Annotated in this window: 97 protein-coding genes and 2 pseudogenes (2 of these 99 cut by a window edge); 41 read left to right on the top strand and 58 right to left on the bottom strand. The window is 46.5% G+C overall.

What is annotated here, in order from left to right:
* From QUB63_RS15190 to QUB63_RS15175, 4 genes are all read left to right on the top strand, one after another.
* Positions 1–609: the end of a hybrid sensor histidine kinase/response regulator gene (locus QUB63_RS15190; RefSeq protein ID WP_332946087.1), read on the top strand. 2,244 nt of this gene lie to the left of the window's left edge; only the last 609 of its 2,853 coding nucleotides appear in the window; the start codon falls outside the window, past its left edge; the stop codon is at positions 607–609.
* A complete protein-coding gene (locus QUB63_RS15185) occupies positions 602–2,038 on the top strand; it encodes a hybrid sensor histidine kinase/response regulator (RefSeq protein WP_332946086.1) in 1,437 nt (478 codons plus the stop codon). Before QUB63_RS15190 ends, QUB63_RS15185 begins: the two co-directional genes overlap by 8 nt.
* Positions 2,039–2,164: 126 nt before the next feature.
* Entirely contained in the window at positions 2,165–2,560 is a 396-nt protein-coding gene (locus QUB63_RS15180) for a response regulator (protein WP_332946085.1), read from the top strand.
* A complete protein-coding gene (locus QUB63_RS15175; protein WP_332946084.1) occupies positions 2,557–5,163 on the top strand; it encodes a PAS domain S-box protein in 2,607 nt (868 codons plus the stop codon). The genes QUB63_RS15180 and QUB63_RS15175 overlap by 4 nt, the downstream gene beginning before the upstream one ends.
* 181 nt (positions 5,164–5,344) lie before the next feature.
* Here QUB63_RS15175 and QUB63_RS15170 read toward each other — a convergent pair whose 3' ends face one another.
* The 4 genes from QUB63_RS15170 to QUB63_RS15155 all read right to left on the bottom strand — a co-directional run bounded on the left by QUB63_RS15170 (position 5,345) and on the right by QUB63_RS15155 (position 11,762).
* Positions 5,345–6,433, bottom strand: coding sequence for a hybrid sensor histidine kinase/response regulator (locus QUB63_RS15170; RefSeq protein ID WP_332946083.1), 1,089 nt, complete (start codon positions 6,431–6,433; stop codon positions 5,345–5,347).
* A gap of 263 nt (positions 6,434–6,696) precedes the next feature.
* The gene (locus QUB63_RS15165) at positions 6,697–8,196 is read right to left on the bottom strand and encodes a sensor histidine kinase (RefSeq protein WP_332946082.1); all 1,500 of its coding nucleotides are present in this window, start codon (positions 8,194–8,196) and stop codon (positions 6,697–6,699) included.
* 272 nt (positions 8,197–8,468) lie between these two features.
* Positions 8,469–8,918, bottom strand: a complete 450-nt coding sequence (locus tag QUB63_RS15160; protein WP_332946081.1) for a response regulator — start codon at positions 8,916–8,918, stop codon at positions 8,469–8,471.
* A 48-nt stretch (positions 8,919–8,966) separates the two neighbouring features.
* The gene (locus tag QUB63_RS15155; RefSeq protein WP_442921793.1) at positions 8,967–11,762 is read right to left on the bottom strand and encodes a PAS domain-containing sensor histidine kinase; all 2,796 of its coding nucleotides are present in this window, start codon (positions 11,760–11,762) and stop codon (positions 8,967–8,969) included.
* Positions 11,763–12,111: 349 nt separating this feature from the next.
* On the opposite strand from QUB63_RS15155, the gene QUB63_RS15150 reads away from it, so the two are divergent.
* The gene (locus tag QUB63_RS15150; RefSeq protein ID WP_332946079.1) at positions 12,112–12,327 is read left to right on the top strand and encodes a hypothetical protein; all 216 of its coding nucleotides are present in this window, start codon (positions 12,112–12,114) and stop codon (positions 12,325–12,327) included.
* Here the strand turns inward: QUB63_RS15150 and tkt are convergent.
* Positions 12,324–14,339, bottom strand: a complete 2,016-nt coding sequence (gene tkt / locus QUB63_RS15145) for a transketolase (RefSeq protein WP_332946078.1) — start codon at positions 14,337–14,339, stop codon at positions 12,324–12,326. The genes QUB63_RS15150 and tkt overlap by 4 nt on opposite strands.
* Before the next feature lie 138 nt (positions 14,340–14,477).
* On the opposite strand from tkt, the gene QUB63_RS15140 reads away from it, so the two are divergent.
* The 7 genes from QUB63_RS15140 to QUB63_RS15110 all read left to right on the top strand — a co-directional run bounded on the left by QUB63_RS15140 (position 14,478) and on the right by QUB63_RS15110 (position 20,669).
* The gene (locus QUB63_RS15140) at positions 14,478–14,639 is read left to right on the top strand and encodes a hypothetical protein (protein ID WP_332946077.1); all 162 of its coding nucleotides are present in this window, start codon (positions 14,478–14,480) and stop codon (positions 14,637–14,639) included.
* Positions 14,639–14,797, top strand: a complete 159-nt coding sequence (locus QUB63_RS15135) for a hypothetical protein (RefSeq protein WP_332946076.1) — start codon at positions 14,639–14,641, stop codon at positions 14,795–14,797. Before QUB63_RS15140 ends, QUB63_RS15135 begins: the two co-directional genes overlap by 1 nt.
* Positions 14,798–14,993: 196 nt before the next feature.
* A complete protein-coding gene (lysS, locus tag QUB63_RS15130) occupies positions 14,994–16,547 on the top strand; it encodes a lysine--tRNA ligase (protein ID WP_332946075.1) in 1,554 nt (517 codons plus the stop codon).
* A gap of 1,248 nt (positions 16,548–17,795) precedes the next feature.
* Positions 17,796–18,677, top strand: a complete 882-nt coding sequence (locus QUB63_RS15125; protein ID WP_332946074.1) for a tetratricopeptide repeat protein — start codon at positions 17,796–17,798, stop codon at positions 18,675–18,677.
* A 138-nt stretch (positions 18,678–18,815) separates the two neighbouring features.
* Positions 18,816–20,024 (top strand): glutathione S-transferase family protein, encoded by a 1,209-nt coding sequence (locus QUB63_RS15120; protein ID WP_332946073.1) that lies wholly within the window; start codon positions 18,816–18,818, stop codon positions 20,022–20,024.
* Between the two features lie 103 nt (positions 20,025–20,127).
* Positions 20,128–20,358 carry a ribbon-helix-helix domain-containing protein gene (locus QUB63_RS15115; protein ID WP_332946072.1) on the top strand — a complete coding sequence of 77 codons (231 nt, stop codon included), beginning with the start codon at positions 20,128–20,130 and terminating at the stop codon, positions 20,356–20,358.
* Positions 20,313–20,669: a type II toxin-antitoxin system PemK/MazF family toxin gene (locus QUB63_RS15110; protein WP_332946071.1), complete on the top strand. Its 357-nt coding sequence runs from the start codon at positions 20,313–20,315 to the stop codon at positions 20,667–20,669. The genes QUB63_RS15115 and QUB63_RS15110 overlap by 46 nt, the downstream gene beginning before the upstream one ends.
* Before the next feature lie 14 nt (positions 20,670–20,683).
* Here QUB63_RS15110 and QUB63_RS15105 read toward each other — a convergent pair whose 3' ends face one another.
* From QUB63_RS15105 to QUB63_RS15090, 4 genes are all read right to left on the bottom strand, one after another.
* A complete protein-coding gene (locus QUB63_RS15105) occupies positions 20,684–23,392 on the bottom strand; it encodes a DEAD/DEAH box helicase (protein ID WP_332946070.1) in 2,709 nt (902 codons plus the stop codon).
* The gene (locus tag QUB63_RS15100) at positions 23,382–25,028 is read right to left on the bottom strand and encodes a site-specific DNA-methyltransferase (RefSeq protein ID WP_332946069.1); all 1,647 of its coding nucleotides are present in this window, start codon (positions 25,026–25,028) and stop codon (positions 23,382–23,384) included. The genes QUB63_RS15105 and QUB63_RS15100 overlap by 11 nt, the downstream gene beginning before the upstream one ends.
* A gap of 18 nt (positions 25,029–25,046) precedes the next feature.
* Positions 25,047–26,753: an AIPR family protein gene (locus QUB63_RS15095; protein ID WP_332946068.1), complete on the bottom strand. Its 1,707-nt coding sequence runs from the start codon at positions 26,751–26,753 to the stop codon at positions 25,047–25,049.
* 154 nt (positions 26,754–26,907) lie between these two features.
* The gene (locus tag QUB63_RS15090) at positions 26,908–28,185 is read right to left on the bottom strand and encodes an HhoA/HhoB/HtrA family serine endopeptidase (RefSeq protein WP_332946067.1); all 1,278 of its coding nucleotides are present in this window, start codon (positions 28,183–28,185) and stop codon (positions 26,908–26,910) included.
* Between the two features lie 688 nt (positions 28,186–28,873).
* On the opposite strand from QUB63_RS15090, the gene QUB63_RS15085 reads away from it, so the two are divergent.
* Positions 28,874–30,178 carry a hypothetical protein gene (locus QUB63_RS15085; protein ID WP_332946066.1) on the top strand — a complete coding sequence of 435 codons (1,305 nt, stop codon included), beginning with the start codon at positions 28,874–28,876 and terminating at the stop codon, positions 30,176–30,178.
* Positions 30,179–30,297: 119 nt separating this feature from the next.
* Here the strand turns inward: QUB63_RS15085 and QUB63_RS15080 are convergent.
* Both QUB63_RS15080 and QUB63_RS15075 read right to left on the bottom strand, forming a co-directional pair.
* Positions 30,298–31,496, bottom strand: a pseudogene (locus QUB63_RS15080) (RNA-guided endonuclease InsQ/TnpB family protein).
* An 80-nt stretch (positions 31,497–31,576) separates the two neighbouring features.
* The gene (locus QUB63_RS15075) at positions 31,577–31,783 is read right to left on the bottom strand and encodes a hypothetical protein (RefSeq protein WP_332946065.1); all 207 of its coding nucleotides are present in this window, start codon (positions 31,781–31,783) and stop codon (positions 31,577–31,579) included.
* A 138-nt stretch (positions 31,784–31,921) separates the two neighbouring features.
* On the opposite strand from QUB63_RS15075, the gene QUB63_RS15070 reads away from it, so the two are divergent.
* Positions 31,922–32,275 (top strand): metal-sensitive transcriptional regulator, encoded by a 354-nt coding sequence (locus QUB63_RS15070; RefSeq protein WP_332946064.1) that lies wholly within the window; start codon positions 31,922–31,924, stop codon positions 32,273–32,275.
* A 404-nt stretch (positions 32,276–32,679) separates the two neighbouring features.
* On the opposite strand, the gene QUB63_RS15065 is transcribed toward QUB63_RS15070, so the two are convergent.
* Positions 32,680–33,117, bottom strand: a complete 438-nt coding sequence (locus QUB63_RS15065) for a helix-turn-helix domain-containing protein (protein WP_332946063.1) — start codon at positions 33,115–33,117, stop codon at positions 32,680–32,682.
* 68 nt (positions 33,118–33,185) lie between these two features.
* A complete protein-coding gene (locus QUB63_RS15060) occupies positions 33,186–33,419 on the bottom strand; it encodes a hypothetical protein (protein WP_332946062.1) in 234 nt (77 codons plus the stop codon).
* Between the two features lie 1,231 nt (positions 33,420–34,650).
* Here QUB63_RS15060 and QUB63_RS15055 point away from each other — a divergent pair.
* Entirely contained in the window at positions 34,651–35,295 is a 645-nt protein-coding gene (locus QUB63_RS15055; RefSeq protein WP_332946061.1) for a pentapeptide repeat-containing protein, read from the top strand.
* Between the two features lie 260 nt (positions 35,296–35,555).
* Positions 35,556–36,329 (top strand): pentapeptide repeat-containing protein, encoded by a 774-nt coding sequence (locus QUB63_RS15050; RefSeq protein WP_332946060.1) that lies wholly within the window; start codon positions 35,556–35,558, stop codon positions 36,327–36,329.
* A 9-nt stretch (positions 36,330–36,338) separates the two neighbouring features.
* Here QUB63_RS15050 and QUB63_RS15045 read toward each other — a convergent pair whose 3' ends face one another.
* The 10 genes from QUB63_RS15045 to speB all read right to left on the bottom strand — a co-directional run bounded on the left by QUB63_RS15045 (position 36,339) and on the right by speB (position 48,628).
* The gene (locus QUB63_RS15045) at positions 36,339–39,341 is read right to left on the bottom strand and encodes a GAF domain-containing protein (RefSeq protein ID WP_332946059.1); all 3,003 of its coding nucleotides are present in this window, start codon (positions 39,339–39,341) and stop codon (positions 36,339–36,341) included.
* Between the two features lie 346 nt (positions 39,342–39,687).
* Positions 39,688–40,158 (bottom strand): NADAR family protein, encoded by a 471-nt coding sequence (locus tag QUB63_RS15040; RefSeq protein WP_332946058.1) that lies wholly within the window; start codon positions 40,156–40,158, stop codon positions 39,688–39,690.
* A gap of 159 nt (positions 40,159–40,317) precedes the next feature.
* Positions 40,318–41,412, bottom strand: a complete 1,095-nt coding sequence (locus QUB63_RS15035) for a geranylgeranyl reductase family protein (protein ID WP_332946152.1) — start codon at positions 41,410–41,412, stop codon at positions 40,318–40,320.
* Positions 41,413–41,784: 372 nt separating this feature from the next.
* A complete protein-coding gene (frr, locus tag QUB63_RS15030) occupies positions 41,785–42,333 on the bottom strand; it encodes a ribosome recycling factor (RefSeq protein WP_332946057.1) in 549 nt (182 codons plus the stop codon).
* Positions 42,320–43,048: a UMP kinase gene (pyrH, locus tag QUB63_RS15025; protein ID WP_332946056.1), complete on the bottom strand. Its 729-nt coding sequence runs from the start codon at positions 43,046–43,048 to the stop codon at positions 42,320–42,322. Before pyrH ends, frr begins: the two co-directional genes overlap by 14 nt.
* A 260-nt stretch (positions 43,049–43,308) precedes the next feature.
* Positions 43,309–43,707 (bottom strand): peptide-methionine (R)-S-oxide reductase MsrB, encoded by a 399-nt coding sequence (gene msrB, locus QUB63_RS15020; RefSeq protein WP_332946055.1) that lies wholly within the window; start codon positions 43,705–43,707, stop codon positions 43,309–43,311.
* A 193-nt stretch (positions 43,708–43,900) separates the two neighbouring features.
* Positions 43,901–45,721, bottom strand: coding sequence for a molybdate ABC transporter permease subunit (gene modB / locus QUB63_RS15015; RefSeq protein WP_332946054.1), 1,821 nt, complete (start codon positions 45,719–45,721; stop codon positions 43,901–43,903).
* Positions 45,722–46,030: 309 nt separating this feature from the next.
* Positions 46,031–46,831, bottom strand: a complete 801-nt coding sequence (modA, locus tag QUB63_RS15010; protein WP_332946053.1) for a molybdate ABC transporter substrate-binding protein — start codon at positions 46,829–46,831, stop codon at positions 46,031–46,033.
* Positions 46,832–47,007: 176 nt separating this feature from the next.
* On the bottom strand, positions 47,008–47,544 hold the full coding sequence (locus QUB63_RS15005) for a thioredoxin family protein (protein ID WP_332946052.1): 537 nt from the start codon (positions 47,542–47,544) through the stop codon (positions 47,008–47,010).
* 154 nt (positions 47,545–47,698) lie between these two features.
* The gene (speB, locus tag QUB63_RS15000; RefSeq protein ID WP_332946051.1) at positions 47,699–48,628 is read right to left on the bottom strand and encodes an agmatinase; all 930 of its coding nucleotides are present in this window, start codon (positions 48,626–48,628) and stop codon (positions 47,699–47,701) included.
* A 301-nt stretch (positions 48,629–48,929) separates the two neighbouring features.
* Between speB and QUB63_RS14995 the strand changes: the two genes are divergently transcribed.
* Positions 48,930–49,838, top strand: a complete 909-nt coding sequence (locus tag QUB63_RS14995; protein ID WP_332946050.1) for an alpha/beta fold hydrolase — start codon at positions 48,930–48,932, stop codon at positions 49,836–49,838.
* A 171-nt stretch (positions 49,839–50,009) separates the two neighbouring features.
* Here the strand turns inward: QUB63_RS14995 and QUB63_RS14990 are convergent, their stop codons facing one another.
* Both QUB63_RS14990 and QUB63_RS14985 read right to left on the bottom strand, forming a co-directional pair.
* Positions 50,010–51,200: a calcium-binding protein gene (locus tag QUB63_RS14990; RefSeq protein WP_332946049.1), complete on the bottom strand. Its 1,191-nt coding sequence runs from the start codon at positions 51,198–51,200 to the stop codon at positions 50,010–50,012.
* 153 nt (positions 51,201–51,353) lie between these two features.
* Entirely contained in the window at positions 51,354–51,764 is a 411-nt protein-coding gene (locus tag QUB63_RS14985; protein WP_332946048.1) for a hypothetical protein, read from the bottom strand.
* Positions 51,765–51,903: 139 nt separating this feature from the next.
* Here QUB63_RS14985 and QUB63_RS14980 point away from each other — a divergent pair, with 139 nt between their 5' ends.
* The 4 genes from QUB63_RS14980 to QUB63_RS14965 all read left to right on the top strand — a co-directional run bounded on the left by QUB63_RS14980 (position 51,904) and on the right by QUB63_RS14965 (position 58,499).
* Positions 51,904–52,587, top strand: coding sequence for a response regulator transcription factor (locus QUB63_RS14980; protein ID WP_332946047.1), 684 nt, complete (start codon positions 51,904–51,906; stop codon positions 52,585–52,587).
* Positions 52,584–54,149, top strand: coding sequence for a sensor histidine kinase (locus tag QUB63_RS14975; protein WP_332946046.1), 1,566 nt, complete (start codon positions 52,584–52,586; stop codon positions 54,147–54,149). Before QUB63_RS14980 ends, QUB63_RS14975 begins: the two co-directional genes overlap by 4 nt.
* Before the next feature lie 406 nt (positions 54,150–54,555).
* Complete coding sequence (locus QUB63_RS14970; protein WP_332946045.1) at positions 54,556–55,779, top strand: RNA-guided endonuclease InsQ/TnpB family protein; 1,224 nt, start codon at positions 54,556–54,558, stop codon at positions 55,777–55,779.
* 26 nt (positions 55,780–55,805) lie between these two features.
* Positions 55,806–58,499, top strand: coding sequence for a protein kinase domain-containing protein (locus QUB63_RS14965; RefSeq protein ID WP_332946044.1), 2,694 nt, complete (start codon positions 55,806–55,808; stop codon positions 58,497–58,499).
* 110 nt (positions 58,500–58,609) lie between these two features.
* Here QUB63_RS14965 and QUB63_RS14960 read toward each other — a convergent pair whose 3' ends face one another.
* Positions 58,610–59,095 (bottom strand): hypothetical protein, encoded by a 486-nt coding sequence (locus QUB63_RS14960; protein WP_332946043.1) that lies wholly within the window; start codon positions 59,093–59,095, stop codon positions 58,610–58,612.
* A gap of 235 nt (positions 59,096–59,330) precedes the next feature.
* Here QUB63_RS14960 and QUB63_RS14955 point away from each other — a divergent pair, with 235 nt between their 5' ends.
* On the top strand, positions 59,331–59,753 hold the full coding sequence (locus QUB63_RS14955; protein WP_332946042.1) for a ribosomal maturation YjgA family protein: 423 nt from the start codon (positions 59,331–59,333) through the stop codon (positions 59,751–59,753).
* A 182-nt stretch (positions 59,754–59,935) separates the two neighbouring features.
* On the opposite strand, the gene QUB63_RS14950 is transcribed toward QUB63_RS14955, so the two are convergent.
* From QUB63_RS14950 to QUB63_RS14940, 3 genes are all read right to left on the bottom strand, one after another.
* Entirely contained in the window at positions 59,936–61,351 is a 1,416-nt protein-coding gene (locus tag QUB63_RS14950) for an LCP family protein (protein WP_332946041.1), read from the bottom strand.
* 104 nt (positions 61,352–61,455) lie between these two features.
* A complete protein-coding gene (locus tag QUB63_RS14945) occupies positions 61,456–61,830 on the bottom strand; it encodes a hypothetical protein (protein ID WP_332946040.1) in 375 nt (124 codons plus the stop codon).
* 122 nt (positions 61,831–61,952) lie between these two features.
* On the bottom strand, positions 61,953–62,075 hold the full coding sequence (locus QUB63_RS14940; RefSeq protein ID WP_332946039.1) for a hypothetical protein: 123 nt from the start codon (positions 62,073–62,075) through the stop codon (positions 61,953–61,955).
* Between QUB63_RS14940 and rpe the strand changes: the two genes are divergently transcribed.
* Positions 62,074–62,775: a ribulose-phosphate 3-epimerase gene (gene rpe / locus QUB63_RS14935; RefSeq protein WP_332946038.1), complete on the top strand. Its 702-nt coding sequence runs from the start codon at positions 62,074–62,076 to the stop codon at positions 62,773–62,775. The genes QUB63_RS14940 and rpe overlap by 2 nt on opposite strands.
* Before the next feature lie 264 nt (positions 62,776–63,039).
* Here the strand turns inward: rpe and QUB63_RS14930 are convergent, their stop codons facing one another.
* The 8 genes from QUB63_RS14930 to QUB63_RS14895 all read right to left on the bottom strand — a co-directional run bounded on the left by QUB63_RS14930 (position 63,040) and on the right by QUB63_RS14895 (position 75,556).
* On the bottom strand, positions 63,040–65,421 hold the full coding sequence (locus QUB63_RS14930; RefSeq protein ID WP_332946037.1) for a VIT domain-containing protein: 2,382 nt from the start codon (positions 65,419–65,421) through the stop codon (positions 63,040–63,042).
* A 467-nt stretch (positions 65,422–65,888) separates the two neighbouring features.
* Positions 65,889–70,490, bottom strand: coding sequence for a DUF4347 domain-containing protein (locus tag QUB63_RS14925; RefSeq protein ID WP_332946036.1), 4,602 nt, complete (start codon positions 70,488–70,490; stop codon positions 65,889–65,891).
* 659 nt (positions 70,491–71,149) lie between these two features.
* Complete coding sequence (locus QUB63_RS14920; protein WP_332946035.1) at positions 71,150–71,932, bottom strand: DsbA family protein; 783 nt, start codon at positions 71,930–71,932, stop codon at positions 71,150–71,152.
* Between the two features lie 337 nt (positions 71,933–72,269).
* The gene (locus tag QUB63_RS14915) at positions 72,270–72,782 is read right to left on the bottom strand and encodes a hypothetical protein (protein ID WP_332946034.1); all 513 of its coding nucleotides are present in this window, start codon (positions 72,780–72,782) and stop codon (positions 72,270–72,272) included.
* Between the two features lie 116 nt (positions 72,783–72,898).
* On the bottom strand, positions 72,899–73,342 hold the full coding sequence (locus QUB63_RS14910) for a hypothetical protein (protein ID WP_332946033.1): 444 nt from the start codon (positions 73,340–73,342) through the stop codon (positions 72,899–72,901).
* 77 nt (positions 73,343–73,419) lie between these two features.
* Positions 73,420–73,602, bottom strand: coding sequence for a CsbD family protein (locus QUB63_RS14905; protein ID WP_332946032.1), 183 nt, complete (start codon positions 73,600–73,602; stop codon positions 73,420–73,422).
* Positions 73,603–74,106: 504 nt separating this feature from the next.
* Positions 74,107–74,313, bottom strand: a complete 207-nt coding sequence (locus QUB63_RS14900; protein ID WP_332946031.1) for a hypothetical protein — start codon at positions 74,311–74,313, stop codon at positions 74,107–74,109.
* A gap of 136 nt (positions 74,314–74,449) precedes the next feature.
* Positions 74,450–75,556, bottom strand: a complete 1,107-nt coding sequence (locus QUB63_RS14895; protein ID WP_332946151.1) for an RNA-guided endonuclease InsQ/TnpB family protein — start codon at positions 75,554–75,556, stop codon at positions 74,450–74,452.
* A gap of 567 nt (positions 75,557–76,123) precedes the next feature.
* Between QUB63_RS14895 and urtA the strand changes: the two genes are divergently transcribed.
* A complete protein-coding gene (gene urtA, locus QUB63_RS14890; protein ID WP_332946030.1) occupies positions 76,124–79,000 on the top strand; it encodes an urea ABC transporter substrate-binding protein in 2,877 nt (958 codons plus the stop codon).
* 682 nt (positions 79,001–79,682) lie between these two features.
* On the opposite strand, the gene QUB63_RS14885 is transcribed toward urtA, so the two are convergent.
* Both QUB63_RS14885 and QUB63_RS14880 read right to left on the bottom strand, forming a co-directional pair.
* Positions 79,683–80,375 (bottom strand): histidine phosphatase family protein, encoded by a 693-nt coding sequence (locus tag QUB63_RS14885; RefSeq protein ID WP_332946029.1) that lies wholly within the window; start codon positions 80,373–80,375, stop codon positions 79,683–79,685.
* Between the two features lie 443 nt (positions 80,376–80,818).
* A complete protein-coding gene (locus QUB63_RS14880) occupies positions 80,819–81,292 on the bottom strand; it encodes a hypothetical protein (protein WP_332946028.1) in 474 nt (157 codons plus the stop codon).
* A gap of 172 nt (positions 81,293–81,464) precedes the next feature.
* Between QUB63_RS14880 and uvrB the strand changes: the two genes are divergently transcribed.
* Positions 81,465–83,477, top strand: coding sequence for an excinuclease ABC subunit UvrB (gene uvrB / locus QUB63_RS14875; protein ID WP_332946027.1), 2,013 nt, complete (start codon positions 81,465–81,467; stop codon positions 83,475–83,477).
* Positions 83,478–83,545: 68 nt separating this feature from the next.
* Positions 83,546–83,968 carry a DUF2281 domain-containing protein gene (locus QUB63_RS14870; RefSeq protein WP_332946026.1) on the top strand — a complete coding sequence of 141 codons (423 nt, stop codon included), beginning with the start codon at positions 83,546–83,548 and terminating at the stop codon, positions 83,966–83,968.
* 39 nt (positions 83,969–84,007) lie between these two features.
* Here QUB63_RS14870 and QUB63_RS14865 read toward each other — a convergent pair whose 3' ends face one another.
* The 4 genes from QUB63_RS14865 to QUB63_RS14850 form a co-directional block, all read right to left on the bottom strand.
* Positions 84,008–84,385, bottom strand: a complete 378-nt coding sequence (locus tag QUB63_RS14865; RefSeq protein WP_332946025.1) for a type II toxin-antitoxin system PemK/MazF family toxin — start codon at positions 84,383–84,385, stop codon at positions 84,008–84,010.
* Positions 84,369–85,046: a DUF433 domain-containing protein gene (locus tag QUB63_RS14860; protein ID WP_332946024.1), complete on the bottom strand. Its 678-nt coding sequence runs from the start codon at positions 85,044–85,046 to the stop codon at positions 84,369–84,371. Before QUB63_RS14860 ends, QUB63_RS14865 begins: the two co-directional genes overlap by 17 nt.
* 111 nt (positions 85,047–85,157) lie before the next feature.
* Positions 85,158–85,484: a hypothetical protein gene (locus QUB63_RS14855; protein WP_332946023.1), complete on the bottom strand. Its 327-nt coding sequence runs from the start codon at positions 85,482–85,484 to the stop codon at positions 85,158–85,160.
* Between the two features lie 113 nt (positions 85,485–85,597).
* Positions 85,598–85,852, bottom strand: a complete 255-nt coding sequence (locus QUB63_RS14850; RefSeq protein WP_293342357.1) for a hypothetical protein — start codon at positions 85,850–85,852, stop codon at positions 85,598–85,600.
* A 364-nt stretch (positions 85,853–86,216) separates the two neighbouring features.
* On the opposite strand from QUB63_RS14850, the gene QUB63_RS14845 reads away from it, so the two are divergent.
* On the top strand, positions 86,217–86,696 hold the full coding sequence (locus QUB63_RS14845; RefSeq protein ID WP_332946022.1) for a helix-turn-helix domain-containing protein: 480 nt from the start codon (positions 86,217–86,219) through the stop codon (positions 86,694–86,696).
* Positions 86,697–87,199: 503 nt separating this feature from the next.
* Here the strand turns inward: QUB63_RS14845 and QUB63_RS14840 are convergent.
* Entirely contained in the window at positions 87,200–88,237 is a 1,038-nt protein-coding gene (locus QUB63_RS14840; RefSeq protein ID WP_332946021.1) for an NADP(H)-dependent aldo-keto reductase, read from the bottom strand.
* A gap of 239 nt (positions 88,238–88,476) precedes the next feature.
* Between QUB63_RS14840 and QUB63_RS14835 the strand changes: the two genes are divergently transcribed.
* From QUB63_RS14835 to QUB63_RS14815, 5 genes are all read left to right on the top strand, one after another.
* Positions 88,477–89,616, top strand: a complete 1,140-nt coding sequence (locus tag QUB63_RS14835; RefSeq protein ID WP_332946020.1) for a DegT/DnrJ/EryC1/StrS family aminotransferase — start codon at positions 88,477–88,479, stop codon at positions 89,614–89,616.
* A gap of 331 nt (positions 89,617–89,947) precedes the next feature.
* Positions 89,948–90,823, top strand: coding sequence for a cyanoexosortase B (gene crtB / locus QUB63_RS14830; protein ID WP_332946019.1), 876 nt, complete (start codon positions 89,948–89,950; stop codon positions 90,821–90,823).
* Positions 90,824–90,831: 8 nt separating this feature from the next.
* Complete coding sequence (locus tag QUB63_RS14825) at positions 90,832–91,533, top strand: cyanoexosortase B system-associated protein (RefSeq protein WP_332946018.1); 702 nt, start codon at positions 90,832–90,834, stop codon at positions 91,531–91,533.
* Between the two features lie 267 nt (positions 91,534–91,800).
* Positions 91,801–93,378: a polysaccharide biosynthesis/export family protein gene (locus QUB63_RS14820; protein ID WP_332946017.1), complete on the top strand. Its 1,578-nt coding sequence runs from the start codon at positions 91,801–91,803 to the stop codon at positions 93,376–93,378.
* A 242-nt stretch (positions 93,379–93,620) separates the two neighbouring features.
* Positions 93,621–95,858 (top strand): polysaccharide biosynthesis tyrosine autokinase, encoded by a 2,238-nt coding sequence (locus QUB63_RS14815; protein WP_332946016.1) that lies wholly within the window; start codon positions 93,621–93,623, stop codon positions 95,856–95,858.
* Between the two features lie 651 nt (positions 95,859–96,509).
* On the opposite strand, the gene QUB63_RS14810 is transcribed toward QUB63_RS14815, so the two are convergent.
* On the bottom strand, positions 96,510–100,289 hold the full coding sequence (locus QUB63_RS14810; protein WP_332946015.1) for a beta strand repeat-containing protein: 3,780 nt from the start codon (positions 100,287–100,289) through the stop codon (positions 96,510–96,512).
* A gap of 352 nt (positions 100,290–100,641) precedes the next feature.
* Here QUB63_RS14810 and QUB63_RS14805 point away from each other — a divergent pair, with 352 nt between their 5' ends.
* Positions 100,642–100,980 (top strand): hypothetical protein, encoded by a 339-nt coding sequence (locus QUB63_RS14805; RefSeq protein WP_332946014.1) that lies wholly within the window; start codon positions 100,642–100,644, stop codon positions 100,978–100,980.
* A gap of 115 nt (positions 100,981–101,095) precedes the next feature.
* Here the strand turns inward: QUB63_RS14805 and QUB63_RS14800 are convergent, their stop codons facing one another.
* Complete coding sequence (locus QUB63_RS14800; RefSeq protein WP_332946013.1) at positions 101,096–101,386, bottom strand: hypothetical protein; 291 nt, start codon at positions 101,384–101,386, stop codon at positions 101,096–101,098.
* 579 nt (positions 101,387–101,965) lie between these two features.
* Between QUB63_RS14800 and lpdA the strand changes: the two genes are divergently transcribed.
* The 4 genes and pseudogenes from lpdA (at position 101,966) to QUB63_RS14785 (ending at position 104,769) form a co-directional block, all read left to right on the top strand.
* Positions 101,966–103,405 carry a dihydrolipoyl dehydrogenase gene (gene lpdA / locus QUB63_RS14795; protein ID WP_332946012.1) on the top strand — a complete coding sequence of 480 codons (1,440 nt, stop codon included), beginning with the start codon at positions 101,966–101,968 and terminating at the stop codon, positions 103,403–103,405.
* 290 nt (positions 103,406–103,695) lie between these two features.
* Positions 103,696–103,890 (top strand): annotated as a pseudogene (locus tag QUB63_RS35040) (DUF4365 domain-containing protein); the annotation flags it as partial.
* Between the two features lies 1 nt (position 103,891).
* Entirely contained in the window at positions 103,892–104,188 is a 297-nt protein-coding gene (locus QUB63_RS14790; RefSeq protein ID WP_332946011.1) for a DUF4365 domain-containing protein, read from the top strand.
* Positions 104,185–104,769 (top strand): hypothetical protein, encoded by a 585-nt coding sequence (locus tag QUB63_RS14785; RefSeq protein ID WP_332946010.1) that lies wholly within the window; start codon positions 104,185–104,187, stop codon positions 104,767–104,769. Before QUB63_RS14790 ends, QUB63_RS14785 begins: the two co-directional genes overlap by 4 nt.
* Before the next feature lie 14 nt (positions 104,770–104,783).
* On the opposite strand, the gene QUB63_RS14780 is transcribed toward QUB63_RS14785, so the two are convergent.
* The 7 genes from QUB63_RS14780 to QUB63_RS14750 all read right to left on the bottom strand — a co-directional run bounded on the left by QUB63_RS14780 (position 104,784) and on the right by QUB63_RS14750 (position 107,878).
* Entirely contained in the window at positions 104,784–105,173 is a 390-nt protein-coding gene (locus QUB63_RS14780; RefSeq protein WP_332946009.1) for a HEPN domain-containing protein, read from the bottom strand.
* Positions 105,170–105,496, bottom strand: a complete 327-nt coding sequence (locus QUB63_RS14775; RefSeq protein ID WP_332946008.1) for a nucleotidyltransferase domain-containing protein — start codon at positions 105,494–105,496, stop codon at positions 105,170–105,172. The genes QUB63_RS14780 and QUB63_RS14775 overlap by 4 nt, the downstream gene beginning before the upstream one ends.
* A 63-nt stretch (positions 105,497–105,559) precedes the next feature.
* Positions 105,560–105,880 (bottom strand): helix-turn-helix transcriptional regulator, encoded by a 321-nt coding sequence (locus QUB63_RS14770; RefSeq protein ID WP_332946007.1) that lies wholly within the window; start codon positions 105,878–105,880, stop codon positions 105,560–105,562.
* Between the two features lie 16 nt (positions 105,881–105,896).
* On the bottom strand, positions 105,897–106,244 hold the full coding sequence (locus QUB63_RS14765; RefSeq protein ID WP_332946006.1) for a type II toxin-antitoxin system RelE/ParE family toxin: 348 nt from the start codon (positions 106,242–106,244) through the stop codon (positions 105,897–105,899).
* Between the two features lie 86 nt (positions 106,245–106,330).
* Positions 106,331–106,627, bottom strand: coding sequence for a hypothetical protein (locus tag QUB63_RS14760; protein WP_332946005.1), 297 nt, complete (start codon positions 106,625–106,627; stop codon positions 106,331–106,333).
* A 174-nt stretch (positions 106,628–106,801) separates the two neighbouring features.
* Positions 106,802–107,341, bottom strand: coding sequence for a hypothetical protein (locus QUB63_RS14755; protein WP_332946004.1), 540 nt, complete (start codon positions 107,339–107,341; stop codon positions 106,802–106,804).
* A gap of 33 nt (positions 107,342–107,374) precedes the next feature.
* Positions 107,375–107,878: a hypothetical protein gene (locus QUB63_RS14750; RefSeq protein WP_332946003.1), complete on the bottom strand. Its 504-nt coding sequence runs from the start codon at positions 107,876–107,878 to the stop codon at positions 107,375–107,377.
* A gap of 220 nt (positions 107,879–108,098) precedes the next feature.
* Here QUB63_RS14750 and QUB63_RS14745 point away from each other — a divergent pair, with 220 nt between their 5' ends.
* Positions 108,099–109,544 (top strand): NB-ARC domain-containing protein, encoded by a 1,446-nt coding sequence (locus QUB63_RS14745; RefSeq protein ID WP_332946002.1) that lies wholly within the window; start codon positions 108,099–108,101, stop codon positions 109,542–109,544.
* Between the two features lie 256 nt (positions 109,545–109,800).
* On the opposite strand, the gene QUB63_RS14740 is transcribed toward QUB63_RS14745, so the two are convergent.
* Both QUB63_RS14740 and QUB63_RS14735 read right to left on the bottom strand, forming a co-directional pair.
* The gene (locus QUB63_RS14740) at positions 109,801–110,160 is read right to left on the bottom strand and encodes a hypothetical protein (protein ID WP_332946001.1); all 360 of its coding nucleotides are present in this window, start codon (positions 110,158–110,160) and stop codon (positions 109,801–109,803) included.
* Positions 110,157–110,492 carry a DUF433 domain-containing protein gene (locus QUB63_RS14735; protein WP_332946000.1) on the bottom strand — a complete coding sequence of 112 codons (336 nt, stop codon included), beginning with the start codon at positions 110,490–110,492 and terminating at the stop codon, positions 110,157–110,159. Before QUB63_RS14735 ends, QUB63_RS14740 begins: the two co-directional genes overlap by 4 nt.
* 107 nt (positions 110,493–110,599) lie before the next feature.
* Between QUB63_RS14735 and trpC the strand changes: the two genes are divergently transcribed.
* The 3 genes from trpC to QUB63_RS14720 all read left to right on the top strand — a co-directional run bounded on the left by trpC (position 110,600) and on the right by QUB63_RS14720 (position 113,327).
* Positions 110,600–111,499 (top strand): indole-3-glycerol phosphate synthase TrpC, encoded by a 900-nt coding sequence (gene trpC, locus QUB63_RS14730; RefSeq protein WP_332945999.1) that lies wholly within the window; start codon positions 110,600–110,602, stop codon positions 111,497–111,499.
* Positions 111,500–111,850: 351 nt separating this feature from the next.
* Positions 111,851–112,096, top strand: a complete 246-nt coding sequence (locus QUB63_RS14725; RefSeq protein WP_293252195.1) for a DUF5340 domain-containing protein — start codon at positions 111,851–111,853, stop codon at positions 112,094–112,096.
* A gap of 73 nt (positions 112,097–112,169) precedes the next feature.
* On the top strand, positions 112,170–113,327 hold the full coding sequence (locus tag QUB63_RS14720; RefSeq protein ID WP_332945998.1) for a pyridoxal-phosphate-dependent aminotransferase family protein: 1,158 nt from the start codon (positions 112,170–112,172) through the stop codon (positions 113,325–113,327).
* Positions 113,328–113,382: 55 nt separating this feature from the next.
* On the opposite strand, the gene QUB63_RS14715 is transcribed toward QUB63_RS14720, so the two are convergent.
* The 3 genes from QUB63_RS14715 to nblR all read right to left on the bottom strand — a co-directional run.
* Complete coding sequence (locus tag QUB63_RS14715; RefSeq protein ID WP_332945997.1) at positions 113,383–113,595, bottom strand: DUF2949 domain-containing protein; 213 nt, start codon at positions 113,593–113,595, stop codon at positions 113,383–113,385.
* A gap of 878 nt (positions 113,596–114,473) precedes the next feature.
* Positions 114,474–114,989: a DUF192 domain-containing protein gene (locus tag QUB63_RS14710; RefSeq protein ID WP_332945996.1), complete on the bottom strand. Its 516-nt coding sequence runs from the start codon at positions 114,987–114,989 to the stop codon at positions 114,474–114,476.
* A 126-nt stretch (positions 114,990–115,115) separates the two neighbouring features.
* A protein-coding gene (nblR, locus tag QUB63_RS14705) for a response regulator transcription factor NblR (protein ID WP_332945995.1) crosses the window boundary here: on the bottom strand, positions 115,116–115,343 show its 3' portion. 468 nt of this gene lie beyond the right edge of the window; only the last 228 of its 696 coding nucleotides appear in the window; the start codon falls outside the window, past its right edge; it ends in the stop codon at positions 115,116–115,118.

Genomic DNA, 115,343 nt, shown 5'->3' with positions numbered 1-115,343 from the left:
CCGCTGAACCGCCAACTCTTAATTAAAATCCTCAATCCTCTGGGTTTTGAACTGAAAGAAGCTACTAACGGTCAAGAAGCTATTGAGATTTGGGACAGTTGGGAACCGCATTTAATTTGGATGGACATGAGAATGCCCGTGATGGACGGCTACGAAGCAACGCAATACATTAAAGGCACTATTAAAGGTCAAGCTACTGCTATTGTTGCGCTGACTGCGAGCGTTTTAGAGGAAGAACGGGCAGTTATTTTGTCGGCGGGATGCGATGCTTTTATGCGGAAACCTTTCCGGGAAGCCGATATTTTCGATGCTATGCACAAACATATCGGAGTGCGCTATATTTATGAAGATCCGGGTCAAGCTAATTTATCGGCATTCCAAGAGCGCGATCGCGAAATGACTGCGACTGACTTCGTTAAATTACCTCAGTCGCTGGTAGCTGATTTAAAGCTGGCGATACTGAATGCAGATATGGATTTAATTGATAGCTCGATCCAGCAAATTCGATTAAAGGATGCAGTAACTGCAGGTGCGATCGCGAATTGTATAGAAAATTTCGAGTACGACAAAGTTTTAAAGTTAATCTCTCAAGCAAGATCACATGAATAACGACCTTCCTAGCACCGCTCGCGGTAATATTTTAGTAGTTGACGACACCCCAGCTAATTTGCGGCTGCTAGCCGGAATTTTGAACGGCAAGGGCTACAAAGTCCGCCCCGTACCGAGCGGCGAGTTAGCGCTTTCGGCGGCAAAAGGTATGCCTCCCGATTTGATTTTGCTGGATATTATGATGCCCGAAATGAACGGGTATGAAGTTTGCGAAAAAATCAAAGCTGACGAACGCACTCGCGACATTCCGGTGATTTTTATTAGCGCGATAAATGACGTGCTAGATAAGGTCAAAGCCTTTGCTGTGGGCGGGGTAGATTATATTACTAAACCATTTCAAGTGGAAGAGGTTTTAGTTAGGGTAGAAACGCATTTAGCCATGTGCCAGTTGCAAAAAAAAATCCAACAGAAAAACGAGGAACTGACAGTGGCTTTAGACCAACTGCAAGCAACTCAAAATCAATTAGTTCAATCGGAAAAACTTGCCGCTTTAGGGCAACTGATTGCGGGCATTGCTCACGAAATTAATACGCCGCTGGGGGCGATTCGATCGTCTATCGGCAATATTACCAGCTTTTTGGATAACAATCTCGAAAGTTTGCCCGTTTTTTTTAAAGAACTTTCAGCCGAACGCCAGCACGATTTCTTGAGTTTGATGTACAGTTCCAGCCAACAAACTTACTCTTTATCTACGCGAGAAAAACGGGAAGTAAAAAAAGGTCTGAAGCAGCAACTAGAGTCGGAAGGGATTGACAATGCTGACAGCCTTGCTAGCATTTTAGTCAATATCGGATTGCAGGGAAACTTGCAAGAATTCTTGCCGTTGCTCAAAGACCATGATAGCGAAAATATTATCAAAACCGCCTACGAATTTGCTAGCATTCACAGAAGCGCCCGAACCATCGCTACCGCTACAGAACGCGCTGCAAAAGTCGTCTTTGCCCTGAAAAATTATGCGCGTTACGATGTAAATGGGGAAAAAGTACAGGTGAATATTACCGATGGAATTGAAACTGTATTAACTCTTTATCAGAACCAGCTAAAGCAGGGTGTGGAAATCGTCAGAAACTATCAATATCAATTGCCTGCGGTACTGTGTTATCCCGACGAACTCAATCAAGTTTGGACAAATTTAATTCACAATGCCTTACAAGCGATGGACAATCAAGGAACTTTAACAGTTGACGCCCAGCAGCAAGATACCAGCGTTGTCGTAAAAATTACCGACAGCGGTAAGGGGATTCCACCGGAGATTTTGCCGAAAATTTTTGAGCCGTTTTTTACTACCAAACCAGCGGGAGAAGGCAGCGGGTTAGGATTGGATATTGTCAAAAAAATAATTGAAAAACATCAGGGTAAAATTGATGTGGAGTCGGTGCCAGGTAAAACTGCATTTACAGTGTCTTTGCCGATTAATTTAATTGAGTAGGTAAAGCGCCCCAGACTTCAGTCTGGGGCTAAAAATTTGCAGTCTACGCGCGCGGAATGTAGAATTTGGAAACGGTGTGCTTACCCATCCGGGTTCACCCTGCCAGACTAAAGGAGGAAACTAGCGATGTCTAAACCAGCAATTTTGTGTGTTGACGATGAAGTAGCGGTGTTGGAAAGTCTGGAAATTGAACTGCAACAGGCATTTAACGGTAAATATCTTTGCGAATTTGCTGAAAGTGCTGCTGAAGCACTGGAGATTATTGAAGAGCTGTGTGAAGCTGAGGTTAACATTCTAGTGATTGTCTCTGATTGGTTGATGCCCGGAATGAAAGGAGATGAGTTGCTGATTACAATTCATCAGAAATATCCGCAAATTGTGACAGTGATGCTGACGGGCCAAGCAGACAAGGAAGCAATCGAACGAACAAAAACTCAAGCCAATCTTCATGCTTTTATACAAAAACCTTGGAAAAATCAAGAATTAATTGAAGCGATTAAGTCTGGTCTAGCAAAGTTATGAAAAAACCAGTCATTATTTGTGTCGATGATGAGCTGACTATACTCGATAGTCTGGAAATAGACTTGCTAAAAGCCTTTGAAGATAAATATTTAATTGAAACTGCCCAAAGCGGCGAAGAAGCTTTAGAGCTCCTGTCTGAACTTTTAGCACAAGAGTATGAAGTTCCTTTGGTTATTTCCGATCATATCATGCCGAATATGAAAGGAGACGAGCTATTAAGGAGCGTTCATGCTATCTCGCCGAAATCTCTCAAGATTATGCTGACCGGGCAGGCAGATTTGGAGGCGGTAGCCAATGCTATTAACTATGCTAAATTGTACCGATACATACCTAAACCTTGGCAATCAGATGATTTAAAATTAACTGTTACTGAGGCTATCTACCGATATTTTCAAGACAAACAATTAGCTGAAAAACAAATAGAACTTCAGGAGATGAATCAGGAGTTGGCAAGATTAAATCGCAAGCAGGCGATGCTGATTGCCAAACTCCACGAAAACGAAAGTCGGTTGACGCAATACTTGGAAGCTATGCCGTTGGGCGTGTGCGTGCTGGATGCGAACGGTCAATCTTTTTACGCCAATCAGAAGGCGCGGGAGGTATTTGGCAAAGGCACTGTGCCGCATATTAATGCGGAGCAGAAAGCAGCAATTTATCAATTCTATAAAGCGGGAACTAATCAGAGATGTCCGGTGGAAGAATTGCCAATTATGCAGGCGCTGCGGGGCGAAAGTGTGCGGACTGAGGGTGTAGAAATTCGGACTGGCAACAAGGTTATTCCGGTGGAAAGTTGGGCGACTCCTATTTATGATTCTCTCGGCGATATTTGCTACGGGATTATTGCTTTTACTGATATTACGGAACGCAAGCAAGCTGAAGCAGCGCTGGTGCAAGCTGAGGAGAAGTATCGCCGGATATTTGAAAATGCTCTTGAAGGTATTTTTCAGACTGCACCTGATGGAATGTTGATCAGCGCTAATCCTGCTCTCGCTCAAATCTACGGCTATGATTCCGCTGAAGAATTGATGGCAAGTGTTAATGATATTCAGCGGCAATTGTACGTGCAACCAAACCGCCGTCAAGAGTTTTTTGCGCTGATGGAACAGTACGGTACTGTGTCTGAGTTTGAGTCGGAAGTTTACCGCAAAGATGGCAGTATTATCTGGATTTCTGAGGACGCGCGGACTGTTTTTGATGCTAGCGGTGAAGTGCTTTACTATCAGGGTTTTGCTGAGGATATTACTTTGCGAAGACTGGTAGATGTGGAACGCCTTAAGTTTACGAATGATTTGGAAAAAGCTTTGATAGCTGAAGAAAAGTTAAATGAAGCGCTGTCTGAGAGCGAAAATCGCCTGACTCAATTGCTGGAAGCGGTGCCGGTGGGTATATTTGTGGTAGATGGTATCGGGAAACCTTGCTACATGAATTCTTGGGCTGAAAAAATATTTGGCAAAGGCTTGGTTTCTGATGTTACTCTTAACAATTTGCCGGAAGTTTATGAAACTTACTGCGCCGGAACGAATGAGCTGTATCCGGGCGAAATGCAACCGATTGTGCGGGCGCTGGGGGGAGAAGTGGTGCACGCTGATGATGCGGAAATTCACCGCCCGGAGAGGATTGTGCCGATCGAGGTTTGGGCGACTCCAATCTACGACGAACGGAAAAACATTGTTTATGCGATCGCGGTTTTTCAAGATATCACAGAGCGTCAAGAGCTAGAAACCGAGCGCCGCCAATTCACAGACGAGCTGGAAAAAGCTTTAGCAGCGGAAGAAAAATTAACAGATGCTTACGGGCGATTTGTGCCGCACGAATTTCTCCACTTTCTGGGATATGAAAGTATTCTGGAAGTAAAATTAGGCGATCAGGTACAGAAAGAAATGTCGGTGCTGTTTTCAGATATTCGCGATTTTACTGCTCTTTCTGAACAGATGAATCCCCAAGAAAATTTTCAATTTATTAATGCTTATTTGTCGCGGATGGAACCGGCAATTACTGACAATTTTGGGTTTATTGATAAATACATTGGTGATGCGATTATGGCGCTGTTTAATGGCAGTGCGGACGATGCTGTGAAAGCTGGAATTGCGATGCTAGAACAGCTTAACGATTATAATATCAGCCGCAGTCGGCCCGATCGCCCGCCGCTGCAAATTGGCATTGGCATCAATACGGGTTCTTTGATGTTAGGCACGGTTGGCGGCCAAAGTCGCATGGATAGTACGGTGATTAGCGATGCGGTAAATTTAGCCTCCCGCGTGGAAAGTTTGACGAAAGAGTATGGAGTTTCGATGTTAATTACTCACAATACTTTTGTACAGTTGAATGATGTTTATGATTTTAGGTTGATCGATCGCGTCACAGTGAAAGGCAAATCGCGCATGGTAACGGTTTATGAAGTATTTACGGCAGATCCGCCCCAGTTGCGACAGAAAAAGTTAGAGACAAAAACAATGTTTGAGCAAGCTTTGGTATTCTACAATAGTGCCAGGTTTGTCGAAGCGACAAGATTGTTTTCGGCGTGCCTGCAAGTCAACCCCGGGGATAAGGTAGCTCAAATTTATATGCAGCGATGTGTAAGACGGGCGATCGCTCCTGCATAATAGAAGAAGGAAGAAGGAAGAAGGAAGAAGGAAGAAGGAAGAAGGAAGAAGTCATCAGTCATCAGGAAGAGGGAAGAAGAAGGATTTAGTTATCGTCGGGAGATAACGAAGAAGCAATCGATCGCATGGGGAAAGTGCAATGCCAGAAAGTCCTAAACATCGGGCGCGGTTGCTATATTGTTTAGATGGGCAGGGAAACGGAAACTATTGTTTCTTGCTGCGGCAAACTTTCTATTTTAAATTGTCCTCCGTGCAATTCTGCGAGGCGTTGGACGATGGCCAGGCCCAATCCCAAACCTGCTTGTTGGTAAAGTTTGCGATCGAACTGCCTGTAAGCTTCTAGCTGTGCAATCTGATCGGGAGTCATGCCGCGGCCTTGGTCTTTGACAGACAGAATAAAAGTCTGATTTTCCACGAAAGTGCTGAATAAAATCGGTGTTCCTTCTAAAGAAAATTTAAAGGCATTGTCCAGCAGTTCCTCAACAATTTTTGTGAGTCTCATTGAATCAATAGCCACAGACGCATCCTGCAAGTTTAATTGTAAATCGTCTGTTCTATTCACCTGTTTCGCTTGCTGACGCGCTTTTTCGCTCAACAAAGATTTTACGCAGCTAAATTCGCTGTTGCGCATCTCAAGAAGCAGTTCGGGATTTGTGGCTGCCATCTCCAGTTCTGCATAGAGCAAAAAGTTCTGAATCAGCCGATACAAGCGATGACCGGAAGTGTTTATTTGACCGATCATATCTAATATATCTGATTCTTCCAAAACGTGATATTCTGATAAAATTAGCTCCGAAAAACCCAGAATGGCATTCAAAGGAGTCCGCAATTCGTGGGGGATCGACATACTAATATTAGTGCGCAATTCGTCTAGCTTTTTTTGCGATTGCCTGCTAATTGTTTTCTGTTTTTCAAGTCTAATAGCAATTGCTTTGAGCAGTTCTTGCGGCGTACAAGGCTTAGTAATGTAATCGTCTGCTCCTAGTTCCATGCCCGTGCGAATGTCACTTTTATCGGCTTTTGCTGTGAGGAAAATAAACGGAATTGTGGCAGTTAAGGGTTCGGAACGCAAAGCTTTTAGGACGCCGTGACCGTCCACTTCTGGCATCATCATGTCGCACAAAATTAAATCGGGGATTTGTGCGATCGCCAGTTTGATGCCGACTTTGCCGTTAATCGCTCCAATTCCTTCAAAATTCTCGGCTTCCAGCAACTCTAAAATATTTTCTCTAATCGATTCTTCGTCTTCTATTACCAAAATCTTAGCCACGGTGATTGCTCCTTTTAGTTATTAGTTGGGTGAAAAATCTGTCTTTTTACACTTGACACTCTTCTTTTTTTATGCACTTAATTGCTCCTTAAGCGGCGGATGTTTATAGTGGATAATTGAGTTGTTAAGCTGTGCATTTAAATTGTATATTTTAATTCCCTATTAAAACTCGTCAACTCCTCTCCCCCTCTCCCTCTCTCCCCCTCTCCCTCTCTCCCCCTCTCCCCCGATCCCCATCGGGCCCTTCTCCTCCGCGCCGCAGCTTATGGGCTAGCGCAAATTAAAGGTAAGGTAATAGTGAAAGTTGTGCCTTTTCCTTCTTGAGAGTCGATCGCCAGTTTGCCGCCGTGCAGTTCCACAGCCCGTTTCACAATTGCTAAACCGAGACCAGTTCCCGAAATATTGCCGACATTTGTCGCTCGGTAAAAAGTTTCTAATATCCGCTCTAAATCGGCTTGGGGAATCCCGATACCCCGGTCTTGAACTTGGAAAACAGCTTCTCGGTTTTGACAGTTGAGCTGCAAGGAAACTGTACTGCCGGCGGGGGAATATTTGAGGGCATTTGAGAGGACGTTTCCCAACATTTGCCGCAACAGTTTTTCATCCATTTGAGCGTCGCAGTTGCCGCCTTCATGTTGAAAGGCGATCGGGTGTTGGTTGCTGTCGTTGAGCTGCTGTTCTTCTACCAGTTGACGGCAAAATTTTTCGAGGTTTAAGGAAACGGGTTGAAACGGTAAGGTATTTGCTTCTATTTTGCCAATTACGAGGATATCTTCTAATAACTCTGTCATGCGTTTGATGGCTAATTGAATCCGCACAAAATGAGTTGATTTTTTTTCTTCGGACCACTGAGCACTGTAATCTTGCAGCAATCCAGCCGAAAATTGGATGGTTGTCAAGGGGGTGCGGAACTCGTGGGAAACCATTGTGACAAATTTAGCTCGCAGTTCTGAAAGTTCTTTTTCTCGTGCGAGTGCTTTGAGAGTTTCGGCTTCGGCGCGTTTGCGATCGCTAATGTCGCGGGCTTCAGCAATCAGCAGCAAAACTTGTCCAGTCTCATTTTTAACAGGTTTCAGTGAGAAATCAACTGTCACAATTTGGCCGAAGCGGCCTAACAAGTCGATTTCGCTGCGGAAAAACTCGCCGCGGCTGGCTTTGGCGATCGCGAATTGCAATTGTTCGGAAAAATTTCGGGACTGAGGCCAAATCGCCATTTGCCAAATCGGGCGACCGACTATATCCTCCGATCGCAATCCTGCAAAATCCAGGGCTGTCTCGTTCACTTCCAGCACGACTCCTTCGGGAGTCAGCAGCTTGGTGAGTTGAAACGAAGAGTCAAAAATCGCCCGAAAACGCCGCTCGCTTTCCCGCAGCATTTGAAATGTTTGGGATCGTTCGATCGCGTAGCGGATCGTCCGCACTAATAATGCAGTAGTAATGTGACCTTTAACAATGTAATCTTGAGCTCCCAACCGAACTGATTCCAGGGCGATCGCCTCATCATCCAAGCCGGTCATTACCACCATTGCTGTATCGGGGGCAACTTCTCGCAGGCGAGTTAGGGTTTCCAAACCGCGGCTGTCGGGCAAAGAAAGGTCGAGCAAAACTACATCAAAGGGTTGTTTGCACAGTTGTGCGATCGCCTCGTGCAGGAACTCAACAGACACCAGTTCCCACTGGACGCCCGCAGATACTTCTAACAGTTCTGCAAGCAAATCAGCATCAGCGGGATTGTCTTCTACTAACAGAATCTTAATCCACATAGCTTAGAGGTTTTTGACTGTAACATTTTCAGTATCAATCTCAGCTTAAACTTTTTTGCTTTCCCGTGCCAAATTTAACTTGACAATTATTATTTTGGGAACAGTCAGTCGATTTGAGATTTTCCATTTTTCGATTTTAGATTTACTTGCAGCGCCGTGAATCTCGGAGCTTGGACAGGAGTCTAAAATTTGGGGCTGGTGGCGGCTCGTGTCGGGGGCTGGTATCCGTTTTTGGGAGCTTTCACCACCGCCCGCCAAAAATATTCAATCAATTAATAATTTACAGGAAGTTGGACGACTGCAAGCCAGAATTCCTCAATTAACCTGACTACTTTAGTAAATTCTACAAAGTCTACAGGCTTGGTTATGTAACAGTTGGCATGGAGCGAGTAGGACTTGACAATATCCTCGGGAGCTGCTGAAGTGCTGAGAATCACTACAGGAATTAATTTTAACTTCTGGTCATTTTTAATTTCTTCTAGCACTTCAACACCGCTTTTTTTCGGCAAGTTCAAATCGAGCAAAATCAAATCGGGACGGGGTACGCCCAGATAGGGTGCTTTTTTGCGTAAAAACTTGATTGCTTCGACTCCATCCTCCACAAAATGCAAGTTATTCAATATTTTACCCTGACCGAGGGCTTCTATTGCCAAATCGGCATCGCTGGGAGAATCCTCAATCAGCAGAATTTCTACGGGTCTAACAGTGCTTCGATCGCTCATAACCGACGTATCCTTTTGATTATAGGAAAAAAATTGAAGTTGGAGCCTTCAGCTACTAATTATAGGAATAGTGAAGTAAAAAGTCGCTCCTTTTCCCTCCTGAGATTCCACCCAGATGCGCCCGCCGTGGCGTTCCACAATGCGCTTGCACATCGCCAAACCTATGCCAGTACCGGAATATTGGCGGCGTCCGTGCAGGCGCCCAAAAATGATAAAAATGCGATCGGCATACTCGGGAGCGATGCCAATGCCGTTATCGCGGACGGACAACACCCATTCGCTCTCTTGCCTGCGGGCAGCAATATGAATGAACGGGATATCTTGGCGGCAAAATTTGATGCCGTTGGCGATCAAATTTTGGAATAATTGCACCAGTTGAGATTCATCTGCCATCACGGTTGGCATCGCGTCGCAGGTGATGACAGCTTTTGTTTCGGCGATCGCAATTTGCAAATTGCACAAACTTTGCTGCACTGCTGCGTTGCAGTCGGCTGGCTCAAACTCCTGGCCCCTCGTTCCCAGTCGCGAATACGCCAACAAATCGTTAATTAACTGCTGCATTCTGGTGGCGCCATCGACAATATAATTAATATACTTATCGGCGCGATCGTCCAAATTTCCTTGATAGCGCTGGGCCAGCAATTGAGTGTAACTCGTAACTGCTCGGAGCGGTTCTTGCAAATCGTGGGAAGCCACATAAGCAAATTGTTCTAATTCCTCGTTAGAACGCTTCAAATCTTCTGTAAGTTGCAGCATTTGCTGCTCTGCTTCTTTGCGGTCTGTAATGTTGTAAACCAAGGCACAACAAGACACCATATTCCCCAGCTCTTCGTCGAATACTGGACTGACAGAAATATAAGTCCAAACATCTTGACCGTCCTTGCTTTTTAGTTTAAATTCCTTTTGTTGGGAAAGCCGCCGCAAGCGCCGATCGACATTATCCTGTGTTGGCAGTTTTTCCCCTGCATCCATGAAATAAAAAAGCGACCGCCCGAACATTTCTAATTCACTATAGCCGAGCATTCGCGCCATTGCGTGGTTGACGTAAGTCGTGAGGGCATTGCTGTCAATTACCCAAATACCTTCTTCTGCTAATTCAACTATTTGCCTGTACTTAAATTCGCTTTCCTGCAAAGCCGTTTCAGTTAGTTTGCGCTCGGTGATATCTTTCATAAAACAGTGGTGGCCGTTAAATATCCCTTGGGCATCGCAAGCTTTTACCATCGTTATTTGCTTGTAAAAAAACGAGCCATTTTTCCGCACGCCTCTAGCTTCTACTTCTACTTGGCCAGAAATTAGCATTTCCTGATAAGCACAGATCAGCATCTCAACATCGCCCGGATGTACGGTGAGCGGCCATTCCATGCCGACCATTTCTTCCGGTTCGTAACCGCAGGTATGAGCGTAAGCTCGGTTAACATTAACGTAGCGTCCCTCAATGTCCAGTCGCGAAATGCCTTCCACGGCATTTTGCAGGGCAATGGTGAGGTCGCGCAAATCTTTTTCAGCTTGTTTGCGATCGCTAATATCCTGACCGACACCCAAAAAACCGTTAATATTTCCGTTGCTGTCAAATAAAGCAGTCACCGACAGCAGTACCGGAAACCGCGAACCATCTTTGCGAATGTAAGTCCATTCATTTTCATCAGCGATTCCCCGGCACGGCAAGGCAACAAAAACCTCAAATCCCGGCTCTATTTTTACTCCCAATTCTTGAGAAAGAACTTCAGCTCTTTTAGCGATTTCCAGAGGCTCGTGAATTATTGCTAGCGTGACTTTCCCCACCACTTCTTGGGGGGAATAACCTAAAAGTTGCTCTGCGGCCCGATTAAAGGTTTTAATTGTACCGTCGGGTTCTGTAGAAATAATTGTGTATTTAGCGCTGTTAAGAATTGCATTTTGCAGTTGCGTCAATTCCAACAAAGCGAGCGCAATCTTTTCTCGGTAGGCTATTTCTTGTTGCAATTTGTGGTTAGAAATTTCAATTTGAGCAGTGCGCTTAGCAACTCGACGCTCCAGAGTTTCATTGAGCCGTCGATTTTCCTCTTCGACCTGCTTGCGTTCTGTAATATCAGTAATAGTACCCACATAACTTTTAATCTCGCCATTTTCTCCGATTTGACCGACAGCTTGACCGACTACCCACCTCACCTGAGCGTTATCAATATCTTGAAAACGGTACTCAGATTTAAACGGCAACTTCTCCTGCGTAGCGCGAGCCCATTGGGCAAAAACGCGCTGGCGGTCGTCAGCATGAATGCTTTGCACCCAGCCTTTGCCCAAAGCTTCGTCGCAGGTAATTCCCGCAATTTCACACCAGCGTTCGTTGACGTACAAACAGTCTCCTGAAGCGTCAGTATAAAATATTCCGACAGGCGAAACTTCAGTTAAAGTTTGATAGCGAGCGTCAATTTCTCGACGTTCGGCGATTTCTTTTTGGAGTATGCGATCGATCATCCCTAATTGAGTTGGACTGAGGAGAGTTAATGCTTGGGGAACTAAAGGAATTAATGCAAAAGCGGTGTAAGCAGAAATCGCAGCGGTAATAATTTTCTGACAGCCAGAAACCCAATAAACAGGATGCCAAAGCGTCCAAACTTCCATTATATGAGTAGTGCCGCAGGAGATAATAAAGGCTGCAAACAGCCAAAAGATGTTGCGAAAGGGCAAGTCTTTTCGGTGACCGATAAAATAAATTAGCGATAGCGGTATTGAATAGTAGGCCAGGGCAATTATCGAGTCTGACACTATGTGGAGCGCGACGAGCTCTCGCTGCCAAAGGTAACAGTGACCGTGAGGAATGTAATTCCCAATGAATAAGAGGTTATTTAAAACAGTCCACATGATAAGGGAAGGGGTAATTGGGAATGGGGAATCGGTAATGGCATTGGTGTAAACTTAAGCTTAAAAACCCTTATATCTCTCGTTCACAATCGAGGCCCGCTCCCCCTAAATCCCCCTTAATAAGGGGGACGCAAGAGAGCTTTTCTCCTTTTTGAAGGGAGACTTTGAACACTCTTGTCCCCCCCTTAAAAAGGGGGGTTAGGGGGGATCTAGGCCTAATCGTCAAATAGTAGATCGGCAGTATATTTAACGTTAAGTTGACACGGCTTTGGGTAATGGGTAACGGGGAATTTAACCCAATAACTTATAACTTATCTCAAATTTCTGAAATATACAGAAGACCGGGCGAATGGAATTCGCACGCCAAACAAACGAAACCCGCCTGGTGCGGGTTGAAGTTTTATCTTCTCCTTCTTCTTTCTTCTCTGGCGACGATAACTCAAGCCTTCTTCTATCAATCCGTTACATCCGTTACAGAATCCGTTGCCGAACTTCCTTCACCTATAAAAAATGGGGCGAGCCCGAAGCCCGCCCCACCAAAAATTATGCTGCTGCTATTGATTAGCCCAACAGCGCCTGAGCCTTAGCTACTACATTATCAACAGTATAGCCAAACTTTTCTAAAGCAACGGGGCCCGGTGCAGAAGCGCCGAATCTGTCGATGCTGAGGCTGTCGCCTTCGGAGCCCAAATAACGTCCCCAGCCGAAGCTAGAAGCTGCTTCAACTGCCAACCGCTTGGTAACAGCTTTCGGCAGTACAGATTCGCGGTAAGCGGCATCTTGCAAGTCGAACAATTCCCAGCAAGGCATCGAAACGACGCGCACTTTATTACCTGCGGCGCGCAATTTTTCAGCGGCATCAACGCAGAGGTATGTTTCGCCGCCGGTGCCGATTAAAATGATGTCGGGTGTGCCGCCGTCGTCGGACAAAATGTAAGCACCTTTGGCTGTTCCTTCGATCGAGCTTCCGGCCAAATTAGGCAGATTTTGGCGCGACAGAGCCATTAAAGTCGGGCGTTTGCGGCTTTCAACTGCCACTTTGTAAGCGCCGGATGTTTCGTTGCCGTCTGCTGGGCGCATTACCAACAAATCGGGAATGACGCGCAGAGAAGCGATGGTTTCAACAGGTTGGTGAGTCGGGCCATCTTCGCCCAAGGCTACCGAGTCGTGAGTCATTACATAAATAACTCCAGCTTCCGAGAGTGCAGACAGGCGAATTGCGCCGCGCATATAGTCAGCAAATACCAAGAATGTTGCGCAGTAAGGTATTAAGCCACCGTGCAGAACCATACCGTTGGCGATCGCGCCCATGCCGTGTTCCCGCACGCCAAACCGCAGGTTGCGTCCTTCGTATTGACCTTTTTGGAAATCTTTTTCACCCTTGAGCAAAGTCATGTTAGAAGATGCCAAGTCAGCGGAACCGCCGATCAATTCAGGTAGGACAGCAGCCAAAGCATTCAAACATTTTCCAGAATGATTCCGAGTCGAATCTGCCTTATCTTCCGGGTTGTAAGTAGGCAAAACTTGATCCCAACCTTCAGGAAGTTTGCCCGCAACGGTGCGATCGTATTCTGCTGCTTCTGCAGGATATGCTGCTTTATAAGCATCAAAAGCTTTCTGCCATTCTTGCTCAGCTTGAGCGCCTTTATCTACTGCTTTGCGGAAGTGTGACAAAGCATCATCAGGAATCTCAAACGGTGCGTGTTCCCACTTCAAGAAATCGCGAGTTGCTTTCACTTCATCGGTACCCAAAGCAGCACCGTGAGAACTGTAAGAATTGCGCTTGTTGGGAGAACCGTAACCAATGATGGTGCGGACTTTAATCATGGACGGTTTGTCCGTGACTTTTTTCGCTTCTTCAATAGCTTTGTGAACTGCTTCTAGGTTAGTATCTTCGTCTAGAGCGGTATTGTCTACTGTAATAACGTGCCAGTTGTAAGCTTCAAAACGCTTGCCGACATCTTCAGTAAAGGCCAAGCTAGTGTCGCCTTCAATGGAAATGTGATTGTCATCGTAGAGGGCAATTAATTTGCCGAGTCCGAGGTGTCCGGCCAAGGAACAAGCTTCGCCTGAAATGCCTTCCATGTGGCAGCCGTCACCCATGATGACATAGGTGTAGTGGTCAACAATGGTGTGGTCGGGCTTGTTAAACTTGGCAGCGAGGTGAGCTTCTGCCATTGCCAAACCGACGGCGTTAGCAATGCCTTGTCCCAGGGGGCCGGTGGTAACTTCTACGCCTTCGGTGACGAAGTTTTCCGGGTGTCCGGGGGTTTTGGATTCCCACTGACGGAATTGCTTGATGTCGTCGAGGGTGACGCTATCGTAGCCGGTCAAGTACATGAGGGCGTACTGCAGCATACAGCCGTGGCCGGCGGAGAGGACGAAGCGATCGCGGTTGAACCACTTGGGGTTTTTCGGGTTGAACCGCATGAACCGATCCCACAGCACGAAGGCCATAGGAGCAGCGCCCATCGGCAGTCCCGGGTGTCCTGATTTTGCTTTTTCTACCGCATCGATGGCGAGAAAGCGGATAGAGTTGATGCAGAGTTCTTCGAGTGATTGGGTTGCAACAGCCATAATTCTGGTTTTTATATGTAGGAGAGAGAGTGTGATATCATGTCCGGTCAATTGACCATAATTCCTGTAGGGGCGGGTTCACCAATAATCCATCCCGGAAAACCAGAGTTTTAGTAAACCCGCCCCGACGCAAATATTATGGTCGATCGACCGGACATGATATGTGTGGTCGATTCTGGCAGAGGTGCGATGAGCCGAGTTCGCTACGCTTCTCTGCTGTTCAGTTTCTGTGGAACTGCCGTGAGGCTGCACTACATATCATCTCACCACTTGCGATCGACAGACAACTTAATTTTTTAATGTTTCGGTCGCTTTGTGCAGTCGATAACAATTTGCGATCGGAGATATTTCTGGGTGAGTTGGCAGTTGGCAGTTGGCAGTTGTCAGTTGGCAGTTACCAGATTTTAGTCAACAGTCAAGGCAGGCCCGACGATCGCAAGTGTACCTTGGTTGTTTGAAAAATTCATCTGTGTTGCCCAGTTATGATAAAGTCTAGTGTTTCTCACATTTTGCAGCTTGGTGACGAACAGGCAAGATGCCTGCCCCACCCCAAGTGAATTTTCTGGTGGGGTGGGCAGGCTAGCCCGCCCGGAGCGCCAGCACGAGAATAGTGCAAGATGTAAGATATTGGTAATTTTAATCAGGCAATAAGTAATGACTCTGAGTGAAGCCGAAGTCCGCAGTCAAAAAGTAGAGGAACTGCGATCGCAAGGCATAGAACCGTATCCCAGTCAATCCTACGCGCGATCGCACACAGCCCAACAAGTTCGCGAAATATTTAGTCAGCCGGGAAAAGAACTCGAAAACGGAGAAAGCGACCCCGAAGAAATTCCCCTGCGATTAGCCGGCCGGATTATTTCCAAGCGCGACAGCGGCAAAATTGGTTTCATCGATTTAAAAGACGCCACAGACAAAATTCAACTCAAAATCGAGAAAGCAATCGTCACGGGTGAAGTCGGTTTGAGCTTTGAACAAATTAAAAAATTGCTCGATGTCGGCGATTTTGTCGGCGTCGAAGGCATCGGCTGCCGCACGCCCCGGGGAGAACTATCAATTTTAGTGCGGGAATTCACGCTTTTATCAAAAGCTACGATCCAATTTCCCGATGCTTATTACGGCATTAACGATCCCGAAGTTTGCCGCCGCCACCGCGAAATGGATTTGGCTAGCAACCAAGATGCGCTCAACCGTTTCATGCTGCGCAGCCGCATCGTCCAAAGCATCCGTTCCTATCTCTGGAAAGCCGATTTTTACGAAATAGAAACGCCGACTCTGCAAGCTATTTACGGCGGTGCTGCTGCTAAGCCGTTCATTACGCACCACAATGCTTTAGAAATAGATTTGTATTTGCGAGTAGCACCGGAACTGTTCTTGAAAAGAGCAATTTGCGGCGGTTTCGAGCGAGTATTTGAACTGGGTAAAGCCTTTAGAAATGAAGGCATTGACAGCACGCACAATCCCGAGTTTACCTCTTTAGAAGTTTACCAAGCTTATGCAGATGTGTTCGACATTTTAACCGTTGTCGAAGATGTGATGTGTTTCGCGGCGGCGGCTGTCTTTGGGGATGTCCGGGAAATTGAAAATCAGGGGGAAACTATTAGTTTAGAGCGCAAGTTCGACTACAGCGAAAAATATCCCGGTTTTAGCGGCAAACACTGGCAAGTTAAAACGATGGTGGAAGCTGTCAGAGATGAGTTTGGGCTGGATTTTGACGGTTTGGACTTAGAAAGTGCGATCGCCGCTGCAACCAAACTAGAACTGCACCTGTCCAAGTTAGAACAACAAAGTTTGGGCTACGTCCTCTACGCGGTTTTTGACAAATTAGTTGTCCCCAAACTAATTCAACCGACATTCATCATCGACTATCCCGTCGAAGTCAGTCCCTTAGCCAAAGGACACCGCAGCAAACCCGGATTTGTCGAGCGTTTCGAGCTGTTTATCAACGGCACGGAATACTCGAACGGCTTCTCAGAATTGAACGATCCGAAAGAGCAGAGAAAGAGGTTTGAGGAACAGCTAGCCCAGAAAAACGCAGGCGACGACGAAGCGCATCCAATGGATGAAGACTTTATCCAAGCGCTATCTTTGGGAATGCCTAACTGTGCGGGAATGGGCATCGGTGTAGACAGATTGGTGATGCTTTTAACTAACACTCAAAGCATCCGAGATGCCGTGATGTTTCCGACAATGCGGCCAGTCAAAGATTAGTAAAATCTTGTAGGGGCGGGTTCACCAATCACATTTGATTCTCACAAATAACCTAAATAAACCCGCCCCACCACCACAGACAACCTACATCAACATTGATTTTTATTAAACGCGGAAATTGTGCATTTCGATTGCTGGTTGGGTGGGGGCGGGTTTATTTAGATTGTCAATTATTGACGAATATGGTTGGTGAAAGGGCCCCTACAATTCGGGTGAAAATGTGCATCCGAGATGCAGTGTTCCGACAATGCGGCCAGTCAAAGATTAGTAAAATCTTGTAGGGGCGGGTTAACCAATCACTTTTGATTCCCATAAATAACCTATATAAACCGGCCCCATCACCACAGACAACCTAGATCAACCTTGATGTTTATTTAAGGCATAAATTGTGAATTTAGATCGCGGCAAAGGAGTGAGTTCGCAACAGAGTTCAAAAATGAGTTCAAAAAACTGGTGTGATTCAGCCATACTGGAATGATAAACTAGATTTAGGCAACAGTGCCATGCAGGAGAACTCTGATGGAAGAACTGCACCAACCAGGAAATATCATTGCCGAAAGGTATCGCATCATAGATACATTGGGACAAGGTGGCAACGGCATCGATGCAGGGGTGGATAGTTGATATCGTTTTGCATTCGCAACGATTACATTGGACATTGCCTAACTTGAGAACTCCCGAACAATGTGAGCGATGGAGCGGTTTAATGCCGTTGATGAGTTGGCAACTCAGGCTGTCGGATTTAGCGGTCGAAAATCGACTTGCCCCTTGGCAATCTGCTACTATCAATTTAACCCCTGCACCTGTTGCCCAATCCATGTTTTCGGTTTTGGTTGAGATTGGTACGTAAGGCTCAACTGCCTAAAGTAGCGGGGAAAATCCCGCCCGCTGGGAAAAAGGAAAGGCACGTACACTCGGCACCGTGTTATCCCACCGTTAAAAAACGGGTTTCTCGACCAAAAAAGTCTTCAAAATTAGCTGTTTAATCTTATCCTTCTTGAGTTTGTGAGCAACAGCTTGCCTTCTATTAAAAGGCAGCTACTTTTAGCTGCGACCATTTTTTTAGTCTAAACTCCAGTCTCTAAAGCAGTGAATCAAAAGTTTTCTTCGTGAGTAAAAAGAGAATTTGGCAACTATTTAAATGAAAACCGCTTTCGCGTCGCGAGCCAGGAGGTAATATCAAAACTCAGGAATATAGGTTATTATGAGCGATCGAGAAACCCTTATATTTTTTTCTGGGGCTGTACAGTGCCTAATCGCATTCCTTTAATATCTCTGGTGCTCGCACTCGGTTTGTGGACAATGCCCAAGCCTGTTGCCTGTCAGGCACTCCTGCCTTACACCCTGCAAATCGACTCGGCCGGACTCGAACAGACAGCCTTGAGCCTTGCAGAACGAGCCGTCCAGCTAGCCAGACTCCAGCAGTACGAACTCGCGGTTCCCAGTGCCGAACTCGCCACACAGTTAGCCCCCAAGAATGCTCAAACTTGGACTTTGTTAGGCAGCTTGTACCTTCAACTCGAGCAGTTTGACAAAGGCATTGAAGCTTTGGGGCAAGCTCAATCTCTGGCACCAGAAAATCCCTCAATTAAATTTGTCTTGGGAGAAGCTCACTTTCGGAAAGCGAACTACGAGAAAGCAGCCGAATACTTGCAAGCTGGGTTGAAAATAAAACCAGACACTCCGGGCGCATTATTTGATTTAGGTAACGCTTTTTACAAGCTCAAGCGGTTCGATCGGGCGATCGCCCAATATGAAAAAGCCTTTGCTTTAGAAAAAAACCTCTGGCCTGCTATCAACAATATCGGATTAGTCAAATACGAAATGGGAGATGTCGATAGCGCCATCAAACGCTGGGAACAAGCGATCGCGATCGACAACAAAGCAGCAGAACCAATGCTAGCTCTAGCAGTAGCGCTCTACACCAAAGGCGACAAAGAAAAAGGTTTAGCCATGGGAGAAGCAGCGCTGAAATTAGACAAACGCTATGCCACTGTAACTTTTCTTAAAGAAAACCTCTGGGGCGATCGCTTGATCGCAGCCACCCAAAACTTCCTAGCCACCCCCCAAATTAAAGCAGCACTCACCAAAATTCAAGAGGCCCCACCATCTCCCGAGACATCGCCCTAAGGGGGAGAGTGTTCGAGGGGGAGAGGGGGAGAGGGGGAGAGTGTTCGAGGGGAGAGGGTCCGATGGGCAGAGGATTTTTGATCGATTCTGGAAATATACAATTTAAATGCACAACAGCTTAATCAGCCCAATTCACCTATGACATCCACGACGCTCGCCCCCCTAAGCTGGACACAACTAGAGACACTCACAGACTTTCAAGTCGATACCGTCAACGGGCCAACCAACTCTCAAGCCCGCTTGCGTCTCTTCGGACAGCCCGAATCCCATGTGAGAGTCACACTGTACCGCGATAATCATGCCTGGTGTCCGTATTGCCAGAAAATCTGGTTGTGGTTGGAAGAAAAACAAATTCCCTATCGCATTGACAAAGTTACCATGTTCTGCTATGGGGAAAAGGAAAACTGGTACAAGCGCAAAGTGCGATCGGGAATGCTACCGGCGATCGAGCTAGACGGCCGCATCATTACCGAAAGCGATGATATCTTAATCGCCCTAGAACGAGTCTTCGGCCCCTTGGGTTTGGGCATGGAAAACCCCCAAGTCCTACCCCTGCGGCGGCTAGAGCGACTGCTGTTTAGAGCTTGGTGCTCTTGGCTGTGCTACCCGGCGAGTTCAGCCGCAGTAGAACAACACAACCGCAAGCAATTTATCAGCGTCGTCGCCGAGGTGGAAGCAGCACTCAGCAGAACCCCCGGGCCTTATTTCCTCGATGAGTTTGGCACCGCCGATGTAATTTTTACGCCCTACGTCGAACGGATGAATGCCAGTCTTTACTACTACAAGGGATATTCCATGCGGGAAGAAAACCCGCGCTTTGCTGACTGGTTTGCGGGAATGGAAAGTCGCCCCACCTATCGCGGCACTCAAAGCGACTTCCACACCCACGTCCACGATCTACCCCCTCAGATGGGCGGCTGCTATGAAAACGGCGAACCCCAGATGTTACTCAACAAAGCCCGCGTGGATAATGGCCCTTGGGCCGGACTCCCGGATGTGATGTATCCAGAACCGGAAACCTCCCGCGCTGAAGCACTCCACCGCGTCATCAAGCACCGCCACAACATCATTCGAGTCAACCCTGCTGATGGCAATTTATTCGATGAAGCGCTGCGCTGTGCTTTAACTTTGATGATGACCGGTCAAGTTTGTAGTCCACCCCCTGGCTCTGATTCGGCCCTGCGATATTTGCGCGATCGGGTAAATGTCCCCCGAGATATGTCAATCTACGCGGCCAAGCGGCTGAGGGAAAGCTTGGAGGAAACTGCCGCCCTCGTGGGTGACGGCCAAGGCGCTCCCATTCCCGTGAAGCATCGGCGGGATCAAGATCCGGCTAACTTTGTGTAGGGGGCGCGAAATTAGCGTTGCTGCTGCTCTACTTCATCAGCTTGCAATCTGGCCGATATTTCTGCTACCATTGGTAGTATTACAAGTAGCATAAATAGTGTCTATGAAAGTATCTATCTCTTTGCCAGATGAGTTAGTGCGTTACATTGACCAGCGTGTAGAAAATCGCAGTCGGTTAATTGAGGTTTTATTGCAAGCATGGCGCAAACAACAAGAACAGCAGGCAATGGTAGAAGCCTGTTTATTACTGGATGAACTGAGCGATGAATTAACCGATGAGGATGAAGCATGGCAGCAAGCAGCGATTACCGACTGGGAAGCATCTGGCTTGTAACTTTCGATCCGTCAGTTGGTACAGAAATCCGCAAGACTCGACCAGCGGTAATTATTTCAGGAACTGCTTTTAATCAACGCAGCAAGGTCACTGTTCTACCCATCACTTCTGCTGTTCCCAACGAGGGTTTACGAGCTGTTGTTTGGCCTGTGATTCCTTCGACTCTAAATGGTCTGAGTACCGATAGTTTTATCGTGTGTGTCGATCCGATGACGTTTGATAAACGCAGACTTGTGCGCTGTCTTGGGCAATTGGAGTTGCAACAAATCTCCGAAATTCAACTGATTTTGGCTCGATATTTAGAACTTTAAGAGTGCCACTGAAATTAACCCTGAGTAGTAGCGGTATAGCGATCGCTTATTCCTTGGAGTGTCATATTTTCTTGTATAGCATCATGGGGAATCAATACATATTGCCAAGATTTACCACCGTGATTGAGCATATAATCTGAAGCATTTTGACACCATTGAACAGCCACATCTTTCTTAGCAAAGACTTGAGGATTGTCAATTTCATTTCGAGCTTTGGGTTCAAGCATATAGATAATTTTTTCAGTTTCAGCGACAAAATCTGGCTGATATTCTAGATAATTACCGTGCCATTTGTAATAAAGCTGAAATTGTCCTTTCGCAGGTTTAAACCATTTGATTGCATCCCGTTCTAAAATCAGTGCTAGTATTCTTTCTGCTTCCGATTGAAATTTCTGTTCTCGATAGAGGCATTTGGAGAAGCCTGTAAACAGATATTTGGACATATTGCTTTTGTCTGGTGGCGAAGATTGATAATCAAGGCAATTCTTAGCACTTGTGGTGTAGGCGCTATCTTTTAGGGCTGTAAAACCTTTACTGATTTTGACCTCATAACCTGTTGTTTCTTCCCAGAAATGTGCTTGCATTTGGCTGTGGACAAAATTGGCAATTTCCCTTTTGTAATAGCGTAAAAGTTTGTGTGTATCTCCTTCGGATAAGTAGGTCATAAAATGACTGAGAACTTGACCCGCAAGGTCATAGAGTAAATCAGCGTGTTCGTCATAGGCAATATCATCGAAGTTGACTAAATTTTTGACAATATAGTTTTCTAGCCGTGATTCTTCAAAGTTTTCTTTGCTAATTTCCATAAATTCAACTTCATTCGTTGTTAGCGATTGAATATGTAATTCTTCCTGGGAGGGAACGGGATAATTTAAGCCAGTGATATCTAGGGCAAAAGACTTGAAACCCGATCGCGCTTCCCCTTTAGGAATCACAAGAATCTTAGGAATATTGATGGTTTGCTGGATCACTAAATTTGTTGTTTTCGCAACGATCGCTTCAATATCTGGAGGTGCTATTATACCTTGAAGTTCCATTTGTGCGGGTTGATATTCTCTAGCTACGGCTTCGCGCACCCTTCCCTGAACTTTTGGGGATGCGAGATGCGCGGTGGTTGGGACTTCTTCGGGGCGGCTTTCAAGCTTTAGGATTTCTTGGTATGTAAGCTCTACAATTTTTTGTTCTATAGGTGATTGAAATAGGGATTGTTGAATACTTTGGGGTTCGGTTTCAGGTAAATTATCAGGTAAATTAATGGGCTGTTCGGGGTGAAGTCCTAGATTTTGGGCTAGTTGCGATCGCGAAATTACTGTTTGTGTCTTTTGCTGTAAGTCTTCATCTGTAAGGATAATTTGTTTCAGACGGATTTGAGATTCTGGGCGCTTTGCTTCATCGACAATTTCTTGGAATTTGTCATGGGCGACGATATTTAGGCGATCGACAATTTCTACACCTGTACGCATTCCATAGGGCAAACGCAAGCCCCTTCCGATGGATTGCTCGATCAGGATTTTAGAATTTGCGGCTCTCAGAGGGACAATTGTATAGAGGTTGGTGACATCCCAACCTTCTTTGAGCATATTTACATGGATAACTATTTCAGTAGGTTCATCGGTATGTTCTACCTTGAGCAATCGCTCTACCATTTCATCTTCTTGAGCGCCCGTTTTACTAGAATCAACTTGAATAACTTTATGTTTATAATTCCCTTCGGAAAATTCATCGGATTGAATGATCTCCATGAGTTTGGATGCGTGCCTAGTGTCACGGGCAATCACTAACATAAAGGGTTTAACAATTTGTTTTCCAGTTTGAATAGCATAGGTTTCTAATTCAGCTTTAATATTTTCATGGAGATAGATGCCGTCTTCTAGTTTAAGACGCTCGATCGCTTCTGGTGACATGGCCCTAGAGTTAAAGTCTTTGCGGGTAACGACTGCTGGATCTTTAACAAATCCATCAGTTATGGCACGTCCGAGGGGATAGTCATAGATGACATTTTTGAAAGCTACTGAACCTTTATTGGTTTCGATAAAGGGTGTGGCAGTAAGTTCTAGCCCTATTAATGGTTTTAATTCATTAATAGCGCGAACTCCTGCTGATGCGCGATATCGGTGCGATTCATCCATGAGAATTACGAGGTCTTTTAATTGAGACAGGTAATCAAAATAGCTTTCGCCAATAAATTCAGATAGTCGTTTGATTTTGGGGCTTTTGCCTCCGCGTACTTCCGAGTTAATTTTTGATATATTGAAGATGTTGATTCTGCAACGGGAAAAATCAGTGATGGTAGATGACTTTTCGTAATTATCTCCCGTAATGATTTCTGGGACATCGATCGCAAATTCAGATATCCCCGTAAATACATATTTTGAGGTATTGGGCGTAAAGTCGGTAATCAGTTTGTTATAAATGGTTAGGTTTGGGGCAAGGATAAAGAAGTTTTTAATGTTATATGCTAGGTATAAGTAACTGATAAATGCGCCCATGAGTCGAGTTTTACCAACACCTGTGGCTAGGGCAAAACATAGGGATGGAAAGTCGCGCTCGAAGTCAGTAAACGTTGGGAATTCTTTTTTGATGGCGACTAAACTTGTTTCTCTATCTGTGATGTCTGGGATGGATAAGAGTTCACAAATGCGATCGATAATTTCTAATGATTGGCGCTGGGGATGGCGCAGACTGAGACGATTAGAAATATTATTAACAAGTTTATTTATCATAGGTATCCATGTCAAATAGTGAGAGTTGTCCGAACTTGGGAGGTGCTTTTGGCAAGTTTTCAATTTTTAGGCTGTAATCATCATGTCCCCATTCACACCGTGAAAGGATTTGTTTAGGAATTTTTTTAACGGTGAGGTTTGGGAATATGTCGGTTTGGCCTTGAAAGGCGGTACATAAAACAAGTAGGGTGCGCTCTTGTCCTACTTCATCTGCAAGTTTAGATAGTTGTTCGTGACTAAAATTTTGGGTGGTGACATAGATAAAATCGCTTTCGGTGGAATAGCCATGTTGCCAATAGAAGGTGTCTGATGGTGCGTAGGTGAAACCTTCAATTTTGCAGAGTGCTTCGGCAAGCATCGCGGCGTTATAGGTTTTGTTGATAACCCAATTATCCCATTTATCTTTTTCTAGTAGGGATGGTGCAAGTTGATAGTACCGAAACCCACCGCCACCTTTCCAGTTAAATGCTTTAGTAATTCCCCCTTGGTCTTCGCCATCAATTAGTTTTTTTAGTCGGGGAATAATATGGGTATGACAATGTTCGCCGAGTTCAATCATAATCCATCGTCTTCCCATTTTCTGCGCGACTGCGCCTGTTGTTCCCGAACCTGCAAAGGAATCAAGAACAATATCTTTGGGATTAGTGGCAAGTTGAAGAATACGTTCTAGTAGCTTTTCAGGTTTAGGAGTTGAAAAGGGTTCTTGTGCATTAAGTTGCAACTGCTCTCGTTTAGCATCTTGATTATGACCCACTTCTTCCCATGTCCATATTGTTTGTGGTACTCCTCCTTTGTCAGAAACCGCACTTAATAATCTCTTGAAGCGAGGTACAGAGTTCTTTCCTTCTACTCCCCAATACACTAAGCCCTGTTGTTCATTATCTTCATGTCTCTCGCGTGAATATCTCCATACTGCCGTTTTCTTAGGGAGAATAATTTCACCAGTATTTGGATTAGTGATTGGATAGTATAGATTAGGACGCTCATCAATAGATTTGTTACAAGTATAATTGTCTGATTGCCAAGCACCACGAGGATCGTTATCAGGATTTTTGTATGCTGAGTTTGATTTTTCAGTTCGAGGAAGTCTATTAGGTTTCCAAGAGGTTTTAACTTTCGCATAAACTAAAATATGATCGTGATCGTTACTGAACCATAGTGCATCATTCGATGCCGCATACTTCTTCTGCCAGACTACATTCGCCACAAAATTTACGCGCCCAAAAATCTCGTCACACATCACTTTTAAATAATGCGCTTCATTATCATCAATCGTAATCCAGAGCGAGCCATCTTCTGATAATAAACGTCGAATAATCTCTAAACGATCGCGCATTAAACCAAGCCAGATAGAATGTTCAATTCCATCATCGTAATGTTCAAAAGCTGAACCCGTATTATATGGCGGATCGATAAAAATACACTTAACTTTTCCTGCAAACTCTGACTCCAAAGCCTTGAGAGCCAACAAATTATCCCCAAAAATTAAGCGATTATCAAAAATATCATTTTCACTCACCTGATGCGCCGCATGATAAGATATTTCTGGATCTTCCAGCAAAATTCGCGGCTCCAGCTTGGGGCGAATATCCTTACCAATCCAGGTTAATTCTAGTTTCTGCTTCTTATTCATCATTAATATCTATCTCAAAAGTTAAACTGTAGGTATATTCGGATTTTCAGCCTGAGCATCCCTGCGATCTAACTCCTGCATCACCTCACTCGTTAAAGGCTTAACATCTGTGATATTCCTAAAAATAGCAAGATATCCCTTATTGTCACTAGCAAATCGAGATTCAGCAACAGTGTAAACAACCTCAGCAAGCTCTAAGCCAATTCGTGAAAGTTGCATTTTATCATCCTCAGACAAAGAAACTTCATGCTTATTCAGCAAAGGTTTATAACGTCTTGCAAGAATATCCAGAATAAAAAATCTACCGTGCTTATAAAACTTTTTTTGTTGATTTGTTGCAGCCTTTTCTGAAGCCGAAAAAATTTCATCCAGATATTGAAATATTCGCACATAACGACAAAGCGTAACTCCTGAAATTCCATCATTAAACAGTATAACATAATAATGCTTATAAAGCTGACTAATTTCTCTTTTTGCTGCAACCAATATTTCCGTATTACCGCTAAAACAAGCAAGGGCAACTGCCGCTTGTTCAATCGTAATTGCATCCTGATTCCGCTCCGCCGATGGTCGATATTCATAAACAATATTCGATACCATACATTCCTGTCGCAAACGTTCTTGATTGGAATCTAACGCAGCAAAATAAACATCGCGCACAGCATTTTGCGTATTTCTTGCCCCAGTAATCTTTTCGCCAATATTATCAGTTTCCGTCCCCACTTCAATAATTGTAACTAATAACTTGGCATCAGCAGATATTGAACCATTAGCATTATAAACAGAAGCGATAGCCCCCACAGTTTGCGCCCCATTTACGACGGAAAAACCTTTTAAAGTAAATGGAGTTGATTTTTGACCGTGACCAGATGGTAGACTAATTGCTGAACAAGTAATCGTCAGACCATTGTTGAGATAAAACAGTTCAGATGGTTGCTTTTTGACAGTTTCTGCGATCGCTAAGTTAACATCCTTCGTACCCAGGTAATAACGGATATTTTTCTCAAAAAGCGACTTATTATGCTGTTGATATAAAGATGCAAGTTCAGAAGCCTTAACCAATCCATAAAATGCCCTACGCGGCCGATCTAAACAATGCCAGTTTTCCAAAGTTAAGACTACATCAACAGGGGCTATCGCTTGTTTGGCTGTCAACCAACCATGTGTTATGCCAATATTTAGATCTTGCCATTCAAAACGTTGAGCGAACTGATTCAGTTCAGTTTCTAACTGATTAAGATCCGCAATCACATGAGAACTCAGGCTTTCATCAAGATATATATTACAGCCAATTATTTTTACCCCGTTAGTATTTAAAGCATCTTCAACATCTTGCTGCAACCGCGCAAAGCCATCATTGAATTTCTGAAAACGTTGATGGACAATATCTCTAATCCCATCACAAAATTTTTTATTATCACCCATATTTGGAGCATTACCCGCCTTAGCCTGCACCAACAAAAGCAAATTTTTCATCCGGTAGAAATAAATGGCATCAATCCCATTGTCATTTTCCCCATTGATAATTGAGTTAGCCGCTTGAGCAGGGGTAATGTCAGCAAGATTGGCGATGATCGCAAATGCAGCCAAAGAACGACTCAATCGATTTTTTTCATGTTGCTCTGGTGTCCAGTTCCTCTGAATCTGCGGGGTCATTGGAAAATAATCCTGCTTTAGCGCCTCAAGAACTTGAGTTTTTTGCGAATTTAAAATTTGATTTTTATTCATTGTTTGGACTGTAATACTCTTTTAAAATATACTATCAGTTTTTGTGATTAAAAAATGCGACTATTAAAACGATCGCACTACTGAATCAAATCAATTCAGATAAAAAAAACAAGGAGGAGGGGTTTTTAACAATTTCCCCCCTTCCCTTTCAGCTCTAAAAATCCCTCAATTGAGCAGTTATCACAGCAACTTCCTGAATCTGGGAACCGCGGCGCACCTTCAGCTTCAGAATTTGACCAATTTTGCTGTTTTCCACCAAATTTTGCAACTGTTCGGGCGCAGATACTCCCTCGCCCTCAATTTGAACAATCACATCCCCCTTGCGAATCCCCGCTTCCTCCGCAGGCGTATTTGGCACAACTCGCATCACTAACACCCCTGTAACTTCCGGGACAATCAAAGGAGCATTGGGGTCAGAATTATTCTCTCGGGCCATTTCAGGAGTCAAAGCAATCATCTGAATCCCCAAAAACGGATGGCTGACTTGTTCTCCCTTGGCTAACTGCGCGTAGATGGCCTTGGCTTTGTCGATCGGAATCGCAAAGCCAATACCCATTGCGTCGGCTCGAATCGCCGTGTTAATGCCAATCACTTCTCCTCTGCTGTTTAACAGCGGGCCGCCGGAATTGCCGGGATTGATGGCGGCGTCGGTTTGAATGAAATCGAGCCTCTTGTCGGGAATGCCGACGGCTGCACTGGAGCGTTTGAGGGTGCTGATAATGCCCAAGGTGACGGTGTTGTCAAATCCCAGGGGGTTGCCCACGGCGATCGCCCAATCTCCCACTTTCACCGCGTCCGAATCTCCCAAGGTGGCCGTCGGCAGGTTTAATTGCTTGGTATTAATTTTGACAACAGCCAAATCCGTTACTTCGTCAGTACCTTGCACTTCTCCTGGAAATGTCCTGCCGTCGTTTAAGGTGACAGTCACTCGATCGGCTTTGTCAACTACGTGAGCGTTGGTTAAAACAATCCCGCTTTTGTCAATAATGAAGCCGGAACCTTGACCGCGCAACCGTTCTTGTCTGGGGGTCATGCTGCGCAAATCTTCTCCCAAAAATCTGCGGAAGAAGGGGTCTTCCATTAAGGGATCGATGTTGCGGCTGACAGTGCGCTCGGTATCAATGCGGACAACTGCTGGCCCGACTCGATCGACTGCAGCCGTCACAAAACTGCCGGTATCCGCCGGGAGTTCCGGGCCGCGCAGCGCTAACAGTTGCGGATGCGGGGGGGTGGCTGGGGAACTCTGGAACTCTACTTTCTGGACGGCTGTTTTGGGCTGTTCCCGAAAGTTGGGCGAGGACTTGATATCAGTGGCAGAGGCTGGTGCAGGGCTGATTGTCCAAGCATTTAGGGCGATCGTAATTGCTAAAATTAGGGTTAACAGGCGAACTGCGATTCGGGGTGCGGGGCGAGAAAATTTGAACAGTCTCATAGTGTTGCTCTTTGTCAAGCTGAGTTAATTGGGTGCAGGCGTTCTCGCACGGATTGAATATTCGATCGCGAGCTAGCTCCTAAACATATTTTAATAATCAAACGTAGGTTGAGCAAAGCGAGACTCACCATTCTAAGCTAATAAGATGGGTAAAACCTCAACCTGGTCTACAAGTCATGTAGAGCCAGACTTTCAAATACCTATAGCAATCCTAAATCATTTGTGAATCTCTTACTCCCTCCCCTTGGTAAGGTGAGGGTTGGGGTGGGGTAAAAAATTTACGACTCCTGCAAGAATTGCTATATTATATTTTATTATCGCTCGCTGACCTATACGTTCTGTTACGATAAGGCCCGGGCTAACAGATAATGGGTAAAGTAAGAGTTAGAATAGATTGTCTATTTAAATTTTCAGCTAAGTTGGTATTAAATTTTAGTTATTCTTGAGGTGCATCTTTCTACTTGACAAGCGAATTTAAAAGGTGGTACAATCCCCCGATTTATCCGTGGAATCAATCCAAAATCTAAAATCTAAAATCCTCAAGCCCCCGCATTTATCCGTGGGGTCGCCTCTAAAATCTAAAATCTAAAATCCTCAAGCCCCCGCATTTATCCGTGGGGTCGCCTCTAAAATCTAAAATCTAAAATCTAAAATCGATTGACCAGTCAATTTAAAATAGGCAAAAACTATGAAACCTTATGTACCCAGCAACAAAGTGACGAGTACCGGGCTTAAATGGCTGTTGCTATCCTCGGTGATTGGTGGTCTTGCTATTGGCGGACTTACACATCTGATATCGTTATCAGTAGCTTACCTGATTGTTGTCTTTCCCTTTGCCATGGGATTTACAGGGGGTAAAGTAATGGTTGTAGCAATCCGCCAAGGAAAGGTAAGAAATCCGGCGATCGCCACCCTTTTTGGGATACTAACTGGACTGCTCATGTATGGATCGCTGCATGGCGCAGGATACTGGCAGTTTAAGCAGTCCGCTTCCGAGCAAATAACAAAAGAACTGGAGGCAGCAAGCGGCAACCAATCCAACAATATTATCGATACCTTCCTGCAAGAAAAAACAGGCTCTAAAGGTTTTGTGGGATATTTAAAGCACAATGCCCAGCAAGGAGTAAGTATCGGTCGCTTAGACGCTACGGAAATCACCAATTTGGGTGAGACGGGTACTTGGATTTACTGGCTGATTGAGTTGGCGATAATCGATATTACGATCGGTGCGATCGCCTACTGTACTGCTAAAAACCCTTTCTGCGAAAACGGCGACCAGTGGTATAAACGCCCGGAACATATTGGCATTGTCAATCCCCAATGCTCTGAAAATTTCTTGAATCTGCTTCAAAACGATCGATTCGGTGAAGCTGGAAAATTGCTCGACCCCTTACAAGGAATCCATCCTGCTAATTTGGAAGTTTACCTGCAACGCTGTCCTTGCTGTAAGTTCAGCGATCCGATCTTGACTGTAAGTTCTATTTCTAAGGACCTCAACGGCAACCCGAAACTGAAGCAGGTCGCCCAGGGTGTGCTTTCTCTTAGCCAGTACAATAAATTCCACGAGGCAGTGACTCAAAACCTGCCTTTGAGTGGAGAACCAAATGCAGTTCCTACTAATGATGAAGAAATCAGTCTAGCGCAGCAAGAGCGTTCTAGTATATCCCCCGGCGATCGCTTCGAGTCTCACGATCTGAGTGCATCGGCTCAAGCAAAGCTCGTCGAACAACTCTCGCGCTACCCTCAAGTCAAGGAAGCCTATCTGGTACGCAAAACCCTGCAATACTTCCCTGAAAAGCCCTTCTACGTTTTAGGGATTATACGTCGTCGCGGATTCATCGAATCAGAAGAGGCAGAACCCAACTTGCTAAAGAAACTTATGACTGAACTAGCTTTGCCTAACCAAACATGGATTATTTGCCTCAACAAGGATCGAGCGATGACCAAAATACTTCAGCAAACCGCAGGCCAAGCCATTTATCGGAAAAAATAAGCGGTCAAGTTTGGAAAACGAACGACGAGGCCAGAAACCGGGTTTCTGCCTCGCTCTCGAACCGTAGAAACTAGGATGAGTTGACACTCCGGGCGCGTGAACGCACGGGGATTCTTGGTTCAATCAGTCAACTTGCCCGTTGATGTCACCACCAACGAGTAGAGGTCGGTCTGTCCCCAAGCGTTAATTTCGGTGTGCCCCACCGTATTTAAATTAATTCCTGTTTGCCTTAATCCTTTCGCCAAAATGTTCAAGGCGGCGTTATGATCGCGGTCTAATACTGCACCGCAACTGCAAATATGAGTTCGGATTGACAGCGATTTTTTGACAGTATTACCACAGGTTGAACAATCTTGAGAAGTGTACATAGGAGCAACAGAAACTACTGTTTTACCGTACACTTGAACAAAGTATTGCAGCCCTTGAGCAAACTGCTCCCAAGCTGCATCATTAATCGACTTAGCAAGCTTATGGTTCTTAACCATATTTCTCACCTGAAGGTTTTCGTAGGCTACAAAATCGCGCTTATTTTACTACGCCGGGCGTCGTCTTAACGGCGAAGTCTTTGCGCTGCCTACTGACTTTCAAATGTTTTCTGCCTAACTTGTTAATCGCTTTGAAGCGATTATCCGAACCTTTCTTTTTCCCTTGAAACCCGTCTCTGCAATCGCTTCAAAGCTTTTTCACTTTTGCGAAGATAGCGAGGGTTGGGAACTGTCTCACCACTACTATAGCGTGTAAAAATGGTTTAACCCCACATCTATCCCAATAGCAATACCAGTGGGAATAGATTCCTCTGTCCGTTCCACATTGATACACAACTGAGATCCGTAACCGTCAGCACGACGAATAACTCTGACTCGTTTAATCTCGCTGGGTGCATAGAAATGCAAATCACGACTACCGACTAATTTAAATGTTCCAGCAGCAAAACCGCCTGTAAAAGTTAGACCTCTTTTATCGGCAGAAAGCTTCCAACCTGATGTCTTATATTCGGGGAGGAGCGAGAGTGTTTTCTGAATTGTGGATATCCCTTTTTCCCTGGCTTCTTAGCTTTGCAAAAAGAGAAAAAACGTTGAATAGCAAAAATGGCACGTTGGGCCATCGCTTGACGCGCCATCGAGTTAAGCTTGGCTGCCCATTCAAACTCTTTTGCCATGAGGGCACATTGTTTGTAGAGGTCAGCCAGCTTAACTGCTTGATTGTCGATCCAGTATCTGAGAGCTTTGTTTCTGACAAATTGGGCTGTGCGGATCATTTCGTCGATGACCCGGTACTGCTGCGTTTTGCCTTTCAACTTGAACTCTAGTACAATCATGGAAATATCCTCTCACGCTTATAGACCGTTGTGTCCATAACACAATTTACTTAAAAAATCTTTGCACTTTACGGTCGCAATTAAAGCCGTCCTAGAGGGACGGGGCTTTTACCCAAATTTCCGGTAAAGTCGTTCGATCGCACTTCTGAACAAACTGGTTCAGCAAAGCCAAGGACAAGCAATGCTGGCGGCGAGTCCCTGGCAACAGTGATATAGTACAAATGTCCGCACATATTAAAATCCACATTTTGCACCATTTGCAAGCACAGGCTTTCGGGCTGTTCCACAAAAACTCAATTTTCTTGCGGGCAGGACTCTTCTAATCCGCCCTTAAAAAGCCGATCGAGCGCGGTGCCAGCTACCAGTTAAAACCTACTCGAAAATATTCGGAATTCAAACTTTTAAAAATTTCCCTCGTAACCCCAATGATTATATCGGATACTTCTACTGACAAATCCTTGCCCTCAAATTCCCACCACCATCACGACGATAAATCAGCCCACCCTCACCATCACGATGAAGAATCGATGCGACGGCTGGTCAATCGCTTGTCTCGGATTGAGGGACACGTCCGTGGCATTAAAACAATGATCCAAGAAAACCGTCCCTGTCCCGAAGTCCTCGTGCAAGTTGCTGCGGTTCGAGGAGCGCTCGATCGCGTAGCGAGAATCATTCTTGACGAACATTTAAGTGAGTGCATCGCCAGAGCCGCGAAAGAAGGCAATATTGATACGGAAATAGAAGAGTTGAAAGCGGCTTTGGATCGGTTTTTGCCTTAGCCGTTGCCAATTTTTCAATTGATATAACACAACCTGCAAATTAGACAAAACTTGCAAGTTATGATTTCTGGCGCCTTTTTTAGGCATCTTTCACAAACAGGGGAAAAGCGTCAAATTTTCTCTCCCTCACCCCAATCGTCGCAACATCTAATTTACAGCAGATTGCAGGTTTATCAAGTACACCCGCCTATCGTTCAATCCCCCTAGGGACACGGGGTCCGGCCGTGTCTAAAGCTGCTTCATAAACCAGGGATACGCTGTATATGCTTCGCAGTTTATGAGAGCGAGTGTTGTTAGAAAAGAATTAGTCAGGTTTGTCGCGACGAAGGAACTCCTCAAAAGCTTCAAAAGCTGACTGCAAACCATTAGATAATCGGTGATTAATCCGACTTGGTATGAAGTGTCTAGACTTTCGTCAGCTTGGCTTTTAGGTGGTATCTGACTGTTGCGTAAACGGCTTTATAGGAAGCCTCAATGTTGTATTCCTGCTGCAACCACTCTTGAATTTCTCCATAGCTTTTAAAGCCTTTCTGAGGGTCGCTGAGGCGCATTGCCAAACTAGCGCGGGCCAGAGGAGGAATGGCCGGCTTGCGGCCGCCGCTGTGCTTTGTTTCGAGGAGTCCTTCGAGTCCGTAAGAGCGGTACTTTCTCAGCCACCGCTGCACTGTAATTCGGTTTACCCCGATCGTCATTGCTAATTCTTTAACTGTCTTAACATGACAAATTTTGAACAGGTAAAGTGCTTGAATTTTTTGAAAGCCGCTTGCCGTTTTTTGTTCAGTTAACAGGTTTTTTAGTTCTTCACTTGTCTCTGTGATGCTAAGTTTACATACTCCAGCCATGTCAATTTCCTCACGATTCGCGTTCTACAATACCTTTGTTTGACAAGGGAGCAAAATCCGCTCCTCTCCTAAATGCTCGCCTTTTGTTTGCCATGAAGCCATACAAAAGCGCTCTCATTAAACTTTTTCATTCCTGGACGCACTCTGACGCTCAGAAACCAGATTATTTTAACCTGAAGCAAGGTTGCAACGAAGTTTTTTGGGAAAAAACCAGGTTTATCGGTCAGTTTTGTATTGAACGGACAAGGGTTATTGCTAATACTGATAGCCGTTAACCGCTCGACTGTAACATTAGCTGCCATAGGTGACTTTTAAGGAATACCATTTATTCTCTTATAGTTAAACATATAGCATGGTTTTCCTGGTATTTATTGGTAATTTTTGCGAACGTATGGGCGATTTTTAGCCATAAAGAAATTCGGTAAGTGTGAAACGAGGGTTCCAAAGAGGGCCCGCCCGATAAACGATACGGGCGGTTTCAAGCGCCGTGAATCTTTGCATTACACGGGGATTGCTAGATTCGGTGTAATGAATGTAATGCACTTTTACTCTTGACAATTACCAGGGAAAATGGAGAAACCGGCTCACGCATAATGTTTGCTCTTTCGAGCCTAATTGAGAGGGGTGATGTTAGCTTGCGCCCTAGTTTACGGCCGGTACTCGATCTAGGAGACTGATTTAACCCAATAAATCTGTTTCATCCTAAATTTCGCGATTCCAGCAACTAGCTGAGCATTCCTTGGTAGGTCTTAAACTATTACCGTTAACGTAGTACCCAAGGTATTGAGTCTGGTCAACTGTGGTTTAAGTTTTAGGCCCGAAGCGAGCGTGTCTTTAGACCAGGGTTGTTGACTAGGTGGTAGGAAACAGGCTTGGTCTGTACACCAGCGATCGCATTTTTATACAGACATTCCCCTACTCCCAGAAGTGATTTTCTGGCTTTCGCTGTGCCAGAAATCCTGATACATCAACACTCTCATCAGCCGGAGCGGGTAGCGCCGAGTGACGTTGCAACCGACATTCACAGCAAGCGGGCAAGTATCTGTGAAACTACTTGCTTTATCGTCAGTTGAGTAAAACACGCTGAGGGTCGCATTGTCAATTTTCCAGCATTACAGTACCACTATCGGCTATTTTTTCCAGCTTACTGTGATCGAAATGATGATTTCTATGTGATACTACTAACATGACTTAGTGATCGTGGTCACACTAATACTCAGTAACTTCAACTACTAATAAAAAGTTATGGGTTCGATCGCACTTTCCACCTAAAATCTTGGGAATTTAGTGAGGAAGTGCGATCGACATTGTGGTTAAATTTTTAAATGTGAATTTTTAACCAAGGGGAAAAGAGAATGCAGTTTTGTCCTTAACCCTCCCCAAACAATCTAATTTATACTCAAACCTTGCAGATTGAGGGAAGTCTCGCGCTGGGTGTGAATCTTTGAGAACCTAAAATCTAAAATGGCAGAAGATCCGGTGCAACCAGCTTGCTGACAGTATTCTGCATTTAAAAGGTGTAGAGAAGCCACAATGAACGTTGACGAACTGCTCAAGCTATACGCAATAGGAGAAAGAAATTTTAGTGGGGTCTACCTGCACTCCGTGTACCTCTACGAAGCAGAATTGATTGGAGCCAATCTGTCTGAAGCCGACATGATTGGAGCCAATCTGTGCAAAGCCAAACTCAGCAGAGTCAACTTTAGCAAAGCCAATTTGTGCAAGATTAATTTGAGCAGAGCAGACTTAGGTGGAACAGACCTCACAGAAGCACTTTTAGCTGAAGCTAACCTGTATCGAGCTGAGTTGATGGGAGCAAATCTTAGCAAAGCAGACTTGAGCGGAGCTTCCCTGATCCAAGCAACTTTAATTGGAGCGAACATATCTCGGGCAACACTCTGCCGTGCAGACTTGCACGGAGTAAATCTTTACGGAGTAAACTTGCGGAGGGCCGTTCTCACAGAATCCGATTTAATTGGGGCAAACTTAACCAAAGTAGACCTCAGCGGAGCCGACTTAATGGGAGCGAGCCTGATTAGGGCAGATTTGACTGAAGCGATTTTAAGTGCGTCAGATTTAAGCGGGGCAAACCTGTTGGGAGCAAACCTTACAAAAGTCAACCTGAGCGGAGTATATCTTAAGGGTGCGACGATGCCCGACGGCACGATTCACGACTAATTTATTTGTTAAATTTTATGCTTGCCGATAACTGCGGCTAAAGGGTAATGAGGTTTTCATTACCCTAATTTATTGGTAGCGAAATCTTTATTTGAGGCTCAGGTAAGGCAGAGAACTTGAAGGTAGGGTGCTGATGGGGCACAGAACTCCTACATAGGGCAAGTCAAAGGATTTGTTGCGTGAACTTGTGTTATCTTGATTTTCAATTGCTTCGATAAAAGCTATTTTAGATTTAATATTTGGGATTGTGGATGGTTAAAATGAAACTCAGAATCCTGGCTGCTGCAACGCTGCTGAGCGCGATCGCCCCGATCGCCCCTGCACGCGCCGAGAACATCCAACACACGCAACAATTACTAGCCACCCGACAGTGCCCCAACTGCGACCTCAGCAGTGCAGGCTTGGTTTTAGCCAATTTAACAGGAGCCAATCTCAAAGGTGCTGACTTGAGGTTGGCTAACCTCAGCCGAGCCAACCTCACCGGGGCTGACCTCAGCGGTGCCAACCTCAGCGGCACCAGTTTGTTTGGCGTCAACCTCACGGGGGCTAACCTCAGCGGAGCCAACCTCAGCGGTGCTGACTTGAGAAGCGCCTATCTCAGCAACGCCAATTTAACTGACGCCAATTTAACTAACGCCCAACTGCTGGGAGTTAGAGGAATGCCAACTAATATTGGCACTGCGGAAGACTTCTACCGGTTGGGAGTGCTGGAGGCTCAAGCGGGAAACTACAGAAACGCCATTGATTATTACAATCAAGCCCTGAATCTGAAATCGGATATAGCCGCTGTTTATTTTGCGCGCAGTATGTCTCGCGCTGACTTGGGAGACTTCGCAGGCGCGACTCAAGATGCCGATCGAGCTAAGCAACTATTTGCCGCTCAAGGAAATCCCCAAGGTCAGGAATTGTCCAAGCAGTTAACCGAAGCAATTGTAGCGCGCCAAAAGCCAACGGAACCCCGCACTGGGGGCGGCAACTTTATGAGTCTTCTGGGTTCGATCGGTTCTGTGCTGGTGAAGATACTCTTGCCTTAACACAGCTTGCTAATTCAGCGGAATCTCGATCCAGAACTCTGTACCCTGACCCGGTACAGAAACACACTTGAGTACCCCTTGGTGTTTCTCAACTACAATTTGATAACTGATAGACAGTCCTAAACCCGTCCCCCGACCGACGGGTTTAGTAGTAAAAAAGGGATTAAATATGTGAGCAATTAACTCTTTGGGGATGCCGTGACCGTTGTCGGCAATGCAAATGCCTACCGTTTTTTCATCGATTAATTCGGTGCGAATCCGAATGCAAGGGGATGGGAAATCAGGAATCAAACGCTCGGTGCTGGCATTTATATCTACTGTCTCGACATCCTGTTTTTGGGAGCTTAAATATGTCGCGGCTGCACTTATCCCTAGGGAGTGAACATTCACAACTCGCTCTATTTCTCCCATTTCTAGGGCGTCAATGGCATTGCCGATCAGATTCATAAATACCTGATTTAGCGAGCTGGCATAGCATTCAACTAAGGGCAATTTGCCGTATTCTTTAATGATTTGTACGGTGGCGCGATCCGATTGGGCTTTGATCCGGTGCTGCAAAATCAACAGGGTACTCTCGATGCCCTCGTGAATGTCAACGCCTTTCTTTTGAGCTTGATCGAGCCTGGAAAAATTGCGCAAAGATACAACTAACTGGCGGATGCGCTCAACTCCGATTTTCATGGAACCCAAAATTTTTGGCAAATCTTCGGCGAGAAATTCGATGTCGATTTCTTCGGAACACTCTCTAATTTCTGGGTTGGGATTGGGGTAGTGTTGGCGGTAGAGATCTACCAAGCAGAGCAAATCTTTGCTGTATTCGCTGGCGTGGGACAGATTGCCGTAGATAAAGTTAACGGGGTTATTGATTTCGTGGGCGACGCCGGCCACCAGTTGTCCGAGACTGGACATTTTCTCGGTTTGAATCAGTTGGGCTTGGGTATTGTGCAATTCTGTGATTGTTTTAGCTAGCTGTTCGGCTTTTGCTCGATCGGCTGCTGCAGCATTCAGACTTTCTTGATAAAGTTCTGCTTGATGAATGGCGATCGCAGCTTGAGAGGCCAAATTTTGCAGCAATTCCTGTTCTGCGGTTGGCCAAACCCTCGGCCCGGAACACTCGTGGGCAATCAGCAACCCCCAGCATTCGGCATCTTTGGCGATCATCGGCACAATTAAACTTCCCCTCACCTGCAAATTTTCCAAAAATTCGCGGTGACAGGGCGTTAAATCCTCAGTATTAATATCATTAATTGCTCGCACCCGTCCGGCTCGGTAAAAGCAGTCTGAGCCTTCGTCCAAGCATTCTTGTGGAGATTTGACACCTAAAATTGACTGCCACTGGCCGCGAACAGCTTCGACCACTACCTCGCCGTGTTCGCCTCCGACAAATTGGTAAATTACCGTGCGATCGGTATCCAACAAAACTCTCACTTCCCGCACAATAGTTTGCAGTATGGTTTTTAAATCCAAGGTGCTGCGAATTTGGTCTCTAACTCGCGTCAATACTCGGGCAAAATCCAAGGATTTTTGCAATTGGGCAGTGCGTTCTTGAACTTGGCGCTCCAAGTTAGCATTCAGGGTTTGCACTTCTTTATAAAGAATGTACTGCCCAATTGCCGCACAAAATTGGCTGCCTATAGCTAAAGCTTGCTCGATCTCCTCCCATTTCCACTCGGGCGACTGACCTTTTTTGATTTCTCGCCAGACTTCAAAGGATTGTCGGGGAAGGATTTGTGCAGCGCTGCTGTCAAAGCGCCCCGCCCACATTTTTTCGGTATCAATTTCATTGCGAAACACGGTCAAACAGCCGACTACTTGTTGTTGGTACTGGAGGGGAATTACCAGCAAACCCCGAATTTTAGTAGATTGGAAAGCTGGAACTAAAACTCTAAATAGAGGTTCTTTGTATAAGTCTGTAATTATCCAAGCCCTGAATTGGGAATTAGGAATTGGGAAGTTGGGAATCTTTTGGCTATTTTTGAATCCTTTGCTTAGCCATTGCTGCCAGAGGGGATGAGCTTCGAGCGCCCTGACGGTTTCCCAGTGGGGAAGTGTCGGTTGCTCGCCTGTGGCGAACAGCTCAAAGGTAGCATCGCTGCTGGCCGCGGCAATGGGAAATGCTCGATCGCTCGAGGTCGCCGATAACTTTTCACCGTTGATTTTCGGGGTATTGAGATAGAGTCTGCCGCCGCTGCCGCCCAAAGCGGTGACAGTGGCTTCTAAAGCCTGTTGCAGTTGAATGTTGGCGTGACCGTACAACAGGGCTGTGATGCGGCTCACGGTGGCTTCGCGGGCGGCTTGAGAGCGGGTTTGCTGGAGCAGCATCGAGTGGCCGATGGCACTCGACAATTGATCTGCGACGACCTGAACTACTTCTAAATCTGTTGATGAAATATTGCGGGGGGTGGAGTGGTGAGCCACTAACAGTCCCCACAGTTCGATATGAGTTTGGCGATCGTTTCCAGGCTCGTATCTAGTCACGCACGCGGGGGCCTCGCAGATATCGGTTTTGTTGTTTTGCGACACGCTCCTGCGGTGCAAAATCGGCACGACTAAGGAAGATTGCACTCCCATTGCCATCAGGTAAGCTGTGTGGCAAGGATCGAGCGATCGGTAGTGCATCTCTTCATTGACTACAGCTTGACCGGTGTCTGCGGCATCGAGGGGACTCAGGACGATCGTCCCGGAGTTAACATCTACTATTGTCCGCTGGCGCATGCGGACATACATCTCCCGCGCGTGGGGGGGAATGTCGTCTGCTGGAAAGTGCAGTCCTTTCAAGGAAGGGAGATGTATGTTATTAATTGATTCGGCAACAACTTCTCCGCTGCCGTCGGCACTAAACCTGTAAATCATGATGCGATCGCTTTTCAAAAAAGACCGCACTTCTGCTACCGTACTGGTTAAAATATCTTCTAATTCTAGAGATTGGCGGATGCGTTCTGTGATTCGCCTTACCAAAACTTCTCTGTCAAGTTTATGATGTAATTCTTGCGTGTTTTCTGTCAGTTGCATAAATCTCCTTTTGCAATAATACAACGATCCTAAAAAGTTTTGATGCGATGCGATCGCGATCGGACTCAACTGCATCAGCCAGAGTTTTTGACTGAACCGAACTGTGCTATTAATCGGCTTACTGGTTAGATACGACGGTCTATCGCCTCTGGCACCCTGAAGAAGCAAAAAAATCGGCGATTGTTGAGGTGTATTCCTTGCCTTCAACAGACAGAGCGACTTAACCAAATGATAATTATTATTTTAATCCTCTTATAAATTTCTCGCAATCTTAAATTCTCACGATCGCAATTATTTATTGTTAGGATAAGTTGACATTTGTTTGTATAACTTCATATAATGATAATTAACCTGAGTTTCGAGCGGCCCCCCGGCGCTGACAAATTTCGCTGCGCACGCTCATCAGAATTTTACCCAAATGATTTTGGCCGGTGCGATCGCAGCCGCACCCCCAGTAGTAATCCGTTGGTGAATCCTCCACAATCATTCGCTCCCCTGTGGCCAGGAGAATAGCTTGAATGTCTTGATGAGCGAGAAACTTAGTTAAAACTGCTTCGCGCATAATGGGAATTTTCACCGCTTCCCAATCAGCGCGCATCCGGTGGTTTGGATCGCGACCTAATTGGGCTGCTTCCTGAGGAGTTGGTACGGCTCGAATTGTCGCCACCAATCTTTCATCGGCACTACCGACAAATTTTTGGGCTTGATAGTAATGTTCCACAGTCAACCAATCTTGCCCGTACAGGCAAATGTCGTGCGGTGAAAAATTGGAAAAGCAGCCGTAAGGTTCCTCTACTTTATAAAAATAAATTATCATAATTATTTGAGATATTAGATTTTAAATTGTACAGGATTTATGCGTAACCTCCGTAACCTCTATAAAGTAGAGTACGCAGCGCGCACTTTACTTTATGTGGATTTAAGAATATTTATTCTTCCCTCTTCCTTCTTCCTTCTTCCTTCTTCCTTCTTCCTTCTAAAACGGCATCAGCTTTTTCAGAGCGCGGTTAGCGATATCGGCATAGCGCAGTTCGCCGCACAAAATTTTGCTCATCAACGGAGTAGCACTCGTCGATTTGACGCCCGCTCTGTAAGCAGAGCCAGTAAACTGATAGAATGCCCGAGCCAAGCGACGGGCCCAAACCATATCAGTTCCCCATTCTTCGGCGATCGCCACAGAATACTGCTCCAGGGCGTCGCCGGCACCTGAGAGAGCTCGATCGATCGCAATCGCTGCCTTAAATCCGCTAAATATGCCTGGTCGAATCCCTTCGCCGGTGAGGGGATCGGCGAGACTGGCGGCTTCTCCTACCAGTAGCGCGTTTTGGGAGTGCAATTGGCGATCGCCATCCCAGAGAGAAAGTGCGTGTTCCCGCACGTTGCTGACACTAACATCCGCACCGCACTTAGTTGCATAGTTGGCTAAAATTTTCTTCATATCTTTTGGCTTGTCACCGCGCATCGCAGCAATACTCAAAGAGTAGCCGTCAGCTTTGGGAAAGCTCCAGATAAAACCTTTTTTGATAGTACCAAAATCGAAATTAAGCGCATCGCCCTTGATTGAGCGAGTTTCTAAACTTGCGCTCAAACAAAGTTTTGGCTCTTTCAATCCCAGCCACTTAGTCATCGGCCCGCCGGCACCGTCAGCAGCAATCAAATAGCGGCAGAAAACTGGTTCTGAATTAGTTTTAACTTCCCAAACAGAGTTCTTAAATTCAATTCCTTTGACTTCTGTTGAATCTCTCAGTTGGGCACCATTTTTTTGAGCTTGTTTAATTAAAAAGTCATCAAATACATCTCGCTGTACCATCCACATTGGCGAAGCTACCTGAACTTGCACCGGATCTTCCATTTTCCAGGTGTAGCTAACTTTGTTAACTTTCATAGAAATAGCTGGCGTTAGGTCAAAATCGAGCCATTGGGCGATCGCCGAAGAAACACCACCGCCACAAGGTTTCTTGCGGGGCCAAGACGCTTTTTCCAGTACCAAAACAGAACGTCCCAGAAGAGCCAGATGATAAGCTGCTGTGCTGCCTGCCGGGCCTGCACCCACAATAATGCAATCAAATATTTTTGTCATCAGTCATCAGTCATTAGTCATTGGCCATTAGTCATTAGTCATTAGTCATTGGTCATCAGTCATTAGTCATTAGTCATTAGTCATTAGTCATTAGTCATTTTTTAGCGGTCATTTTTTAGTAGTCTGTTGTCATTAGTTATTAGTTGAGCAGTCCTGAACACAGAAACCCGGTTTCTTAATATCAACAGTCATGGCAGCAAGATTGTCGCAGAAACCGGGTTTCTTAAGACTATCGTGCGTCCACGACTGTTGATGTTATTAGTCATTGTCCCTGATTTGTGAGTTGGCAACTAATGACTGCTGACTGCTGACTAATGACTGCTGACTAATGACTGCTGACTAATGACTGCTGACTACCGACTTTTATACTGTCGTGATATCTTTCTCTTTCGCTGCCAGAACTTCTTCTATTTTGGCAATGTACTTGTCCGTCAGCTTTTGAATTTTATCTTGCAAGTCTCGCGATTCATCTTTAGAGATATCGCTGCTTTTTTCCTGCTTGCGAATCGAGTCAACGGCATCGCGGCGGATATTGCGAATTGCGACTTTACCTTCTTCGGCAAACTTCGCGGCCATTTTGACAAATTCTTGGCGTCTCTGGCTTGTCAGCGGCGGAATGTTCAAGCGAATAACTGCACCGTCGTTGTTGGGTACGAGTCCTACATCTGACAGGGAAATTGCTTTTTCGATCGAGGTCAGCGCTGTGCGATCGAACGGTTGAATGTTGATCGTAGTCGCATCCGGGGTGCCGATATTGGCAAGGGATTTGATCGGAGTTGGAGATCCGTAATAATCTACCATGACTCGATCGAGCAGGGAGGCGTTGGCGCGTCCCGTCCGAATAGTATTAAAAGACCGTTGAGTAGCCTCAACAGCCTTTTGCATATGATCTTCTGCTTCAGCTAACTTCACAAATTCCTCCGACAAGGGTTCCAATAGATTCTCCCATTACGGCGCGGTAGATGTTGCCCGAGACCGAGAGGTCAAATACCATAATAGGAATATTATTTTCTTTGCACAGGGCGATCGCGGTACTGTCCATCACCCGCAAGTCTTGGTTCAAGACGTGGGCGTAGGTGAGGGTTTGATACCTGCGCGCGTTGGGGTTGACGTGGGGGTCGGAATCGTACACCCCATCTACCTTAGTCGCTTTAAAAATCACCTCTGCATCAATTTCAGCCGCCCGCAAAGCGGCTGTAGTATCAGTAGTAAAAAAAGGATTGCCAGAACCGGCACCAAAAATCACTACCCGTTTTTTTTCCAGGTGCCGAATGGCGCGCCGCCGAATGTAGGGTTCAGCTACTTCTTGCATGGCGATCGCCGATTGCACTCTCGTGGGCACACCTGCTTGTTCCAGTGCATCCTGCAAAGTGATAGCATTCATTACCGTAGCAATCATGCCCACATAGTCGGCTGTTGCCCGATCCATCCCTGCGGAAGCTGCTTTCACGCCGCGAAAAATGTTGCCGCCGCCGACAACGATCGCGATTTGAATGCCTTGGGACACGACTTTGGCCACTTCCTGGGCGATCGACCCAACGACTACCGGATCGATACCGTAGCCCAAGCTGCCCATCAGCGCTTCACCGCTGAGCTTCAGCAAAACCCGCTGATAAACCATCCCCATGTCGCCACTATTTTTTTACTCTTTTTGTCTCCACCATAAGATAGCAGCACGGGTGCATTTTGAACATAAATTGCCTGGAACAGGCTTTTGAGCTTGTTCCAGAACACCTTGGAATGTTGGCTGTTGACTGTTGACTGTTGACTGTTGACTGTTGGCGGATGGCAAAAAAACGGTTTCTCCTAAAAATCCTCGAACTCTCCAAGAGATATTTACGCAGAAACCGTATTCCCCCCCCCGCCTGCGTCTATGACTGCCTTAGTTCAATCCTTGGGAACGAAATCAAGAGCAGCAGAATTCATGCAGTAACGCTGACCGGTGGGTTTGGGCCCGTCGTTGAATACGTGGCCCAGATGAGCGTCACAAACAGCACACAGTACCTCTGTGCGGCGCATGAACAAGGCGTTATCCGCCTCATTCCTGACATTTTCTTCTTTTATCGGAGCGTAGAAACTCGGCCAACCGGTACCGGAATCGTACTTTGTTTCTGATTTAAATAGCTCAGTGCCGCAGCAAATACACTTATAAATTCCGGGCTTTTTGTTGTCGTGATATTCGCCGCTAAAAGCTCTTTCCGTTCCTTTTTTTCTTGTGACTTTGAACTGTTCAGGCGTAAGTTGCTGTTGCCATTCGGCGTCGGTTTTCTTAACTTTGTCTGTCATGGCTTAATGTTTGGTGTAGATGAAAGTAGTTGTTTGTAGTTAACAATTAACGGTTAATATTATCTCCTTATATTACCGCCACATAAAGGCATAGAGCGTGAGGACTTTAGTCCTCAGAGGACTGAAGTCCTCACTACGAACATTTTTGAGGGACAATTTATTGGAGATAATATGACTGTATCTTGCTGTTAACTCATGCCTCCATTAATATTAACCTAATTGGCTCGAAATGAACATACCAGGGAAAAGGATTGTCCTTAATCGCCCGCCACTTTTCCTTGAAAACTTCAGCTTGCAAGTGATAATCTTGGGAATCATCGGGAGGCGAGTGCAACTTGAGATATAATGTCACCCGGTGCGGAGTTTCCACCGTTGAGGCGATCCAACAAGCAAAAGTATTTTCGCGATCGCACCCGCTAACAAAACTGACTTGATGAGCCCGAATTCCCACAGAAACCAAAGATTTCGGAATTGGTTCGACGACAGTCAAAGTGCAGCCCCAGCCGATCGCCTCCACGACGGTTTCTGCAACAGGTTTAGCAGCACAGAAGTTCTTACAGCCCGTCAACTGGGCGACGGTGAAGTTGCGCGGGCGATCGAAAATGTTCTGTTTGGTATCAAAGGCGATCGCACTTCCGTCAGCCAAAACCAACAGATTTGTGCACACCCGGTAAACCTCCTCTAAATTGTGGCTGACAAACAAAGTAATGCCCCGATAATTAGCCAGAGTCTGCATTAACTCCCGTTCCAGTTGACTCCGCAAGTGCGTGTCCAAAGCCGAAAACGGTTCATCTAACAGCAGCAATTCTGGCGAGCTCACTATTGCCCTCGCCAAAGCCACCCGCTGCTGCTGGCCTCCCGAAAGTTCCTGCGGATAGCGGTTTTCCATTCCCAACATTTGCACCGAAATCAATTGTTCTTTTACCCGAAGTTTTTGCTCGCTTGCCGATAAATGCTGCAAGCCAAAAGCAATATTTTCAGCCACAGTCAAGTGAGGAAACAAAGCATAGTTTTGAAACAAAAAACCGATACGGCGGTCTTTAGAAGGCACATTAATACCCTCTGCTGAGTCAAATAAAACCCTGCCGTTGACGGCAATTTTACCGCTGGTTGGAGTTTCCAAACCGGCGATGCAGCGCAGAGTCATGCTCTTGCCAGAACCCGACGCGCCCAAAATTCCCAGCACTTCCGGCCCGAGATCGAAGCCAACATCCAACGCAAAGCCAGAGAGAGGTTTAAAGATGTTTAAAAAAAGTCCGCTTTCCGGTTGTATTTTTTGGGGTTTTATGGTAATATCAGAGGCGGATTTGGAAAGATGAGATTGCAGTTTATAGTTGGGATTGACTTGGGGGGAGATTCTTTGTAAATCCGTCCAAAAATTAACAGCAGTGAGCATCGTCAAAGAAATACTGAGCACAATCAAAACCCAAATACCAGCTTGCCTCATATCCCCAGTTTCCACAGCAAAATAAATTGCCATCGGGATAGTTTGAGTTTGTCCCGGAATATTCCCCGCTAACATCAACGTCGCGCCGAATTCACCCAAAGCGCGGGCAAATGCCAGAATAGTTCCGGCTAAAATTCCCGGCCACGCTAGCGGCAACATAATTCGCCAAAAAACTTGCCACTCCGAGGCGCCTAAAGTGCGGGCTGCGTTGAGAAGATTGGCATCAATTTGCTCAAAAGATCCCAAAGCAGTTTTGTACATCAGGGGAAATGATACGACGGTGGCTGTAATGGCGGCGGCTTGCCAAGTGAAGATGATTGTTAAGTCGAATTTTAGCAAGAATTGACCGATCGCGCCATTTCTCCCAAACAACAGCAGCAGCAGGAATCCGACTACTGTGGGCGGCAAAACTAAGGGAGAGATGAAAATGCCTTCAATCAAGGCTTTACCTCGGAGGCGGGTGGAAAGCATCCAGCGGGCGGCGGCGATTCCGAGAAAGAAGGTAAAGCAGGTGGCGATGGCTGATGATTTCAGGGATATCCAGAGCGGAGAAAAATCAAATTCCATAAATCGTAGGGGCGGGTTTCACCAACAATAATTGCCTCAAACAAATAATTTCCTAAACCCGCCCCCACCCAAAGATAAATCAAAATGTACAATTTTCGCATTCGCTAGTAGGGGCGGGTTTTACCAACAATCTCGGGCTAATACCAATAATCTCGTAAACCCGCCCCCACGAACACGGCAAATCGAAATGTACCTCTTTGAATACACAAGGTTATCTGTTGTGTGGGGGCCGGTTTATATATCTTGTTGGCGGGAGTTAGATATTGTTGGTAAAACCCGCCCCTACAAAATTTCGTTGTATGAGACTGGTTAGCTCGCTAGACCGAATCCGTATTTCTGAAATACTATTTTAGCGCGATCGCCCGCCAAAAACTGCACAAACGCTTTTGCCGCCACCAGGCTGCGGCTGTTTCTGATAACTGCTAGCGGATAAACAATGGGAGAGTGCAAATTTTCGGCAGCCGTTAGCTGTACAGTTACTTTGTCGGATGTTTTGGCATCTGTGGCGTAAACTATACCAGCATCAACGTTACCGCTTTCGACAAATGTCAGGACTTGGCGGACGTTATTTCCGAACACTAATTTTGGCTTAATTTGCTGCCACAATCCTAGTTTAGTTAGCATTTCCTGGGCGTATTGTCCGACAGGTACGCTGTTGGGTTCGCCGAGCGCAATTTTCTTGATTTTGGCATCTGTCAACTGTTTAAAATCGCTCAAAACTGCGCCCTTTTTGGGAGCAATCAAAACCAGGCGATTTGTCAGCAAATTGCGGCGCGTTTCGTTAAGGAGCAGATTAGCTTGCTGCAAAGCATCCATTTGTTTGGTAGCGGCGCCCAAAAATATATCTACCGGGGCTCCTTGCTGAATTTGTTGCGCTAGAGCGCCGGAAGCACCAAAATTATAAGTGATATTCACATTGGGATTGCTGCTTTGATAAACTGTCTTGATTTCTGTTAATGCTGGCGAGAGACTGATAGCCGCAGATACGGTTAAAGACGTGCGCTGCTGCGCTGTCGCTGGAGAAACACTCTGAAATAAGTTCCAACTAATTAGTAGTAGCAGCGCTAAAACGGCTACTATAATCAAGTTAAAGATGCGTTTTCTTTCCACAGGGTTATGTTCTGATTTCCCACAGGGCGTTTGACACTCTCGGTAGTAGTAAGGTGCACAGCGCGCACCCTACAAGTAGAGTCTGTTTGTCTGGGACGATCGCCGTCTAATGACTAATGACTAATGACTAATGACTAATGACTAATGACTAATGACTAATGACTAATGACTAATGACTATTCCCGCCATTTGACAGAACAGCCGATCGCATCTGTACTGGAAGGCTCTACCTGTTCGTCTTTGAGCAATTGGTCGATCGCGCTTCGCAGATAAGAAACCTGCACCGCCCCCGGATCGTCGGCGTTGTCGTCAATTAAACCTTTATAGCGCAATCTGCCATCTTGGTCTAACAAAAAAACCTCCGGCGTTTTAGAAGCCCCAAAACTTTCAGCCACATCTTGAGCAACATCTCGGATGTACGGGAAGTTGAGTTGATTGTTGGCTGCAAAAATTTTCATGTTGTCAAAACTGTCGTCGGGATGCTGGTTTGCATCATTAGCATTAATCCCGATTAAAGTAACATCTCGCTCTTGAAAATCGGCTTGCAGTTCTTTCAGGCGATCGAGATACAACTGCACGTAAGGGCAATGATTGCAGATAAATACTACCCCGATCGCGCGATACTTTTCTAAATATCGAGCTAAATGGTGAACTTCTTCGTCAACTCCCGGCAGTTCAAAATCGGGAGCGTAGCCGTTAATCGGAGTACCCATTGTTTCCCTTAGTAAATTTATGTTTGCAGCAGGTGAATATCTGTATTTGCACCATCAAATATGGCAGGAGCGGCACGAATTAAATTGGCTGTTTTTTGGCGGTAGCTTAATTCTCACCTGGCCAACAGCCTATTTTCATTCGCAACCAAACGATTTATTCCTCGTCTTGCTTGAGCCAACCTTTCGCCAGAGCTTGATATCCAATCATTTTGTATGTTAATTTGGCGGCGGTAAATTCTGAAACTACAGAATCTACCACAGGTGCTAGTTCCATAATGTCGCAGCCGATTACTTCGTAGGACTCGAAGACGCGGCGCAAAAATCCGGTGAGCGAATACCAATTTAACCCGCCCGGTTCGGGTGTGCCAACGCCTGGTATTAATGTCGGATCGATGCCGTCTAGGTCGATCGTCAAAAATACCCGTTTCGTTGTTATGCTGGCAATGGCGCGATCGGCCCAATCCGGTTGAGTAGCAATTTCGCGAGCTCGAAAGACGTTTAGCTGTTTGGCTTTAATCAAGTCGGCTTCTTCCTTGCAGATGGCGCGAATCCCGATTTGCAGTGTGGGTAAGCCCATATCGACAATCCGGCGCATCACGCAGGCGTGGTTGTGGATCGAGCCTTCGTATTCGTGGCGCAAGTCGCCGTGGGCGTCGATTTGCACGACTGTGAAGGGTTCATCCGGGTATCCTTGGCGGTAGCCTTCGACAACGCCGGCGGTGATGCTGTGCTCGCCTCCGAGGGAGATTACAAATTTATTTTCACCAATTAGCTGCTGTACGGTTTTTTGCGTGACTCGCAGCATTTCTGAGGATGACACTGGTTGGCTGTTGCGAGTATCGGCGATCGGCATTGCGGTATAAATGCCGACATCGTAGCAAACCTCTGAATCGAGTTCTTCGTCGTAACATTCGAGCTGGTGAGAAGCTTCTAGCAGTTTAGCCGGCCCGTTTTCGCAGCCTCGGCGGTAGGTGGTGGTTGCCTCGTAGGGAATTGGTAAAATAACTACTTTGGCTGTGTCGTAGTCGGGTACAATTTCGGAACCGAGAAAGGGCACGACAGATGTTGCAGCGATCGTTGGCATAAGGGAAATTTCAATAAGGCAAAAAAGTCAGCATCTTTAATCCTGACATAATATCGGCTCTAACTGCAAAGTAGTCAGTTGACAGTTGACCTGTGACAGTTGACAGTTGACTCCGAAAGCAGCTTTCCCGCTTGCTTAGAGAAGGGTTGACTCCGAAAGCAGGAAAGCAGCTTGCCCGAAAAGCCTGTGGAAGAGTTGGCAGTTGTTAGCTGGCAGTTGAGAGGAAAGTAGAATTACTAATGCCAGATGCCCCATTCCCAATTCTTTAATCTAAAATCTAAAATCTAAAATCTAAAATCCCATGACACCTTCTACTCCCGTTCCCTCAACAGTTGCTGCACCTCAAACCTGGCTGTGGAAAGGTTTTCCGATTTGTTACCAGGCTGCGGGAACCCAGGGCCCTGCGGTGGTTTTTGTCCACGGTTTCGGGGCGTCTTGGGGCCACTGGCGTCAGAATTTACCGGCGTTGGCTGCTGATTGTCGCTGTTTTGCGATCGACCTTATCGGTTTTGGCGGTTCTGCGAAACCGGCGCCCAAGCTTGAGATTGACTATACTTTTGAAACTTGGGGACAGTTGATTGCTGATTTTTGTCGGGAAGTTGCGGGCGGGCCGGCTTTTTTGGTGGGAAATTCGATCGGCTGCGTAGCAATTATGCAAGCCGCTGTTGATTTTCCCGATATTGCTTCTGGTGTAATTTTAATTAATTGTTCCCTGCGCTTGCTGCACGATCGCAAACGCGCCGAAATGCCTTGGTATCGCAGTTTTGGAGCACCAATTGCACAAAAAGTTTTAAATGTCAAGTGGATTAGTCAATTATTTTTCAAACAATTAGCAACGCCGAATACAGTAAAAAAAGTGCTTTTGCAAGCTTATCACCGTCCCGAAGCTGTCACCGACGAACTTGTAGAAATGTTGTTAAAACCAGCACGAGACAGCGGCGCAGTGGATGTATTTGTGGCATTTATCAGCTATTCTCAAGGGCCGTTACCGGAGGATTTGTTGCCGCGTTTGAACTGTCCTGCTTTGATTGTGTGGGGCGCAAATGACCCTTGGGAGCCGATCGCCCTCGGGCGAGAATTAGCCAAGTTTCCGGCTGTAGAAAAGTTTATTCCCCTGGAGGGAGTCGGTCACTGTCCCCAAGACGAAGCGCCGGAATTGGTCAATCCTATTTTACTCGAATGGATTAAAGAGCGATTCCCTACGGGATAGCTACGCTTCACGGCTTTTTAGGTTTGTAGTTGCGCTTGAGCGCCAAGAGCCAAACTATAAACTTAGATTTAATAGACATCTCCCAAAAAGCAAGTCTTGGGCAGGCAAGATGCCTGCCCCACAAGAATTATTGGAGAAATCTAATGTGCCCGATGCGTCCAAAACTGAAATTTAAACAAACAAGAAACTATCACGAGTAAAGCCGCCTTGAATCACAGCTATTTGGTCAGAAGTACCAGCCAAATTTATCGAGTTACCAACAATATTGTAGTCCGAGAGCTGTCCGTGTAACTGAATGCGATCGATTCCCTGTTGGAAATCCTGAATCAGTGCAACTCCTGTTCCCTGATAGTAGCTAATTGCCGCATCACCGAGCACAAAAACATCTCTACCCCTACCACCAATCAGTACATCCGTTTCATTACTTCCGGGTGTAGCACTGGATGGATTGACTCCAATCAGCGTATCATTGCCACGCGCACCCGAAAGTGTATCGTTACCCGCTCCTCCTACTAAATTATTGTCGAGATTATTTCCGGTAAGGACATCTACATTGGGAGTACCTGTGACGTTAACGAAATTGTCTACAGTAAAATTCAGAGTGCCGATACCGGGTAAATTGTTAACCGCCAAACTCTTCTGCGACAAATCCACATTAATAGAAGCTGTGCCACTACCTGTAGAAGCATCGATGGTATTAAGCTGTCCCAAAGGAGCTGTAATGCGTTCGATTCCCTGAAGGGTATCTGTGCCGGCTGCGCCTTTATCTACAATACCTTGAGCTTTAATCGTAATGCCGTTGACAAGGGAAAGATAGCTGATTGTATCGGTGCCTAATCCTCCTGTTATGGTATCTGTGCCGCTACTACCTAAGATGAAGTTATCTAAACTATCTCCAGTAATATTGTCGTTTCCTGCTGTAGTGCTAATACTGTTAGCTGGTGGAGTAGGTGGAGTTTGGTTTTGGGGAGGTAGAGCAGAACGGGTAAGTTCTGCGCCTTGGTTTTGAGGAGGAGGATTGCCCATCGCACCTTGGTTTTGAGGAGGAGCATTGCCCATCGCACCTTGGTTTTGAGCATTGAGATTGCCCATCGCGCCTTGGTTTTGAGGAGGAGGATTGCCCATCGCGCCTTGGTTTTGAGGAGGAGGATTGCCCATCGCACCTTGGTTTTGAGCCGGAGGATTGCCCATCGCGCCTTGGTTTTGAGGAGGAGGATTGCCCATCGCACCTTGGTTTTGAGGAGGAGGATTGCCCATCGCGCCTTGGTTTTGAGGAGGAGGATTGCCCATTGCGCCTTGATTTTGAGGAGAAACATTACCAGGTGCAGTGATTGAATTTGGATTAGGGAATAGTGGTGGCATGGTGTAATTACCTCGGTTTTCTAAGTTTGAAGCAGTTGTCAGGCTAAAAGAATAAATTCTCGATCGCCTTTAATTTCGTCGCTACAATCATTAAGCTGGTTCAAAATGACATTTATCCCTGTGCTGGCATTACAGTTTTGTAATCTGGAGCAATTAGCGTTTTTCCGAATTGTCAGGTATATTACGATCGCCCGGTGGACGGGGTGGAATGCCCAAAATTTGAATCAACCGCGCTTCGGTGACTCCCAACTTTTTCGCGGCACCGGGAATATCTAAAGGAGGTGGAGGTGGTGGGTACAGCGGGCGATTATTGTCACTTGGCGGTTCTGGCGGTTTGGCGGGTAGCCCCAAAGCTTCGATTAACTCGGCTTCGGTGATTCCTAATTGTTTGGCCGCAGCGGCAAAATCTATACGGGGCGGATGTCTGCGCTCTCGATCGGGTGCGGGTTGGCTTTGGGCTAGTGCGATGTTAAAACTGACTGTAGTTCGATCGCCCAAAGTGAAGCTGCTCAATCCCAGCAGCAAAGCTGTAGCAGGTAATGCGAGTAGTGCAGGATTTTTCATGGTAGTTATAATTGCCGCCAAAAAGTTGATAGCAGCATCAAACTACCCAAACATGACCGGGAACTCTGCGGATAGATTACAATTTTGTAATTAAATTAAATAAATAATCACGGTATAATCACAACGCATCGGTGAATCTATGAATGTTCTATACGTTGAAGATGAAGAAAAAATCGCTAATTTTGTTTGTATCGGCTTGAAAGAACAAGGCTTTGTTGTCGATTATTGCGATAATGGCAACGATGGCTATGGGCGGGCGATGGATAATCAGTATGATGCGATCGTCCTCGATATTGTTTTGCCGGGAAAAGACGGATTATCTATCCTCAAACATCTGCGAAAGGCCGGGCGCAATGTACCTGTGATTTTATTGACTGCTCGCAATGAACTAGACGATCGCATTGAAGGCTTACATCTCGGTGCTGATGACTATTTAGCTAAACCGTTTTTTGTTGAGGAGTTAGTTGCTCGCATTCATGCTGTAGTGCGGCGTGCTTCGGGCGATGGGCAAAATATTCTGAGTGTTGGCCCCGTTAAGCTCGATCGCATTCTCCGAGAAGTTACTTGCGATCGCCATACAGTCGAACTGACAACCCGCGAGTTTAATCTGTTGGAATATCTGATGCGATCGCCCGGTAGGGTACTCACCCGCACCCAAATCCTCGAACATATCTGGGGCTATGATTTTAATCCGAATACGAATGTAGTAGATGTATGTATTCAACGCATTCGCAAGAAAATTGAACCTATCGGCGGTATGGGATGGGTTGAAAGCGTGCGCGGCGTTGGCTATCGGTTTCGCAAACCAGATGCAGCATCATGAAACTCCAATCTTTTCGCTTTCGCATAGCTCTATCCTCTGCTGTGCTGGCAAGTATTGCTCTGATTGGCTTTGGTGTTGTTTCGTGGTGGTTGATTTACGACGCTAAAGTCAAGCGTCTTGATGCTGAAATAGAAACTCAGTTGCTCCACGCTACCCGTCCGCGATCGCCCGAATGGGATGCTTATACTGATTCTTTGCCCTTACTTTTGGGCATGAATGGGGAAACAATCGTCGCTTTGGTAGTGACTCAAAGAGATGGTAATTTAATCTACAAATCGAGCCAGTGGCCCGATGGACTTGATGCGAATTCCCTATGGCGATCGCTGCCGCTACCCCCTCCCGATCGCGGCAGAAGAGATTTTGAATTACAACCTCCCCCTCCACCAAATCCACTAGATCCGCCACCTCCAGATCGCCTCAATTTATTTCCACCGCCCGAAAGAAGACCCCCGCACGATGGACTGCCGACGTTCGATCGACCCCCACACGATCGACCCCCGCACGATCGACTTCATCCTCCTGGTGCGATCCAAGCTAAGCTAGCAACCCAGCATACTAGCACTGCAATTTGGCGTGTCGGCGCGATTAATTCTCCTGATTTTCAAGCAGCCATCGCCGTTAACTTGCAAGCTATCGATCGGGAAATGACATCTATTGGTAATATCTTTCTATTTTCTATTCCCATAGCGCTTTTACTCGTAGCCGGTGGAGCGTGGTTGATATCGAGGAGTATTCTCTATCCAATTGGGCGACTCACGATGGCGATCGGCAATGTCACCGTACAAGGGCTAGATCGGCGCGTCCCCGTCGGTTCAACGGATATAGAGTTTGTGGAATTAATTTTTGTGTTCAATCAGATGTTAGAACGTCTGGAGCGAAGTTTTAAACAAGCTTCTCGTTTTAGTGGAGATGCTGCTCACGAATTAAAGACTCCGCTGGCAATTTTGCAAGGGCAACTAGAACTGGCTTTGCATCAAGTTGAATCTGGTTCACAGGTGCAGCAAACCCTGAGTAATTTATTGGATGAAGTGCACAGATTGAGTGAAATTACCCGCAAACTTCTCTTACTTTCTCTAGCGGATGCCGGACGTATGGGTTTACATCGGGTTGAGGTGAATATGTCGGCTTTGCTATCGGAAATTGCCGAAGATATGGAACTGCTAGCACCACATTTAGATGTGCAAATGGAAATCGCTCCTAAGTTATTTATACAGGGCGATCGCGATTTGCTGGTGCAGGTTTTGCAAAATCTGGTTGGGAATGCCATTAAATATAATTTACCGAAGGGTTGGCTCCGGTTACAGGCTGAGTGTCAGGAAAAAAGAGTAATTGTGAAAATTGTCAATAGTTCTCAAGATATTTCTTTGAGCGAGCGCGATCGTATTTTTGAGCGCTTCCATCGCGGCGACTCCACTCAAACCCAAAAAATCGAAGGATCGGGATTGGGACTAAGCCTAGCACGGGAAATCGCACGGGCCCACGGCGGCGATATCAAACTAGATGCTGCTATCCTCGGTCAAACAGCGTTTATACTGAGCTTACCTGTGGGCCATCGCTATTAACGGAACTCGAAAATTTTTAAGAAGACTTATCTTGAAATACATCTGCGTTTATCTGCGTTAAGAAGCGGTTTCGGGATCGATCGAAGATTTATGCAATAAGTCTCAAGGTTAAGGATATTTTACGTTCTGCCTCGTGCGATCGCCGAGCGAGGCTATTTTGCAGCCTCTAGTACCAGCATTCGATCCTGTTGGCGAGCCAGACCTCTGTCCAGCGGTTTACCCACTGCGGTTATTGTACCTTATCTACCTGAAAAAGGCTATACTCGATCTCTTCCCAATTACTCACAATTTTATTAATTTTATATTATCAATAAAATTTTCGGTATGATAAAACTTCACTCAACTTCTACCCATAGGTAGCCAACTGTGGTAAACTATGGTCACGATATCGGGGTCTGTGCTGGTCATGCAGTTAGTCGAAAAGCATATTATCTCTCGGACTCACTGGCTGTATCCACAGCTAAATAATTTATGCTTTCTCTCCAAAAATCTGTTCAATTATGCCAATTACCTGATCCGACAAAAGTTTATTGCCACAGGAGAATACCTCAACTACTATCAAGTTGACAAACTTGCCGCAGGTACACCAGATTATATCGCTCTGCCAGCAAAGGTGAGCCAGCAAACTTTATTAAGGCTGCATGAAAGCTGGAAATCATTTTTTCAGGCAACAGCAACCTACAACCAGCAAAAATCTCTGTTTGAGTCTCGCCCGAAATTACCGAAATACAAACATAAAACAGCAGGGAGAAATGTTGTCACCTATACACAACAAGCCATTTCAAAAACTTGGTTGAAAAAAGGAATTATTCATCTATCCAAAACCTCAATTTTTCTGCCGACTCGTGTCAAAGCTGTCAACCAAGTAAGAATCGTACCAAAAACTTACCACATCGTCGTGGAAGTGGTGTATGAGGTATTACAATCAGGTGGCTCTAACGATGGTACGGAGGCAATTGCAGGGATTGACATCGGGTTAAACAACCTGGCAACCATCGTCTCAAACCAAGCAGGATTGAAACCAGTTATCGTCAATGGGAGACCCTTAAAAGCCCTCAATGCTTATTACAACAAACAAAAAGCCAAGAGCCAATCTTGCTTACCAAAGAATCAAAAAACCTCAAAAAAAATTCAGCGACTGACGCACAAACGCAACTGCAAGATAGATAACTACCTGCACAACGCAAGTCGTTTTATTATCGATTGCCTGGTAGCTAACCGCATCGGGACACTGGTAATCGGCAAAAATGATGGTTGGAAGCAGTCCATTAACTTGGGGAAACGCAACAACCAAAACTTTGTTTCTGTGCCTCATGCTCGCTTTATTAAAATGCTAACTTACAAAGCGCAGTTAGCGGGTATGGAGGTGATTATTACTGAAGAAAGTTACACATCTAAGTGTTCTTTGTTAGATAACGAGCCGATTGGCAAGCATTCCTTATACCAGGGAAGAAGAATTAAACGCGGCTTATTTCGTGCCAGTGACGGGACTTGTATCAATGCCGATGTTAACGGCAGTGCTAATATAGTCCGAAAAGTATTCCCCAACGCTTTTGCTGAGGGGATACAGGGCGTGGTAGTACGTCCGGTAAGGGTTACTCCTTACAAAACGACCAGATGTGGCAAGTGAGATATTTGTCTATCAAATCTGTAACTATGGACAACTTGAGCATCGACACTAAAACCCGCGCCGTCAAGCTGGGTTCGGATTGCATAAACCTAAACAAAGAAGAATATATCGTGCTGCTGCTGTTGAGCAAGCACTACGGCAAGTATGTCGAACCTGCAGCGATTTTTAATGTGCTGTACAAGCGTCCCCCAACAGGTGACGAAGAGCAAATAATAGTCGATCGCATTTTTGAACTCAGGAGAAAGTTAAAAGACAACGGCGACACATCCATGCTCATTCATACCGAACCAAACGGCAGCGGCAAATATGGCATTCTCGCAGTAGAAAGTCCCGTGGAAATCAACGGCGAAATTTTGCAGCCGCCGGAACAAAAATCCGAATCCGAGCAACTTTTAAACAATCGCTACCGGGTGATTGAAAAGCTGGGAGAAGGAGGTTTCGGCTTAACATTGCTCGCCGAAGACACACAAATGCCTTCGCACCGATGTTGCGTCATTAAGCAGCTCAAAACCCACACCGATCATCCTCACATTGACCAAAGCGTTCGAGAGCGTTTTTCTCAAGAAGCTGCTGTTTTGGAAAAGTTGGGCGAAGGACATTCTCAAATTCCCAAACTCTACGGTCACTTTGAGGAAAATGGTTTATTTTTCTTAGCCCTAGAATGGATAGACGGGGAAACGCTGAGCAACCGAGTAAAAGTTGCTGGCAAAATGAGCGAGGATCGAGTCAAGGAAATTCTCACAAGTCTGCTGCCAGTTTTGGATTACATCCACGGAAAACAGATTATTCACCGAGATATTAAACCGCAAAATATTCTTTTGCGCAAGTCTGACGGTGAACCAGTGCTGATAGATTTTGGCGTAGTTAAGGAAACAATTAATCAAGCGGTAACTACTGGGGGAAATGATGTAACTATCTCCATTGGAACGCCGCAATTTATGTCCCCGGAACAAGCCGCAGGCCGACCGGAATATTCTAGCGATTTGTACAGTTTGGGATTGACTGCAATTTATTTGCTGACTGGAAAGTGGCCGCAGGAGTTGGAAACTGACCCCCTAACTCGGGAGATGCTTTGGCAGAATCACGCATCAAAGGTGAGTATCAGATTTGCGGCGGTTCTGGATAAAGCGATTAGGTTTCACCCCCGAACTCGGTTCGCTAATGCTAAGGAAATGTTGGCGGCTTTGCAGGAGCCGACAGCGGCTACTTTGGCGAGCAGTCACGAGCAGGCTAAGTCTCAAAAAAGCAGCAAAAAAATCTGGCTTATTTATGTATTTTTGATATTTTTAATTGCTTTAGGTGCTGGTGCTTTTGTATTCAAAAAAGAGTTGATAAGTATCCTCAAAGATGCCGTACACTTAGCTGAGAGGAGCCTGAATCCTAGCGATTCTCAAGTGCCCTCTTTGCCGGGGGTAGCAGCGGAAAATGCCCAGACTTCCTGGCCCGTAGATGCGAGCATTTACATCAGTGCGGGCGATCGCATTTTGTTTGCTAGCACCGCCACTCCTGACAAGCAAGCAGGAGTTCGCGCGATCGCCGCCGGTGACTTCAAAACGGCGGTAAATCAGCTAGAAGCGGCTTTAAAAGTCGATCGCACCGATCCGGAAACTTTGATTTATCTCAACAACGCTCGACTCGGGACTGCGGAAGCTCTCTCAATTGCGGCGGTAGTTCCGATTGGTGACAATCTCAGCGCCGCGGCGGAAATCTTGCGCGGCATAGCTCAAGCTCAAGACGAAGCAATTAAGGCGGGAGTGCCTTTAAAGGTGGTGATTGCTGATGACGGTAACGATGAAAATCGGGCCCAAGCTATTGCGAACAGTCTGATCGCAGATAGCAGTATTTTAGCGGTTGTCGGTCACGGCACCAGCAAAACTTCGATCGCAGTTGCTCCAATTTACAGTCAAAATCAAATGGTGGCGATCGCACCTACGAGCACGAGCATTGAATTAGCAACGGTTCCGAGGCGCGCCGACGGAGTAAACTATTTCTTTCGGACGATTCCGAGCGACCAATTTACAGGTACGGCTTTAGCTCGCTATATGTTAAATAGCCTGAAAAAAAGCACGGCTGCGGTTTTTTACAATTCCAAAAGTTCTTATAGCAAGTCGCTGCAAACAGCTTTTTCTACTACTTTGATTTTGGAAGGCGGTCAAGTAGTTAAGGAAGTAGATTTATCTGAGCCAAATTCGGCGGCGAAACAGGATGGGATTGCAGCCGATGTGTTGGTTTTGCTACCGGATTCAGATACAGTAAATGCCTCCCTAGAAATTGCTCGCCACAATCAAAAAGGTTTACCGATAATTGGCGGCGATGCTCTCTACAATACGGATTTATTAAAACAGGGCACAGAAGTTTTGAGCGGGGCGGTAATTTCTGTTTCTTGGCATTTTGCTGATAGTAAAAATCTAAATTTTGCACTTTTGGCTAGAGATTTGTGGGGAATTGATGTTAACTGGCGGACGGCGATGAGTTACGATGCGGTGCAGGTGTTGCGGATGGGAAGGTCGATCGGGAAAATTGATCCCAATAGCGGTCGAGCGGGACGGGTGATGTTGGCGAAAACCTTGGCGGGTGCGGATTTTAAGGTTAGCGGTGCGACTGGGGAAATTAGATTTTTGTCGAGCGGCGATCGCAATAGCAATGTAGTTCTTTTGCAAATTGTACCCGATTCTAAATCAGGTGCAGGTTACGATTTTGCGCCAGTAAATCGATTTTAGATTTGAGATTTGGGATTTTAGATTTTAGATTTTAGCTTACTCCCGGCATTTAGAGCGGATGTTGCTAGAAGAGGTGCTTAGGGATGTGGAGAGGTAGAGGCGATCGCTTCCTAGTCCATCATAGACCTGTTTAGGATTAATGCTCTTGCTGATAAGTACAGCAAAATACCATTACAAAGATGCCAAAGAAAATGGGTGCCAGTGGAAAAGTAAGGACAAATTGCCCGATCGAGAGTTCGGAATGAAAGGGCTAACAGGAATACCCCCGATGCTGTTAATAGAACTAATGGCTCACGCTTTTGCTGTTGATAGTGATATAGTCCAAGCCCTAGTAACACTAAAAATGCAGGAGCATAAGAAAGAGCACCGTTGAGAACATTTGTAAATTTATTGCTGAAGTTGCTGGCAAATAAAAATCCTACGAGTAATCCTCCTGCATATCCATATTTCATCCTAACTACTTGACGGCTATAGAGCCATAAAAACCCAAGCTGAAAGAGCATAATAGGAATCACATCTAGTAATCTTGCCCATTGTGTCGCAAATGTATGAAATAGGGCACTTCCAATACCAATACTGGTGGCTAAACTAATCAATATCCAAATACCAGTCGGTACTTTTTGCTGTTGCCGAGTCTATTGAAAAATAGCCCATGCTGCAATGAGGAAAGAAATATTAGATACAGCATTTAGTGGTTCACTCCATAAACCAGGAATGGTACGTTCGCAGTAAAGATCGATGTAATCATTCATCTCATGTCACTGTTGTGAGAGTATAATCCATACTACAGCAAAAGCGTTAAAGTGAACAAAAAAACCTGTCTCAAATTTAATGACTTCCCCAATTTCTCCCCATCACCCTTTTTTCAAATATCGAGTTGCTCTGCTAATCAATATTAGCCTGATTATCCCTTTAGGTTATATAGTCAGATTTTCTCGCGGTCCTGCACCGGAATGGTTCAACGACTTTTTTGGAGCCATCGCTTATGAAATATTTTGGATTTTACTAACAGTTTTCTTGTGGCCCCAAGCTTCGCTGGTTTGGGCTGCTGTCGGGGTATGTATCGCTACCTGCGGATTGGAGTTTCTGCAACTGTGGCAACCTCCGTTTTTACAAGCAGCTAGAGCTACTTTACCGGGACGACTGGTGTTGGGAAACTCCTTTACTTGGTCGGATTTTCCGTCTTATTTTATCGGTAGTTTTTTGGGTTGGGTGTGGGTGCGATGGCTGAGGCGATCGAACTTCATCAGGTAGATTGACAATTGACAATTGGATAGGGAGTGGGTTTAACTTCCCTACCTATAAGGTGGACAGTGGACAGCAAAAACCCAGCTCGAATTTTCGCTGTCAACTGGAGCGGGCGGGCACTCACAGGCACCGCCCCTACCACAGGTCAACTGTCAACTGTCACAGGTCAACTGTTAACTGTCAATTGTTTAAAAAGACTTAAAGTCCCCGCCCGACTGAGTTTTTTTGCTCAGCCAATCCTTACCCAATCTGATTGTCACGTCCGACTGCAAAGAACCGGTACTCTCAACCAGCACATCTCCAAAACCCAAAAACTGGCGAATCGCTTGAGCACCTTTAATATCGCCATCTTGAGCTACAATCGTCGTTACATCCAGCGGTTCGGGCCAAGCTTTATAAACCTGAACATTCCGATAGCCGGCGCGAGTTAAAGTCCTGACAAAATCTTCAGCAGCCGATCGATCGCCCGTACTGTCTTGAACCGCCACCTTCAGAAAAGTCGAATCAGCATTCTCGATTGTCCAAGTATTTTGACCGAAGTCAAAATGCTCTGCCACCAGAGTTTCGATGGCATATTGGTCTGGCAACCAAAAACTTGCCTTGTAGTCCTTAGGATCGCTGAATTTGCCGGGAACCATCAACATCTGCACGCCAGCGCGATCGGTTTGAGTAGCAAAACCAGCCAAAGCCACCAATTCTTCTATACTCAAATTCGTGTCAAGGTGAGACTGAATCACCGACAAAATCTTCGGCAAGCGAGAAAGCAAACCGACATTAACTTCCTGTTCCACAAAAGCCCGCATCAACAATTGCTGGCGCTGCACCCGCCCGATATCGCCCAAATCGTCGTGCCGGTAAAGCAAATATTGCACGATTTGTTCGCCGTTGAGATTCTGCTTGCCTGCCTTTAAATCTATATATAAATGCTGGCTTTCATCGGTATACTTCATGTCTTTAGGGACATTAATAGTAATGCCGCCAAGGGCATCTACCAAGCTTTTGATCCCTTGAATATTGACTGTCACATAGCGGTCAATTCCCACGCCGCCCAGCAGTCCGCTGACTGACTTCGCTGAAGAAGCCGGGCCGCCGTAGTAATTAGCTTCATTGATTTTCACGACACCCCTACCTTCCACATAGGTGCGAGTGTCTCGCGGAATCGAAAGCACGCTTATTTTTTTATTTTGAGGGTCAAACCTCACCAACAGCATGGTATCGGTTAACCCCTTGAAAGAGTTTTGCCAGACATCGTATCCCTTGTCTTTATCGGGATGGCCGTCGAGGTCTGAACTCAGAACCTTAAGTCCTAAAACTAAAATATTAACTGGGCGAGTCAGCTCCGGCATCTTCATGCTGAGCTTTGCCATGTCGCCTTGAGAAAACACCGCCGCTTCTTCAGGACTCAACTTTTGTTGCTGAAGCGGCGTTGTGGAAAGGGAGACGGCTAGCAGGGCTCCGGCTGTGGCTGAGAGCATGGCTACTCCAGCCAAACCAAAACCAAAACCCAGCCAACGGCCTCGATGCGGCTGGTTTGATTTTTTGGTTGAAGGTTGAGCGGTTGATTGTTTGATAGGGTCTTGATTAGGAGTTTTTTGAGCTGGCACTGGCTTCCTCACACACAACAAAAATAAAAAAGATCGTGACAATATGTAGTATCAAGCTGAAAACGCACTCAATCAATACGGTAGGGGCTAGAAAGAACCCTAAATTATGATAAATGTTTGCCGACCACTTGCTCGGCTACGCGGCTAATTCCGGGCAACCATAGCGGTTGACGCTTCCAGAGGCGAACCATCAGTCCCAGAGCAACGATAAAATAGCTGGTTGTCAGCAGGCTACTCATTAATAACATGGTAAGTGTCCCAGATTCCGCAGAAATCGCTCCAGCTTCTAAAAGAATATGTCCTAAGAGCCAACTAAAAGCAAGGGCAATTGCCAAGCGGCTGACGGCTTTGCGTTCGGGGCTGGCCTGACGGCGGTAAAGTGTCCACAGGGCGGGGAAAAAGCCGATGACTGGGATCATTAATACAAAGAGGCTTGCACGATCGAGTTCAGGATTTTCTAAGGGATCTCTATTTTTCATAATTCGCTACTCAAAATTTGCAGAAGGTCAGATTTTGCACAAAAGTTATTAGTTGGACGGAAAATTTATATCCTAAACCAAAATTCGGAGAGCCGGGCTGGTGCGATCGCAAAACTTGTCTGTCAGAGGCAAAATTTTTCGGCGCGGAGGCGAGGGCGATCGAGCGTTGGCAACTTTTCGGCCCGGAGAGCCGTATTTTGATAAACTGGATACAGCACAGGAGACAGGAGAACAGACTTAGCCATGACCCAATCCCAAAAACCGATCGTTATTGCTCCATCCATATTATCAGCCGATTTTAGCCGTCTCGGAGAAGAGATTCAGGCTGTCGATCGAGCTGGGGCTGACTGGATTCACGTAGATGTGATGGACGGTCGCTTTGTTCCTAATATTACTATCGGGCCGCTGATTGTTGAGGCAATTCGCCCTGTTACTACCAAGGTGATCGATGTCCACTTGATGATTGTGGAGCCGGAGAAGTACGTCGAGGACTTCGCTAAGGCTGGTGCTGACATTATTTCGGTTCACGCCGAGCATAATGCTTCGCCTCACTTGCACCGCACCCTCGGTCAAATTCGGGAATTGGGCAAAATGGCTGGTGTAGTTCTGAATCCTTCGACGCCGCTGGAGTTGATCGAGTACGTGCTGGAACTTTGCGATTTGGTGCTGATTATGAGCGTGAATCCCGGCTTTGGCGGTCAAAGTTTTATCCCGGCGGTGCTGCCGAAAATTCGCTCCTTGCGTAAAATGTGCGACGACAAGGGCCTCGATCCTTGGATTGAGGTGGATGGCGGTTTGAAGGGTAACAATACTTGGCAGGTTCTGGAAGCGGGCGCAAATGCGATCGTCGCCGGTTCTGCTGTGTTTAAGGCGAATGATTACGCAGGTGCGATCGAGGGTATCCGCCACAGCAAGCGCCCGACTCCTGAGTTGGCTGCTGTCTAATTAAAAATTCGATCGTGTCCGATGAATTAGTAATAGACTTTTCCCAAAATTATCGCTTCACAGGCGCAGGATGCTTGTGAAGCGATAATTATTAGAGAGGTCTAGAGGTCTATTGGTATCAAAAACCAGTAAGGAACGCACGTGCCCACGAAAGTCCGCTCTCAGGCTGCGGACTTTCGTGGGCACGTGCGTTCCATTTTTGTTATGGTAATCGATCGCACATGATATCAAACTATTGACCGGACATTATAAGTCCTCAAAATATCAAGATCTAATCCGCAACGTCAGGCGCACTGTATCCCCAATCAAGTGAGGAATGCGCCAGCTAAAGAGCCATTTTTTGATAGTTTTGAGCAACTCCACATCCGCCAAAGTCGAAGCATCAGCATCCACAACTATGCGGCTGGCGCGCACCTTACCGAAGACAATTTCTAACACCAATTCGCCGTTTGTACCGGGCGGGACAGTCAGAGTTGCCAAGTGTTCGTTTAAACTATCGATCGCCTCTTCATCCAATCCCGTAGCGCTAACGACTTCTACAGGTGATGTACGGCGCGGGCGGGCTGGTGCGCTATCTTGTATCTCTTCAGCAACCATCCCCGCTTCGCTGCTCAATGAGATGCCACGTTCAAATACTGCCGCTCCTCCTAGGGGGGCAAGAAACGAGGAAAAATTTCCACCACCTTTTAGCAAAGTTCGATTCACTGGTTCAACAGCTAGGCTTGCAAATACGCCCTCATATTCCACAGCTTCCGGCATTGCTACCGGCACGTTCATCGCGATCGATTCGGTACCCGGTTCGAGGCGCACATCATCGCTGACAGCCACGAAAGCCGTGTATTGCGACAAAAGCTGATAGGTTAGCGCCGTTTCTGTTACTGTTTCCACCCCCACCTTTGTTTCATATTGCAGCATTTGATTCATCAAATCTTTGATGCGGTGTCGCCCCCAAAGCTGAGCAACTGCCGGATTTCCAGGATCGGTAAAGTTCATTTCGTAGGTTTGGAGGTACTGGTTTCCGCCTGCACTAACCCCTTTTATCTGAAGTGTTCCAGCTTGGCGATCGCCCTTTTTTCCAAATAAAACGAGGGGTTGTTCGGCAAATAAATCCGGCGCAACTGAGGGATAGATTATCGGACTTTCGCCCTCTCCCTGCCAAGTAATTTCCAGATTTACCAACACCGGATTGTTGATTTGTCGGAAGAACTTTTCAACAAATTCGTTAACGGGTTCGTCGTGGCGGATAATTCGGGAAATCCCCCGCCCAATTTCTGCAATGCGATCGAGCAAAAAACGATTGACGGAACTCCCCGCACCAAAGCTGTACAGGCGATTCCCCGATTTGAGATGCTGCTGCACTTCGGCGAGAATCTCGTTTTCGTTGCCGATGTAACCGTCGCTGAGGAATACCACAGTTCGCAAGCGCCCGGATGGTGCGGGAAAATCGATCGCCGCCCGAATGCCGCCCAACATTTCCGTAGCACCAGCAGCGTCGAGTTTGTTGATATATTCGATCGCCTTTTGCCGATTCTCTGCTGTATTCGGTAGCGGTTGTTTTGACAGTTGCCGCACGGAGTCGGAAAAATCCAGAATCGAGAAAGTATCCGACGGATTTAGCCCGTTAATAAATTGCCGCAACAATACCTGACATTGCTGCAAAGGCGCTCCCGATTGCGAACCCGAAGTATCCACTAAAAAAACAACATCTTTCGGGACAATTTCATCAGTTTTGTACTCGATCGCCGGAATCAGATAAACTGCAAAATGTCCGCCTCTATCGTCCAATTGAGTTAATACCGTCGATTGGGTTTCTCGACCCGAAATTTGATAGCGAACCATCAAATCTTTGTTGGGAATTGTATCTGCATTTTCCAACTGAACGCGCACCATGAGCCCATTTTTTTGCTCGCTGGCTGCGGAGGCTTGGGGTGAGTCGAAATATTCGATCCGCAGTTGGTGGGATGGGGAATTGACGTTACGAATCGGTACGCCCGCTGCAATTTCCAGGGTCACGCCGATATCGTGTCCCGATCGCATTCCCGGCGGCAAAATCGGGGCATTCAGCCGATCCGCATCGGGGACGATATCGGTATCGGCATTGACTGTCATTGGGGCTGGGGCGCTGCCGCTGGCTGCCGTTTTATCGATCGGCGTACCGGGAATATATCGAGGCCCGACAACCATCGGAAACACAAATTCATAATCTCCAGCTTGAAATTTCAAGCTGTCCGTATAGCGAATCACAACCTCGATTTCTTCACCGGGTTTGATGTTGGCGAGGGATTGGGTAAAAATATTATCTCGCTCTTGTTCCAGCAAACCCGCAGTCCGCCCTTCTTGTTTGGCTTTTTCGTAAATTTGTTGGGCTTCTTCGCGTTTTTTGATGCTGCCTTTAATTGTGCGATCGCCAATTTTAATTTCCATCTCATCTACCGCTGCTTCCGCAGGTAGCGGGAAAATGTAGACAGCTTCCAGCGGCTTAGTAAAAGGATTTTCAAATTTTTGCGAGACTTCAACCCGCGAGAGATTTCCGGCTATTTTGGCTGTGACTTCTGTATGTTTCAAAGGAAAAACGAGTTGTTCTCCTTCTGGGGAACGCACGTATAATCCACTGGTGCGATCGGTTGGAGATGTCAAGGATTGCATGAAAGTAGCCCTCCATAGTTGACAGTTGACAGTTGACAGTTGACAGTTGACAGTTGACAGTTGACAGTTGACAGTTGACAGTTGACAGTTGACTGCTACGGAATCGCAACGCGCATCGTCTCGATTGCCTTTATGCTAACAATTTCAATCGGGTTTCAGCTTTTTTGCGATGTGTAATATCATGTCCGGTGGAGCGATCGCAATAAGATTGGTCCGCAAAAGCGGACTTCAGTCCGCAGCATTATGCGGACTGAAGTCCGCTTTTGCGGACTGTAAAAGTATGAAAGTAGGCTGCGTCGCCACCGACAATTCTGGCTATTGATAATGATTCAGTAGCGACGCACCGCCACATCGGGCACGGACATAAATAACCTGATGAATAGAGCCCAGAACCCTATAGCATAAACGGTTTGATTCCGGTACCTTGTAACTGTCAACAGTCAACAGTCAACTGTCAACTGCTATATTTAGATCGCTGCAAAATCGGCAATATTAATCAGCCCCGCTGACACATTGGTGAGAGTTGCTAAAAGTTGACCCGAACTGGTAACTCGGATCGCAGTAGAATTATTGTCTGCAGCAATGCTCAGTTGCGAAAAGCTTAAACCACCAATCAAGCCGATCGCATCGGTGCCATCTTGAAAGTCTAAAATAGTCTCGGTGCCGAGGCCAACACCTAAAATAAATCGATCGCTCCCAGTACCTCCAATCAGAGTATCATTCCCCTCATCTCCAAACAGCCGATCGTCCCCAGCACCGCCGAGCAAACTGTCCTCATCCTTACCGCCGTCAAGAGTATCGTTCCCAGCATCCCCGCAGACAGTATCCTGACCTTCATTGCCAAACAGCAAATCGTTGCCCAAACCGCCACAGATTTGGTCTTGGCCGCCCGCAGAGCCGATCGGCAAAAGGCTGCCAATATCCCCGTACACAGTATCATCCCCGTCGCCGCCACAGAGAGTATCGCTGCCCTCATCGCCAAACAACAAATCGTTGCCCAATTCTCCCAAGGCTAAATCATCCTCTTTGCCACCGCGCACAGTATCATTGCCCTCACCGCCAGAAAGGGAATCTGCGAGTTCTTGCCCGTTCAAATAATCATCGCCATTGAGACCAAATAGCAAATCGCGACCTGTAGAATCGATGTCTAAAGAGTTAAGAGTGCCGCCGTATAAAGTATCGCTGCCCTCATCGCCAATTAAAGTATCGCTGTCCTTGTCTCCAAAAAAGATGTCGTCATCTTTCCCACCGTAAATAACATCATTGTTCTTGCCCGCAAAGATTAAATCATCCCCAGCAAGGCCATTGAGGTAATCATCGCCTTCATTGCCAAAAATGCGATCGTCATCTTTACCGGGGCCAACCGGGACATCGCTGCTAATTCCGCCATAAATATTGTCATCGCCAGCGAAGCCAACGAGCAACTCGTTACCGCCTAAGCCGTTGATATTTTCATTGCGAATGGAGCCCAGCAGAATGTCGTTGCTTTCTGTACCGTTGATGTTGTTATTTGTTTGGTTGGGGCCGCGAATAGCAGTCAGGCTGGGGAAGGTTATCTGCTGGCAAATGCCATCTTCGTCTTGAAATTCTGGCGTTGGAGTCGGAGTTGGAGTTGGCGTTGGCGTTGGAGTCGGAGTTGGCGTTGGAGTTGGCGTTGGCGTTGGAGTCGGAGTTGGCGTTGGAGTCGGAGTTGGCGTTGGAGTTGGTGTTGGAGTTGGTGTTGGAGTTGGTGTTGGAGTTGGTGTTGGAGTTGGTGTTGGAGTTGGTGTTGGAGTTGGAGTTGGTGTTGGAGTTGGAGTTGGTGTTGGAGTTGGAGTCGGAGTTGGAGTTGGCGTTGGAGTCGGAGTCGGAGTCGGAGTTGGCGTTGGAGTCGGAGTCGGAGTCGGAGTTGGAGTCGGAGTTGGCGTCGGAGTCGGAGTCGGCGTTGGAGTCGGAGTCGGAGTTGGAGTTGGAGTTGAAGTTGGTGTTGGTGCAGGAGTTGGAGTCGGAGTTGGAGTGGGCTCAGGAGTTGGAGTTGGTGCAGGAGTTGGAGTGGGAGTGGGAGTGGGCTCAGGAGTTGGCGTTGGTGCAGGAGTTGGCGTTGGTGCAGGAGTTGGCGCTGGTGACTGCAAGTCGTCATTCGCGATCGTACCAATGCCCGTTACTTTAGCAATAGTCGCATTAACCGGAGTGGTGAGGTTGACATTGAATGTTTCGTCAGCTTCAAACTTAGAATCGCCGTTGACAGCAACAGTAATGGTTTTGGTGGTTTCTCCTGCATTGAAGGTGAGGCTTCCTGTTGCCGTCGCGTAATCGCTATCAGCAGTGTTAGCAGTGCCGTCTGACGTAGCGTAATTGACGGTGACAGGAAGGCTAGAAGCTGCTGAGAGGGAGACGGTAAAGTTGGCGCTAACAGTACCAGTATTGCCCTCGGTAACAGTTACATCGCCGATCGAGATACTAGAGCTGTCATCATTGGTAATGGTAACAGTCGCAGTGTTAGCAGTAACAGTAGAGCTTTCCGGCGCTGCCGTCAAATTCGGGTTGCTGAGGGTGACGCTAATTCTCTCGTCAGGTTCAACTAGGGTTTCGCCCAAGACATCAAGCGAGATAGTTTTAGAAGTTTCGTTAGCTGCAAAGGCGATCGTCCCTGTGGCAGTGGTAGACCCCGCAGCATTGATGTTATTGTAGTCTGCGCCGTTAGTCGCAGTGCCTGCGATCGCATAATCTACTTTACTTGCTACCGCCGTGCCGCCGCTGCGGGTGACGGTGAAACTGACTTGTTTGGTGCCGGAATTCCCTTCTGTGAGGGAACCTGTGGCTGGATTTGCAAGTGCGATCGCATAAGCAATCGAGTCATTGGCTGCAATTGTCACCGTAGCATTGTTGCTGGCAGGTGCGATCGCATAATTTCCATTTGCCAAGTTCAGCCGCAGCGTCTCGGCCAACTCCGGTATTGTGTCATCAACCGGAGTCAGAATCACATCCACAAAGCTCTGCCCGGTGGGAATAGTGACGGGAAAGGCACTGCTGAGGGTGTAGTCGGCAGCAACCGCAGTGCTGCTGGGATCGATCGCGAGATTCACCGTCAAATTACCGGCTGTCGGATCGTTACGGCTGATGCGGAAAGTGCCTGTATCGATCGGATTTTCAGTAGCTGAACTATCAGTCGCGGTGATGCTGACAGTTTGCTGCTGTAATTCAACCGCGCCGATGTCAGCACTGCTGCCAGAAGGTCGGGGTAAGTTACGCTGATCTGTAGCAGGTGCGATCGCGCTATTGCCCGTGTCAATAGCAAGACTACCTGCATTCGGCAGGTGAGTTTGCGTGGGGCCGTCGTTATTTGCCAGTGCTCCGAGATTCGGATTTATAGGAGTGCCAGCAGTGCCTACTCGATCGCCATTAACGCCGTTTGTGAAGCCAGTACCACCAGCGGCGTTGCCAATTAAGTTATTGCCCTCACTCGTAAATGTGCCGTCTACATCAGGGTTTAAAGGAGCCGTGTTCCCAGCAATAATGGTGTTGCGGATATTTGCCGTCAACGTGTTGAAAATCCCGCCACCTTGATTCGTGGCGCTATTGAGAGTCAGAGTGCTGCTTCTGAGATCCAGGGTGCCGCCATTTCTGAGCGCGCCAAATTGGGCTGCGGTGTTAGCAGAAAACGTGCTGTTAGTAATGGTTGCTGCACCGGTGTTGGCGATGCCGCCGCCGTTTTGTGCGGCCTGGTTACCATTGAACGTGCTGCTGGTAATGGTTGCCGCGCCGGTGTTGACGATCCCGCCGCCGTTTTGTGCGGCCCGATTGCCATTAAACGTACTGCTGGTGACACTCAACGGTTGGGCGTCATTCCTGATCGCACCGCCATCAGCCAGCGAAATGTTGTTAGTGAAAGTGCTGTTGACAATGCTCAAGAGTTCGCTGCCGCCTCTGTGGTAGATAGCGCCCCCACCATCGGTGTTTTGAGAACTATTCCCAGCAAAGGTGCTGCCAGTAATGTTTAATGAACCACCGTCGATCAAGATCGCACCGCCACCTTGGCTAGCTGCCGTCGCCGTGTTTTCGGTGAAAATGCTGTCAACAATGCTTACAACACCGCCTCCCTGCCTGATCGCGCCGCCACCAGAACCGTTGACTGTATTGGCAGTAAAGTTGGAACCCGTTATTGTTACTGTGCCGCCGTTGTTGAACAGCGCACCGCCGAGCCCAGCGGTGTTGCTGGAGAAGTTAACCTTAGTGAGGTTGAGGGTGACGCCGGAAGCGTTATTAATGGCACCACCGCCACCAAGGGTATTAGCGTTAGCAAAGGTGAGGTTAGAAATGCTAACAGGGCCGTTATTAGTGCTCAGTATCTGTACTGCGCTGTTACCGCTGACTGTCAAGTTGGCTGCCCCAGGGCCGTTCAGACTGGCGCTTTCATTAATTGCCGGCAGCGCCGCCACCAGGGTAATCGTGCCAGTAATGCCAGTCAGGTCAATAATATCTGGGCCTGGAGTAGCATTGGCTTTGGTAATGGCATCTCGCAGCGAGTTGGCGCCGGAGTCGTTGGTGTTGCTGACGGTGAAAGTCGCTAAAACGTGGCTGTAAGCTGCGATCGCCTTTTGACTAAATGCCACTTGTGTCTCAACACAGCCAATTGTTACTTCTAAATCCCAGTCACCGCCTAATGCAGCACTCCCTGTCAGGTTTTTGGAAGCGGCGATGTTTGCACCTGTGAGTTGATTGAGGCGTTGCAGAAATGAGAGTCCGGCTACAGATGAGGGGATTTCTGCCGCCGCGTTGCAGCCGTACAACAGGAGATCGGCGTTGGAAGTTAACGCTTTTTTCCATTGCCCGAGTCGATCGGCCCAGCCGTCTAGGTTACTGGAATTTATCTCAATTGCCCCGAGTTGCAAACTTCCAGGCCCGCCGTGAGAAACAATGTGAACTGCTGAAATATCCCTGTAGCTAGCTAGTAACTGTGTAATTTGCTCGACTCCATCCCCAGCGCGATCGAGTATAAATGTCTTTTTCCTTGGTCCGGCGCTTTGTGCAAGGCTTTGGTAATCTTCGACTGTTGGATCGATGAAAACTATTTCTGTAATTTTTTGCATGATAATTTGGCCTCGTAGATGCAATGAAAATGGCTTTCACAAGTGGCGATTTTCTTGCCTAAAAGATTCAAATCAGTACAGACAAATAATCATTTGAACCTACTAGCTATGTCTGAGAAAGCGGGTAAAAGGCAAGATATGCTTATTAAGTTATGAGCAACTCAAACAGTGCTGCACGCACCTTCGATTGTGTTGCAAGAGTTAGAGATTATTCGCGATCGCAACGCTCGCGATCGGGAATCAGAATGACGACCTAATTAGGGTGTTAGTGCGTCCAGACCTCTTAAAGTTCCCTAAGACAAATCATAAAGCAAATTTGTTCCCAATCGTAAAAAATTGTGAGTAAATATAGCTGTAAGTAGGTAGGGGCAAATAAATCAGAATGTGTAACAGAATGTAAAGTTCCATAGACAGGCCATATTTTCCCGCTTTAGGTACGTTGTTGCGATGAAAGCGCTCTTTGTATATGTAAAAGAGCGCTTTCATCGCAACAACGTACCTTTCTTTTTTAAGGAGCATTTACTCGCAGTGACTATCTATTAAATTTTGATTGTTCCCAGACTTTAGCCTGGGAACGCATCTTTAATGACTCCAACTTGAAATTGCAACTAGAAAGTTAAAAAGACAGAAAAACTTAGTTTATCCTGTCTATTTCCCAGTTATTTGGAGACACTCGCGAGAATCTTTTCCATCTCAGAAAGCTCGATCGCACCGGAGAAAGTTTTGCCGTTCAGAATAAAGAATGGAGTGCCTTCGATTCCCAGTTGTTGGGCGAGTTGCACGTCTTTCTGAATGGCTGCTTCGGCGGCGGGGCTGTTGCGATCGCTGTTGAATTTATCTAATTTGAGATTGAGCTTTTGGGCGATCGATCCGTAAAATTCCTCGCCTAACTGTTTCTGCCCTTCAAACAAAGCGCTGTAATATTCCCAGAATTTTCCCTGCTGTTGGGCTGCCCAAGCTGCTTTAGCTGCTGGCAGGGCTTGAGGGTGAATTGAAGTCAAGGGAAAATGCTTGTAAGCTAAAGTAACTTTGTCCTGGTGTTTTGCCATAAACTGCTTGACGGTATCGTGAGCGCGCGCGCAAAACGGACATTGAAAGTCAGAGAATTCTAAAAGTACAATCTGCTGCGAAGCCGAACCCGTGCTGGGAGAATCCCCGATCGCCGATTTGGGATTTGTTTTCATGGACTGCAAAAATGACTCCTGCGCTGCTTTGAGAGACTGCTGCTGCTGTTGCTGGTATGCTTGTACCGAATCTAAAATTGCTTGCGGGTTTTCGCGGATCACCTGCAAGACTTGCTCTTTCAACTTGGGATCGACTGAATTGCCACCCGCTGACTGGGCGGGGGAACAACCGATAAATACAAGGCAACCCACAAGCAGTGCAGCCAAGCAGAAGGCTTGCTGGCTGCGGAGTTTTCGCCAAATAGTGGATATGTTCATCTTTTTTTCTGATTCACGGCAACACTTAATCCTACATTTAATTTTGCGGAGTGTCAGGTGTACCGCAGTTTAGTGCTGTGCAGCTATTTTTATATCTGAGCAATAATTAGTAATTGGCGATCGCAAATTCGGAGTGGGTAATTGGCAGTGGGTTTTACTCACCCGAACAGCCACCAGCGGAATAATTAATATTTTTTAAACTCTCGGGATTTAGTATGATATTGTATCAAGGAGTTTGTAGTGAGAAATTGAGTCATCATAAAAATTTCAGGAGTAAAGTCCGAACGATCAAACAATCTGTAAAAGTTTGATCGTTCGGACTTCAGTCCTTCCTCGATTATTTGCGGCTGTTGAGCCATTTAGCAGCAACTATTCCCAAAATACCCGCAACAACTGGATTGCCCAAAAACTTCATCAAACTCGGCTGTTCTGCCAGCACTTCTCGGAAAATATCCGGGTGATTGTGATAGGTAAACGAGGCCAGCTTGGTAACATCGTCAGCAGTCATGCGGCTCGCGTGGTGAGTAGAAAGTCCTAGCTGCTTTTCCAACTGGCGATCGTTCAATCCTCTCTTGTCCAACTGCTTGAAGAACTCCCGGGCCACGTCGTCCCGTTCGTTTGGCTTAATTTGGGCGATCGCCTTTTGCAGTTCCGGTTCCAACTGTGCCGGCGGGAGGGAGTCGTGATTCAAAGAACGCCCGAATAATTGTTTGCGCTGATCCGGAGAAGTTCTCTGAGCAAAATCGTCAAAATTTTCGTACTCTTCACCGCTTGTCTCAGGCATCATTTCTCGATCGCCCTGAGCCAAATCGCTCAGAATTTGTCGCTTGTAATTATCGCTGCTACTCATGGTAATTATTTTCCAATCTACACAACAGTTCAGTCTCAAATTGAGATTGCTTCGCCTTCAAAAAACTGCGGAAGATTAAAGCGTCGCGCGGCTATAATTTCCGCTTTCCAACCTGGTTAAGACTTGTATTCAATCTGATTTGATTGCTGGTCGTACTTAGCCGTCAAAATCAGTTTTTTGTCAGGAGCATAAACCAAAACACTTACATCCTGATTTGGGAAATTGCGGTGAAAGCCTTGGGCTAAAGATTTCGCCAAATCTTTCACTTCAGTAGGGCGGACTTTCGGGGTAATTACAACTCCCAATTTGTTATTGTCGCGCACGTAAGCATCCTGAACCAGACCCTGAGCCGTCTTTGTTACCCATTGACCAAAATCTTGACCTGCGGCGGTATTGCCGCGTTCTAGCTGCGCGTAGTAACCCTGACTGCCGCCAATTGCTACAGGTGCATTAGTCGGTTTTTGGGCAGAAACGCTGGGGGCGCAGGCAGTAGTAACAGCGAGCATTAAAACCAAGAGTAAACCAGCAATTATTTTGCGACTCTGCTGCAATAAACTCACTTTTTTTCCTCCGTTATCAAAACAATTTGAATCATTGAAAGGGCCTGGTTTCTAGACCCTCTCAATTAGTATTAGGCTCAGTCTAGTTTCTTTTTGATCTCATCTTTTACATCTTCGATCGCGTGACCAGCTTCAGCTTTTGCCTGCTTGGCTTTGCCTTCTGCTTTATCCTTCGGGTCGCCAGTAATATTACCTAGGGCTTCTTGAGCAGCGCCTGCGATGTTGTTGCCAGTTGCTTTGGCTCTATCTTCTGTGCTCATGGCTTTCTCCCTTTCTGTATCTAATTTGACTTTTTACTTAAACTCATCATAGGTAACAATGAGCTGGCTTGCACTCTGCCTGTAGGAAGAAACAAGGAAGAAGTCTAAGGGAAGAGGTTTGACTAATTTAACGGAGGTTAGGAATAGGGAATAAGGAAAAGTTCTGTTTTAGTCGAGGATAGACTGGGACTTTCATGCTTACCGTTTTTTGACCTAAGCTGCTAGTTGCAACGAAGTGTTTCGGAGAAAAAACTCGGTGTACAGCCACCCGTGCGCCCTGGACTGCTTTTTTCAACCAAAAACACTTTCAAATTATAAATTTATCTTTAATTCTTCCTTCTTCATTCTTCCTTCTTCATTCTTCCTTCTTCATTCTTCCTTCTTCATTCTTCCTTCTTCATTCTTCCTTCTTCCTTCTTCCTTCTTCCTTCTTCCTTCTTCCTTCAAAAAGAGAGTGTGGGAAGACCGCATCTTACCCACACTCTCAAAAAAACGGTATTAGTTTTAATCTACCTTGTGGTGACATTCTTCATCTATTTTGTGCTGAAGTTCTTCTTTTAACTGTTCGACAGCGCGCAGAGTTTGAGCCTTTTCTTGTTTCTGCTGGCCGAGGGCTTTTTCTGTTTCCTCGCTCAGCAATTTTTCCCTTGATTTTGGTAGCGTGACTTCATTGTCGCTGACAGTGGGGGTCGAGTTTTCTTCAATATTCATTAGTCTTCACCCTATTGTTTGCAAAATTTATTTTCAACAAGGCTACTTAAAAATTAACCTTAGATCGATCGTAAGGGAAATCACGGAGAGTGGCCTCTGCCTGAAGGGAGATAGGGGCTGGGGAAGAGTGCGTAAGCTACCCCGCGGCTGAAGCCGGGGGCTTTCTGTAGCCCTGGAGTTGACAACTAAGCAACTCCGAACCTCGAAGCAGGCTTACAACCGCTCCAATCTTGGCAATATTCATTGCACCATTCAAATCAGCGTCCACATGCCAATTGCAGTTACCACACTTGAAAACTTTGTCACTTCTGGACCCGATGTGGTTGCAGCAGTGGCAGGTTTGCGACCTGTAGGCAGGCCCAATTGCAACGACCTCAACGCCGTATTTCAAACCCTTGTATTCCAGGAAATACCGCAACTGGTAGAACGCCCAGCTATTGCTGCGCCTCCGTTCCATCTTATTGCGTGGCTGTTGATTGGTGCGCTCCCGAATGCCTGTCAAGTTTTCAATCGCCACCATAGCGCTGTTGATTTTGGCATCGACAATGATGGACTTGCTGATGTTGTGGTTGAGCCAAGCCTGATAACGTCTCTCCTTGCCCGACAGCCGTTTCAACAGCTCTCTACATCTGCGTCTAGAACTGCGTGTGCCTTTCGTGCTTTGGCGCTGGATAGACTCTCTTGCCTTGGCGTACCTGTCTCTCACTTTTTGAATCGGTTTACCGTCCCATTTCTCTCCTTTGCTCGTCACTGCGATATCCCTACGCCCCAAGTCAACGCCAATCACTTGATCCGAGTGGATAGGCTCTGGCGTTTCGTCTTTGAGCTGAATGTGGATGTAATACTGTCCGTCGCGGTGCTTGCACAGTTGGGCGCTAGTTGGCACTCTGCCTTTGAGTTTGCCACGCTGGTACTTGCCTGCATCCAATTTGATGTGTTCACGGCACTCAATCAGCGTCAAGCTAACTTTCCAGTTCTTTTCTTTAAAAGAGAAGATCCGGGCATCGCAGTCAGCGCTAGATGGAGCAAAAGCTTTAAAAGGCTTGCCTTTAAGCTTTGCCGTTTTGCGATTGGCTCCCACTCGGGCACAGACTCTAACAGCTTGATTGGCGCTCAATTTGAACTGAGAACGCAAATCTTGATAGGTCTGAGACTGGATGGTGGTTTTGCTGTTGATCGATGGCTTAACGGTCTGATTGGCGTAGTTGCAGCCATCCGCAAACGCCTGAAGAAGCGCATCAATCTTGATGGCTTGCGTTTGAGTCGGTTGAAGCTTGCTTTCCTAGCGTTAAGACTTGTTCCACGATTCAGAAAAACTCACAAGTGATATATGTCTGATCGTACAACAAATGACCGAGAATTCGGAAGATTCAAGGCGGTTAAAACCGCAGCAGCGTTCCGAACCATGTCTAAAGCCAGGGGCTTCCCGCCCGTTTTTCGGTGAGATTGCTTGGTGACTCGCCAGGCTAGGCGGTGAATGAGTTGGCCCGAGAGGGGAGGGAGGAGAGCGTGCCAGAGCGGGGGAGGGGAGAATTTTTCTGTGGCACGATCGCATAAGTGGGTTCTGCTGCTTGTTTGATGAGGCTGTTTCGACCTCCGTAAAAGATCGAGAGAGAAATATCGGTGACAGGTTAGTGCAGAATTAAGTCAATGCAGGGACGTTTGACCGTTAAAATCAACAGGGTGCAGCAATTGCCAAGTTTTGTGGCATCGCCTGAAATAATCTGCTAAACCAGAGTTAGCCTCAAGGCTAACGAACCGCAGGCTCGAACTAAAATTTCTGTTATTAGTAAAAATTATCTAAAACCCTATGGGAGCAAGGAGCAGTAACCCCCTCGAAGCAGCCGGCCCGACTCGTGAGCCGATCGAAATCGGCGTGTTGCATTCGCTGACGGGCACGATGTCCATCAGCGAAATTTCTGTTAAAGATGCGACGCTGTTGGCTGTTGAGGAAATTAACGCGGCCGGAGGAGTGCTCGGACGCCCATTGAAAGCGGTTATAGAAGATGGAGCCAGCGATTTGCAGACTTTTGCTCAAAAAGCTAAGCAATTGCTCCTAGAATCGCAGGTGGCGGTGGTATTTGGCTGTTGGACTTCGGCGAGCCGCAAGGCTGTACTGCCGGCTTTTGAGCAGAGCAACGGGTTGCTGTTTTATCCGGTGCAGTATGAAGGGCTAGAACAGTGTCCGAATATTTTCTACACTGGTGCGGCCCCGAACCAACAGATTGTGCCAGGGGTGAATTACTTGCTGGCACGGGGTTCGCGGAAAATTTTCCTGTTGGGTTCTGATTATATTTTTCCCCGGACGGCAAATTTGATTGTGAAAGCTCAACTGGCGGCACTCGGGGGAGAGTTGGCGGGGGAAGTTTATCTGCCGCTGGGTTCGAGGGATGTGGGCGAGGCGATCGCACATATTTTAGCAGTGAAACCGGATGCGATTCTCAACACTCTCAACGGCGACAGCAATGTGGCTTTTTTCCTTCACCTGCGGGAAGCTGGCTTGAAACCCGAGGATTTGCCCGTGATGTCGGTCAGCGTAGCAGAAGAGGAGGTGCGGGCGATCGGGCCTGAAAATATTGCCGGACATTTGGTGGTTTGGAACTATTTTCAAACGGTGGATACACCAGAAAATCGGAAATTTGTCAAGGCTTATAAAGCTAAATACGGGGAAAACCGCGTGACCGATGACCCGATCGAAGCGGCTTATTTGGGCGTTTATCTGTGGAAGCAAGCAGTAGAAAAAGCCGGTTCGATTGATGTGGTTAAAGTCAGGGCGGCTGCTAAAAATATGGAGTTTGCAGCGCCCTCGGGCAAGGTAAAAATAGATGCTCAAACGCAGCATACCTGGAAAACAGTGCGGATTGGCAAGGTGCGATCGGACGGTCAAATTGAGGAGATTTGGAATTCGGGCGCACCGGTGCAGCCCGATCCTTTTCTCAAAACCTATCCTTGGGCGGCTGCACTGGCTCCGAGGCAGATTTCTGTGGGAACTCGGGCTTCTTTGATCGGGCTGTTTGTCATCTTGGTACTGATAACTTGGATGGCGGTGGGAGTGGGGTGGATGGGTGCTGTGGAGATGAAGAACTATTTGCTGGCAATAGAGGCTGCCTCGGGTCCGGCGACTGGGGTTCCCGAGGCAGCAATGGAGGTGCTGGTGCAGCAAACTCTCTTTGTGGCGAGCCGCACTCAAAGTTGGCTGATGGGGGCTTTGGCTTTGAGTTCGATCGCAGGTATAGTCGCTTGTGTGTCGGTGTCGGCGATAATTCGCAATTTGGGTTTGCTCCGGGAAACTGCCCAAATGATGGCGAGCGGTGATTTGACGGCTCGATCGCCTGTGGTGTCTAATGATGCGATCGGAGTGCTATCTTCTACTCTCAATACAATGGCTCAGCAAATTAGCAGTTTGCTCAAAGGTTTGGAGGTGCGGCAGCGACAGCTAGAGGAGCGATCGCGCGAATTGGAAGTTGCTAAGAACGCTGCGGAAGCTGCTAACAGGGCGAAAAGCACTTTTTTGGCAGATATGACTCACGAATTGCGGACGCCCTTAAATGCGATTATTGGCTACAGCGAGCTGCTGCAAGAAGAGGCGATCGAACTCGGCGAAGAAGAGTTTGTGATGGATTTGGCCAGCATTAATATGGCCGGCAAGCAGTTGCTCAACATTATTAGTGACATCCTGGATATTTCTAAAATTGAAGCAGGAAAGATGACTCTTTTCTTGGAGACTTTTGAGGTGTTGAATTTGGTCGAGCAGGTTGTGACTACAGTTCAACCGCTGGTGGGGAAAAATGGCAACACTTTGAGCGTCAATTGCGATCCCAATATTGGCACGATATACTCTGATTCCTCGAAGCTGCGGCAAGTGCTGTTGAATTTGGCAAGCAATGCTGCTAAGTTTACCGAGCGAGGCAAAATTACAATTAATGTTTGGAAGGAAGAAGGGGAAGTTTTGCCGGCGGACAATTCTGAGGAAATCTCGGCAATTGGCTCTCGGTGTCAAAATCCTGCGATCGTGTTTCAAGTCAGCGATACGGGCATCGGGATGACTGACGCTCAGGTGTCGAGGCTGTTCGGAGCTTTCGCTCAAGCGGACAATTCCACTAATCGCAGGTACGGCGGCACCGGTTTGGGGCTGACAATTAGCCGGAAGTTTTGCCAGATGATGGGCGGGGATATTACGGTTGAGAGCGAGTTCGATTGCGGTTCTAGTTTTACGATTCGTTTGCCGGTTGCGGTTAAAACCGAGAAAGAAGTTGAGGGCGATCGAGTACAGGAAGAAACAGGTTTGCAAGAAGTGCGATCGCAACCGCTGGAGCTGCCCGATGCTGCGACTGTGCTGGTGATTGACGACGATCCGGACTCGCGGGATTTGATTGCCCGCTGCTTGTCAAAACAGGGATTTCGGGTGCTCTCGTCGGCTAGCGGTGAGGCAGGGCTTGAGTTAGCTAAGGAGTCGCTACCGGATGCAATTACTCTGGACGTGATGATGCCGAGCATGGACGGCTGGGCGGTGCTGTCGGCGTTGAAAGCCGATCCGGATTTGGCTGAGATTCCGGTGATTATGTTGACTTTTTTGGACGACCCAAATCAGGGTTTGGAATTGGGAGCGGCGGAGTATTTGAGGAAGCCTTTGGATTACAAGCGCTTTGCTGCTTTACTGAGTAAATATCAGCGGATCGAGAAGTAGTTATTAGTCATATCTATTCTGGTTGCACGAGCAAGATATTGTTGACTGTTAACTGTTGGCTGTTGACTAAAATTATGCTTTCGGAACTGACTGTTTAGACATTTAAACAATACCGATGCCACCGGAAACGATATCAGTAGTCATTAGCCCTTGAACTCGGAAATGTGAAAGATGAACTGTTAAATGTTGTGAACTCTTAACAGTTATATCAACCGAGAAGACGCTGAGGACGTTATTAATTGTTGAAATTCTTCCTGGGATAGTTTTCTGCGGAAGGTCTTCTGCTATAACTGTTACCACTTACCAAAAATCTTTTAATTAATATTTAATCGCTCTCCTGCCAACGGCTCAGATACTGTTGTTGTAACTAAAAAGAGAGATTTTTTGGATTGAGTAGTTAACTTTGGCAGCGAGTTCAAATTCTTTGGCTAACCTGTGACCACATTAGGAATAGAGATTTGCAGCGCTTTTTCGCTCGTGCTTTTCCTGACCCTGTTGATGTATTTAACAATGCCGAAAGGATTGTTAGGCGTTGCTGAATCACGGTATGAAAATAGATCAGTTGGAAATTCCGAAGATGTTCTGACGCGCTTATTTCATTTTTTGCAGATTGAGTCGTTCATACCATAAATCAGCAACGCCACTCTGGCGTTGGTTGGGGCATTGTTCCAGTGAAGGTAGGTTACGAGGGTCGATCGCCTGCATCACTCGCCACAGTTGCATCGGGTGCTACCGATTCTAGCTCTGGTGGCAGATGATTTGTGATGAAGGAACTCCAATGAGCTATCCCACCTGAATCAAATTCCATCTGCAAAATTGACGCATTCGGTACTGGAAAGCCTCGCGAAAATCCCAAAAGCCGATTCATCGCAACGGCATCAATTACCGTTGGGTTAGCCAAAATCTGCCACAGCATTGCTTTGATAAAAAATCCATGTGAAAAGACAACTACAAAACCGGATTGTTGTTGTAACTGGTTCAGCGCAGTTCGGACTCGTTCCATCAGTTGAACCAACGATTCAGCGTTGGTTCCATCGACATATTCAGGGTCGCAGCGGTCCCAGTAAGCTTTGCTCAGAGCTTTGGTAGCCTGGGTTGTGGTTGGTTGGTCGAGCTGTAGGCCCAGATAGGTAAATTCCTGAACTTGCCACACCTCAACGGGTGTATGTGGAAATTGTTCAATCAATGGTTGAGCAGTGAGTTGTGTTCTTAGATAAGGTGAAGTCACAATCAAGTCGGGAGTTTGTTTAACGGCGGTTGGAATACATCTTGATTGTCGGTCGCCCAATTCACTTAAGGCATTTTCATGGGGTCCAATAGTTGCCAACCCTGCATTGGATTGACTTTGACCATGACGAATAATCCAAATGGACACGGTTTGATATTGCCTCTCATTTAGGGTAAAAATCACTTCTAGGGTGTTGCTGAATCACGGGATGAAAATAGATAAGTGGGAAATTCCGAAGATGTTCTGAAGCGCGGGAGCATCTCATATTTGTAAAAACACTTCTTCTGGCTCCTTCCTTCTTTCTTCTTCCTTCTTACTCTTTCCTTCTTACTCTTTCCTCCTGGCTCCTAACTCCAATTTTGGGCTTGGCTGCTTTCATTGAGATGCTCCATGAAGCGCTTGTTTCATTTTTTGCCGATTGAGTTGTTCGTACCATAAATCAGCAACGCCGATTGTTAAAATTGGTAGGGTTAAATAAATCACTTTAAACGGTTCAATTGCTCGCTCGCCTTCGTCAATAACTTCTCTAAAAATGTTTCATTAGCCATTAGTTAATAGCGAAAAACTAATAACTAATGACTAATGACTAATTAATCTAAGAAGCCCATTAATGTTGAGCTATCGTCAATTTCGTTTGAAGCAATTGGCCGGTTTCCTCCCATTGTGGAGTAAACTTCGTCAATGTGCAGAGTGCTCATGGCAACTGGGCGCGCACCGGACATACTGAACATTTCGCTGACTTGGATCGCGCTGGAGCCGATCGGGCGATTTCCCATTGTCCCAACCACTTCTAAGTCGCTGGCTTCGATCGGGCGATTGCCTACAGTGCCGTAGGTTTCGCTGATGTGCAGGGTGCTGGTGCCGATCGGGCGATTCCCCGAGATCGAGACTGTCTCGCTGATGGTAAAATCGTTTGGGCCGACGGGGCGGTTGTCATGCAGGAGTTGCGGCTGATAAAGTTGAATGCCCGCTGATTTGGCTTCGCTGGCGGGTGGTAGGGCCTTGGTAGTGCCTTTGCTGCCGCGGGCGCTCGCCTTGACTTTATCTTTGGGTGTGATAGCCATAATTTTTTTTTCCTTGCTGATTGCTGGGTTCGGACAACTGTTTTTCTGGGCTTTCTGCTTTCTATTGCGGCCGATAATTAAAATAATATTATAAAGTTTAACTATTTTCTTAACGCAATTGCAGAATCTCTGCATTTTTGTTAAGATTTATCGGTAATAGCGACATTTTCCTATGGTAACTGCGGCAGCATCTTTTCAATTGCAAGCGCCCTTCGATCCCACGGGCGACCAACCGCTAGCGATCGAGCAACTCGTCAAAGGCATCCAAGCGGGCGATCGATTTCAAACCTTACTCGGCGCCACAGGTACGGGCAAAACCTTCACCATTGCCTCGGCGATAGAAAAAATCGGCAAGCCAACCTTAGTCTTAGCACACAACAAAACCCTGGCAGCTCAACTGTGCAACGAACTGCGAAATTTTTTCCCCAACAATGCAGTTGAATACTTTGTCAGTTATTACGACTACTACCAACCTGAAGCATACATCGCCGTCAGCGATACTTTCATTGAGAAGACGGCCGCAATTAACGACGAGATCGATATGCTGCGACACTCGGCTACGCGATCGCTCTTTGAACGCCGCGACGTAATTGTCGTAGCTTCAATTAGCTGCATCTACGGTTTGGGAATGCCCGCAGAATACCTGAAAGCTTCTATTCCTTTGCAAGTAGGAATGGAAGTCAACCAGCGGCAAATATTGCGAGATTTAGTCAACGTCCAATACAGCCGCAACGACCTAGATTTAGGCAGAGGCAAATTTCGCGTCAAAGGCGATGTCGTGGAAATCGGCCCCGCCTACGAAGATCGAATTATTCGCGTCGAATTCTTCGGCGACCAAATCGATGCCATTCGCTACGTTGACCCCGTAACAGGTAAAATCATCCAAAGTACCACCGCTTTAAATATTTATCCAGCGCGCCACTTTGTGACTGCTGATGATAAATTAGAGGCAGCTTGTCAAGGAATAGAACTCGAATTAGAAGACAGGCTGGCAGAATTTGAAAAAGAAGGAAAACTATTAGAAGCGCAGCGGCTAGAACAGCGCACCCGCTACGATTTGGAAATGCTGCGCGAGGTGGGATACTGCAACGGAGTCGAGAATTATTCGCGGCATTTGGCAGGCAGAAATGCCGGGGAACCGCCAGAATGTTTGATTGATTATTTTCCGAAAGATTGGATGTTGGTAGTAGATGAATCCCACGTCACAGTGCCGCAAATTCGGGGAATGTACAACGGCGACCAAGCGCGCAAAAAAGTATTGATCGAACACGGTTTTCGATTGCCCAGCGCCGCTGATAACCGCCCTTTGAAAGCAGAGGAATTCTGGGCAAAAGAGAATCAGTGCATCTTTGTTTCTGCTACGCCTGGTAATTGGGAAATGGAAGTATCTGAAGGCAGAGTTGCCGAGCAAGTAATTCGCCCTACGGGAGTAGTAGATCCGGCAATCTTCGTGCGCCCGACGGAAGGACAAATTGACGATTTGTTGGGGGAAATTAAGGAGAGAGTTACTCGGGACGAGCGCGTTTTGGTGACGACTTTGACGAAGCGGATGGCGGAAGATTTAACGGAATATTTGCAAGAAAGGGCGATTAGAGTCCGGTATTTGCACTCGGAAATTCAGTCGATTCAACGCATCGAAATTATCCAAGATTTGCAGGATGGTAAGTTTGATGTGTTGATTGGCGTCAACTTGCTGCGGGAAGGTTTGGATTTGCCGGAAGTGTCGCTGGTGGTGATTTTGGATGCGGATAAGGAGGGGTTTTTGCGATCGGAACGTTCTTTGATTCAAACAATTGGGCGGGCGGCGCGCCACGTGCAGGGACAGGCTATTTTGTACGCGGATAATTTGACTGATAGCATGGTTAAGGCGATCGACGAAACGGATCGGCGCCGGGGGATTCAGCTAGCGTACAATAAGATGCACGGGATTACTCCGCAGCCGATCGCGAAAAAGCGCTCGAGCAATGCAATTTTGGCATTTTTGGATGTGTCGCGCAAGCTGAACTCCCAGCAGTTGGAGGAGGTTTACGAACAGGTGGATGAGTTATCTTTAGACGAGATTCCTCAGTTAATCGGGCGCTTGGAGACGCAGATGAAGGCGGCGGCTAAGAAGTTGGAGTTTGAGGAGGCTGGTAAGTTGCGCGATCGGATCAAGCATTTGCGGGATAAGCTATTGGGACATTAGACTTCTGATGAAAAGCAGAGTCTTGAGCAGGCAAGATGCCTGCTCCACAAGAATTATGCGAGACATAAATGAGCAAATTTCAATTATTGGATGCAGTGACTTTAACCGAAGCAGTCGCCCTCGCTGATGGCGAGATTGCACCGCCACAAACAGCCGGGACAATTGTTGAGGTTTTCAAGAAGGGTGAAGCTTATTTAGTAGAATTATTTGGGGGATGGGTGAAAGCAGAAGTTGGCGGGGATTTTGTGCCTGCAACTCAGGATGAACCGGGGGCATTTATGGAAACGATAGGTGTTGAAACAGTTTATCCGCATCAGTTGCAATTAGTAAAATCTGTCAGCGAAATGATGGGATTTCGAGAGCGTTTACAGTCTGTTTTGGATAATTTATCTGACGAGTTAGTGGCTGAAGTCTGCGACTTTGCCGAGTTTTTGCAGGAAAAACAGCAAAAAGTGCGTGAAGCGAAGCTATCCCGTAGGGAATCGTATTAAGCATCTGCGCGATAAACGTTTAGGTAATGAAGGGATAATTTAAAAGCCAAACATCGCTTTTAGTCCATTTGCGATCGGCTGATACTCTTCAGGAGTTAAATCTCCTCGGTAGCCCAAAATACGCTTTATGTCCACAGCGCGTAATTGATCCAGCAACACCGTAGAGTCATAGCGTAGGTTTCCCATTCCCGCCTGAAGCTGCGGATATAGCATGGAGTTTCTTGTCGCCCAATCTCCTTGTTGTGTCGTCAAGGGAACAACTATTACCAACGAAAACCGCGTTATCCCTGTGACATTTGGCAAAGCTACAACTACCGCAGGTCGAGTGTTTTCCTGTTCGCGACCGGGGGGAAGTTGAGCCGGGAAGTTAACTAGCACCACAGCCCTCACCTGCAAAAAATTAGGTAGCTGACTCACAAATTTTCTCTACCTTTTTATTGCCAATGTCGATCGGGTTTGGTTCTTGAATCCGCCATTTAGCATAGGCGATAACTTCTTTAAAGTCTGCTTCTTCAAGTTCTGGATAAGTTTGGCGTATTTGTTCTGTCGAACGAGATGCCATCATGGAGATGATATTTTCAACAGTTATGGGTAGGTGGCGAATGCAAGGTTTTCCCGCCATGAATTCTGAATCGGAGGTAATTCTAGTAAATTGCTGGATATCTTCTTTGCTACTCGTTGCACTTTCATTGTCGAGAATTACCATTCCAACTCCCGGAATAAAACGTACAGGCTTTGTTCCTTCGAGGGGGTCTACATCTCCCCAATCATAGGGGGGAATTTCATTATCGACGAGGTAAAGTTGGCGCCAAGGCGATTTTGCCAATGCTTCCTCGGAAATGTCAGGAAAAAACATTAGGACTTCTCCGATGCCGACTGGAAAACCATTGAGTTTGCTCAAGCCATCTATAATGGCGGCTAGGACGGATAAGTCCAGGTGGTTGAGGTTTTCGGCTTTTTCTATCAGTTGGTATACGGTTTCAGGATTGAGTGTTTCGCCCACAGCTTCGACTAAGTTTTCGGGGGTGAAACCTCGACATTTTAAGTATTCGGCTAGTTGTAAGCGAATTGTACTCATGGGTTTAGTTGAGAAAGATTTTAGGGTGAAGTGCGATCGCCCTTTACCATTATCCTATTTTTTGGATGGAAAGGGCGATCGACCTTTTGATGAATTTACCTACATCCCTGTTTAATATTTCTCGTAAAAAGAGTCTTCAATCGAAAGACAATCTGGCGAACAGGGATTTGCTAGTTGTTGCAGTTCAAGGTTCCGATCTTCCAATGAATCTACCTTGTACTGTAGTTCAAGCTTTTCATGTTCTGAGTCATCCAACTTTTGTTGCAGTTCAAACTTTTCATTGCATTTTTGTTGATTCTCTATTTGAAGCAATTCGATAGTTTTGTCCTTTGCTTCTATTTCTTCAAGCAGAATGCGGATCAAGTTTGCTTGAGTAGAGTGTGCTATTTTAAGTTGCTCAGTGAGCTGTCTATTTTCAGAAATTAGGATGTTAGCCATTAGCTTCTTTGACTAAGTGTTGGGTGGATTGATATTCGCCATTGCAACAAGTAGATTAGATACAGCTAAGCCAGCCAGTAAGCTGACTGGCTGCTGTATAGGCTATTTTGTTCTTAGTTAATTTCCGGCTTGGGAGAGTGCTGAGCAATCCACCCGCGAATCTCGTCATTAGCCATACCTTTGAAGTATGGTCTGTCTTTTATACCTTGACGTTTGGCTAGGTTCAAGGCGATCGCAACAAGGCCAGACTTTGGCTGTGTCTGCATTTGACCGTCTTGATGGAGCTGATATACCAGATAAGCTAGCTCCAAACCACGAGGGTGCTTAGACAGTTGGTCTAGTAACAACAGCGGATTTTGTGTTATCATTTCCTTAAGTGTGTAAAAAACAACAAGATTTTTAGAGTGGGCTGTGCATACGAACTCAGCCACTCTAAGATTCGACATTACGAAAAATAGAAAAAATTAGAGCGTCCTCAGACCGGCCAGTTTGAGGGCGTTTTGTTTTCTATTTTAAAAATATAGCACCTCTGAGCTGAGTTGACAACATTACGTGCAGAAGTAGGCAGCAAAATTAAGTGCATGACCGCAAATGTAATAACTTATCAATGAATACCTTGATAACAACTTAAAAAAATAACACATAAATAAATACCAGGGCTTACGCATCAACTGCATATCATTTACGCATCAACTGCATATGCTATGATATGCAGTTGATGCACCTGTGCTTATGCACTTAAAACATATGTTGAGCGATAAAAATCACCAAAATGACGAGGAAGACTTGGATGAGTCGCTAATCAAAGAAATTAATGACTTAGTTCAACAACCTGTTCACCCCACAAATAAAAATTCTAAAAATGACTTACAACCCTTGCCAGTTGTACATTCAGACCTCGACGAGTACGGTTTAGATCCTTATGAATTCCGACTCTATGCCCATGTAGTTCGCAGGACTGGGGGGAAACTTAACGGTCAGTGTTTCGCTAAACTGAAGAAAACAGCAGAAATCTGTTATATGAGCGTCAGAAAAGCCCAATATGCCCTAAAAACTCTTTGTGATGCGGGTTTAATACTGAAGGAGCAGCGTAGGGGACGTACTGACGTGTACAGGCTAACTCCCAAAAGCAACTGGAAGCCAAAAGAAGAACTCAAGCAGATTAGACAGAAAGCCAAAGAGTCTAAAGTTGAGGACTCAGAAGAAGAGTAAAATGCAAACAAGCTAAACCGTGGTACGGGCGGGACACCCGTACATCATCTGCGGTTAAAATATTCGTAGGATAAATTAAGAGTTACGTGCGATCGTCCTTAACACCCTTAGTTTAAGGATAAAAATTAGGGGTAAATGTGAGGGGATAAATTAAGAGTTAGGTGCCATCGCCCAAAACACCACCAAAACCAACTACTTACTCAATACCCCAGCATCCGTACTGCTAGCAAAAGCCGGACTAATAAACTCCTCCTTCTCTTCCAGCGTGATGTAACCTTTATCTACAGCTAGCTGCATCACTTCCTCAAGAAAACCTCTCAGCGCATCTAATACTTGAGCGCGATCGCATTCAAAAACCTTTTCCCAGCCAGTGGTAAGTTGGGTTTTGTTACCTCAACCCAACCTACTAATACCAAATTCGGGTTAAATTTCCCCTCTATCTCTTAGTCCGCGCACCATCCGGACTTTGTGTGTATAGACGCGGTTTCAACCGCCGAGATATCTTACGGTGTCGGATTCGGATACTTAGCGTGCACAGAATTGATTTCTGCTACAATCTCCTTATCCAAATTCACCTCCAAACTACCGAGATTTTCCTCAAGCTGTTCGAGACTTGTTCCACCGATAATTGTGCTCGTGACAAACCAGCGCGATCGCACATAAGCCAAAGCCATCTGCGCCGGACTCAAACCGTGCGATCGCGCAATCTCAACATAGGCTTTCACAGCATCGTTCAGATTAGTTTTATCGTAACGCTGACCGAATCCTGCGAACAAAGCCAGCCGCGAATTTTCCGGTATTCCCTTCAGGTATTTACCCGTTAAAATTCCGAAACCCAAAGGACTGTAAGCCATCAATCCCACATTTTTAAACCGGCAAGTTTCTGCCAAATTCATGTGAAAAGTCCGATTGCTCAAACTGAAAGCATTCTGAATCGAAACAACTTTCGGTAAGCCGTGTTTTTCTGCTAATTCGCAAAACTCGCAAACTCCCCAAGGCGTCTCGTTACTCAAACCTAAATAGCGGATTTTCCCAGCTTTAATTAAATCAGCAAATACCTCTAACTGTTCCAAAATCGGTACAGTTTCGTGCTCTTGGGCGATGTCGTAATCCGGCGCGCCAAATAAGGGCACGTAGCGGTCTGGCCAGTGGATCTGATAGAGGTCGATGTAGTCAGTTTGCAAGCGCTTCAGGCTGTCATTCAGGGCTTTTTCGACATTTGGGCGATCGATCTGATTTTTCCCTTCGCGAATCCACTTTAATCGAGTGCTTCTCCCCGCCACCTTAGTCGCTATAATGACTTTATCCCGCTGCTGTCGCGCCAACCATTCGCCGATATATTCCTCGGTTTTTCCCTGAGTTTCCGGCTTTCCGGGGACAGGATACATTTCTGCCGTATCGATAAAGTTGATGCCTCGACCGATCGCAAAATCGAGCTGTTGAGCCGCTTCTGCAACGGTATTCTGCTGGCCGTAAGTCATCGTACCCAAACAGATTTCAGATACTAATAAATCGCTGTCGCCGAGTTTTTTGTATTCCATGAATTTGATGGTAAAATTATCTGATTCTATATTACCGAAAAAATTTCATTTATTTGACAACTCCAGAAAAGTGCGATCGGCTTTCTCTCTTAATTCCTCTGCGCTCTCTGTGTTCTCTGCGGTTAAAATTATTTCTTCATAATTATAAGCAAATTTGATGCTCGTAGCAATGTACTCATTGCGAATCCTACATTAGAAAAATTTAATGTTAATATAAATAATTGCTAGCCAGATTATTTATGAGTTTCTACCCACAAAAAGTTCCGTTTGTCAACCTCTCCCTGCAACACCAACCAATTAAATCCCAAATAGAACAAGTAATGGGAAAAATTATTGAGCGAGGAGACTTTATTTTAGGTGAAGCACTGACAGAATTTGAAACAGCATTTGCCGCAGCTTCTGGAGTAAAATACGGCGTAGGAGTGGCTTGCGGAACAGATGCGATCGCCCTCGGACTCCAAGCTTGCGGTATCCATCCAGGGGACGAGGTTATTTTACCAGCCAACACCTTTATCGCCACCATAATTGGGGTGATTCAAGCCAAGGCTACACCTATTATCGTAGATTGCGACCCTGACACCGCCCTGATTGACCTCACAGCAGCCGAAACCGCTATTACCTCGAAAACTAAAGGAATTATTCCGGTGCATTTATACGGTCAAATGGTATCGCCCGGGCAGCTTTTAGATTTTGCGAACCGCCACAATTTGATCGTATTTGAAGATGCCGCCCAAGCGCACTTAGCCGAAAGAGAAGGATACCGCGCGGGATCCATTGGGAAAGCAGCAGCATTCAGCTTTTATCCCAGCAAAAACCTCGGTTCTTTTGGCGACGGCGGGATGTTAATTACTAACGATGCAGAAATCGCAGAAAAAATGCGAACTCTCCGCAATTACGGAGCACCCAGTAAATATTTACACACCGACATCGGTACAAACAGCCGTCTCGACAATTTGCAAGCCGCCGTGCTCAATGTGAAATTGCCTTACTTAGAAAAATGGAATCGCGATCGCAACTCGGCCGCCCAACACTACAATACTCTACTAGAACCCCTGAAACGCCAAGGCATTGTACCGATCGCCAACCACAGCGGGAGCGGTCACATTTATCACCTCTATGTTATCCAAATTACTGAGAAAAGCCCGATCGCCCGCAACTCCCTTCAAGAAAAACTCACCCAAGACGGGATTCAAACAGGCATCCACTATCCCGTACCTTGTCACCTGCAACCCGCCTACCAAAACTTAGGCAATCGCGGCGACTTTCCCCGCGCAGAAACCCTGTGCGAACAGATTTTATCATTGCCAATGTATCCCGGATTGAGCAATACTCAGATCGAGCAGGTTGTACGGGCGATCGCGCGATCGTTTGACAGTTGACCTGGGACCGCTAGACAGTTGACAGTTGACCTGGGACCGCTAGACAGTTGACAGAAGGAAGAGTTGACTCAAGGAAGACGCAATACTGAAGGAAGACGCAATACTCAAGACGGAAGAAGACATACGCAGCAAACTGTTTAGCGATCGGTATTTTACCTTTAATTAAGTGGATTTACTTAATTGTTTATAAAAGTTATGCTGAGAGTCTTGCAAGCCATAAGGTGGAGTTCTCAAAGCGTTGGAGTCCGGAATTAACACATCCTTAACTCACAGTTAAAAACCGCTTTCGCGTTGCGAGCCCTCGCGCGGCAATCTCAAAACTTCTCAAACCATGCACATCCAGCGTAGAATTCGGATTGTTCTCAAGCGATACCTCCTGGGGGAAGGTATCATGGTACTCCTAGTGCTGCTTTACGCCCCCCTAGTAGTACACTGGTACGACGGCTGGTTCAACAAAAACATCAGCATCGAACACGAATATTTCAGCCACGGACTAATTGGTTTGCCCTACGCGGCTTATATTGCTTGGACAAACCGAAAGTGCTGGCTGCGCTTGCCCAACTCGCCGCATCCTTTGGGAAGCTTTTTGCTGCTACTAGCGACGCTTTTTTATCTAAGTCGCTTAAGCGATTTAGTAAATTTATCCCTGCCAGTAATGCTGGCTGGCATTTGCTTGTGTTTAAAAGGAATTCCCGGATTGAAATTGCAGGGAATGCCGCTTTTATTCGTATTTTTGGCCTCTCCCAACCACATTCCTTACCTCATTGAACCCTACGCATTGCCGTTGCAGCACTTCATTGCTAAAACATCAGGCTTGATATTAATTAAGGTTGGTCTCAACGTGAGAGTGGAGGAAATTTATCTGTACGTAAACGATCGCATTGTCGAAGTTGCCCCCCACTGTGCCGGCTTAAAAATGCTGTTTACCAGTCTTTATGTCAGCTTAATTCTGCTGGATTGGACGGGAGTTTGGAGTTCCCACAAAAGAAGCATTTTGTTTTTAGCGAGTACATCTATAATTAGCATCACTTCCAACATTCTCCGCAACACTTTTCTGACTTACTTTCACGGAACCGAGAGAGAGAACCTTTTTACTTGGCTGCACGCCGGATGGGGTGGAGACTTGTATTCTGCTTGTATACTAGGCTTATTGGTACTTCTCCTCAACGGGATGGAAAAGTATTTCCCAAGCGGGCCTGACAATTAGTGAAACAAATGATTTCAGCACGGAAACTACTGCGGCGGCACGAATTATCTAAAATTGTGGTACTGGTGTTTTTGGTGGTATTGGTTGCGGCAGTAGCAATTCCCGGCTACGCGACGGGAAGGTGGCCTTGGACAAACCCGCCACCAGTTGCAAACGTCAAGCAATTGAAAAGTTTGCGCCAACACGGGATGACACTTCCCGGCTGGCAGGTGATCCGCGTTCAGAATAACGTCCTAATTGGCGGTCACAGGTGGTTAGTTGAAGAAATTAAAAATCATCAAACAATTGCCATTTTATTGCTAATGCCTCAAAATGACCCCAAAAACCAGCCGCAAGTAGAATGGCTAGATATTGATGGATTTCATCGGTGGCAAACAGATTCTCATCGCACTTTGAGGTTTACAGTTAAATTAGCAAAAATATCCGACAACCCGCCGCCTACCGTCGAGGCCCGGTTTTTCCGAAGCTGGACTCCCCAACAAACTTTTGCTGTCGTGCAGTGGTACGCTTGGCCTAACGGCGGTTCTCCAGCAACCAGCCGCTGGTTTTGGGAAGACAGCATTGCGAGGCTGTCGAACCGCCGCGCCTCTTGGGTTGCTGTCAGTATCATCGTTCCCATCCTACCCGGGGGCGAGATTAAGATAGTTGAACCGCTGCTGCAATCTCTCGGCGAAACTGTTCAGGCTCAATTAATGGCAGAAACTTTCTGATAAGAGAGTTTTTAACAAATTTGTGTGCGGGTAGAGTTGAAGGTTGGGCTCATTTCAATGAGAGGTATAAATAGTATAAATAGGGATGTTGAAATCGCTTCTATACAAACAAAGACCGCCTCCGCGGGCTAGAAGAATCAAGAGGTAATACCAATTATGAAAAATATTGCTACAGATAAATTAGAGAATCTCATCTTTACGGAAACGGGATTGCCTTGTCCGGGGGGAGAGTATAAAGAATATAAAATTTAAGTGCAGCTTGCGGACATGAAACTTAAAAATCAGCGGATTATTCAAAACATTACCATTCTTTATACCCTGAAAATGCGGGATAAATTCCCAATTAGAAATCGCGTTGCTTTTTCCTTGGCAGGCCTGTATTCAACTGCTTGGACTCTATCTTTTGCTGCTGTATTCTGGGGCTTTAACGGCAAAGTTTTTTCGGAAACGGCTTTAGCCCAATCTGTTGTTCCTCGTTCCGAACAGTTCGTGCCGCCACCGCCACTGCGCGTACCGCCACCGCCACCAGCACAGCCTAACCGGGACATTAACCCAGCTTTTCGGAATCGGCCCTACCGCCTGGGCCCGGGAGACCAGATTTCTGTTCAAGTTCAGCGCTTCCCCGAGCTAGGTTTTACCGGTGCAATCAGCCCTGAAGGGGTAGTTGTACTGCCGCTAATCGGAACAGTAAATGTGCGCGGCCTTACCGTCGAAGAAGCACAGCAGCGCCTCCGCGAGCGGTTCACCCAATTTATCAAAAATCCTCAAGTCTCGGCTGCTTTGCTCGTTCAGCGCCCGGTGGTGGTGACGGTGACGGGGGAAGTGGCGAGACCGGGTTTTTATCCGCTGCAAACTCCGCAGCTTCCGGCGGCTCTGGCGGCTGCTGCTGGGACTACTCCGACGGCCGAACTGCGGGCGGTGCGGGTGCGGCGGACTTTCCCGGGTGGTGTTGTGGCGGAGCAAGTTGTGGATATTTTGACTCCGCTGCAAACTGGTATTGCTGGGCCGGATTTGCGTTTGGAAGATGGAGATGCGATCGTTGTACCGTATAAACAGGTTACGCCCGATCGCGCAGCCGATCGAGATTTAGCATCCAGATACAGCCTAGCCGCTGCCGCTGTCCCCGTCCAAATCACTGTCACCGGAGAAGTCAGCAAACCGGGTTTTTACACGCTTGGGGCGGGTTCTGGTCGAATTTCCGCCGCTTTGACGATTGCGGGGGGAGTCACGGGAAAAGCCGATTTGCGGGCCGTGCGAGTGCGGCGGACGCTGGTGGACGGCTCGTCGGTGGAGGAACCCATCGACCTCTACACTCCCCTAGCAAATGCTAACGATTTGTTCGATTTTCCTTTGGCCTCGGGAGATGTGATTGTCATCCCCCAATTGGACGCTAGTACCAAAAACCTAGACTACGACAAAGCTTTGGTGGCGCGGTCTACGCTGGTTAAGCCCAGGATCTACGTTCGAGTTTTGAGTTACGCTAGTGGTGGTTTGACCTCGTTCTACCTAGAAAATGGCAGCAAGTTTTTGGATGCTATCAACAACTTGCCTGTGAATCTAGCTGACTTGCGGAAAATGGCTTTGATTCGGTTCGACCAAAAGCAAGGTAGAGCAATCAACCGAAAGATAGATGCGAAAGCTGCTTTGGAGGGCAATGTTTCTCAGAACCCGATGCTGGAAGATAATGATGTGATTGTGATCGGTAGGAATCTGGTAGAGCGTATTGGTTATGTTCTCAATACTTTTACTCGACCGTTCCGCGATACTTTGGGATTTATTCTGTTCTTTGAGCAGTTGAGAAATGGGGTAAACAATCTGTTCGGGCCGTCCTCTAATGATAAGTAGTCATATCATTTTCGATTTTCGATTTTCGATTTTCGATTTTCGATTGAGAATGACTTATTCCATAATAGTTGCAACAGGGGCCTACAGTTGTATTGTTTTTGGTAACTGGTATCAGTAATCAATCATCAGCAGTCATCAGTCATCAGTCATCAGTCATCAGTCATCAGTCATTAGTTATGATTTATCGTTAGCAATTCTTCAATCTAAAATCTAAAATCTAAAATCTAAAATCTAAAATCCTTATGACTTTATCAGTTGTCAAACGTTATTTAATAGCTTTCGACCAATACAAGTGGGTGGGACTGGCCACTCTGGCGGTGACTGTGGGCGTGTCGGGAGTAGTGGCCCTGCAGCCAACTGCGGCGCCGGTTTACGTTGCAGCAGGTACGCTGGCATACCGCAGGCCGAGCGTGATTTTTTCATCGACTACTACCAAAATTCAACAGGAAGGACAAGAAATAACTAAAGATATGCTGCTGGATACAAAGAAGGTGATTGAACCAGCAGCAAAAAAAGTAAAGATTTCTGCTAAAAAGCTGAAAAAGGACGTGCAGGTAAAGATGCCGAGTAAGAATAATGACCCCAGCGCTTTGATTCAAGTATTGTACAAAAATGCCGATCGCAAAAAAGCAGAAGCGGTAGTAGAGGCGCTGATGAACGAAATGGTGGCTCGCAGCCAAAGTATTAATACTTCAAGACTGCGAGAAACGATCGCCCAAATTAACCAGCGCTTGCCGGCAGTAACTCAGGAACTCAGAGAGACGGAAGCAAAACTTGAAGCCTACGAAAAACGAGAAGGAACTGCAATTTTAGCCGCTCAGAACGGTGCACTGCCGCAAGCGATTACCAGCAACGAACAGCAGCAGCGACAACTCCGCGTGCAGTTGGGAGGAATTGAAGCTCAAATCAAAAGCTTGCAGGATCGCTTGGGATTGAATGTGGAGCAAGCTTACGTCGCTCAAGCACTGTCTGCAGATCCAATTATTGCGCAACTGCGAGTGCAATTGTTTACGATCGAATCTCAGCTCAAAATTCTGCGCGCGGACTTGCAGGAGGAACATCCGAAAATTGTGGAATTGCTCAAACAAAAACAAGCTTTTGAGCAGCAGTTGCAGCAGCGACAGTCGGAGGTGCTCGGGGGTAACGGGGTGGCGGCTCCGCTCAGAAGTGCCGATCGAATTCGGGTAGACTCTTCTTTAGACCCGGCCAGACAGCAGCTAGCTCAAAGTTTGATTGCTTTGCAAACGCAGCAGGATATGGTGCAACAGCAACTCCAAGGAATCGAGAAAACTGAACAGCTATTGCGCCGGGAACACGCAACAATCCCCAACAAGCAGTTAGAACAAGCGCGGTTAGCCCAGCAAGTGGGGCTGAAAAAAGCTCTCTACGATAAGATGCAGTCGGCTTTGGTAGATGCTGAGGCGGCGGTAGCTGAGACAACGGGGAGTTTGACAATCGCCCAACTTCCCAAAACCGATGATGTTGAGTCAAGCAAGAGAGGTTTGCCGGTGATGCTGGCGGTGGGGGGATTTGTGGGATTGCTGCTGGGCGGCGGGTTGATATTTTTGTTGGGGATGCTCAACGGCAAGTTTTACAGTTGGGAAGAAGTGCGGGCGGCTTTGGTGGAAAAGGAGGTGCCGATACTGGCAGTTTTGCCTGAAGTGATTGTGTTTGATTCCTACGGGGATGAGATGCCTCTGGCTTTGGAGTCCAATTCGCCCTATTTGGAGTTTTACGAGCGGTTGCGGACTAATTTGCGCCGAATTGGTGAAAAGCCTGTAAAGGTGGTGTTGCTGACTTCGGCGGCGCCTTTGGAGGGGAAGAGTTTTAGTGCTTATAATTTGGCAATTGCGTCGGCTCGATCGGGCAAACGAACTTTGTTAATTGAAGCAGATTTGCGATCGGGTTCTAATGTGGAATCTTTGAAAATCGCTGCCGATCCTCTGGCGGCGGTGGAACCTTTGCACTATTACGGCAATATGAGCGAGTGCGTTTTGTTGGTTCCAGAGGTAGAGAACCTATACGTGGTGCCGAGTCCGGGCTTTTTGCGGCAGGCTTCGGCGGTACTGGAATCGAGCGAAATGCGGAGGTTGTTTGAGGATGTTCGCAACCGCTTTGATTTTGTGGTTGTGGATTCTCCGGCGTTGAGCGAGTGCAACGACGCGCTGACGCTGGAACCGTACACGGACGGTATGATTTTGGTAGCGCGGGCTGGTTATACTCTGGCTAGTATGTTGTCAGAAGCTGCGGATCAGTTGCTGGAATCTGAGGAGGATGAGTCGCATAAATCGGGGCCGCGGCTGTTGGGGGCGATTATCAACGGTGCTGATATTGCGGTGAAGTTCCGCAACGATATTGATGAGCTGGAGTTGCCTTTGGGTGTTGCGGGCGATCGTCGAAGTGCGATCGAAGTGCGATCGAGGCAATTACCGCAGCAGTCAAAGCAGAAAAACAAAGCTATTAACAGTAAATTCAACTAATAATTTATGGGATTAAATTAGACTATAATTGCATTCATTTATTGATAAAATATCTTGAATATAGCCGAGTCTCAGAAAGGTGAGGTACGACTGGGCATAGGCCAAACCGGGCATAGGCCAAACCGGGCATAGGGCACGCAAGCATACCTCACTTTTTTGAGAACCGCTATACATCTGGTTTCCGAAGCATTCATCTGCGGTTTTTATGTAAATCCAAGATTTATGCAATAGGTATTTAATCTGTAATCAAAATACAGCCTATTCCAGGTTTATGAAGTACATTCCAGAAACCGGGTTTCTTTACCTGTCTCGTCTCTAAACTGATTCTGTTGCTAGAAACCCGGTTTCTCGCGATCTACATTTACATGGAATATGCTGTATCAGCATCAAGCCAGGATGAGGCAGCATTGAAATCTGTCTGCCTGTCCCACTTGACCTTTGAATTTCAAAGGTGGTACCCGCCAGGGACTTGCATCCGCGGAATCAATCCCAAATCTTCAACGCTCATCCTTGCGTCCCCCGGATTGCATCTGTGGGGTCAATCCCAAATCTAAAATTCTTCAATTCTTTAATCGAATGACATTGGTGACAATGCCAGAAAGTTGTCACCAATGATTAAAACCCACTAACGCAAATTGCTAGTCAAAAGACCTACTTAGCAAATTGGTTGTTCAAGGCGACCAAACCAGGATTAAGCTTGGGGTCTGTGAGTGAATTCAACCAGCTAGCGGCGACACCGAAGTTGGAGACTGAGTTGGAATTAATCCCGACGTTAAAGGCTCCGATTCCGCCACCCAGTAGCTCGTCGGCGATATAATTGTTCACCAAATCTGCTGTTCCCGAAGCCCCAGCCCCAGGCAAGCTGGAAGTCTTTCGCAGGCCACCGTCGAGTAGCTCGTCGTTTGTCAAAGTGAGACTACTTGCCGTTCTCTGCAGCGGAGCTAGAGGTGCCAACGGATCGGGGTCATTGTCCACGATCGTCAACACCGCGGTACTTTGGGTTCCAATCGTGGCGCCTGTCGGGTTAACTAAACTTAAATTGACAGTTTCGTCACCCTCAAACAAAGTGTCTTCGAGAATGGGAATGGTGATGATTTTGTCTGCTACATCCCCAGCGGCAAAATTGACAGCGATCGAACCATTGGTGTAATCAGAGCCGGCTGTAGCACTACCACCGGACAAGTTTACGAAAGCTGAGACTGCACCCAGAGCGCTGCCAATGCGAGTGACTGTCACTGATTGAACGACCGTTCCATCTTCGTTGACACTGAAGAAAGGGGCGCTAAATTGCAGGGTGCTGTCATTGTCTACGATCGTCGTAACGGCGGTGCTTTGGGTTCCAATCGTCGCATTGCCTGTCGGGTTAACCAAACTTAAATTGAGATTTTCGTTACCCTCCACCAAAGTGTCATCGATAATGGGAATATTGACTATCTTGGGTGCAGAATCCCCAGCAGCAAAATTGACAAGGAGCGGAGTATTGGCGTAGTCACCAGGGGCGATCGCAGTTCCATTGGCTAGGTTCACGGTAGCTGAAACTGCGTCAGCACTACTGCCAGTGCGAGTGACTGTCACGGGTAACACCGCTACGCCATTTTCTCTGATCCTGAAAGTACCAGAACTAAATTGGAGGGTGCTGTCATTGTCAATGATGTCGAAAGTGGCGGTACTTTGGGTGCCAATCGAAGCATTGCCTGTAGGGCTGCCCAAAGTTAAGCTGAGATTTTCGGTACCTTCGACCAAAGTGTCGTTGACAATGGGAATATTGACGACTTTGGGTGTGGTGTCCCCAGCGGCAAAATTGACCGAGATGGGAGTACCGGTGTAGTCAGCAGGGGCTGTAGCAGTTCCAGGGGCCAAGGTGACGGTGGCTGAGACTGCACCAGAGGCTACACCTGTGCGAGTGACTGTCACGGCTGCAATGGGAGTTCCATCTTCCTTGGCGCTGAAGGTAGGAGCACTAAATTGCAGGGTGCTGTCATTGTCTACAATGTCCAAACGGGCGGTACTTTGGGTTCCAATGGTGGCATTGCCAGTCGGGCTAACCAAACTTAAATTGACATTTTCGAGCCCCTCGAACAAAGTGTCGTTGACGATCGGAATATCCACCGTCTTGGGTGTGTTGTCCCCATCGGCAAAATTAACAGGAATTGGAGTATTGGTGTAGTCAGCAGGGGCTGTAGCAGTACCATCGCCCAAGTTGACGCTGGCTGAGACTGCACCGGTAGTGCTGCCAGTGCGAGTGACTGTCACGGCTGCAACTGGCGTTCCATTTTCGTTCACCCTGAAGGTAGGATCGCTAAATTGCAGGGTGCTGTCATTGTCTAAGATGTTCAAAGTGGCGGTACTTTGGGTGCCAATCGTCGCATTTCCTGTCGGGCCAACCAAACTTAAATTGACAGTTTCGGTAGGCTCTAACAAGGTGTCGTTGATAATCGGAATGGTGACGGTTTTGGGTGCAGAATCCCCATCGGCAAAATTGACAGGAATCGGAGTACCGGTGTAGTCACCAGGGGCGATCGCAGTACCGTTGGTCAAATTGACGTTGGCTGAGACTGCACCAGCACTACTGCCATTACGAATGACTGTGACGGCTGCAACGGGCGTTCCATCTTCGTTAACGCCAAAGGTAGGAGCGCTAAATTGCAGGCTGCTGTCATTGTCTACGATGTTGACAGTGGCGGTACTTTGGGTGCCTATCGTGGTATTGCCTGTCGGGCTACCCAAGGTTAAGTTGACAGTTTCGTTACCTTCTACCAAAGTGTCGTTGACGATCGGAATATTGACCGTTTTGGGTGTGGTGTCGCCATCGGCAAAATTGACAGCGATCGGAGTATTGGCGTAGTCACCAGGGGCGATCGCAGTACCATCGGCCAAGCTGACGGTGGCTGACACAGCACCAGCACTACTGCCAGTGCGAGTTACTGTTACGGTTGTGATGGGGGTGCCATCTTCGTTGACACTAAAGCTGGAGCCGCTGAATTGCAGGCTGCTGTCATTGTCTAGGATGTTCAAACTGGCGGTACCTTGCGTTCCAATCGTCGCACCGCCTGTCGGGTTAACCAAACTTAAGTTGACAGTTTCGGTACCCTCTACCAAGGTGTCGTTGACGATCGGAATATTGATCGTCTTGGGTGCAGAATCGCCAGCGCCAAAATTGACCAGGATGGCAGTATTGTTGTAATCAGCAGGGGCTGTAGCACTACCATTAGCTAAGTTCACAGTAGCTGAAACTGCTGCGGTACTGCTGCCAGTACGAGTGACTGTCACGGCAGCGCTCGTCGTCCCATCTTCGTTCACACTAAAGGTAGGAGCGCTAAATTGCAGGCTGCTGGGAGGAAGAGTGTCATTGTCCACTATGCTCAAAGTGGCAGTACCTTGCGTCCCAATCGTTGCACCACCTGTCGGGTTTGCCAAAGTTAAGTTGACATTTTCGGTACCTTCGACCAAAGTGTCATCGACAATGGGAATGGTAATAGTCTTGGGTGCTGTGTCCCCATCCGCAAAATTGACAGGGATGGCAGTATTGTTGTAATCAGCAGGGGCTGTAGCAGTACCATTGGTCAAGTTGACTGTAGCTGAGACTGCGCCAGCGCTGCCACCCGTGCGCGTCACGGTTACGGCTGCAACCGCTGTCCCGTTTTCGTTGACGCTGAAGGTAGGAGCGCTAAACTGAAGGCTAGGCGGATTTGAAGTCCCTTGATAGTCAATCTTCCGTACCAGGAAGTCGGAACTATCGTCTTTGAATGCGGTGGCGGTGTAGGCAGCGGTGGGGCTATCGTAGGCTTTGGCGGAGAACCGCAGTTCGTCAAAAGCAGTGTTGGTGAGAGGCTTGGCTTCTATCTTGAATTGGAAACTGCCATCGGTCTGATCGCCAATAAAAGTCACTCCATCTGAACCCACAGTAATCGGTTTTGCTGCGATCGGAGCGTTGAGACGAGTGATCGTAAAATTGCTGGCCGGTACCAGAGTCCCATTATTAAAGATTTGTAGCAAACCAACTTCATTACCTTGATCGCCCACTCCTGGGCTAGTTTTGGGACTCAAGGCGCTAAGGTCGATCGTCGCGCTAGTGATGTCTTGGTTATCTGCCCATTTCAGCTTCAGCGCTTGAGATTGATTTGTGTTGGGATTATAGTTGATTTCCGCTCTAATTTTACTGGTGTCGGTGAACCAACCATCATAGGAGGATGGGACACCAATACCAGGGCTACTGCCATAACTCAACCAGCTTTTAGGATTTTCATTAGTTGGTAAGGTGAGGTTGGCGATCGCTTGAGGATTGAGGTAATCAGTTTCCACGCCATCAAAAGCTATCCCAGACAGTTTGATACCTTGATTCTGGGCAGCAGTAGGCCATTTTGTGATTAGGTCATTGACGCTGGTGAAATTAGTGGTTTGACCCAAAGAACCATTCAATGGAGTAGGCATAGCTTCTCTTGTGATAGTAATTAACGATTAGAAGTGACAGAAAACCAGAGGCTTAGGCTTTTTTGATAGTTATCGGTCACGATAAGCAGTGTTTCATCGTCAATTGCTGCGATCCGGACAAATGTCAGATAAATTTTTCAGGCTTGCAAATAGCGGGTTTTCCACATACGTAGAGGAGAATTTAAATAATTGTCAAGATACGTAAATTTACGTATAATAATTATCAAAATATGTGAAGGTGTAGTTGGACGGCAGCCCTGTTATCTCTGCACCATCAAGGTGAATACCGTTGGGTTAAAGTTTTTTGTCATTGCGAGGAACAAATTATTTGTAGGGTGCGTCAAAGTAAAAATTGTACCCAAAAAATATCGAAAATCTCACAGCTCCGCACACCCGCGACAATATTAATGAAACAGCCCTGCTATCGCGCAATAATTCTGGCAAAATCGATCGCACTCCTCAACAAGAACTTTTGCATCAAGCTCATTCCTATTCTCTGGCAATACGTGGATTCATTATCACCAGTGTTTTGCTCTATTTTGTAGGTATCGGTTCCTTTGTTGCTGGCAAATTTCCAGAAGGAACAATTAACACCGCCAGCGAGTCAACACTCAAGATCCTGTTTGTGCTCGTCAAGCTCGATCGACAAAACACCGATCGCCTATCCGAACAATTCACAGACCAAGACTAACCACAGTATAACTGCTGGGGCGATCGCACTCTCAGGCAAAATCGGGCCGGGGCGATCGTCCGCCAGCTTATATCATCCGTCATTTGCCGGACATGATTGATTAAAATGTGTGGCACTACTGATTAGATTCCGGGCGATTCTGGCGCTTGTTCTGAATAAACTGTTCCAAATCCGCGATCGCATCTTCAAAATCCGACAAATTAATTTTCGCAGGTTTAGCCTTCTTCGGCGGGCTCGAAGGCTGACTCGCAGACTTAGCTTGAGGCTGCGGAGGCTGAGGCTGTGCCGCATCAGGGTTGGAAGCTTCTATATAATCAAACAATTCATCCAGGGACTGAAAAAAAGCTTGAGCCGAGGCCCGGCGTGAATCTTTCAAATCATCCTCATCCATCATAAGCCACTCCATAGACTTCAAAACTTGCCGAAAAACTCGCGATCGCCCGCGCGTGCAGATATTAGACCTCAAAACCCCAATCAGCTAAAACCCTTTATAACTCTCACTTTTATCCGAGGCTTCTTCCCCCTAAATCCCCCTTAAGAAGGGGAGTAGGGGTCGACTTTGAGAAGAATCCTGTCCCCCCCCTTAAGAAGGGCTTGACAAGGGGAACTTCGATCGCCTCTTGTTCCCCCCTTAAGAAGGGGGGCTAGGGGGGATCGGGGCTATAGCATCAAACAGTAGACCGGCCCTGCATTTGACTTTAAGTTGACACCAATGGCCTTGTCACCCATCAATCTGTACTTAACTTTACACCCACCTACAGGGTGATGGGAGACTTGGCGCACAGCCAGCTCAACATAATCAACCCTAAAAAAATCTGAGTTACCGTCTAATTAACCCTAGTCTAGTCGAGAATAAGGACACAGGACTTATGCAACTATTACCGCTGTTCAAGGGTTGCGATCGCAACGCACCACCTCCAAAGGACGGACAGACGGTGTTTTTTGCTTGAGTCCTAAGATTTCAAAGGCATTAGGAGATTTTAAGGTGACTCAAGGATTTGATTACGATTTAGCAATTATCGGCGCCGGTGTGGGCGGGCACGGGGCCGCCATACACGCGGTTAGCTGCGGGCTGAAAGTGGCAATTATCGAAGCGGGCGACATGGGCGGGACTTGCGTCAACCGCGGCTGCATTCCCTCCAAGGCGCTGCTGGCGGCTTCCGGGCGGGTGCGGGATTTGCGGAATGCCCACCACCTCAAGACTTTGGGCATTCAGTTGGGAAATGTGGATTTCGATCGCTCTTCGATCGCCAATCACGCTAACACTATTGTTAGCAAACTGCGCGGCGACTTAACAAACAGCCTCAAACGTTTGAACGTCGATGTCATCCAAGGTTGGGGCAAAATTGCCGCTGCTCAAAAAATTACAGTCGAAACCGATAAAGGCGAGAAAACTATTACCGCCAAGGATATTATTCTCGCTCCCGGTTCAATTCCCTTCGTCCCTCCGGGGATAGAAATTGACGGCAAAACAGTATTTACTAGCGATGATGCTGTCAGACTGGAATCGCTACCGAAGTGGATTGCAATTATTGGCAGCGGTTATATCGGTTTAGAGTTTTCGGATATTTACACGGCCTTGGGCTGCGAAATTACGATGATTGAAGCTCTAGATCAATTGATGCCGACTTTTGACTCGGATATTGCTAAGTTAGCAGAACGAGTGTTAATTGCACCCCGCGATATTGAAACAAAAGTTGGTTTGTTGGCTAAGAAGATTATTCCCGGTTCGCCCGTAATTATTGAATTAGCTGATTTCAAAACTAAGGAAGTTGTCGAAATCTTGGAAGTTGACGCTTGTTTGGTAGCAACTGGCCGAGTGCCGGTGAGCAAGAATTTGGGGTTAGAAGCTGTTGGCGTGGAAACGATGCGCGGTTATATTCCAGTTAACGATAAGATGCAGGTTTTGGCTGCGGGAGAACCGATCGCGAATTTGTGGGCGATCGGCGATGTTAACGGCAAAATGATGTTAGCGCACGCTGCATCTGCTCAAGGAATTGCCGCCGTCGAAAATATTTGCGGCCGCACTCGCGAAGTTGACTATTTGAGCATCCCGGCGGCGGCTTTTACTCACCCAGAAATTAGCTATGTGGGGATGACGGAACCTGCGGCGAAGGAGTTAGGAAAAACCGAAGGGTTTGAGGTTGCTTCTGTCAAGAGTTATTTTAAGGGAAATTCTAAGGCTATTGCGGAGGGTGAAACCGACGGTATGGCTAAGGTGATTTACCGCAAAGATACTGGGGAATTGTTGGGAGTTCACATTTTTGGTTTGCACGCTTCGGATTTGATTCAGGAGGCGGCAAATGCGATCGCCCAGCGGGATTCTGTGAACACTTTAGCATTCCGAGTTCACACGCACCCGACGCTTTCGGAAGTGTTGGATGAGGCTTTCAAACGGGCGGCCGGAGCGGCGGGCGGTCATTAATTTGTAGGGGCGGTGTTTCCAAAGCGCCTCAACTTAAGTCTAAACACTTGATAAATCTCGTTTACATCCCAGTCTCGATCCCCCTAAATCCCGCTTAAGAAGGGAGACTTTGAAATCCATTTCCCGGCTTTTTGACAGGGGCTTTGAAATGCTCTTGTCCCCCCCTTCTTAAGGGGGGCTAGGGGGGATCGAGCGGTTTATTGGAACAACAGGAGACTGGTACTATATTTGACGTGTTTGTTGACGCCAATGTGCGATCGCGATCGCCCCTTTTTGAGAATTGTGTTTAAATGGAACTAAACCAGCGAAAAGAACTATTTAGTAAAGCTTACGTGCGCGCTGTGGCAGCAGTGGCTGGGTGTTCGGTAGATCAACCAGAAAATGATTATGATAGCGTTGACCTTTGTATCAAGGCTGTCGATCGCGATCCAGTACAGCCGCACCGCCTCGAATTGCAGTTAAAATGTACGTCAAGAGATGTACTCAATGCCCAATATGTTCGATATCAGCTCTTCGGTCAAAAATTACAACGACTTGAGAGTCACTGCCTTTATTCCCCGCGTACTGATTGTAGTTTTAGTACCGGAAAATATCGGGGAATGGATACAACAGTCAGAACAGGAAATGTTGCTCAGGCATTGTGCCTACTGGTTATCTTTGCGGGGAATGCCGGAAACTCAAAATACCAGTCGCGTGACTGTTGAGTTGCCCCGCAGCAATGAGTTTACAGCAGAGGCTCTACAGTCCATTATGCAGCGCATTAGCCAAGGAGATATTCCATGAAAGTAACTGTACGGGATTTAGAAGTTTTTAAGAGTTTAGATGTGAATGTAATCATAGCATATTTACAAAAAAATGGCTGGCACGAACACAGCCGAATTTATGAAAATAAAGGAGCGATTTGGGTTAAGAAAAATGATGCAGGAGATTTGTTTGATATTGGCCTGCCTTTGACAAGGGAGTTTGCCGATTATCCAGCTCGCATGGGAGATGCTGTCAAGACGCTGGAAGCGGCAGAAAATCGTTCTCAGTTAGAGATTTTAAGCGATTTAATTACTTCGTTAGACAATACTGAGATTCAGGGATTTGTTGTGAAGGTCGATCGCGAAAATGGGGAGAAAATGGCTAAGGTTGCGATGATGGGATTTGTGGTGGGCAAGTTGCGGAAAATCTATGTTGAACTTAAAGAGACTGATGGTAAATTAGCACTGAAAGCCTATCAGGAAAGAATTCCTGTCACTTGCGGCGGCGATTTTGTCAAAGAAGGCGGATATTTTGCTGTAAAAAATCTGCGGGAGTTTGCTTTGATGGCAGAGGAAGAAGGGAAAGGAGATGAAAGTACGCGCGGCGTAGCTATCCCGTAGGAAATCGCCCGTATTTAGGGCGGCGGTAGAGTGCCGATCGCATTTTGGGCTAATTCGAGAAATTCTTCAGCTTGGGCGATCGAATCTGTGGCTTGCTCGATCGTAACGGCATCAAGTTCGCCGTAATCTCCAGCATTTCGCAATTCCTGAGCTCTGATGAGGTATTGGTGAAACTTAACAGGAACTCTTCCTGTACGAGCAAATTCTCGGCCAAAGGCACTAATGACTGCGGAATGTTTAGAAAAAGATAGTCCTTCACCTTCTAAAAATGCTTCGGCGATATAAAACATAGTGTAGTAGGCGCGAGAGGCTGCATAATCCGGGTATTCGCCATCTAACATTAACTTAGCCGCTGAAAGGCTTTGACGAGCTTTGGCGAGTAAGTTTAATTGAGCCGATGTCATATTAAAATTCCCTCTTTACGGATATTTCTGAGCAAAGGGCCTTGATAATTAGTGAATTTTTCTTCATTCATAAACTGGCAGCTAATCACTTCATCATTTTGCAGCGACAAATCTGCTACTATCTGAAGAGTTCTATCAATTTCTTCGCCCGCTTGGACTGGCGCTTTCAGAACTACTAACACATCTATATCTGAGTCGGGATGTGCATCGCCTCGCGCTTGGGAGCCGTAAAGCACCATTTGGGTGAGGCGATCGCCGTAAAGTTGCTCGAAGTGCGATCGTAACTGAGTTAGTATGTTCTTAAGTTTATCGTTAATGCTCATATTTGTTATAAAGGATTGGAGGGCGATCGCACTTTGACTAATTCACTTAAGATTAGATATTTTTCAGGAACCACTGTTAAGAATTACCTCAGCAATGTCTTGGCGTGTAGCACCGAAGATAAGCAAGGTGCGAATCAGGAGATCCAGGGAAGTGGAAGGATCGCCAGCTTCCATTTTAGCAACTCTTGACTGGCTAGACTTAATTTTCTGGGCCAGCTCATGCTGAGTCATCTGTTGGCTAATCCGGTTTTGTTTGATGGCTTTACTCAGTGCAAGTTTCATTTCTATGAAAGCAATTTCTTCTGATGAAAGTCCGAGAAATTCCTCTACTGTCCCGATAGTCCATCCTGCTGCTTCTAAGCGTTGGCGTTTAGCTATGTCCATAAAATACCTTCTAGATTTAACTTGAAATTTCGTCGTATTGCTTCAAGCGCTTTTTACATTTTTCAATTATCGGATCCGGTGTTTTGTTCGTGGTTTTGTTAAATACATCCACTATAATAATAGCATCTACATCAATTCGATAAATGATGCGCCAATCCTTGCTTGTCTGTGAATCGGCTAAACGGATTTCGTGACAATGAGATCCGATGCTTGGCATAGGGCGAGAGAATGGCATGGATAGGCTTTCACCATCCTGTAGCTTTCGCAGCAGAAATCCCGCTTGAATACGCGCATCAGTAGAAAATGGCGGTGTTTTTACTTCCCCACTAAGCCAGACAAGGGGTTTGCTTTCCGAATCTACCATCTATATTTTGGGTTTTTTTAGATTTTATGTCAAATCAGACATATTGGCAATGCAGCTTGCCTTATAAAGAGAAGGTCGATCGTACTTCAATCAGAATGTTGCAAATTTGGCTGACTTTTAGCAATAATAAAAGGAGATTCTAGGTCGATCGACCAGTTTTCATCAATAACTTTGAGATTGGGATCTAAAATTAGAGTCAGTTCGCCAATTTCATCATCTCCCTGATCGCTAACTAAGTTGTTTTCGCCAGCCGATAAATTGGCTTTGAGTAAAAATTTAAGTTTAATCCAGTTAGAAGTGGAAGGGTTGTTGATGATATTCGTGCCGATCGATCGGGCGATTAACTCAGCCTGACTATAGTTTGTCTTATGAATGGTTGTCAAAGCGGTAAAAATTCCCTAGGGTGTTGAATAAACAGAATTAGTGATACTCAAAAAAAGAGCGATCGCACTTCAATAATAGAAGGGCGATCGCTCTTTCAGCAGCTAAGTCAATTATCAGAAATACCAGAACAACATAGCCTATGCTTAGCATTCTCAGGTCGTGGATTTAAAAGACTACTGGGGTTTAGCTGCTTCAACTATAGCGTGAACCATCTTAATTGCCTCTGTGATAGGTATTTGACCACTTTCGACAGCCCTCATTAAATCATGAGCCCTTTGAGGGGTAATTAGATTAAGCCTAACTGGTTCTTTCAAGGAAACGATAAATTTTGTCTTGTCACTGTCTTCAAGCTTAAGCTTAGATTCTCCTTCTTTTGCTTCAATCTCGCTTAGCTGTTTTTTTAACTGTTTGAGAATTTCTGCTTGTTTCCCTTCGTTGAAAGTGCCATCCAAGAATATCCTCTTTGCTCCAACGAGAGCTGCTGCACCTAATGCTGCACCGCCAACAACCAATCCTACTGGGGGTGCAACCGCTATTAGCCCAAAAAATATGGCTTGACCGCCGAAAGCCGCAACAGCAGCACCAGCAGCACCAGCACCTACCACACCAATCCCAACATCAGCTAAAATTCCTAACTTATCATGAGGATTTTTTTCCAATTCCTCGATCGCTTTAAGGATTTGCTCCTTAGTTACGGTTTTATTTCCTGACATATTAAGCCTCTTGATTTTTTCAGCTTTTGTTTTTTAAGCAGTGATAACGTTGCGAAAAGCTGCATTGAAAACATCAATCAGTAGTTGAAAAAACAATTGGGCGATTTGAATAAAGTCTTGTGTTACTCCAACTATGCCATCTACTTGACGATAGCCTTGATCTAGTCTATGTCCAGCGATCGCACCAACAGTTATACCTAGCACTGCTGCCAATGGCGCTAACACTGGGCCGATAACTGGTACTGAACGTACCAATAGTCCCACAGCAACTCCTAGAGCAATGCCCGTAGCTAAATTAGGATGTGCTTTGACAAACTCGATAATTTTGAGCAGAATAATTTTCCCTACAGCCAAAACTTTGTTACCAGATTTTTTCGTGTAGCTAGCCAACTCGTGCAATCTGATGGTGACTTCGTGGGGCAAGCCGAGATCGTTTAACCAGACATACAAATCGCTACTACTCATTGAATCGGCATCTACTTGCCAGAGAACCATTTCTAAGTTTGCTTGGGGGAGGGATAATGCTTGTGCAGTCATTTTTTTTCTATGGGAAAGCTATAAAAGTGCCTCTTAAATATGATTGTGACTATAAAATCTCAGTCTTGTCCAGTCGGAAAAAGTCGGATTAAGTAGGCACTTTTATATCATTTGTCATGTACCCACGCCAGAAAAAGCTGGACAAACTCGATCGGGCAGGGCCGGAAAAAGTCGGATCGAGTAGGATATAATAGGCAAAACCCCAGCATCTACCCGACCTATGGACGTTCAAGAAGTCTTAAAACTTGCCGACGACCTAGTTTTTATCAATACGGGAAAACACTTAGACAATCTGCAAGAGGTGATACTGCGGGGAACTTTACAAGGTCAGAAATACTCAAAAATAGCAGATGAATCTCACTGTAGTGAAGGTCACATTAAAGATATTGCCTCTGCATTATGGAAGCTACTATCAGAAGTATTAGGCGAAGAAGTCAATAAATCAAATTTTAGAGTCAGATTGGAACAAGTAAAATTATCAAATCTCTGGAACTTCAATAAAGATTTTGTACACATTGGTAACGTCAATTTCTGTGAAAATAATTTACACTCATCAAAAGTTCCCAATTCACCAACCGATGAAGAACCTCTAAACAAAGGCAACACTGAACCACAATTGCGTCAATTCTTAGCTGAAATGCCTAAGTCTGGAATTTTCTACGATCGCACCTCCGAACTCACCACCCTCAAACAGTGGATTCTACACGAAAACACCCGCCTACTCGCCATACACGGCCTAGTAGGCATTGGCAAAACCGCGATCGCCGCCCAACTTGTCGAACAAATCAAACATGAATTTGATTTCGTCATCTGGCGAAGTCTCGCCACATCTCCACCCCTGCTAATACTTCAAAAAAATATAATTCAATGTTTCTGTAGGGGCGGTGCCCCCGTGCCCGCCCCAAATACCGACGGCGTGCCCGCCCCTTACCCAGAAGAAGGGGCAACCACAGGGGGATTGCCCCTACTGGAATACTTGCAAAAATACCGCTGTCTGCTGATACTTGATGACGTACAAATGGTGAATAGCAGCGGACAACTGGCTGGCAATTACCAACCTGGATATGAAGATTACGGCAGGCTATTCAGACAGGTAGCAGAATTATCTCACAATAGTTGTTTAGTTTTGCTCAGTTGGGAAAAACCCAGAGAAATCGCCGCATTAGAAGGCAAAAACCAGCCAGTGCGATCGTTACAAATCAATGGTTTAGGTGCGGGCGCGGGGGAAATCCTCAGAGAAAAAGGTTTAGCTGAAGATGCAAAATGGTCAGAACTAATTGAACAGTATAGCGGTAATCCCTTGTGGTTAAAAATAGTTGCTACAATGATTCAAGATTTATTTGACGGCAGCCTAGCGGAATTTTGGTCTGACGGTACACTATTTTTAGGCGATCTAGAATCTTTACTGCATCAGCCATTTAATCGCTTATCCGAGTCAGAAAAACAGGTGATGTCATGGCTAGCGAGTGAAACCGCGCCAGTTTCCCTCTCCAAAGTGCCAGAGAATCTGCAATTATCTCGATCGCAATTTTTGAAAGTTATGCAATCCTTGGGACGGCGTTCATTAGTTGAAAAAATCCAGGAGGGCGATCGCACATTTTTTACCCTTGCACCCGTACTAAAAGAGTATGTCAAAATTAACTATTCCCGCCCAAACAGTGAGTAATAAAAATTATATAGCAAATCCCGGTAAGGACACGGCAATGCCGTTTCCCTACAGTGAATTTTCGGAAATTTGGAAATGTGCGATCGACCTTTGTTTATTGAATTAGCTTTTCAGTCCTCTTTTAGAGGACTTTTGCTATGAGACGGGGGTTTTCAACCCCCGGCGGACTTGCGGGTTAGCGCGGGGATTTTGGAGGCCCAAAAGTGCGATTCACGCTCGGGATAGCTACGCTCGCGCGTACTTTATCAACAATTTTTTATAATGGAATCCAATCCAATTTATCAATCCATTCTTCAGCTTCCGAAGTCTCCCAAACTATCACAATTTCTTCGGCCCATCTGCCTAAACTTGCACTTGGACGCACCCAAAACAGTCCCCAAATTTGTCCTCCCGTCGCCCAATATTCCTCCAAATGTCCGGGAATACTTTTGCGGTTATCCGTTATCAATAGCCTTTGCGATGATTCCAAATAGCTGATGATTTCTGGATCGAGGGTTCCTAATGGCGGTGCATTTGCGTCGCCCACCCGCAAAATATCTATCTCCGGCTGGAGATGCAATACAGCACTTTTAAGCTTAGGCAGCCAATTTTCATCGAGTAAAAAACTAATTTTCACTTGAGTAAAAGTAACTCCTGTTCTCGTTGTGCTTTGATTGCTCTCAAACGTTTGACTACATCAGAAGGTTCCTTAGCCAACCATTCCTGATAGCGTTCTTCCCGCCACTTCGCCAGCCGCAACATATAAGCATCCATCTGCCTGCGATTGTGCAGATAATAAGTTAGCGTCGCGTAAATTTTCTCTAAATTCAAACTTGGTAATTCTTCCAGAATTTGGTCGGGCGAATATCCATCCAAGTAATATTTAATCACGTCGTCGATGCCGATCCGATGTCCTTTGATGCGGATGTCATCGGGGTCTAGAAACTCAAAATAGTCTTCTAGTTGCATCGGTTTATCTCCGAATACTTAGTCGATCGCATTTTATCATAAATTGAAAAGGTCGATCGACCTTATATAATAGAAACTTGTTACGATCGCCCTTTATCCCCCTTAGTATGATTCAAATCCGCCGCCGTCCGCCCAGCACCTCAGTCTCCGTGCTCTACCTCAGCTACGAAATCGCCGTACCCGACTCCAAGCCCCGGCACATCCTCGAAGAAATCGTCTGGGAAAAAGAAGCTGAAGTAGCCCAAAAGCGCGATCGCACGCCCTTAGCCGATCTTCACAAAAAACTCCCGTTTGCACCGCCCGTGCGCGACTTCCTCAGTGCCCTCAAAAACGGTAAAACCACACCCGCTATCATCGCCGAAGTTAAAAAAGCTTCCCCCAGCAAAGGCGTAATTCGCGAAGATTTCGACCCGGTAGCGATCGCGATCGCATACCAAGAAAACGGCGCCAGTTGCATCTCCGTACTCACCGATGAAAAGTTCTTTCAAGGCAGCTTCGACAACCTCGCTAAAATCCGTGCCGCCGTCGATTTGCCCCTACTTTGCAAAGAGTTTATTATCTATCCCTACCAAATCTATCTCGCCCGGATTAGCGGCGCCGATGCTGTATTGTTAATCGCCGCCATTCTATCTGACAAAGACTTACAATACTTTGTGAAAATTGTCAAGACTTTGGGCATGACAGCTTTAATCGAAGTTCATACTCTCGAAGAGCTCGATCGAGTATTAACCCTAGAAGGAGTAAACCTGATCGGCATCAACAACCGCAACCTCGAAAACTTTTCCGTCAGCCTAGAAACCACGGGTCAACTATTAGCCGATCGCCAAACCCAAATCCAAGGAAAAAATATCCTCACCGTCAGCGAGTCAGGAATCCACACTCCCGACGACCTAACTCAAGTTGCCAAGGCCGGCGCCGGGGCCGTCCTCATCGGCGAATCCCTAGTCAAACAACCCGATCCGGGCGCTGCTTTAGCCTCCCTTGCCAAAACGCATCCCGGCGCATGACTCGGCGAGACCGCTTGACAAACACCCCTTAATTCTGATAAAAATTGATTGAGTAGGTAAATAATCAGCATTTCTAGCCTGCATCGACTCAAGCGCTTAACTGAAAAAAAATAGCACTCAAAGCTATATTGCGTAGAAATATTTTGCCAGAAAGCAATTAAATCTATTCGCTCTCGCCAGTCGATCGCACAATTTAGCGTTACCAACGCACCCAGCGCCGAAGATTCGATCGGCAAAGCAGGGGTTTTTGTACGGCTAGAAAAAACATCAAAAGTCGGGCATCTAATGTTCACCTGTGATGCCCCATGCAATTGCAATGGGGTGTCGGTTCACTGAGGTATGTTAGCTTTCATGGAGCCAATTCCCCTTCCTTCGTACATTCATTATGAATTGCTACTTCAATTGTTAGAACGCAAAACGATGTTTGCTGTCAGTCCACAATCGCCCCAGCAGCAACAAGTTCACCAACTTATTATTACCCTGCGCAAAGCCCTGGCCATTCAAAAGCAATTAGAACAAAGCTGCGAGCGATCGAACTTAGCAGTAGAACACCGCTGGTCTTTAAATGAAACTAACCACAGCGGAGTTAAAAGTTAAAAAACTTAGAGTATTAACCGATCGTATTTGATTTATTCTGTAGAACTCCCACAGAAAAAGTTAGGACAATATCATGGACGACAAATTAATGCTGATGATTCCCGGCCCGACGCCGGTGCCGGAAGCGGCTTTGCTGGCGATGGCAAAACACCCGATGGGCCACCGCAGCAAGGAATTTGACGCGATTTTTGCAGAATGTACCGAAAACCTGAAATGGCTGCACCAAACCAGCGGCGACGTGCTGAGTTTGACTGTTTCCGGTACCGGCGCGATGGAAGCTGGGATAATTAATTTCTTGAGTGCGGGCGATCGAGTTTTAGTCGGATGCAACGGCAAATTTGGCGAACGCTGGGCAGAAGTCGCGGTCGCTTACGGTTTAAACGCGGAAATTATCAAAGCTGAATGGGGCCAACCTTTAGATCCGGAACACTTCCGCGAAAAACTCGAAGCCGATACCGACAAGCAAATCAAAGCTGTCATCATCACTCACTCGGAAACCTCCACCGGCGTTCTCAACGACCTCGAAACCATCAACCGCCACGTTAAAGCCCACGGCGAAGCTTTAATTATGGTCGATGCTGTCACCAGTTTAGGCGCTGTCAGCATACCGATGGATGATTGGGGAATCGATGTCATTGCTTCGGGTTCTCAGAAAGCTTACATGATTCCTCCGGGTTTGGGTTTTGTGGCCGTCAGTCCCAAAGCTTGGGAAGCTTACAAAACTGCTAAATTGCCCCGCTATTATTTAGATTTGGGCAAATATAGCAAAGACGCTGCCAAAAATACGACTCCTTTTACTCCGCCGGTCAATATGTTTTTTGCGCTGCAAGCATCGCTGCGGATGATGAAAGCAGAAGGGTTGGAAAATGTTTTTGCCAGACACAAACGGTTGATGACAATTACCCGTGCGGCCGTACAAGCTTTGGGTTTGCCGTTGTTTGCCGCTGACGGTGCCGCCAGTCCTGCAATTACCTCCGTGATGCCACCTGCATCCGTAGACGCTCAAAAAGTGCGGACTTTGATGAAAAAGAGATTTGACATTGCTCTCGCCGACGGACAAGACCATTTGAAAGGTAAAATCTTCCGAATCGGTCATTTGGGCTTTGTGTGCGATCGCGATATTCTAGCAGCAATTTCCGCCCTCGAAGTCGTGGTGCGAGAATTGGGTCATGAAGGCTATACTCCTGGTGCAGGCGTTGCCGCTGCTGCGAAGGTTTTAGCCGAATCCTAATCTCAGTTATTAAAGGATTTTGGATTTTGGATTTTCTCTAAAATCTAAAATCCTTTTAATATGCTTGGGACAACCAATCAAAGATTTTATCCAACTGTTCTAAAGTGACTAAACCGTATTGCCACAGAACCATCGGCAAGGAATTAGGGTCTCGATCGCGTTGCCGCTGTTTGTCGCCACCGCGTTCGGCGACAGCAATTGACGCCGGAGAAATTGCCAAATCTTCTTGTAAAAATCGAATTAATCTAGTGTATGTAGCGGGTGCCATGTGATTTCGCCTCCATGTATAGGACACCATTTTCTGATGCGAACCTGATGTTTTTGATTACTAATAAGCCAGTTTTAAATCTGTCTTTTAACCGTCGATAGCTGTTTTAACAGTATTAGCGGTTGTTGAAAATGCAAAACTTAGTGCTGAGTGCGACTGTAAAGCCAACCTTTCCCAAAAAGCGAAAGGTTTTGCAATTTTGCTGATGCTGGTCCGATCGCTCGAGCGATCGCGATCGAACCTAAACTGAATACCTCGGCATCTTGCAGCGCGAATCTGAATAAATCCTGCTACCTAAAACTACTAAACCAGGTTCAGAGTTTAACTTCATCTACCCAAATGCAGAATCCGCAAATCTACTTCCCCAAAATTGGTTAGATATTTCGATCGAACCCCAAGCGGCTACCAGAAGTTCACTGGGCCAATTAATTTGGCTCGTAGCATCTTACTTCAGATAGGTTTAGTAGATTTAGGTCGAACCTGAGAAGTTCCAGAGAATTTCTTTTCGTACCCAAAGCCCGAGCGGCTGAGCATCGTCTCTCAGGATTGGTAACGAGTCGCTGACTCGTCTCATACCTGCGACCAACAATCTACAGCTTCTGCAAACAAGCTCAAGCCCAGACTGACTGAGATTGACATAGTAGCAAATCTTTTGGTCTTTGTGCTGCATCTTACATTAATAATTTAACAGATTTTATCAATTTTTGTAAAGTTTCTAAATTTTTGCCGGATTTACCGAAGCCGAACTCAGCCGATTCAGAAGAGGAGGAGTGACCTCAGAAACCCGGTTTCTACGAAATTTTGTGTTTATTGACGAGAAATATGAGAAGAAACCGGGTTTCTAGCCCCATGCGCCAGCCCTGAAAATGCCGGAATTGTTACTGGAAAAACTCGATTTCAATCCGATCGCCCACTTTGACACCGAGTTCAGCAGCTCGCCCGCCCCGGAGTTCAATAACTCGATCGACAGCAGTATCGGGCCCGTAGGTAGGACAAGGATCTGCAGTACAAGGAGGTGCAGAAAGTTCGATCGCCTCAACCACCCCATTCCGCAGAAAAATCATATCCAGAGAAATCTTGCAATTTTTCATCCAAAAATTGACCGACCGCGCCGATTTAAAATCAAACAGCATTCCTCTGTCATCCGGCAAAGAAGTTCTGTACATTAAACCCATAGCCTGCTGTTCCACTGTTTTCGCCACTTCGAGTTCGATTGGGCGATCGGCTATCCGAGCTCTAGCAGAAACAGGCAGCACTTGGCCCGATGTTGTCGCCCTCGGAGACTGCGAGGTCAAAATACCAGTAGCACCAGCATCTGCGACAGGTAAAGTCGGCGAACATCCCAGCAAAAATAGAATTACCCCAATACTCAGAAAATTAGCTAAATAACTCATAATGATTTTAGATTTTAGATTTTAGATTTTAGATTGGCAATAGGACCTTGGACCTTGGACCTTGGAACTAGCCAACAGTCAACAGTCAACAGTCAACAGTCAACAGTCAACAGTCAACTGACTGCTTCAAGCTTCGCGCATCACGTAGCCAACACCGCGCACGGTCTGAATCAAGCGCTTTTCGCCCTCATCTTCAATTTTGAGCCGCAGATAGCGGATGTAAACCTCAATTACATTCGACTCGCCCAGAAAGTCGTAACCCCAAACATTTTCCAGAATTTGTTCCCGAGTCAAAACCTCGCGGGGATTTTCCATCAAATACTTTAGCAGCTCAAATTCCTTCATCGTCAGGTC

Origin of the sequence: Microcoleus sp. ARI1-B5 (genome assembly GCF_036705795.1) — a bacterium.
GTDB lineage: Bacteria > Cyanobacteriota > Cyanobacteriia > Cyanobacteriales > Microcoleaceae > Microcoleus.
This window is presented reverse-complemented; position numbering and strand designations above follow the sequence as displayed.

Coding starts and splice junctions, on each gene's coding strand:
- QUB63_RS15150 (WP_332946079.1), top strand. CDS start 12,112: ATGGAATTCGCACGCCAAACAAACGAAACCCGCCTGGTGCGGGTTGAA.
- QUB63_RS15165 (WP_332946082.1), bottom strand. CDS start 8,196: ATGTGGATTAAGATTCTGTTAGTAGAAGACAATCCCGCTGATGCTGAT.
- QUB63_RS14915 (WP_332946034.1), bottom strand. CDS start 72,782: ATGAGTAGCAGCGATAATTACAAGCGACAAATTCTGAGCGATTTGGCT.
- QUB63_RS14810 (WP_332946015.1), bottom strand. CDS start 100,289: ATGCCTACTCCATTGAATGGTTCTTTGGGTCAAACCACTAATTTCACC.
- QUB63_RS14755 (WP_332946004.1), bottom strand. CDS start 107,341: ATGTCAGGAAATAAAACCGTAACTAAGGAGCAAATCCTTAAAGCGATC.
- QUB63_RS14850 (WP_293342357.1), bottom strand. CDS start 85,852: ATGATAACACAAAATCCGCTGTTGTTACTAGACCAACTGTCTAAGCAC.
- QUB63_RS14800 (WP_332946013.1), bottom strand. CDS start 101,386: ATGGAGTGGCTTATGATGGATGAGGATGATTTGAAAGATTCACGCCGG.
- QUB63_RS14990 (WP_332946049.1), bottom strand. CDS start 51,200: ATGCCACCACTATTCCCTAATCCAAATTCAATCACTGCACCTGGTAAT.
- QUB63_RS15140 (WP_332946077.1), top strand. CDS start 14,478: ATGGTCGATCGACCGGACATGATATGTGTGGTCGATTCTGGCAGAGGT.
- QUB63_RS14940 (WP_332946039.1), bottom strand. CDS start 62,075: ATGGCTAAGTCTGTTCTCCTGTCTCCTGTGCTGTATCCAGTTTATCAA.
- QUB63_RS15175 (WP_332946084.1), top strand. CDS start 2,557: ATGAAAAAACCAGTCATTATTTGTGTCGATGATGAGCTGACTATACTC.
- QUB63_RS15110 (WP_332946071.1), top strand. CDS start 20,313: ATGGCAGCAAGCAGCGATTACCGACTGGGAAGCATCTGGCTTGTAACT.
- msrB (WP_332946055.1), bottom strand. CDS start 43,707: ATGACAGACAAAGTTAAGAAAACCGACGCCGAATGGCAACAGCAACTT.
- QUB63_RS14985 (WP_332946048.1), bottom strand. CDS start 51,764: ATGAAAAATCCTGCACTACTCGCATTACCTGCTACAGCTTTGCTGCTG.
- QUB63_RS15185 (WP_332946086.1), top strand. CDS start 602: ATGAATAACGACCTTCCTAGCACCGCTCGCGGTAATATTTTAGTAGTT.
- QUB63_RS14745 (WP_332946002.1), top strand. CDS start 108,099: ATGGACGTTCAAGAAGTCTTAAAACTTGCCGACGACCTAGTTTTTATC.
- QUB63_RS14980 (WP_332946047.1), top strand. CDS start 51,904: ATGAATGTTCTATACGTTGAAGATGAAGAAAAAATCGCTAATTTTGTT.
- QUB63_RS14970 (WP_332946045.1), top strand. CDS start 54,556: ATGCAGTTAGTCGAAAAGCATATTATCTCTCGGACTCACTGGCTGTAT.
- QUB63_RS14825 (WP_332946018.1), top strand. CDS start 90,832: ATGATTTCAGCACGGAAACTACTGCGGCGGCACGAATTATCTAAAATT.
- QUB63_RS14780 (WP_332946009.1), bottom strand. CDS start 105,173: ATGACATCGGCTCAATTAAACTTACTCGCCAAAGCTCGTCAAAGCCTT.
- QUB63_RS14815 (WP_332946016.1), top strand. CDS start 93,621: ATGACTTTATCAGTTGTCAAACGTTATTTAATAGCTTTCGACCAATAC.
- QUB63_RS14975 (WP_332946046.1), top strand. CDS start 52,584: ATGAAACTCCAATCTTTTCGCTTTCGCATAGCTCTATCCTCTGCTGTG.
- QUB63_RS14840 (WP_332946021.1), bottom strand. CDS start 88,237: ATGGAATACAAAAAACTCGGCGACAGCGATTTATTAGTATCTGAAATC.
- QUB63_RS15095 (WP_332946068.1), bottom strand. CDS start 26,753: ATGAATAAAAATCAAATTTTAAATTCGCAAAAAACTCAAGTTCTTGAG.
- QUB63_RS14905 (WP_332946032.1), bottom strand. CDS start 73,602: ATGAGCACAGAAGATAGAGCCAAAGCAACTGGCAACAACATCGCAGGC.
- QUB63_RS15090 (WP_332946067.1), bottom strand. CDS start 28,185: ATGAGACTGTTCAAATTTTCTCGCCCCGCACCCCGAATCGCAGTTCGC.
- QUB63_RS15005 (WP_332946052.1), bottom strand. CDS start 47,544: ATGGGTACTCCGATTAACGGCTACGCTCCCGATTTTGAACTGCCGGGA.
- QUB63_RS14880 (WP_332946028.1), bottom strand. CDS start 81,292: ATGGCTATCACACCCAAAGATAAAGTCAAGGCGAGCGCCCGCGGCAGC.
- QUB63_RS14835 (WP_332946020.1), top strand. CDS start 88,477: ATGAGTTTCTACCCACAAAAAGTTCCGTTTGTCAACCTCTCCCTGCAA.
- QUB63_RS14770 (WP_332946007.1), bottom strand. CDS start 105,880: ATGGACATAGCTAAACGCCAACGCTTAGAAGCAGCAGGATGGACTATC.
- uvrB (WP_332946027.1), top strand. CDS start 81,465: ATGGTAACTGCGGCAGCATCTTTTCAATTGCAAGCGCCCTTCGATCCC.
- QUB63_RS15085 (WP_332946066.1), top strand. CDS start 28,874: ATGAAACCTTATGTACCCAGCAACAAAGTGACGAGTACCGGGCTTAAA.
- QUB63_RS14720 (WP_332945998.1), top strand. CDS start 112,170: ATGGACGACAAATTAATGCTGATGATTCCCGGCCCGACGCCGGTGCCG.
- QUB63_RS14965 (WP_332946044.1), top strand. CDS start 55,806: ATGGACAACTTGAGCATCGACACTAAAACCCGCGCCGTCAAGCTGGGT.
- QUB63_RS14715 (WP_332945997.1), bottom strand. CDS start 113,595: ATGGCACCCGCTACATACACTAGATTAATTCGATTTTTACAAGAAGAT.
- QUB63_RS15100 (WP_332946069.1), bottom strand. CDS start 25,028: ATGATGAATAAGAAGCAGAAACTAGAATTAACCTGGATTGGTAAGGAT.
- tkt (WP_332946078.1), bottom strand. CDS start 14,339: ATGGCTGTTGCAACCCAATCACTCGAAGAACTCTGCATCAACTCTATC.
- QUB63_RS14930 (WP_332946037.1), bottom strand. CDS start 65,421: ATGCAATCCTTGACATCTCCAACCGATCGCACCAGTGGATTATACGTG.
- QUB63_RS15050 (WP_332946060.1), top strand. CDS start 35,556: ATGAAACTCAGAATCCTGGCTGCTGCAACGCTGCTGAGCGCGATCGCC.
- QUB63_RS15120 (WP_332946073.1), top strand. CDS start 18,816: ATGACATCCACGACGCTCGCCCCCCTAAGCTGGACACAACTAGAGACA.
- trpC (WP_332945999.1), top strand. CDS start 110,600: ATGATTCAAATCCGCCGCCGTCCGCCCAGCACCTCAGTCTCCGTGCTC.
- QUB63_RS14870 (WP_332946026.1), top strand. CDS start 83,546: ATGAGCAAATTTCAATTATTGGATGCAGTGACTTTAACCGAAGCAGTC.
- crtB (WP_332946019.1), top strand. CDS start 89,948: ATGCACATCCAGCGTAGAATTCGGATTGTTCTCAAGCGATACCTCCTG.
- QUB63_RS14900 (WP_332946031.1), bottom strand. CDS start 74,313: ATGAATATTGAAGAAAACTCGACCCCCACTGTCAGCGACAATGAAGTC.
- QUB63_RS15045 (WP_332946059.1), bottom strand. CDS start 39,341: ATGCAACTGACAGAAAACACGCAAGAATTACATCATAAACTTGACAGA.
- QUB63_RS14945 (WP_332946040.1), bottom strand. CDS start 61,830: ATGAAAAATAGAGATCCCTTAGAAAATCCTGAACTCGATCGTGCAAGC.
- speB (WP_332946051.1), bottom strand. CDS start 48,628: ATGCCAACGATCGCTGCAACATCTGTCGTGCCCTTTCTCGGTTCCGAA.
- lysS (WP_332946075.1), top strand. CDS start 14,994: ATGACTCTGAGTGAAGCCGAAGTCCGCAGTCAAAAAGTAGAGGAACTG.
- QUB63_RS14735 (WP_332946000.1), bottom strand. CDS start 110,492: ATGCAACTAGAAGACTATTTTGAGTTTCTAGACCCCGATGACATCCGC.
- QUB63_RS15070 (WP_332946064.1), top strand. CDS start 31,922: ATGATTATATCGGATACTTCTACTGACAAATCCTTGCCCTCAAATTCC.
- QUB63_RS14710 (WP_332945996.1), bottom strand. CDS start 114,989: ATGAGTTATTTAGCTAATTTTCTGAGTATTGGGGTAATTCTATTTTTG.
- modB (WP_332946054.1), bottom strand. CDS start 45,721: ATGGAATTTGATTTTTCTCCGCTCTGGATATCCCTGAAATCATCAGCC.
- QUB63_RS14925 (WP_332946036.1), bottom strand. CDS start 70,490: ATGCAAAAAATTACAGAAATAGTTTTCATCGATCCAACAGTCGAAGAT.
- QUB63_RS15060 (WP_332946062.1), bottom strand. CDS start 33,419: ATGGCAGCTAATGTTACAGTCGAGCGGTTAACGGCTATCAGTATTAGC.
- QUB63_RS14860 (WP_332946024.1), bottom strand. CDS start 85,046: ATGAGTACAATTCGCTTACAACTAGCCGAATACTTAAAATGTCGAGGT.
- rpe (WP_332946038.1), top strand. CDS start 62,074: ATGACCCAATCCCAAAAACCGATCGTTATTGCTCCATCCATATTATCA.
- pyrH (WP_332946056.1), bottom strand. CDS start 43,048: ATGGGGATGGTTTATCAGCGGGTTTTGCTGAAGCTCAGCGGTGAAGCG.
- QUB63_RS15065 (WP_332946063.1), bottom strand. CDS start 33,117: ATGGCTGGAGTATGTAAACTTAGCATCACAGAGACAAGTGAAGAACTA.
- QUB63_RS14955 (WP_332946042.1), top strand. CDS start 59,331: ATGACTTCCCCAATTTCTCCCCATCACCCTTTTTTCAAATATCGAGTT.
- QUB63_RS14725 (WP_293252195.1), top strand. CDS start 111,851: ATGGAGCCAATTCCCCTTCCTTCGTACATTCATTATGAATTGCTACTT.
- QUB63_RS15180 (WP_332946085.1), top strand. CDS start 2,165: ATGTCTAAACCAGCAATTTTGTGTGTTGACGATGAAGTAGCGGTGTTG.
- QUB63_RS15115 (WP_332946072.1), top strand. CDS start 20,128: ATGAAAGTATCTATCTCTTTGCCAGATGAGTTAGTGCGTTACATTGAC.
- QUB63_RS14765 (WP_332946006.1), bottom strand. CDS start 106,244: ATGGTAGATTCGGAAAGCAAACCCCTTGTCTGGCTTAGTGGGGAAGTA.
- QUB63_RS14855 (WP_332946023.1), bottom strand. CDS start 85,484: ATGGCTAACATCCTAATTTCTGAAAATAGACAGCTCACTGAGCAACTT.
- QUB63_RS15155 (WP_442921793.1), bottom strand. CDS start 11,762: ATGTGGACTGTTTTAAATAACCTCTTATTCATTGGGAATTACATTCCT.
- QUB63_RS15105 (WP_332946070.1), bottom strand. CDS start 23,392: ATGATAAATAAACTTGTTAATAATATTTCTAATCGTCTCAGTCTGCGC.
- urtA (WP_332946030.1), top strand. CDS start 76,124: ATGGGAGCAAGGAGCAGTAACCCCCTCGAAGCAGCCGGCCCGACTCGT.
- QUB63_RS15055 (WP_332946061.1), top strand. CDS start 34,651: ATGAACGTTGACGAACTGCTCAAGCTATACGCAATAGGAGAAAGAAAT.
- QUB63_RS14790 (WP_332946011.1), top strand. CDS start 103,892: ATGCCCAATATGTTCGATATCAGCTCTTCGGTCAAAAATTACAACGAC.
- QUB63_RS14785 (WP_332946010.1), top strand. CDS start 104,185: ATGAAAGTAACTGTACGGGATTTAGAAGTTTTTAAGAGTTTAGATGTG.
- QUB63_RS14750 (WP_332946003.1), bottom strand. CDS start 107,878: ATGACTGCACAAGCATTATCCCTCCCCCAAGCAAACTTAGAAATGGTT.
- QUB63_RS15040 (WP_332946058.1), bottom strand. CDS start 40,158: ATGATAATTTATTTTTATAAAGTAGAGGAACCTTACGGCTGCTTTTCC.
- QUB63_RS14920 (WP_332946035.1), bottom strand. CDS start 71,932: ATGAACATATCCACTATTTGGCGAAAACTCCGCAGCCAGCAAGCCTTC.
- QUB63_RS14775 (WP_332946008.1), bottom strand. CDS start 105,496: ATGAGCATTAACGATAAACTTAAGAACATACTAACTCAGTTACGATCG.
- QUB63_RS14820 (WP_332946017.1), top strand. CDS start 91,801: ATGAAACTTAAAAATCAGCGGATTATTCAAAACATTACCATTCTTTAT.
- QUB63_RS14845 (WP_332946022.1), top strand. CDS start 86,217: ATGCACTTAAAACATATGTTGAGCGATAAAAATCACCAAAATGACGAG.
- QUB63_RS15160 (WP_332946081.1), bottom strand. CDS start 8,918: ATGAGCGATCGAAGCACTGTTAGACCCGTAGAAATTCTGCTGATTGAG.
- QUB63_RS14995 (WP_332946050.1), top strand. CDS start 48,930: ATGACACCTTCTACTCCCGTTCCCTCAACAGTTGCTGCACCTCAAACC.
- QUB63_RS15135 (WP_332946076.1), top strand. CDS start 14,639: ATGTTTCGGTCGCTTTGTGCAGTCGATAACAATTTGCGATCGGAGATA.